The following is a 113,793-nucleotide window of genomic DNA, read 5'->3' on the forward strand; positions in this document are numbered from 1 at the left end:
TGAAGCGCGGAGAGGAACTGGCCAGGGCCTTTGCGGAAACCTATCGCGGCAAGCTCGCCTCGCTTCCGGGCGAAGGGCTGGCGGCGGCGCTGAAGGATTACGAGGCGCTGTCGGATCTCCTCGGCCGCACCGGGTCCTATGCCCAGCTCTACTACGTGGGCGATACGACGGATTCGCAGCGCGGCAAGTTCTACGGCGACGTCTCGGCAAGGCTCACCGAGATTTCCACCCTGCTCCTCTTCTTCGAGCTCGAGCTGAACCGCATCGACGACGCGCAGCTGGCGGAGGCGATGAAGGTCCCCGCCCTTGCACACTACAAGCCGTGGATCGACAACCTGCGCATGGAAAAGCCCTACCAGCTCGACGACAAGCTGGAGGAACTTTTCCTCGAGAAGTCGCAGACCTCGTCCTCTGCCTTCAACCGCCTGTTCGACGAGACCATGGCGGGACTGCGCTTCGAGGTCGATGGCGAGAAGCTGACCCTCGAGCCCACGCTCAACATGATGCAGAGCCCGGACGAGGCGGTGCGCAGGAAGGGTGCCGAGGCGCTGGCGAAAACCTTTGGCGAGAACGTCAAGCTGTTCACGCTGATCACCAACACGCTGGCCAAGGACAAGGAGATTTCCGACCGCTGGCGTGGCTTCAAGGATATTTCCGACGCGCGCCATCTCTCGAACCGCGTCGAACCCGAGGTGGTGGCGGCGCTGGTTGAATCCGTCCGGCGCAACTACGAGAGGATCTCGCACCGCTATTATCGCATGAAGGCGAAGTGGCTGGGCAAGGAGAAGCTCATGCACTGGGACCGCAACGCGCCGCTTCCCGCGGAAGACACGCGCGAGGTGCCTTGGGCGGAGGCACAGGAGATGGTTCTGTCCGCCTACGGACAATTCGCGCCCGAGATGGCATCGATCGCCCGGAGCTTCTTCGACAGGCGCTGGATCGACGCGCCCTCGCGCCCCGGCAAGGCGCCCGGTGCCTTCGCGCATCCGACCGTTCCGTCGGCCCACCCCTATGTGCTGCTCAACTATCTGGGCAAGACCAGGGACGTGATGACGCTGGCGCACGAGCTGGGCCATGGCGTGCACCAGGTGCTGGCGGCGAAGCAGGGCGCGCTGATGGCCTCGACCCCGCTCACCCTGGCCGAGACGGCGAGCGTCTTCGGCGAGATGCTGACCTTCCAGGCGATGCTGGCGAAGACCACGGACCCGAAGAAGCGCAAGGCGCTCCTGGCCTCCAAGGTCGAGGACATGATCAACACGGTCGTCCGCCAGATCGCCTTCTACACCTTCGAGCGCAAGGTGCACGAGGCGCGCAAGGAGGGCGAGCTGACGCCCGACCAGATCAACGCCATCTGGATGTCGGTTCAGCACGAAAGCCTCGGTGACGCGATCGAGTTCGGGCCGGGCTACGAGACCTTCTGGACCTATATCCCGCACTTCATCCACTCGCCCTTCTATGTCTATGCCTATGCCTTCGGCGACTGCCTGGTGAACTCGCTTTATGCCCGCTACCGCGAGAGCGCCGAGGGCTTCCAGCAGAAATATTTCGAGATGCTGAAGGCCGGCGGCACCAAGCACCATTCCGACCTCCTCCGCCCCTTCGGCCTCGACGCGGCGGACCCCAAGTTCTGGGACAAGGGCCTGTCGGTGATCTCCGGCATGATCGACGAACTGGAGAAGATGTAGCGCAATCTCCCCTCCCCCTTGAGGGGAGGGAAACTTGATGGGACAGGGCGGAGGTCATGACGGACGTCACCTTTCGTATCCCGACCGTCGCCGATGCCGGGGCCATCGCCCATCTGCACGTCGCCTGCTGGCGCGAGGCCTATGCGGGGATCGTGCCGGTCTCGATTCTCGATCAGGTGGACATGGCCGACCGCACGGCCCGCTGGGAGGGCCACCTCCGGAACCCTGCCGCGCAGGCTTTCCTGGCCGAGGTTGCGGGTGAGCCGGCGGGCTTCATCCATCGTGGCGTGCTGGACCAGCCCCTGGCCGAGGGGGCCGATGGCCATGTCTTCGCCCTCTACCTCCTGCAGCGCTTCCACCGCCGCGGCATCGGACGGCACCTCGTGGGGCTTGCGGCTGCGGATTGGCTCGCCCGGGGCGGCCGGGCGCTGTCACTGGGCGTTCTCAGCGCCAATCAGCCGGCCGTCGCCTTCTACGAGGCCCTTGGCGCCCGCTTCGTGCGGCCGGACAGCTACCTCTGGCATGGCCATTCCCTGCCGGAATCGATCTATGTTTTCGAGGACTTGGCAGGCCTTTCCCGGTTCGCGTGACGGATCGCCGCGCGGGCTGGCTGGCCGCTTGCGGGGGCGGCTGCGAGTGGCTAGAAAAGCGTCAGGAACGAATTTCAGGCTTTTGGGGGAATCATGGCCGAACACGGGACCCACACGTCCAGCGCGATGGATTACGAGGCGGCGAATGCCACCTATGCGGGCTTCATCAAGGGTGCCGTGGCGCTCACCATCATGTGCCTCTACGTGCTGGTGGCGCTCTCCGCCTTCGCCTTCATCGAGAAGGGCAATGTGCTGATCGGCTTCGCGGGACTGATCATCGGCGCCATCGCGCTGATCGTCGACATGCGGGCCAGCAACAATTGGTATGTGTCTCTCGGCTGGCTCGTGATCTTCGGGCTGCTCACCGCCGTAATGGTCAGCTGACCAAAAGGGCGGGCAGCATGAAAATCGCGATCCCCACGGAAACAATGGTTGGGGAGAGTCGCGTAGCGGCCAGCCCCGACACGGTAAAGGCGTTCATCAAGAAGGGTGCGGAGGTCACCGTCCAGGCAGGCGCCGGCAGGGGTGCCTCGATTCCGGACGATGCCTTTGCCGCCGCCGGAGCGAAGATCGAACCCTCGGTGGGGCGCGACGCGGACATCGTGCTCACGGTCCGCCGCCCTTCGGGCGAACTCCTGTCAACATTGAAGCGCGGGGCCATCCTCATGGGTGGCCTCGAACCTTATGGGGACAAGGCCGGGCTCGAGGCCATCGCCGCCTCGGGCGCCACAGCCTTCGCCATGGAGCTGATGCCGCGCATCACACGCGCGCAGTCGATGGACATCCTGTCCAGCCAGGCCAACCTCGCGGGCTACAAGGCGGTGATCGACGCCGCCTTTCATTTCACCCGCGCCTTCCCGATGATGATGACCGCCGCCGGCACGGTTCCTGCGGCCAAGGTCTTCATCATGGGCGTGGGCGTCGCAGGGCTCCAGGCCATCGCCACGGCGCGGCGCCTCGGCGCCATCGTGTCGGCCACCGACGTGCGCAAGGCGACGGAAGAGCAGGTGAAGAGCCTGGGCGCCAAGTTCGTCTATGCCGACATCGCCGATGCGGCGACCTCCGGCGGCTACGCCAAGGAACTCTCGGCGGAAGACAAGGCCAAGCAGGCGGCCCTCGTCGCCAACCACGTGAAGACGCAGGACGTGATCATCACGACCGCGCTGATCCCCGGCCGCCCGGCACCCGTGCTCATCACCGAGGAGATGGTGGAGAGCATGAAGCCCGGCTCGATCATCGTCGACCTGGCGGTGGAGCGCGGCGGCAACTGCCCGCTGTCGAAGCCCGACCAGATCGTCGAGCACAAGGGGGTGAAGATCGTCGGCACGGTGAACCTCGCGGGCAAGCTCGCCGGCAATGCCTCGCCGCTGTTTGCCAAGAACCTCGCCAACTTCCTCGACCTGATGATCACCAAGGAAGGTGCCCTCAAGATCGACGACGCCGATGAATGCATCAAGGGAACCATGATCGCCCGGGACGGCGCGCTGGTGCACCCCATGTTTACTTCCAAGTGAAGTTCGGAGCCTGAGTGATGGAAGCGATCGATCCCTTTGTCTCGCTGTTCGGCATCTTCGTGCTGGCGGTATTCGTGGGCTATTACGTGGTGTGGAACGTGACGCCCGCCCTGCACACGCCGCTGATGAGCGTCACCAACGCCATCTCGTCGGTGATCGTGGTCGGCGCCATCCTCGCGGTGGGTGTCGGTGCCCTGGCCTCCGGCTCGGTGGTCGCGATGATCTTCGGCTTCCTCGCGCTGATCCTCGCCTCGATCAACATCTTCGGTGGCTTCATGGTCACCAGCCGCATGCTCGCCATGTACAAGAAGAAGGACAAGTAGGCGCATGTCGGCCAATCTCGCAGCCCTTCTCTATCTCGTCTCCGGCGCGCTGTTCATCATGGCGCTGCGGGGCTTGTCATCCCCCGCCACATCGCGGCAGGGCAACATGTACGGCATGGTGGGCATGGCGATCGCCATCGCCACCACGCTTGCCACCATGCAGCTCTCGCCGCTAGTCATCGGCCTCGTCGTGCTCGGCCTCGGCATCGGTGCCGTGATCGGCGGCACGGCGGCGAAAAAGATTGCCATGACGGCCATGCCGCAGCTGGTCGCGGCCTTCCACTCGCTCGTCGGCCTCGCCGCGGTCTTCGTGGCACTCGCCGCCTTCTATGCGCCCGAAGCCTTCCACATCGTGGTCGACGGGCTGATCCAGCCGATCTCGCGCATCGAGATGTCGCTGGGTGCCGCCATCGGCGCCATCACCTTCACGGGCTCGATCATCGCCTTCCTGAAGCTCGATGGCCGCATGTCGGGTGCCCCCATCATGCTGCCCGCGCGCCATGCGATCAACATCGCGCTGGGCCTGGCACTCGTCGCCTGCATCGTGCTGTTCTACCTCAGCCCGGTGTGGCTGTGGTTCTGGCTGATCATCGTCATTTCGCTGGCGCTGGGCTTCCTGCTGATCATCCCGATCGGCGGCGCCGACATGCCGGTCGTCGTCTCGATGCTCAACTCCTATTCCGGCTGGGCGGCGGCGGGCATCGGCTTCACGCTGCACAACACGGCCCTCATCATCACCGGCGCGCTGGTCGGCTCCTCGGGTGCGATCCTGTCCTACATCATGTGCAAGGGCATGAACCGCTCCTTCATCTCGGTGATCCTCGGCGGCTTCGGCGGCGAGAGTGCGGGCCCCGCGGCCAAGGGCGAAGCGAAGCCCGTGAAGCAGGGCTCGGCGGAGGACGCGGCCTTCATCATGAAGAACGCGGGCTCGGTCATCATCGTGCCGGGCTATGGCATGGCGGTGGCCCAGGCCCAGCACGCGCTGCGCGAAATGGGCGACCACCTGAAGGAGCAGGGCGTCACCGTCAAATACGCCATCCATCCGGTGGCAGGCCGCATGCCCGGCCACATGAACGTGCTGCTGGCGGAAGCCAATGTGCCTTACGACGAGGTGTTCGAACTCGAGGACATCAACTCCGACTTCGGCCAGGCAGACGTCGCCTTCGTCATCGGCGCCAATGACGTCACCAACCCCTCCGCCAAGGACGACCCGCAGTCGCCGATCTATGGCATGCCGGTGCTGGAAGTGTGGAAGGCCAAGACGGTGATGTTCATCAAGCGCGGCATGTCGTCGGGTTATGCCGGCGTCGACAATCCGCTGTTCTGGCGCGACAACACCATGATGCTGTTCGGCGACGCCAAGAAGATGACGGAAGAGATCAACAAGTCGATGGGCTGAGGGTCTAGCGCAGCGCCCGCAAGGCGTTGAGGATCACCGCGACGTCGATCGCCTCCTGCAGCAGCGCGCCCTCGACCACCGTGATGTAGCCGAAGGCCGCCGCGACCATCGCCGCGAAGGACAGGCCGAGCCCGGCGAGAACGCTCTGCACCGCTATGGCGCGGGCCCGGCGGGCGGCGGACAATCCCTCGGCGAGCCGCGTCAGGTCATCGACCAGCAGCACCGCGTCGGCCGATTCGGTGGCCGCGGCCGAACCGGTCGCCCCCATCGAGATGCCGACATCGGCCATGGCGAGGGCGGGGGCATCATTCACCCCGTCGCCCACCATCAGGGTGATTCCGGATCGCCGCTCCTGCGCGACGATGGCCACTTTCTCCTCCGGCTTCAGCCCGCCGCGCAGAACGTCGAGGCCCAGCCCCTCGCCCACCCGGTCGACCACCGCCTGCGCATCGCCCGAGGCCAGCACGATGCGGCGGATGCCCGCCTGCCGCAGCCGCTCCAGCGCCAGCGGCGTTTCCGGCCGAATGCCATCAGCGAGCAGCAGGTGCCCGGCAAGCCGGCCGGAAATGGCCAGCGCCGCCAGCGCCGTGCCCGGCTCGCGCTCCGGCCGCGGCAGCGCCGAAAGGCCCAGCTTGCGCGCCACGAAATCATGCCCGCCGACGATGAGGCGATGGCCCTCGACCATGCCCTCCAGCCCCTCGCCCGCCGTCTCGCGCACCTCCTGCGGGTAGGACAGCGCCAGCCTCCTGCCCTGCGCCGCGGCCACGATCGAGCCCGCCGTCACATGCGCCGAGGCCTGCTCCAGCGAGGCGGCAAGCCGCAGCATCTCTTGCGGCTCCCAATGCGCCGCAGGAACGATGCCGGCCAGCTCGGCACGGCCCCTGGTCAGCGTCCCGGTCTTGTCGATCACGAGGTTGGCGGCGCGCGCCATGGTCTCGAGCACCGGCCCGCCCTTCATCAGCACGCCGCGGCGCGCCGCCTTGCCCATGCCGGCGATGATCGCCACCGGCACCGCGAGGATCAGCGGACACGGCGTTGCCGACACCAGCACGGCAAGCATGCGGATGTGGCTGCCGGTGAAATACCATGTCGCCCCCGCCAGCCCCACGGTGACGGCCAGGAACACCAGCGCATAGCGGTCGGCGAGCCGCACCATCGGCGCCTTCGCTGCCTGTGCCGCCTGCACCAGGCGCACGATGCCGGCATAGGTGCTCTCGGAGGCCGGCCGCGTCGCCATCATGTCGAAGGCGGTGTCGAGCGAGCGTGCCCCGGACTGGACGTCCTGGCCCTCCATCGCCTTCACCGGCACCGATTCGCCGGTCAGCGCCGCCATGTCGAGGAGAGCGCGGCCGTTGCTCACCCGGCCATCCACCGGCACGATGTCACCCTGGCGGATCAGCAGCCGGTCGCCCGCATGGATGGCATCGATGGCCACCTCCTGCAGGTGGCCGTCGTCATAGCGCAGCGCCGTTTTCGGCACCCGCGCCAGCAGGGCCTTCATGTCGGCCCGCGCCCGGTTGGCGGCATAATCCTCCAGCAGCTGGCCCCCGGCATACATCAGCGCCACGACGCCCGCGGCCAGCGTTTCGCCAAAGGCCAGCGCCGCCGAAATCGACAGTCCCGCCACGATGTCGAGCCCCACCTCGCCCTCGAACAGCGAGGTGACGATGTCGTAGAGCAGCACCGCCAGCACGGCGCCCGCAGCCACCCCCCAGATCCAGCTCTGCGCCTCCGCCAGCCCGACGAAGGGCGCCAGCAATCCGCCGGCGAGGCCGGCGACGGCAATGACGAACAGGCTCACGCGGATTGGGTTCAAGACATCTCCTCCCGGTTGCGCAGTTTGCCGATATCTTCGCGCAAGTCTATGACAGGGATCAAAACCGCCTTTTTCCAATCGATTGCGAGTGTCTCCAAACGTGGCTCTGCATTAACGGCGCCTTTACCCTCACCTGTCACCCTAGGGGAAAGGACGAGGCGAGTCGCTGTCGATCCCGGATGCCGGTCCGGGCCGCCTTGTCCGGGTTAAGAAACACACAAAGAAGAAGACCACAGGCGCATGGCTGTCCGCGTACTCATCGTCGAAGACGATCCGGCTCAACGCAGAATTCTCGAGGAAATGGTGCGCCGCTTCGGCTGCGACCCGATGCCGGTCGACGGCGGCCTGAAGGCGCTCGAGGTGCTGAAGAGCCAGTCCGGCGGCACCATCGAACTGGTCATCCTCGATCTCAACATGCCGGAGATGACCGGCCTCGAATTCCTCGAACGCATGCAGGCGATCCGTGGCGACCTGCCGGTCATCGTCCAGACCGCCCAGGGATCGATCGAGACGGTGATCAAGGCGATGCGCGCCGGGGCCGATGATTTCGTGGTCAAGCCGGTGAGCCCGGAGCGCCTCAAGGCCTCGGTGCAGAACCTGCTCAAGGTCAATGCGCTGACCGAGGAAGTGAAACGCCTCAACAAAAAGGTCGGCGGGGCCCTCAGCTTCAGCGACCTCATTGCCTCGGCCCCCGCCATGGCCAATGTGCTGCGCCTCGGGCGCCGCGGCGCGCAGTCCACCATCCCGATCCTGATCGAGGGCGAATCGGGTGTCGGCAAGGAAATGATCGCCCGCGCCATCCAGGGCGAGAGCGACCGCGCCGGCCGCCCCTTCGTCGCCGTCAACTGCGGCGCCATTCCTGAAAACCTCGTGGAATCGATCCTCTTCGGCCACGAGAAGGGCGCCTTCACGGGCGCCACGCAGAGGCACATGGGCAAGTTCCAGGAGGCCGACGGCGGCACGCTGTTCCTCGACGAGGTGGCCGAATTGCCGCTGGACATGCAGGTCAAGCTCCTGCGCGCCATCCAGGAGGGCGAGGTCGACCCCGTCGGCGCGCGCCGCCCGGTCAAGGTCAACATCCGCCTGATCTCGGCCACCAACCGCAACATGATCGAGATGGTGAAGGCCGGGCAGTTCCGCGAGGATCTTTATTACCGGCTCAACGTTTTCCCCATCATGGTACCGCCGCTCCGTGACCGCAAGGAAGACATTCCCGCCCTCGTCGACCACTTCGTCACGCGCTTCGCCGCCGAGGAAGGCCGCAAGGTGCGCGGCATCACGCCGGAAGCACTCGGCCTGCTCAGGGCCTATTCCTGGCCCGGCAACGTCCGCCAGCTCGAGAACACCGTGTTCCGCGCCATGGTGCTGTGCGAGGGCGGCAGGCTGGACATCGAGGACTTCCCGCAGATCGCCTCGCTGGTCGAGGGTTACGAGATCAGGATCCCGCCCGCCCCGCAGCTGGCGCCCAAGCCGGCACTGCCGCAGGGGGCGGCCGCCATCGCCGGCGGCTCCCCGCTGCCCAAGGGCTCGACCGCGGTGGCCGATGGCGTCGCCTTCGGCATTCCCGTCGTCACCGAGGGCGGCCATATCCGCAAGCTCGAGGAGGTGGAGGCCGACATGATCCGCCTGGCGCTGGCCCGCTACCAGGGCCAGATGTCGGAGGTTGCCCGCAAGCTGGGCATCGGCCGCTCCACCCTCTACCGGCGCATGAAGGACCTCGGTCTCGAGGAGGCCGCCAGCGGTTGATACTCACGCCCGGTTGCAGCAAATCACTTGCAATTGAGTGTGATTTGACATTCTGTCCCGCCGGCGCAGTCTAACGAGGCTGGGCATTCGGGATGGCGGGACGCCGTGCAGGTGGGGTTATGAAGACGTTTGTGAGATCGAGTGTCATTGCCGCCATGGCCGCGGTGCTGCTGGGTGGCACCGCCCCGGCCGAGGCCGCCTCCAGCAGGCAGAAACCCTCCTTCATCGAAAAGCTCTTCAGCAAGTCCGGCAACCACGCCGCCGGCAAGAAGCGCCGCAGCGTCTTCGGAAGCTTCAAGGACGACCCGGTCTACATCGAGGACCCGACCCCCAATTATGCGCCCAAGCGCAAGAAGGTGACGATCGTCGATGCCGATCCCGGTGGCGACCAGGGCTATGGCATGGGCAATCTCACCTATGTGCCGCCCAAGCTGGTGCCGCTGAGCGGCGTGAGCCTCGCCACCGCGGCCCCTGCCGATGCAGCGGCGGCGGCGATCTACAGCCAGCTCGCCGCCGATGGCCCCTCGCTGCGCGTGCTGCCCGCGGCGCGTGAGGCGCTGCTCGCCGAATATGCCGCCCGGTCCTACCGCCCGATCTGGCTCGCCGACGGCAAGCTCAGCGCGCGTGGCAAGGATGTGCTGGCGCTGCTCGCCAGCGCCGGCGAGGAGGGGCTGCAGCCGCAGGCCTATCTTCCCACCGGCCTCACCGCCTTCGATGCGCCCCTGCCTGAATATGATGCGGCCGCCATGGCGCGGCTCGACATCGATCTTTCCGCCGCGGCGCTGCGCTACGCGCGTGATGCCTCGGGCGGCCAGTTCAGCCCCGCGCTCCTGTCGCGCTATCACGACGTGTCGCCGCCCTGGGTGGCGCCGGACCGGGCGCTCCGCGTCCTCGCCAATTCGCCCTTCGCGGCGGATTACCTGAAGGGCCTGAACCCCACCCATCCCGCCTATGCGGCCATGAAGAAGGCGCTGGCCGAACTGCGCGCTGCCGAGGCCGAACCGAAGGATGACAAGATCGCCGATGGCGAGATCGTCAAGAAGGGCGGCAGCGATCCGCGCATTCCCGCGGTGCGCAGCCGCCTCGCCGAACTGGGCTTCACCGCCGAACCGCTGGACGGCATGGACCCCGACCTGCTCGATGCCGAGCTCTCGGTGCAGCTCCGCCTGTTCCAGAAGCAGGCCGGCGTCAAGGTCACCGGAGCCCTCGGCCCGCAAACGGTCGCAGCTCTCAACAACGCCGGCACCAGCGGCAGCGTCGACAAGCTGCTCGACAACATGGAGCGCCTGCGCTGGCTGCCGCGCGATCTCGGCAACCGCTACATCTTCGTCAACCAGGCCGCCTTCGAGGCAAGGGTGATGAAGGATGGCAAGCCCGAGTGGATCACCCGCGTCATCGTCGGCAAGCCCAATACCCAGACCTCGGTCTTCAGTGACGAGATGGAAATGGTGGTGTTCAACCCCTCATGGGGCGTGCCGCAGTCGATCATCGTCAACGAATATCTGCCGAAGCTGCGCAACGATCCGGGCTACCTCGACAAGATGGGCTTCAAGGTGGTGACGCAGCAGGGCAAGGTCATTTCCTCGCGCGCCGTCAGCTGGGACAGCTATGGCGCCAAGGTGCCCTTCGGCGTGCAGCAGCCGCCCGGTGCGGACAATGCCCTGGGCGAGCTGAAATTCCTCTTCCCCAACGCGCATGACATCTACATGCACGACACCCCCTCGCGGAACCTGTTCGAGCAGCAGGTGCGGGCCTTCAGCCATGGCTGCGTGCGCGTTCAGGATCCGCGCCACTTCGCCTCCGTGGTCCTCGGCTGGACGCCGGAGGAGGTCGCCGCCAAGATCGAGAGCAAGAGCAGCGAAACGGTGCGCCTGAAGCAGAAGATTCCCGTTCACATCACCTATTTCACCGCCTGGCCGGACGATCAGGGCAACATGGTCTACTACAACGACATCTATGGCCGCGACCGCACCCTGGAGAACGCCCGCTCGGCGACTCTGGTGGCCCAGCGCTGACGGCGTTGCGCGGCAAAGGGGAGAAGATTACAATCGGAGGTTAAACAGTGCTCCTGTGCTGCGCCGTTAAGCTGCTGTTAAACATACCGATTTACCATTAACGGAAAGCCGCCTCATGGTGGCCTCAATCTTGTTTGAAACGCGGTTACAGTGTAAGCCAAGCCCGGGATGGGGTTAGGCAGCTGGACAAAGCACCAGAGGAACCGGAAAACCGGTTGTAAGTGGGGTATGGGTTTGGACTGCAGGGAAACCGGACTTCGCACGTTTTTTGCCCGCTGGAAGAAGCTCGCCGCGTCGACTGCCGTGGCGGCGATGTTCGGCGCTGGCGTCCTTCTGAGCCTCAATGGCACTGCCCACTCCGGCGGCGAGACGCGCACCCTCTCGCTCTATCACGTCCATACCAAGGAACGCCTCACCATCACCTACATGAAGGACGGCAAGTACATCCCGTCCGCCATGAAGAAGATCAACTACCTGATGCGTGACTGGCGCCGCAACGAGGTGATCACCATCTCGCCGCGCACCATCGACCTGATGTGGGAACTGCACGCCGACCTGGGCTCCAAGTCGCCGATCCACATCGTCTGCGGCTACCGCAGCCCCAAGACCAACGCCTTCCTCAAGAAGGTCGGCCGCAACGTGGCGCGCAAGAGCCAGCACATGGTGGGCCACGCCATCGACCTCTATTTCCCCGACGTGCCGACGATCAAGATCCGCAACTCGGCGCTGGTGCGCCAGGTGGGTGGCGTCGGCTATTACTCCTCCGGCGCCGGTCCCACCGGCTTCCTGCACATCGATTCCGGCAATGTCCGCCACTGGGGCCCGGCCATCAGCTCCGCCCAGATGGCCAAGATCATGCGCGACTACCGCAAGACGGTCGGCGCCCGCCTCAACAAGAAGGGCATGAAGGCCGTTCCGGAAGTCATGGTGGCCGAGGCTGATCCGTCGGCCGCCCGACTCCCCTCCCAGATGGAGGGTGACGACGAGGGTGATGCCGAGAATGTGAAGCTCGCGGCCAAGAAGAAGATCCCGCTCGAAACCGCCTACAGCAGCGGCGACGACGAGGAACTGGCCAGCATGAGCGAGGACGTGGCCGCCGCTCCCGCCAAGCCGCGCATCAAGCCCGCCGATGCCGGCGACGACCAGGCCGACGATTCGGACACCGAGGCGGTCGCCGATGCCAATGGCGTCGACCAGGGCTATCCCGCCCCCAAGCCGCGGCCCAAGCCCATCGAGGTGCTGATGATGGCCGCCGTCAACATGAAGATCGAGCCGGCCTCGGCACCGCCGCCCGATCTCACCGCCCGCACCTCGCCCGTTGCCGGCAACTCGCAGGGCTATGTCATCGCCCCGGAAACCATGGTCGAGACCGCGTCGCTTGAATCCAACGCCGCCGCCAAGACCAGCCTCACCGAGGAAATCGAGAGCGGCGACGCGCAGAACGTTCCCACCATCCGCACCATCACCGCCTCGGCCTCGGGTGACGACCTGTTCTGGTGGCCGACGCAGCTGGTCTTCGACTCCAACAAGGCGGTTCGCCGCGACGGCGCGCCGCAGCAGTTCTCCGCGGGTTCCACTGCCGTGGCCGCCATCCTGCCGGGCGTCAGCGACGCCCAGGCAGAAGAGCCGCCGCAGCCGGCCCAGCGCCTGGCCATTGCCGAGATGACGCAGTCCCCCGCCAGCGAAGGCAAGGGCGACATGCTGGTCGTCAACCGCGAGGGCAAGGGCAGCCTGCTCACCGCCCCGGTGAAGCTCGGCCAGGCCACCAGCCAGTAAGCCCTCCCGGCGCTCCCCATCAAATCGCAAGGGCCGCCCCACGGGGCGGCCCTTGTCCTTTTCCGGACTGCCGTCAGGCGCCCGGTTCCGGCGGGGTACCGCCACCGGGGCGGGATGCGATGTTGATCCGCTCGCGTTCGATGACGATGGGGCCGCGGCGCACCTGGGCGTGGATTGCGGTGATGTATTCACCCAGCATGCCGGTGAAGAACAGCTGCACACCGGCGAAGAAGAACATCGCCACGATGATGGTGTGGGTTCCCGCCGGCGCGCTGCCGGGCGACACCAGCGCCAGGATGAAGCTCACCACCGCATAGAGAAGCGCCAGTGCCGCCACCGCCACGCCGATGAAGCTGCCGATGCGCAGCGGCAGCGAGGTGAAGGAGAACACGCCGTTCAGCCCCTGGTCGATGAGACTGAAGATGTTGTTCTTCGAGATCCCGCGTTTGCGCGCCTTCCACGCATAGGGCAGGATCAGGCGCTTGAAGCCGGTCGAGGCGATGATCCCGCGGATATAGGGATACTGGTCGCGGTGGCTCACCACCGCCTCCCACACCTTGCGGTCGATCAGCTGGAACTCGCCCACGTTCTGCGGGATCTCGAACTCCGACAGCGCGTTGACCGCGCGATAGAAGATCGACCGGCAGCTGCGCAGCAGGAAGGTCTCCTCGCGCTCGGCGCGCGCGCCGGCAACGATCTCGATGCCGCTTTCCCAGTAGCGCACCATCTCGGGGATCAGCTCCGGCGGGTCCTGCAGGTCGACCGGCAGGAACACCACGACGGCGTCGCCCGTGGCATAGCGCAGCGCATTGAACATCGAGCGGAACGGTCCGAAATTCCGCGAGTTGACGATCACCTTGACGCGCGGATCGGCGGCCGCGAGCCGCCGGAGGACATCGACCGTGCCGTCGGCCGAGGCATTGTCGGAAAAGATGTGCTCATGCTCGTGGCGGGCCAGCGGCCCGCCCTCGTCGAACAGCTCGCGCACCGCAGCATAGCATCTCTCCACATTGTCTTCCTCGTTGAAGCAGGGCGAGATGATCGAGATGCGGGCCAAGGGGCTCTCCGTCGTCACGTGGATGGTGGCCGGCGCTCTGCGTCAGCGCCGGTACAGCGGTGTGATACACCGGCAGCCTGCATCATCCCGCATGCCGCCTGTACCAGTCCACAGTTTCCGCTAGGCCCCGGGGCAGCTCCACCTGCGGACGCCAGCCGGTATCGGCGCAGAGCCGCGCGATGTCGGCCTGCATGAACATGATCTGGCCCGGGCCGAACGGCCGCTCGCCGAACACCAGCTCGAGCCCGGGTGCGGCGAGGTCGCGGATCATCGTCGCCACATCGCGTACCCTGACGGCCTGTCCTGATCCAAGGTTGTAAATCCCCGCAGCGCGGGTGGACAGCACCGCCGCCAGCACACCCTCGGCGGCATCATCGACGTGGAGCCAGTCCCAGCTCTGTGTACCCGCCGTCATCTCCGGCCGCCTTCCGGCCAGCATCTCGCGGATCAACATGGGAATCAGCCAGCAGTCGTTGTCGCCCGGGCCATAGGCCGAGAACAGCCGCAGCCAGACGTGGCGCATGGCGTTCTGCCGGGCGATCTCGCGGGTGAGGAAATAGGCCGCCACCTTGCTGGCGCCATAGAGCGTCACCGGTTGCGGCAGGCTGTCCTCGTGGCGCGGCCCCTCGGGGCCGTATTCGCCCTGGCTGCCGATGCCGGCGAAGCAGCCGACACCCGCCGCCGCCGCTGCCCGCGCCACGGCGCAGCTCATCGCCAGATTGCCGTCGAGCTGCGCGCGCGCGCCGTGCTCGGTGTTGCGCACCCCCTCCCACGCCAAATGAATGACGGCATCCGGCTGGTGCTCGACGAGCGCCGCCGCCAGCGCCGCCTCGTCGCGGAGGTCGAGGTCGAGCCGCTGCAGCGGGCCTGCCAGCCCGTCGAGGCGCGGGGTCGGCCGCCCGGCGCGGCAATGCGCCACAACGGCATGGTTCCGGCGCAGCGCGGCACGCACCGTGGCAGCGCCGACAAAGCCGGAGGCTCCGGTGATGAACAGCTTCATGGCCGCGACCCGTCTGCCGGGCGCCGCCGTGGCGGCACCGCCGACACCACCAGAACCACCAGCAGGGCAGAGGTGGTGAAGAAGGGCAGCCGCGCATCGGCGGCATTGCCCATGGCGACGAGGCTGGCGAAGTAGCTGGCCCCCGCGGCATAGAGCACGACCACCTCGCCGGATGACCGGCGGCGCCACATGGCGAGGGCCAGGGCGGCGGTGGCCACGGCATAGATGAACCACGGCCGGTAGACGAGCCAGCTCGAGGCGCTGAACACATGCGCCACCACCCTGTCGCGCAGCGGCGAGGCGGCCAGCTGATAGCCATATTCGTTCTTGTCGATGGAGGGCGCGGTGATGAGGAACTGTCCGCCGCGGTTGGCCCCGGTGAGATAGGCCGCCAGCTGCAGCTTGTTGGCCAGCGCGCACACCGGGTGGTGCAGCAGCATGTCGCGCCACGGCGCATCGACGCGCGCATCGGAGCCGGTCCGCGCCAGCAGCCCCGGCGACAGGTTGATGTGCCGCCCGTCATAGAGCTTCGCCACGTCGGTGATCGACAGCGACGGGTCGAGCGGCTTCAGCAGGTTGCGCTTCAGACACAGGCTGGCGCCGGCAAGGTCGAGAACGCGCACCGAGCGGATGAAGAAGGCGGTACTGTCCGGCAGCGGTGTCAGGCTGGGGAGGGAATAGCGGTCGAGCGCCGTCTTCGCGCCGAAGCTCACCGCGATCATCACCGCGGCGAGTCCGGCGGCCGCCATCATGCGCCACCTTCTGGAACCGGTGATGCGCTCCGCCACCGCGAAGCCCAGCAGAATGAAGAGCGGCACCGCGCCGGCCACGGCATTGTGGCGCGTCGCCACCCCGATGGCGATCAGCAGCAGCGCCAGCAGGCCGAGGAATCCGGCGCCAGCGGCGCTGGTCGACCGGCGCATCAGCAGCGTCGCGGCATAGCCGGCAAAGAAGAAGGCGGCCATCAGCACATCCTTCCAGATCACCGCCACCGTTCCGAGGATCACGGGAACGCTGAGATAGGCCGGCAGGAACAGGGCCGCCTGCACGAGCCGCCCGCTCAGCACCGCGACGATGGTGAACAGCGCCGCGAACAGCAGGAAGAGCTGGGCCACATGCATGGCCGAGGGGTTGGTCGAGACCTGGTCCACCGCCCGCCAGATGTAGCTCACCATGGGTGGCCACATCGAGTCGGTCACGCCGCTGCGGGCGCTGCGCAGGGCATGCAGCGTGTCATAGGACATGAATCCCGGATAGAACAGCCATGCCACCGCCGCGGTGACCAGCCCCGCCACCAGCAGCGTCAGCGCCGCGCGCGCCAAGGCGCCCTCGCCGCCAGCCCCCCTCATGCACCGCGTCTCCGGTACGGCACTGCGTCAGTCATGGTTAGCTCCCTGCTGTCCGGGGTGCGGCACCAGGGCCGCGAATTCGATCAGGCCGGCGAAGGGCCGTCCCCGCTTCATGAAGTCGCCGAAGCTGAGGGGAACGTCCGGCGGGCCCTTCACCTGCGCATTCGCCACAGTCATTTCGCTCACTGTCCTGCCATCCAGCGTCACCGTGAAGTGGTCGCCCTCGGCATGCACCACCAGCCGTGACAGGCGCCCCGGCGGGATGATGAAGGGCTTGCTGGCGTGCCAGCGCTCTCCATCGCCCACCGCCAGCGAATAGTAGCCGTTGCTGCGCGGCAGGTGATGAAGCGTGAAGCCCCGGAAGTCGTAACTGTGGTTGGACACGATGGTGGCATAGGGCCCCTGCTCTGGCTCCGGGGCAACGGTCATGATGATGTCGAAGCCACCGGCCGGAACCGGCTCGTGCAGGTCGAGGGGCAGCTGAACCGGCCGCTGCCAGCGCTGCCACAGGCGGCCGCCCTGTTCGGCGAAGACGATGGTCTGCGGCGGCGGGCAGCTGGGCCCGGCGCAGCTCAGGTGGCGCTCGAACAGGTCAGGCGCCGGCGAGGGCTCGCGGACGAGATGCATCATCTCGCCGTCCGGGCTCCAGTTCTTCAGGCTGTAGATCGCCCGCAGCCGTGGCAGGGCATCACGGATCCATGATGCGGTGTTGAGCCAGTAGGGCTGGTTTTCGACCAGCCGGTAATCGATGAACAGGTGCGGCGGCCGGGTGTCGAGCAGGTAGTCGATATAGGCCGCGGCATCCTTGCGCAGCAGCGTCTCGGCGATGCCTGGCCCACCATAGCCCGCGCGGTGCCTCGCCTCTGCGGCGAGCACCGGCTGGTCGATGCCGATCACCTCATATGCCTCCCCGTCGCTCTCCTGCGCGATGAAGCCCGGCAGGCCGGGCTCCGCCGGGGCGGCGGCCTGCAGGATCGGCTGCCATCGCGTCGCGGCCGTCTCGGCCAGTAACGGCGCGCCCGGGACGCCGATGACGGCGGCGAGGCCGATCCACAGCAGGGCGGTGGCGCGGCCGATGAAGGCCAGGCTTCGACTCGCATCCTTGCCGGTTGCGCCGGTCAGCCGGTCGAGCAGTCGCGCCGCCACCACCACGGCCGGCCACATGCAGAGCAGCAGCGTGTTGGGATGCGAGCGCCCAACGTGGTAGCTCACCAGCCCGGCGCCGAGGATCGCGGCATAGAGCGTCAGCATCGCCTCGCGGTTCCAGCCCTTGCTCAGGTCAAGCGCGGCGAGCAGCACGCCGAGCAGCAGCACCGCCGCGACCGCGACCCAGAGTGCCGGCAGCCCCTGCAGCGGCAGCATCATGAAACCCTCCGCCGCGAAGATGCGCGGATAGGCCATGAGCTGCAGCAGCTGCGGCGGGCTGCCGCCCTTCCACGCCAGCAGCAGGATGAAGGCGGCGCCGGCGGCGAAGGCGCCAGCGAAAAAGGCAGCGGCAAAGCCTGCGGCGCGCAGCGCCGGCATCCCGCCGCGCAGCGCCAGCGGTGTTGCTGCCACCAGCAGGGCGAGCGCCAGCAGCACCACGCTGCCGCTGTCCGGATTGAACATCACGGCAAGGCTGCCGAAGGCGCCGAGCCATGCTGCGCGGGCAGCGCCGGCCCGCGCGGTGAACCACATTGCCAGCGCCAGGCTCAGCGCCGGGAACAGCAACCGCAGCGGCCCGTACTGGAAATAGGGGTCGGTCACCCCGACCAGCACCCAGTTCTGCAGCAGGATCAGCCACAGCCCCGCCGCCAGCAGCACCAGCGGACTGCGCACGAGGCGGCCTGCGAACACCAGGATGCTGACCAGCGCCGCCGACTGGAGCAGCGCCGTCAGCAGCGTGGCATTGAGTACATTGAGCCCCGCCAGCTTCAGCAGCGGCGCATAGAACTCGCCATAGCAGCCATATTGCGGCACGACCCCGATGGTGCAGCTCGCGCCCAGCGAGATCTGCACGATCGAATAAAAGAATGCACTGAAATGCGGCATGAACGGCACGCTGTCGATCGACCTGACGTCGAACACCCGCGTCGCAAAGCACAGCAGCACCGACGTGATGCACAGGCCCGCAAGCACCAGGCGATGCAGCATCGCCGCACTCCGCATGGAAGGAACGAGGCCCGCAGCGCCCCCCGCCGCGGCCGCCAGCGCCAGCACGCCGGTCGCCGTGAGCACCCGCCAATCGACATTGAACAGGGTGGCGATGTCATCCCGCGCCACCGCCCATGCGGCAAGCCCGAGGCCCGCCAGCAGCAGCAGCACGTCGCCGGGCCGCGGACGGGCTTCCGCTGCCATGGCGCGCGTCAGCCACAGGCCCAGCGCCACGGCAAGCGGCGTTACGAGCAGCAGGGCAAGATAGGCGCTCCACTCGCGCGGCTCGGGGCGGAACTGGTCGGGGCTGGCGGCGACGATCTGGCTGGCGAAGGCGCCCCCATCCGGCAACACCGCATCAGGCGTGATCCACCACGCACCAAGCACGCCCGCCACCGCTGCGGCCGCGGCGATGAGGAAGGCAAGGCCGGGGCGTGAGATCGGAGAACGACGGACGGACAGCATGAAGCGCAGGATACCTTGGCGATCGGTTTGCGTCCGTGCTCCTGCGCGCGCATGCCTCTGGCCAAAGCTCCACGCTGGGTCGCAGCGGGTGTGCCGTTCGTCATCGCGCGCCGCGGCAGGACAAGGACGGCGTTCGCGGTAGCCATAGTCGCTCTCCCCGCCGCCGTCATCCGCCGCATGCGGCCGCAACCGCGTCATCCACCATCTGCTGCAGACCGGCGGCAAACGGGCGTATCTGCAAACTTAAGTTGGTAGCCGCGTCGGGGCATGTACCACATAAAGCGCTTTTTGCTATTCAGCATGGGGCATCGGCAGCAAGGTGGTTCAAGTCGTCATTCTGGCAGGTGGCCTCGGCACCCGCATCAGCGAGGAAACGCTGGTCAAGCCAAAGCCGCTGGTGGAAGTGGGCGGCCGTCCCATCCTCTGGCACATCATGAAGTCCTATGCGGCGCACGGCATGAACGAGTTCATCATCTGTGCCGGCTACAAGGGCCACCTGCTCAAGGAATTCTTCGCCAACTACGCGCTCCACATGTCGGACGTGACCTTCGACCTCGCCAGGTCCGAAATGGCGATCCACCGCAACGACGCGGAGGACTGGCGGGTGACCATCGTCGACACCGGCGAGCGCACCATGACCGGGGGCCGCCTCGCCCGCGTGCTCGACCGGATCGAGGGCGACCGCTTCTGCCTGACCTATGGCGACGGCGTGAGCGACCTCGACATCGCCGCGACGCTGCGCTTCCATGACGCCCATGGCGGGCTCGCCACCGTCACCGCCGTCTATCCGCCGCGCCGCTTCGGTGTCCTTGACCTCGACGGCGACCGGGTACGCGAGTTCCGCGAGAAGCCGCATGGCGAGGGCGGCTTCATCAATGGCGGGTTCTTCGTGCTGTCGCCGAAGGTCGGCGCCTATCTCGACGGCGACGACACGGTGTGGGAACAAGCGCCGCTGCAGCGCCTCGCGGCGGATGCCGAGCTCTTCGCCTACCGCCACGAGGGCTTCTTCCATCCCATCGACACGCTGCGCGACAAGATTTACCTCGAGCAGCTGTGGGACAGCGGGCGCGCCCCGTGGAAATCATGGTGACCCCGCGCTTCTGGCAGGGGCGCCGCGTGTTCATCACCGGCCACACCGGCTTCAAGGGGGCGTGGCTGGCCTTCCTGCTCAGCGAGATGGGGGCCGAGGTGTCGGGCCTCGCCCTCCCGCCCGAAGCGGGGCCGAACCTGCATGACATGCTGGGCATCGCGCAGCGCGGCCACTTCGTCCATGCCGATATCAACGACCGCGCCGCGCTGAACGCCGCCCTGGCGCGCAACCAGCCGGAGGTGGTCCTGCACCTCGCGGCCCAGGCGCTGGTGCGCGCCTCCTACGCCCGGCCCGCGGAGACCTTCGCCGTCAACGCCCTGGGTTCGGTGAACCTGCTGGACGCCGTGCGCGGCTGTGATGGGGTGCGGGCGGTGGTGATGGTCACCACCGACAAGGTCTACGAGAACCGCGAATGGCCCTGGGCCTACCGCGAGACCGACGAGCTTGGCGGGCATGATCCCTACAGCGCCAGCAAGGCCTGCGCCGAGATCGCCGTGAACTCGATGCGCCGCAGCTTCTTCGGACCGGGGCGCCACCCGGCGCGCATCGCCAGCGCGCGGGCCGGCAATGTCATCGGCGGTGGCGACTGGGCGGCCGACCGGCTCATCCCCGACATCATCCGCGGCTGTGCCGGTCCCTCCGGCACCGTCACCCTGCGCAATCCCCACGCGGTGCGGCCGTGGCAGCACGTGCTCGAGCCGCTCTGCGCCTATCTCGTGCTGGCGGAGCATCTGTGCGAAGGCCGTGAGGGCTGCGAGGGTGCCTGGAACATCGGTCCCTCGGCGCAGGACGCGCGCCCGGTGATCGAGGTGGCGCGCCGCATGGTCAGCGCCCTCGGGCGCGGCCGCATCGACGTGGCGAGCGATCCCGCGGCCCCGCACGAGGCGGGCCTGCTCACCCTCGACTGCGCCAGGGCGCGCAGCCGGCTGGGGCTTGGAACGCTGTTCAGCCTCGACGAGGCGATCGGCCTCACCGCCGACTGGTATGGAGCATGGATGAGACGCGAGGACATGGTGGCCGTGACGCGGGCCCAGATCGGCCGGATCTCCGGCCTGCAGCCGGCGGCGCTGGCATGAGCGATCATCACCTTGCCGAGATCGCCGCCCTGCGCCGCCAGATCCTCGCGCTGTCGGAGCGCTATGCCATGCTGGCCCACGGCCCGAAGCCCTTCGTGCCCGGTGCAAGCCCGGTGCCGCCGGCGGGAAAGGTGCTGGGCGCCGCCGAGATGCGCAACCTCGTCGACTCGGCGCTCGACTTCTGGCTCACCACCGGGCGCTTCAACGCACAGTTCGAAAGCCAGCTGGCGCGCCAGGCGGGCGTGCGCCGCGCGCTGGCGGTGAACTCCGGCTCGTCTGCCAACCTGCTGGCGGTCTCGGCGCTGCTGTCGCATGAACTGGGCAAGCGCGCCCTGCGGCCGGGCGACGAGGTCATCACCTGCGCCACCGGCTTCCCGACGACGGTGAACCCCATTCTCCAGAACGGCCTCGTGCCGGTCTTTCTCGATGTCGAGCTCGGCACCTACAACATGGACGTGAGCCGCCTCGAGGAGGCGCTGAGCCCGCGCACCCGCGCGGTGGTGCTGGCCCATGCGCTGGGCAATCCCTTCGACCTCGCGGCCGTCACCGCCTTCTGCCGCAAGCATGGCCTGTTCCTGGTCGAGGACTGCTGCGATGCACTGGGCGCGAGCTATGGCGGGCGCCAGGTCGGCACCTTCGGCGAGCTGGCCACGCTGTCCTTCTATCCCGCCCATCACATCACCATGGGCGAGGGGGGTGCAGTGCTGTGCAGCACCACGCGCTTCAAGAAGATCGTCGAGTCGCTGCGCGACTGGGGCCGCGACTGCTATTGCGAACCGGGCAAGGACAACACCTGCAACAAGCGCTTCGCCTGGCAGCTGGGCGAGCTGCCCCCGGGCTACGACCACAAATACACCTACTCCCACCTCGGCTATAACCTGAAGATCACCGACATGCAGGCGGCCATCGGCGTGGCGCAGCTGGCACGGCTCGACGGTTTCGTGGCCGCCCGCCGCGCCAACTGGCAATACCTGCGCGACGGGCTCGCCGATCTCGAGGACGTGCTGATCCTGCCGCGCGCCACGGACGGCAGCGAGCCCTCGTGGTTCGGCTTCTGCATGACGCTGCGCCCCGGCGTTCCGATCGACCGCGAGGACCTGCTGCGCTGGCTGAACGACGAGCGCAAGGTCGGAACCCGCCTGCTGTTCGGCGGCAACCTGCTGCGCCAGCCCTACATGAAGGACCGCCCGCACCGCGTCGCCGGGCCGCTCGAGGGCAGCGACGTGGTGATGAACCGCAGCTTCTGGACCGGCGTCTACCCCGGCCTCGGCACCGACCAGCTCGACTACATGATGGACAGCCTCCGCCACTACATCCGCGCCCGGGTCTCGCCATGACGGGCGCCGAATACATCGCCGCCTTCCTGGCGCGTGCCGGCTGCCGCCATGTCCACGCCATGACCGGCGGTGCCTGCGCCTTCATGCTCGATGCGGTGGGCCGCCACCCGGCGCTGGAGCTCGTCTGCTTCCAGCACGAGCAGGCGGCCGCCATGGCGGCGGATGCCGTGTGGCGCGTCAGCCGCCGGGTCGGCGTCACCATGGCCACCTCCGGGCCCGGCGCCACCAACCTCATCACCGGCATCGCCTGTTCCTTTTTCGATTCCATTCCGAGCCTTCACATCACCGGCCAGGTCAACCAGCGCGAAAGCAGCGCGGTGCACGGCGCAAAGGTCCGCCAGTCGGGCTTCCAGGAAACCCGCATCGTCGACATGGTGCGCCCGGTGGTGAAATACGCCGTGCTGGTGCGTAACGTGGAGGAGTTGCGCCGCGAACTGGCGAAGGGCCTCGCCATCGCGCTGTCAGGCCGCATGGGCCCGGTGCTGATCGACGTGCCGATGGACGTGCAGCAGGCCGAGATGCCCGACGACATGCCGGAGGCCGCGCCCGTGACGAGACCCGATCCGGCCCCTGCGGCGGCGGCGGCAGAGGCGCTCGGCGCCACGCTGGCGGCGGCGCGCCGGCCACTGGTGCTGTGGGGCGGCGGGGTCAACATGGCCGGTGCGGCACCAGCCCTGGCGCGCTGGCTGGCGCAGTCCGGCCTGCCCTTCGTCGCCAGCTGGGCGGGGCTCGACGGCTTCGACCACGCCATGCCGGGCTTCCTCGGCCAGATCGGCGTCTATGGCAACCGCGGCGCCAATTTCGCGCTGCAGAACGCCGATACGGTGATCGTGCTCGGCAGCCGCCTCGACAACCGCCAGCGCTCCGGCAACCCCGCCAATTTCGCCACCGGCGCCACCGTCCACGTCTTCGACGTCGACCCGGCGGAACTGCAGAAATACGGCGGCGCCTACCGTACCACGGAGATCGACCTCCAGCTCCTCCCCGAAATCCTCGCAGCGGTCCAGGCCCCGCCCGTCGCGGCCGACTGGCAGGACTACCTCCGCACCATGAAGGCCCGCTACCATGGCCGCGAGACCAGCAGCTCGGCGCTTCGCCTCAACAGCCTCAGCCCCTATGACGTGGTGCGCCGCATACGCCACCTGATCGCGCCGGATGCCATCGTCGCGGCCGACACGGGCGCCGCCCTGTGCTGGCTCTACCAGGCCTTCGAGGTGTCGCGGCACCGGCTGTTCACGGCGGGCGGCAATTCGCCGATGGGCTATGCGCTGTGCGCCGCCATCGGCGCCAAGCTCGAGGCGCCGGAGCGCCAGGTCGTGTCCTACAACGGCGACGGCGGCTTCCAGGTGAACCTGCAGGAACTTGAAACCGTGCGCCGCCTCGGCCTCGACATCGCCATCGTGGTCATGAACAACGGCTCCTATGGCATCATCAAGCAGTTCCAGGACAGCTATCTCGGCGGCCGCTACACCGGCTCGCAGCTGGGCTACAGCGCCCCGGACTTCGGCCGCATCGCTGAGGCCTATGGCATCCGCCATGCCCGCGTCGAAAGGCTGGAGGACATGACGCCGGACCTCTTCCGCAACGGCCCGACCCTGATCGACGTCATCCTCAGCGACCAGACGCTGATCGAGCCCAAGCTCGAGATGGGCCGGCCGATCAACGACCAGTATCCCTATCTCGCGGATGAAGACTACGCGGAGGGCAACCGCTTCGTCGCCTATCCGCGGCCGCCGGGCTTTGCCGGGGGGCGCCGCAGCTGATGCAGCGCCACGCCATCCGCGCCAGCACCGGCTGCCGGCCATGACCGCGCCGCGCGAGTGGGCCTCGCCGGAGGCCTGGCGCATCCTGCGTTTCCTGCTGGTGGGTGGCCTCAACACGGTCTTCGGCTTCGCCGTCTACGGCCTCGGCCTGGCGCTGGGGCTGGCGCCCGAAATCGCCCTTGCGGTGGCCTTCGTGGTTGGCGTCGCCTTCAACTTCCTCACCACCGGGCGCATCGTCTTCCGCCAGTCGCGCCTCGGCCTGCTGCCGCGCTTCATCGCCGTCTATTGTGCCGTCTATGTCATGAACGCGCTGGCCTTGCGCGGGCTCATCGAGGCCGGGTTGTCGCCCCTCGTGGCGCAGCTCATCCTGCAGCCGCTCAGCGCGGCGCTGACCTATCTCCTGTTCCGCCACTTCGTCTTCACGCCGGACGCATCACCTGCCGGCGGCCCGCCGCGCAGGCGCCCATGAGCGAGCAGAGCACGGCGGCGCGCGCCATCGACACCCGCTACGGCCAAATCTTCATCCCCGCGGGCGCCGACCTCATCAGCGATTCGCTCCGTCTCTACGGCGAGTGGGCGCAGAACGAGATCGACGACCTCTTGGCATTCATCCGCCCCGGCGACACGGTGCTCGATGTCGGGGCCTGTTTCGGCACCCACAGCCTGGCATTCGCCACGCAGGTCCGGCCTGGCGGCCGCGTCATCGCCATCGAGGCCGCGCCCGAAACCTTTGCCCTGCTCGCGCAGACGGTGCAGGCCTCGCCAGACGCCGGCAACATCACCCTGCTCAATGCCGCGGCCACCGACTCGGCCGGGGCGCGTTTCACCATCCGCCGGGCGGACGGCAATGCCGGTGGCAACCAGCTCGAGCCCGCAGCCGACGGCGGCGTGCCGGCCATCACCCTCGATGCGCTTGATCTCGCCGCGGCGAGCTTCATCAAGCTCGACGTGGAAGGCATGGAGGCGGCCGCCCTGCGCGGCGCGGCGGGGCTCCTGCGGCGCGCCCGCCCCGTCGTCTATTGCGAACTCAACGCCCTGGCGCCGGGGCTCGACGTCATGGCCGAACTCCTCCGCCATGACTATCGCTGCTTCGGCCACATTGCGCCGGCCTTCAACCCTGCCAATCGCAATGCCCACGCCACCAACATTTTCGGTGATGCCGCGGAGTGCGGCGTGCTGGCCATCGCGGCGGAGCGGGTGGAGAGCCTTGCCGGAACCATGGCGAAGCGCCGCCGGCTGATGGCGCTCGGCGACGCCGACGACCTCGCAGCCCTGCTCCTGCAGAAGGAGCAGTACCGCCGCCAGCTGATGGAGGCCTTTGCCACCGCCACTGCCCCGGTGGCGCAACAGGTGCCTGCCGATCCCCGGGAGGCAGCCGTGGCGCGCGAGGTGGAGGCCATCCGCCCGTTCTTCGATGCCGCCTTCTACCGCGCCCGCAATCCGGATGTGGCCGAGAGCGGCATGCCGCCGGAAGAGCATTTCTGCCGCAGCGGGTGGAAGGAGCAGCGCGACCCCGCGCCCTGGTTCTCGGTCCGCCACTATCTCGGGACCAACCCCGATGTCGCCGCCGCCGGCATCAACCCGTTCCACCACTACCTGGTCTCCGGCCGGCAGCGCGGGCTCCTGCCCCGGCCACCCGACGACGACGCCCGGATCGCAGCGGAGGCTGCGGCGATCCGCGAGTCCTTCGATGCCGCCTATTACCTCGCCTGCAACCCCGACGTCGCCGCCAGCAGCCAGCCGCCCGAGGAGCACTTCTGCCGCACCGGCTGGCGTGAGCGGCGCGACCCCGCGCCATGGTTCTCCGTCGGCTTCTACCTCGACACCTACCCGGACATTGCCGCGGCCATGGTCAACCCGTTCCAGCACTATCTGGCATCGGGCCGGCATCGCGGCCGCCTGCCCCGCGCGCTTGACGAACCGGCGCGGATCGCGCGCGAAGTGAAGGTCATCGCAGCAGAGTTCGATGCCGCCTTCTACCTCGCCCGCAACCCCGGCGTCGCGGCCTCGGGCCTCTCTCCGGAGGCGCATTTCTGCGCCATCGGCTGGCGCCAGCGCCGCGATCCCGCCCCATGGTTCTCGGTGTCGCTCTATCTCGATACCTACCAGGACATCGCCAGGGCCGGCGTCAACCCGTTCTACCACTACCTGCTGTCGGGGCGGGACGAAGGCCGCGTCGGGCAGCGCCCCGTCACGCCACCCGCCGCCCTGCTGCGCAAGCTCGTGCCGCTGGAGCAGACGGTTAGCCGCTGGCGGCGCGACGGGCCAGCGGACCTCCTCACCGCCGGGCAGCTGGCCGGCCTGCTTCAGGAGCGCCGCGCCGCAGGCGCCGGCCGGCTGATGATCTCGGTGAGCCACGACGACTACACCAGCATCACGGGCGGCGTGCAGCATTGCATCCAGCTCGAACAGAAGGCCGCCGCGGAAGACGGCTGGCTCTACCTGAACCTCCATCCCTGGCAGCCGCTGCCCCGTCTCGCGCATGCCACCGATGACCCCGACCCAGCCGTTTCGCTGGTGCTGGCGGGAGAACCTCTCGGTGCCGCACCGTCCTCCGCCGTCGTCGCGGCGGTGCGCGCCGTCGCGGCGGATTTCACGGCGCTCGCCACGGTCATTCACCAGTTGCTCGGGCACAGCGCGGAGGCCATCGCCGGGCTTGCCATGGCGGGCGGCGAAACCTGGCTCTGGCTGCATGACTTCGTCACGCTCTGCCCCAGCGCCCATCTCCAGCGCAACGGCATCGCCTTCTGCGGCGGCCCCGCACCGGGTTCCAACGCCTGTTCCCTCTGCCTCTATGGCGCGGAGCGGGCCCGCCACCTGCCGCGCATGACGCGGCTCTTCGAGACCGCGGCGCTCAACGTCGTGGCCCCCTCCGGCTATGTCGCGGAGCTGTGGTCCCGCCGGGGCGGGTTTGCCGCCGCCAGTCTCCGGGTGCACCCGCACATGAGGCTGCAATGGCAGGGCAGTGCGCCGGCCGATGCGCCTGCGCCGGAAGCGGTGCGGCCCCTCGTCATCGCCTTCGCCGGCGTGCCCTCGGTGCACAAGGGCTGGCTCGAATTCTGCGAGCTGGCCGCCGCCGCACGGGCCGAGGCGCTGCCCGCCACCTTCCTCTATCTCGGCTCATCCGCCATCGACGCCGCCGGGGTAAACGCGATCAGTGTCCAGGTCAGTGGTGACGACCATGATGCGATGATCCGCGCCATGCGCGAGCAGCAGGTCGACGTGCTGCTGCACTGGCCTGCGGTTCCGGAAACCTTCTCCTTCACCACCCACGAGGCGCTTGCCGGCGGTGCGCTGGTCATCACCAATCCCGACAGCGGCAATGTGGCCGCCACCGTGCGCCACACCGGGCGGGGCCTCGTCCTCGACACGCCGCGCGACCTGCTCGACGCCTTGCGTGACGGGCGCCTGCTCAGCTTCGTGAGTGGCTTCCGGCGTGAACGTCCGTACGAAACGGTGCTGGTGGAGCGCAGCCGCATGACGCTGGACCTCGTCGGCGCGGGAGCAGGCCAATGACCGTCTACGCCTTTTCCAGCTTCACCTTCAGCCAGCTCGGCCGCGCCCGCGTGCTGGCACGCACGCTGAAGGCGCTGCACCCGGACTGGAAGCTGTGGGCCGTCATCACCGACCGGCCGCCCGAGGGTTTCGTCTTCGATCCCCCGGCCGAACAGTTCGACGGGCTGCTGACGGCGGAGGAACTGATCGGCGAGGAAGCCGGCCAGTGGCTCTTCGGCCATGACATCGTCGAGGCCTGCGCCGCGGTGAAGGGCCCCGCCATGGCCAGGCTCATGGATTTTCCGGATTGCGAGAAGCTGTTCTTCTTCGATCCGGACATCGCCCTGTTCAACACCATGGACGAGGTGGTCGGGCTGCTCGATCAGCACGCCGTGGTGCTGACGCCGCACCAGGTCGACCCGGAACCGCGCGCCGCGCGCATCGCCATCAGGGACAACGAGATCGCCTCGCTGGCCCATGGCGTGTTCGATCTCGGTTTCATCGCCGTCGCCAACGATGCGGAGGGACGCCGCTTCGCCCATTGGTGGCGTGACCGCCTGCTCGACTGGTGCCACGACAACCACGCGGACGGCCTGTTCGTCAACCAGAAATGGTGCAACCTGGTGCCCTGCCTGTTCGACCGGGTGAAGGTGCTGCGAGATCCCGGCTACAACGTTGCGAGCCGGAACCTCAGCCAGCGCCGCATGAGCTTCGACCCCGCGGGGCAGGCTCTGGTCAACGGCCATCCGCTGCGCTTCTTCCATTTCACCGGGCAAGGCCCCGCCGCCGAGGTCAAGACGCAGGGCCATGCCGGCGCCAGCATCGAGATTCATGAGCTCTGGTGGTGGTACGGCCGCCAGATCGCCGAAGCCGCCGCGCCGGAGATTCCGGCAGGCTGGTGGCATTACGGGCACTTCGACAATGGTGTGCCCATCCCGCGCGAGGCCCGCCACCTCTATCGCCGCCGCGCCAGCCTGCGCATGGCCTTCCCGCGCCCCTTCGCCACCGCGGGTGAGTCCTACTTCCTCTGGCTGCAGTCGCAGGCCGGCGATGGCGCGCAGCCTGCGGCGCCCGCCGGTGGCTGAGCGTGCATGCAGCGCGCTGGACAAGGCCATCGCCAGCGCATATCAGCCCTTGCCATGCTGCGAACCGTAGAGAGCCGCTTCTATCCAGAGCTCGAGGGCCTGCGGGGAATAGCCAGCCTCAGCGTGCTCATCGGCCACTGCTACCTGCACGCCTTTCCCACCGCCAATTACCTGGGGCCGGACCTGGCCTGGCTGCACACGCTGATCGGCGGCGTGTTCAACCCGCAGCCGGCCGTGCTGCTGTTCTTCGTGCTCAGCGGCTTCGTGCTCGGCTGCCAGCTGGAGCGCACGCCGGTCCGCGGGCCGCAGGACTATGCGGGCTATCTGCTGCGCCGCCTGTTCCGCCTGCTTCCGGCCACCTGGGTGTCGCTCGTCATCGCCCTCGCCTTCGCCTATGGCATCGGCTACGGCGACTTCCGGCAGTTCCTCAAGGCGGCCGTGCTGTGGGACTTCACGCTGAACATCGTCATCTGGACCATGTACATCGAGGTCACCGGCAGCATCCTCATGCCCTTCATGGCGCAGGCGGCGAGCCGCGGCGGCGCACTGCTCAGCGCCGTGGTGTTCGGCCTGCTGCTGCTGGCCTGCATCCTGCTGCAGCAGCCGCTCGCCCTGCCCTTCATGGTGTTCTTCTATGCCGGGCTCATGGTTTCCTATGTGCCCCGCAGCTTCATCGCGCTGATGCAGGGTCCGGCCGGCCTCGCCGCGGGCGCCGTCGCCGTGGTGCTCTATGTCTGGTCGCCCGAGATCGCTGCGGGTGAGGCGCGCGACTGGCTCTACTGGCGCTGGAACAACTGGATGTGGCTGGAGATCCCGGCCTGCTTCCTGCTCGTCTACCTGGTGGCGCAGCGCCGCTTTGCCGGCGTCTCGAAACTCCTCGACACCAACGTCGTGCGCTTTCTCGGCCGCATCTCCTTCAGCCTCTACCTGCTGCACTATCCGCTGCTGCAGTTCCTCACCATCAAGCTGGCCCAGTGGGGCTACAGCCCCGAGACCGTGACGAGCCTTGGCGGGCGCACGCTGATGTTCGGCTTCAAGGCCGGCATCGTGCTCGCCCTGTCGGTGCCGCTCGCCTGGCTGTCCTACACCTTTGTCGAAAGGCCGGGGATCGAGATGGGGCGCCGGCTTGCCGGGGCGCTGGCGGCCAGGCCGCGCGCGGCCTGATCCGAAAGGCCCGTCAGGCGGCTTCCTCGCCTGCGCCCGGGATCATGCCGAGGGCGGCGAGATAGACGTCGAGCATCGATTCCTCTTCCTCGCGCTCGGCGGCGTCCTTCTTGCGCAGGCTGATGACCTTGCGCAGGATCTTGGTGTCGAAGCCATTGGCCTTGGCCTCGGCATAGACTTCCTTGATGTCGCCGGCGATCACCTTCTTCTCCTCCTCCAGGCGCTCGATGCGCTCGACGATGGATTTCAGCTGGCCATGGGCGAATGTCGTCTTGTTCATGTCGGGCTCCGCGGAATTCAGTGCTTGTGGGACTGGGCGAACTTCGCCTTCTGCTCGTCGCTGGCGGCGGACTGGTGCCTGGCCTTCCACTCGTCATAGGGCATGCCATAGACCATGGTGCGGGCCTCATCGCGCGTCACCGCCACGCCCTTCGCCTTGGCGGCGTCCTCGAACCAGTTGGACAGGCAGTTGCGGCAGAAGCCCGCCAGATTCATCATGTCGATGTTCTGCACGTCGGTGCGGCCGCGCAGGTGCTCGAGCAGGCGGCGGAAGGCGGCGGCCTCCAGTTCGGTCTTGGTCTTGTCGTCGATGGTCATGGTCGTGAGCGCCTCTGCAGGTCCGGGTCTCGCCGGAGGTCATTCATAATCGGTTCGATCACCCGGGCCACCCGCCCGACCCACTCGTCCACACCTGTTTTGGCGGCGATCAGGTCCTGCCGGACCTCGATCAGGGCATGCGGCCGGCCGGGAACCGTGCCGTGGGTGTTGAGCGTATCGCCTTCGAGCGCCCCGTGATAGGGCTCATTGTCGCCCACCACAAGGTCGCCCTGCGCCGCAAAGCCGCGGATCATGGCGGTGGCGATCGTCTCGTCGCGGTCCCACAGGATGCCCACGTGCCAGGGCCTGGGCCAGCCGCGCCAGCTGGGCGTGAAGGAGTGGATCGACACGACGAGCGGCACCACGCCCAGCACCTCCACGGCCCGGATCGCCTCCGCCACCGCCCGGTGATAGGGGGCGTGGAAGCGGGCGATCCGCCGCTGCCGCTCGGCCTCGTCCACCTGCGCATTGCCCGGCACCGCCGCCCCGTCGGAAATCCGCATGATCAGGGTGGGGTCGTCCAGCCCGCGGTTGGGGTCAATCAAAAGTCGCGAAAAGCACGAGAGCACGGCGGGCGCCCCCAGCCTGTCCGCCAGCCCCAGCGTCAGCTCGCGCGCCCCGATGTCATAGGCGATGTGGCGGTCGAACTGGGCGGCGGGCAATCCCAGGTCGCCATACTCCGGCGGAACCGCGTTCGAGGCATGGTCGCAGAGCAGAATCAGGCCCGCCGGGCCCCTGCCCGCCACAATTTCGTACGCATCCGTGGGGGAAATCTTTGTCATGGACTGGCCATATAGATGAGGCTAATCCCTCAGTCATCCGGTTACGCCGCGCAAATCGGCAGGTCTTTGCCTGCCGGGTTGACGCGGCTTAAGTCAGATTGGAAAGCTATGACAGATTCGCGGAACTTTTCCGGAGGCGGCAGGATGCTTCGAAACACGGCGCTCGCGGCGGGTGCACTGGTCATGTTGGGCTTCGCGGCCGCTCCGGCCCATGCCGATCTCAAGCTCTGCAACAATACGGAAAGCCGCGTCGGCGTGGCCTTGGGCTACAAGGACAAGGAAGGCTGGGCCACCGAGGGCTGGTGGACCATCGCGCCGCAGAAATGCATGCCGCTGCTCAAGGGCGACCTGATCGCCCGTTATTATTATGTCTTCGCCGTGGACTACGACAAGGGCGGTTCATGGGGCGGAAAGTCGATCATGTGCACGCGTGACAAGGTCTTCACCATCCGCGGCATCGAGGATTGCGAGGGCCGCGGCTACACCAAGACCGGCTTCTTCGAGGTCGACACGGGCGAGGAGAAGGACTGGACCGTCTCGCTCTCCGGCGAAAAGACCACGCAAGGAAAGTAATGCGCCGTAACCGCAACGTGAAGATCGTGGCGACGCTGGGACCCGCGTCGTCATCCCCCGAGATGCTGGAGAAACTGTTCCGCGCCGGCGTGGACGTGTTCCGCATCAACATGAGCCACACCCAGCATGACCTGCTGCGCCAGCTCCACCATGACATCCGCGCCGTCGAGGCGCGGCTGAAGCGCCCCATCGGCATCCTCGCCGACCTGCAGGGCCCCAAGATCCGCATCGGCACCTTCGCCGCCAAGGAAGCGAAGATCAACCCGGACGACATCTTCGTCTTCGACACCGACAAGACGCCGGGCGACGCGACGCGCGTCTACCTGCCGCACCCCGAGATCTTCGCCTCCGCCCAGGTGGGTGACAACCTGCTCCTCAACGACGGCCGGCTGCGCGTCGAGATCATCAAGGCGGAACCCGCGAAGCTCACCACCAAGGTGATCTTCGGCGGCGTGATCTCCGACCGCAAGGGCGTCAACCTGCCCGACACGGTGATCCCCATCCCCGCCTTGACCGAGAAGGACCGCGCCGACCTCGAGGCCGCGGCCTCCGTCGGCGTCGACTGGATCGCACTGTCCTTCGTGCAGCGCGCCGATGACGTGGCCGAGGCGCGCAAGCTCATCGCCGGCCGCGCCGGCGTCATGGCCAAGATCGAGAAGCCCGCAGCACTCACGGTGCTGGACGAGATCCTCGAGATCGCCGACGGCCTGATGGTGGCGCGCGGTGACTTAGGCGTCGAACTGCCGCTCGAGACGGTGCCCGCCAAGCAGAAGCAGATAACCCGTGCGGCGCGCCGCGTCGGCAAGCCGGTGATCGTCGCCACCCAGATGCTCGAGTCGATGATCGTCGAGCCGGTGCCGACGCGTGCCGAAGTCTCCGACGTCGCCACCGCCGTCTATGAAGGCGCGGATGCCATCATGCTCTCGGCCGAAAGCGCCACCGGCGCCTGGCCCGACAAGGCGGTGGCCACCATGGACCGCATCGCCCAGGCGGTGGAGCGTGACCAGCTCTATCGCGGCATCATCACCGCCCAGCGCACCGAGCCGCAGGCGACGAGTGCCGACGCCATCTCGAGTGCCGCGCGCTCGATCTCGGAAACCCTCAAGCTCGCCGCCATCGTCTGCTACACGGGCTCCGGCTCCACCGGCCTGCGCATGTCGCGTGAGCGCCCGGACACGCCGATCATCGCGCTCACGCCGATTGCCACCACGGCGCGCCGCCTTGCACTCGCCTGGGGCCTGCACTGCGTCCTCACCGAGGACGCGCATGACCTCGACGACATGGTGACCCGCGCCACCGGCATCGCCCAGCGCGAAGGCTTCGCCGATGCCGGCCAGCGCATCATCATCACCGCCGGCCTGCCGCTGGGCACCCCCGGCGCCACCAACATGCTGCGCATCGCCTACGTGTCCTGAGCGTGGCGCGCAGCTGCACCTCCCGACCCTCCCCCCCCCAGCGAAAGCCGGGCGCCAGCTCGCGCTGGCATGACGAACCTCGGCGCTCTGCAAATTCTTTCATTTTGACGCTGCGTCGAGAATCGCTGTCTCATCGCCTCACCGGAGGCCGCACCATGCACATAGAGATCAGCACAGATCCATCCTGCATCACCGAGCAGCAGCTCGCCTACATCTACGCCTCCGTGGGCTTCGGTGCGGAGTCGGACTATATCGGCCGGCCTGACCTGATGGCGCAGCTGTTCGGCCCCGGCGTCTTCGGCTGTTTCGCGCTGCATGCGGGTGAGCCGGTGGGTCTGCTCCGCGCCTTCAGCGACGGCTGCATGGTGGCATGGATCGCCGAGATCTGTGTCATCCCCTCGCACCAGCGCATGGGCATCGGGCGGCTGCTGATGGAGGCGGCGGACGAGCATTTCGGCGGCCTCGCCCTCTATGCCGATGCCTTCACCCACAATGAGGGCTTCTTCAACGCCTGCGGCCTGCGCAGCCGCGCCATCCTCACCGCCTGCGCGCGGGCCCCGCTCCGCCACCAGGCAGCGGCATAAGGCTCGAGCACGCCCGCAGGGGTCAATCTTCCAGCGCGATTTCGATGAAGCCCGGGCCGCCTTTGCTGCCCTTGGTCAGCGGACCGAGCCTGTCGGCATAGCCGTGCCCGCCGCCACCGCCGCCGCCCTGAAGCCCCGGTGTGGCAGGCCGGGGTTGCGGGAGGGCCGAGGCGCCGTCTCCCCCTGCGCCGTGGCCGCCGCCACCGCCGCCGCCGCCGCCACCCTTGCGGTCATCGTTCGGCTGGTCGGCGCCGCCACCGCCTTCGCCGCCGCCACCGCCTGCGCCCAGGCGTTCCTCGGAAGGCTGCCCACCTTCGCCATGGCCACCAACGGCGTGCGACCAGCCGAAGCCGCCCGCGCCACCATCCCCGCCGTCATGCGTGCCGCTGCCGCCCGCGCCGCCCGGCACCGAGCCGGGTTGGCCATTCCATTCGATCCCCCCCTTGCCGCCCCTGCCGCCCTCGAAGCGGACGACGTCCTGCCACTCGCGCCCCGGTTTTCGCACCTGCAGGGCCGAGCCGCCGCCATCATCGCCATCCTGCTTGTTGTCGTGTCCCTCGCCGCCCGTGCCGGCGATGAGGCGATATTCGATGGCCGAGCTTGGCTCCGTCACCTGCAGCCAGTCCGTCAGCACCAGCTCGCCCTGGCAGCCGCCGCCGCCGCCCCCGCCGCTGCCGCCCTGGCCGCCACCCCCGCCACCGCCGCCGCCGCCGCCATAGCCGTGCACCCACAGCCGCACGGAACGCCTGGACGGTGTGATGTCGGTGAGCTTGAAGACGAGCGATGCTCCGTCACTGACGGAACGGATGAAGTGCGGCATGCGGCGACCTCCATTCGGCCTCCTGCGGGATCGCGGTGGCGCGACCAAAGGTTGTCACGTCGGCTGTTTCTCATCAACGCATTTCCGCGGCGGACGCGCTAGATTCCCTGCTCCACCCGGTCCAGTTCCTTCAGCGCCGCCTTCACCTGTTCGAGCGTCGGGTTCACGGCGAGCGCCTCCTCATAGGCCTCGCGGGCGGCGGAATACTTCTTCTGGCGCTCGAAGATCATGCCCCTGCCGGCCAGCGCCCCGAAATGCCGTGGCTCCAGCTCCAGCACATGGTTGATGTCGGCCAGCGCCGCATCGTCCCGCTTCATCATGAAATAGAGGGTGGCACGCTTGTTCCAGGCCTCGGCGAAGTCCGGGTTGGCGCCGATCAGGCGGTTGAGGATGGACAGCGCCTCGGCCGGCGCACCATCCTCGATGGCCTGCTTGGCCTGGCCGAGCAGCACTTCCGCCGTGGGCGAGTCGGAGGCGCTCCACAGCGCCCAGATCTTCTCCTCCACCTCGCCGCCCTGCACGCCGGGCCGCCGCAATTCGGCGAACAGCACGTCCAGCTGGTCGGCCCGCTGCTCGGCGGGCTTCAGGGGCTTCACCGCCACGCTGGCCTCGGGCGCCGCAATGGCGGGCGCCTCCCCCGGCACCGGCGCCTCCTCGGCCAGGGCGGCGGGGGCAAGAACGGCGGCGGTCAGAGCAAGGGCGGCAAGGCTGGCGAAACGGGCGCGCATGGCGGTCACTCTACACCGCCTTTCATGGCAACAAAAAGAGCGCCGTGGGCGGCATCCCGTCCACGGCGTTCACAAAACTGGCAACAGGGAATGCTTAGCCCTGGCGCGCCTTGAAGCGCGGGTTGGTCTTGTTGATGATGTAGATGCGGCCCTTGCGGCGCACCATGCGGTTATCGCGGTGGCGCTTCAGCAGGGACTTGAGCGAGTTACGGACTTTCATGGACTTCACCTGATAATTCAGGCAGAAGGAGCCCGGCTCCGGTCCGCCTGTTGAACACTGGCGGGGTCTTTAGCGGGGTCACCCTGACCTGTCAACCAATCCGCCTCTCCGATGACCGAGCTCTTCAACAACTCCGAATTCCTGATCACGCTTGCCCTGTTCCTCGCCTGTGCCGCCATCGTCGTTGGCCTCGGCTGGCTGGAGCGCCGCCCCCGCAAGGACCTCACCCCGCGCCTCATCCCCACCACGCCCGTCCTGCTGGTGTTTGGATTCGTTGGACTTTTGGCCCTGGTGCATTTGCTCAACATGTATGGCATCCACACCGGAAACCGCCCGAGGATCTGACGCCACATGCTGCCGCCCAGCCAGACGCTGTATTTCGAAGACCTCGCCCTCGGCATGACCGAGACCTACGTCAAGGAAGTGAAATCCTCCGACGTCGTGGGCTTCGCCGAAATCTCGGGCGACCGCAACCCCATCCACCTCTCCGAGCATTTCGCCGCCCGCACCCCCTTCGGCGGTCGGATCGCGCATGGCCTCTACACCGCGAGCCTCATCTCGGCGGTGATCGGAACGAGGCTCCCTGGCCCCGGTGCGGTCTACCTGTCCCAGACGCTGAACTTCAAGGCGCCGGTCCGCATCGGCGACATGGTGGAAGCCTCCGTCGAGGTGGTCGAACTGGTCGAGAAGGGCCGCCGCGTCAAGCTCGCCTGCCGCTGCAAGGTCGGCGACACGCTGGTGCTCGAGGGCGAGGCGCTGGTCAAGGTGCCGGGCAAGCCCGAGGGCTACTGAGCCTGCTTGACTCCTGAGGTAGCCCCTCTAGCCTTCCGGAAAAATTCCGGGAGGACTCCTCAATGCTGCGCAACTTCGACAACCGCCTCAACGCGGACGTGATCCGCTGTCTCCGCGCCATGGGCCATGGCGATGACCTGATCATTTCCGACACCAACTTCCCCGCCGACTCGGTGGCGCGCCACACGGTCACGGGCGAACTCCTGCGCATGGACAACCTCACGGCGGCGGAAGCCATCGATGCCATCCTCTCGGTCATGCCGCTCGATTCATTCGTCGAGAAACCCGCCGAGCGCATGGAAATCGTCGGCAAGCCCGATGACATCCCGCCGGTGCAGCAGGAAGTCCAGAAGGTCATCGACAAGTGGGAAGGCAAGTCCCTGCCGATGGGCTCGGTCGAGCGCTTCGCCTTCTACGAGAAGGCACGCAACGCCTATGCCGTCATCGTCACCGGCGAGACGCGCTTCTATGGCTGCTTCATCCTCAAGAAGGGCGTGATCCCGCCGAAGGCTTGAGTGCAATGACCAGGGGCATCGCCATCCTCGGCATCTTCGTCGCCGATCTCGCCTTCCGTGCCAACCGCCAGCCGGTGATGGGTGAAACCCTCATGGGCTCGGGCTTCAAGATGGGCCCCGGCGGCAAGGGCTCCAACCAGGCCGTCGCCGCCGCACGCGCGGGAGGGTCGGTCAGCTTCATCTCGCGACTCGGCAAGGACGCCTTCGGCGACATCGCGATTGCGACGTGGAAGGCCGAAGGCATAGCACCCCACGTGGCGATCGCGCCCGACGAGCCGACGGGGGCGGCCTATATCTTCGTCAGCGACGAGACGGGCGAGAATGCGATCATCGTGGTGCCGGGCGCCGCGGGCGGCCTCTCCGCGACAGACGTCGACGCCGCGAGGGGCGCCATCGAGGCTGCGAAGGTCTTCGTCACCCAGCTCGAACAACCCATCGCCGCTGCCCGCCGGGGCCTCGAGATCGCGCGCGCCGCAGGTGTCGTCACGGTCTTCAACCCGGCCCCCGCCGCCCCCGTGCCGGATGATCTCTACGCGCTCTGCGACTGGGTGATCCCCAACCAGACGGAAGCCGCTGCCCTCACGGGCCTTCCCGTCGACACCGAGGACCAGGCCCGCAAGGCCGGTGACGCGCTTCTGGCCAAGGGCGCGCGCAACGCCCTCATCACGCTCGGCGCGCGCGGCGCGCTGCTTCACAACGCACAAGGCTCGGTGCTCATCCCATCCTTCAGCGCGGGCAAGGTGGTGGAGACAGCGGGCGCCGGCGACGCCTTCGTCGGCGCCTTCGCCACGGCGCTGGCCGAAGGCATGGACCCCGCCGCCGCCGCCCGCTTCGGCTGCGCCGCCGCCGGCATTTCCGTCACCCGCCCCGGCACCGCCCCCGCGATGCCGACTCGGCAGGAGATCGAGACGCTGCTCGGGTAACGCAACCCACCTCGCGCTTCGCATCTCCTCTCTTCATCTTTGCCGGGCCTGACCCGGCGACCCTTTTTGTCAGCCGCAAGAAGATGCCCCGGTCAAGCCGGGGCAAGGTGAATGGCGAGGGTGGATCTTTCCTCCCTCACTCCCGCACGAAATGCAGCTTCCTGAACTCCCGGCGGAACGCCGCCACCTCGGGGGCAACCGACTGCGCGGCGCGGCGCTGCAGCAGCACGTCGGCGATGAAACGCGCCACCTGCCCCATGTGCTGCGGCCCCATGCCCCAGCGCACGATCTCGGGCGTGCCCAGGCGCAGCCCGTTGAGATCGCCCGCCACCTCGGCAATGGGCAGCCCGATGCCGCAGGCCAGCACGTTGGCCTCGCGCAACAGCTTCGAGGCCGCCTGCCCGCCGCCGAACGCCGCCGCCTCCACCGCCACCTGGTGCGAGGTGGTGAAGCCCTTGTCCGCGCCATGCACCGGCACGCCCTCGTCCGCCAGCGCGGTGGCCAGCGCATGCGCCGTCTCGGCCATGATGTGCGCATAGTCGTGGCCATGCACCTTCCAGTCCAGCAGCGTCATGGCGAGGGCGGCTGATTTCGCCGCATCGAAATTGGCCGTGAGGCCGGGGAAGGCAATGGCATCGATGCGTTCGGCAATTGTGGCATCATTGGTCAGGATCAGCCCCGCCGGGGGCCCGCCAAGGCTCTTGTAGGTGCTCATGCTCATCACGTGGGCACCTTCTTCCAGCGGCTGCTGCCACGCCTTGCCGGCGATCATGCCCGACATGTGCGCGGCGTCATACATCACGAGCGCCCCCACCTCGTCGGCAATGGCGCGGATCTCGCGCAGCGGGTGGCGGAACAGGTTGAGACTGCCGCCGATGGTGATGAGCCTTGGCCGCAGCCGATGCGCATCGGCGCGCAGCTGCACCACGTCCACCGTGAAGTTCGCCGCATCGACGGGGGCGGGATGCGTGGTGAGGCCATAGAGCCCCGCCGCCCCCGCGCCATGATGCGTCACGTGCCCGCCGATTGAGGCAGGTGGCGCGATGATCGTGTCGCCCGGCTTCGCCGCCGCCATGAACACATAGAGATTGGCCAGTGCGCCGGAGGCGATGCGGATCTCGGCGAAGCGCGCGTTGAACACCTCCGCCGCCAGTTCCGCCGCCATGATCTCGATCTTCTCGATGCCCTCGAGCCCCATCTCGTACTTGTCGCCGGGATAGCCGAGCGAGGGCCTCGACCCGATGCCGGAGGCGAGCAGCCGCTCGGCCTTCGGGTTCAGCATGTTGGTGGCGGGGTTGAGGTTGATGCATTCACGCTCGTGGATCCTCGCATTCTCGGCCACGAAGCCCAGCAGCGCCTGTTCGTTCTCGTCCGCACTCGCCTGCGCCACATGCGATGCGACCAGCTGGACGTAGCTCTCGGGGCCCGCTGGAACCCATTGACGCCGCTGCAACATGCCTGACCGCCCCCCGTTCTTTCGGGTCAGTCTAGGCTGGCCAGCGCCCGTTCCACAATCGCGCGTTCGCCGGGGTCGAGGCGCAGCACCGCGGTGGGATGGTGCGTCTGCAGGCGGTCCGCCGCATGGTCGCACAGCGTCAGGTAACGCGCCGCACCGCGGCGCGTGTCCAAGAGCCTTCGCGTGCCGCACAGCGATTCGAGCTGCCCCACCAGGTAACCCGCATCGGCAACGGGGTCCGCCGCGGCGAGCGCGCTGCGCGACGTGGCCGTTCCGCGGGTGGTGAGCCGCAGCGCCTGCAGCGCCGGCAGCAGCTCCGCCGGGGCCTGCGCCCGCATCGCGGCGATGAGGCCAGCACCCCCGTCGGCCTCGGCGTCGATGCCGTGCTTCAGCGCCTGGTGGCGCGCGAAGCCCGCGGCATAGCCGGCAGCGAAGCGCGCGTCGCCGGCCTCCTGCTCGCGCAGCGCGGCCAATGCAGCCGCCACCGCCTTGCGCAGCACCGCAGCAGCGCGGTCCTCGCCCGCCGCCATGGGCACCACCGCCACGTCGAGGCGCGGCTTGCGGCGGTTCATGTTGATCTCTCTCCAGCCCATGGCCGGTGTTCTAGGAAATGCCAGGGGCCGCGGCAAGCCGCGGCCCCGTCGCAGTCTGCGGTCTGTTCACTGGGCCTTGGGCAGCGTCATCTTGCCCACGAGCTGCGGGTACTTGCTGGTGATCTCGTCGAACTTGCCGGCCTTGGCCATGGCGGTGATGGCGGCGTTGAGCTTGTCCTTCAGCGCCGTGTCTTCCTTGCGCAGGCCGATGCCCACGCCCTCGCCATAGATGCCGGGGTCGTCCTTCGGCTTGTCGACGATGCCCTTCAGCTCGCAGCAGGCCTTGCCCTGGTCGGTGTCGAGGAAGTCATAGAGGGCGGAGCTGTTGGCCAGCACATAGTCGAGGCGGCCGGCGGCGAGGTCGTTGTTGGCCTCGTCCTGCGTCGAATAGGTCTTGAGCTCGACGCCCGACGGCACCAGGTACTTGGTGGCATAGCGCTCATGCCCGGTCGACACCTGCACGCCCAGCATCTTGCCCTTCATGTGGTCGGGCGTGGTGTCCTTGTCGCCGTCCTTGGGGCCGATGATGGCGGGCGGCGTGTCATAGTAGAACTGGGTGAAGTCGATCACTTCCTTGCGCTTCTCGGTGACCAGCATGGAGGCGACGATCATGTCGATCTGCTTCGCCGTGAGGGCGGGGATGATGCCGTCCCAGGCGGTGGCGACGACCTCGCACTTCTCCTTCACCTCGGCGCAGATCGCCTCGGCGAAATCGATCTCCCACCCGACCCACTTGCCGGTCGCGTCCTGCGAGGCGAAGGGCGGATAGGGCTCGGCGGCGATGCCGACCTTCAGGTCGGCCATGGCAGGAGCTGAGGTTGCAAGGAGGGCCGCGACTGCGGCTCCAATGGCAAGGCGGCTGGTCCACATCATGGTCGTTCTCCCGGTGCTGCTGCTGATGTTCCCGTCACGTCGGAAGAAAGCTCCTGAGGGGAAACTTTCTTTCATGAGGGAAACTGCATGAAACCAAGTCTCTCGGCAAGATGGTAAGTTGCTTTCAAGCCAGTCATTCATGCCGTCACGGCAATCGCCGCGCGCAGCGGCGCTTGACCCTGCCACCGCAGCGGCAATAGGTTGGCCTGCGGCAGCGGCGTCGATGGTCTTCGCCCGCGCCCACAGGCGGCCAGACCCGACGTGACGGACTTCGCCCTTCTGCTTCTTCTCGCCGGCTTCCAGGTGAAGCACGTGCTGGGCGACTATGTGTTCCAGAACGCCTATATCCTCGAGCATCGCCGCATCTGGGGCCATCCCGGCGGCCTGCTGCACGTGGCCATCCACGCCGCGCTGACGCTGCCCCTGCTGGTCGCGGCGGGGGTGCAGGGCGCGCTGTTCCTCGCCATCCTGCTCGGCGAGGCGGTGTTCCACTATCACGTCGACTGGGTGAAGGACGGCTGGATCTACCGCGAGGGCTGGACCACGCAGGACAAGCAATACTGGTGGCTCACCGGGGCAGACCAGATGCTGCACCAGCTGTCCTATCTCGTCATCGCTGGCGTGATCGCGGCCTAGGCGCTGCTGTCGACGCGGAACTGCAGGTAGTCGCCCTGGGTATACTGCAGGTGCTTCAGCTCCTTCGTCACCCCCGCCAGCAGGCGGATCGCCAGGTTCCCGCCATCCTCCGCCGGCGGAGCAACTGACGCGGCGGCAACCAGCTCCTCGAGGTTGCGCTCGGAAGGCCCCGTCACCATCTCGACCTCGGCCTCGCCCTTCGTCTCCTTCAGCCGCACGATCAGCCTGCCCTTGCCCCTGGCGCCCGTCGCCTCGCGCTCCTCGCACAGGAAGATCACCGCCTCCTCGATCGCCAGCATCAGCCGGTTCTCGGCCGGCCCGTCCCAGCCCACGCGGCGGGCGAAGCGCGCCACGGTCTCGTTGAGGGCGATCACGGCGCGCGGGCTCAGGGGGACGCTCACCCGGTCCTGCGGCCCCCTGCGCCAGGTGATGATCAGCATCATGATCATGGCGGTGACGCCGCCCACCGTGGTGCCGTTGGAGAAGATGGTCTGCAGCCAGGACGGCATGATCTCGTTCATCAGCCCGCCCGACTGCGCCGAAAGCCCGATCCAGAAGCTGAGGCACACCGCGAGTCCCACCTCGAAGCCCAGCCCCTCCTCGTTCACCAGCCTGATGCCATGGCCGAAGATGATGACGATGAGGATCAGGATATAGGCCCCCACCACCTGGCTCGGGATCGCTGCGACGCCCGCCCCGATCTTGGGCGAGAAGGCCAGCAGGATGAGGAACAGCCCGCCCCACAGCCCCACCCGGCGCGAGGCGACGCCGGTGATCTCCGACACGGCGAGCGAGGTCGAGAACACGGTGTTGGGCACCGTGCCGAGGAGCGCGGCGAAGATCGAGCCCGTGCCATCGGCGTTGATCGCCCCCTGCACCGAGCGGAAGTCGATCGGCCGCTCCTTGCGGTGCGACATGCGCTGCGCCGAGATGCCGTCGGCATAGGTCTCCATGCAGCCGACGAGGCTCAGCAGCGCGAAGGCCGGAACGAGGCTCCAGAAGCGTGCATCGAAGCTGAGGTCGAGGCCGGGCCAGCCCTCGCCGGGAATGCCCAGCCACGGTGCCGCCACGACCTTGGAGACATCGAGATGCCCGAACCACGTGGCAACCAGCGTGCCGAGAGCCACACCGACCAGCGGCGCCCACAGCCGCAGCATGCCCTTGCCGAACAGCAGGATCAGCGTGATCACGGCAAGCGTGACGAGAAAGACGAGGCCATGCGGCGCGCCGAGCTCCGCCCCCGGCAGCGGCTTCGACAGCATCTTCCACACGACAGGCCCCACGCTCAAGGCCATCAGCATCAGCACCGTGCCGCCCACGGCAGGCGTCAGCACTGCGCGCAGCATGGGCAGCCAGCGGGTGAAGGCGAAGGTGGCGAGTGCGCCGACGGCACCCAGCGTCGCCAGCAGCGGAATGCCGCCCGCCTTGTAGGCCGCCACGGAGACGCCGACGAAAGCCACGTTGGAGCCCACGAACAGCACGTAGCCGCTGCCGATCGGCCCCTTGCGGAGCAGCTGCAGCCAGGTCGAAACCCCCGCCGCGACGAGTGCGGCGAAAACCATCCAGGACGTATCGGCATCCGACGCCCCGGCCCCGCGCGCGATCACCAGCGGCGTCAGCATGATGCCCGCAATGATCAGCAGCACCGTCTGCGCCGCCATGGCAGCGGCCAGTCCCTGCGGCGCCTTCTCGTCCGGCTCATACCGAATGTGATGCGCCGCCGCGCTGTCTTCGCCTGCCATCGTGCCCCCCGGTAAATGCCCCGCGCCCCTTATGGCAAGCCGCCGCGGCTCTTTCAATCCGCCATGGCATTGCAATCCCATCACAGAGCTCGGCACTTGTTTTCACCTCCCCCGGGCTCAGGGGCCTAACTGCCTTTGCCGAGACTCCGCACGCCACCCTCAATTCCGTCATCCCGGCGCAGGCCGGGATCCCGCTTCCTGTCAGCGCGGGAACCGTCCAAAGCGGGACCCCGGCCTGCGCCGGGGTGACGGGACTGGGGGAGTAAGGTAGGCGAGAAACGTCACCCTCACCCGATGGTCATCAAGCTCGCATTGCCGCCCGCCGCGGCGGTGTTGATCGAGGTGCTCACCTCTTCCACCAGCCAGTTGAGGCAATAGGCGCCCGCATCGGCTGCGAGTGCCTCGGTGCTTGCCGCCTGCACCAGCACCAGCGGGCCGTGGAGCTTCGCGATCCGCGCCGTCACTGCGCGCACGCGTGCCGCATCGCCCTCGACCAGCGCGCCGGCGTAGGGGCCGTCCTTCTCCCAGTCGCTGCTCCACGACACGCGCGCCGCGACGCTTGCCGGCAGGGACGCGAGTGACAGCCCGCTCGCCTGGTCCACCACCACCGCGTTGCCCGTGGCCAGCGCCGCCGCCATCTGGCGGTTGAGGCCCTTCGCCGTCTGCGGCACCAGCAACACGCGCCCGCGCGGGTGCAGCGAATAGACGTTGCGCTCGCCCACCGGCCCCGGCAGTTCCTTCACCAGTCCGAGGGCGGAGAGTGCGCCCAGCTCGCGCGCCGCGTCGGCATCGTCATTGTGCCCGCGCTGGCCCAGCCACGTCGCGAAGTCGCGGAGCGCCGGGTCCGTCGTCGCCGAACTCACCTGCGGCGGCACCGGCGGCTTCTGCACCAGCCGCCCGATATAGAGCGGGCCTCCTGCCTTGGGGCCCGTCCCCGAAAGCCCGCGCCCGCCGAAGGGCTGCACGCCGACGACGGCGCCGATGATGTTGCGGTTCACATAGAGGTTCCCCGCCTTCACCCGCTCGGTGACGCTCAGGATCGTCTCGTCGAGCCTGGTGTGCAGCCCGAAGGTCAGGCCATAGCCCGTGGCGTTGATCTGGTCGATCAGCTGGTCCATGTCCTCGCGCTTCCAGCGCAGCACATGCAAAACCGGCCCGAACACCTCGCGCGTCAGCTGCCCGATGTCATCGATCTCGATGATGGTGGGCGGCACGAAGGTGCCGTGTTCCGCCTCGCGCGGCAGCGCCAGCTGCTCCACCTTGTGCCCGCCCGCGCGCATCGCCGCGATGTGGCGCTCGATGGTGGCCTTGGCCTCGGCCGTGATCACCGGGCCGATGTCGACCGACAGCTTGTCCGTGCGCCCCAGCGACAGTTCGGCGAGTGCCCCCTTCAACATGGCCAGCGTGCGTTCGGCGATGTCTTCCTGCAGGCACAGCACGCGCAGCGCCGAGCAGCGCTGGCCCGCACTGTCGAAGGCCGATGCGATCACATCCGCCACCACCTGCTCGGCCAGAGCGGAGGAGTCGACGATCATCGCATTCTGCCCGCCCGTCTCGGCCACCAGCGGAATGGGCCGTCCGTGGGCGGACAGCCGCTCCGCCAGCTGCGCCTGGATCAGCCGCGCCACTTCGGTGGAGCCGGTGAACATCACCCCCGCCGTCTGCGGTGCCGCCACCAGCGCCGCGCCCAGCCGCCCGTCACCCGGCGTGAACTGCAGCGCGCCGCGAGGCACGCCCGCCTCGTGCAGAATCCTGACGCTCTCCTGCGCGATCAGCGGCGTCTCCTCCGCCGGCTTGGCGATCACTGCATTGCCCGCCACCAGCGCCGCCGCCACCTGGCCCGTGAAGATCGCCAGCGGGAAGTTCCACGGGCTGATGCAGACGACGGCCCCCAGCGCCTTGTGCGACGGCCCCAGCGTCTTCTTCGCCTGCTCGGCATAATAGCGCAGGAAGTCGACTGCCTCGCGCACCTCGCCCACCGCATTGGCCGCGGTCTTGCCCGCCTCGCGCATGGCAATGCCCATCAGCACGTCCATGCGCGCCTCCATGAGGTCCGCCGCGCGCTCGAGGCAGGCCGCGCGCTCCGCGGGGGCCATGCCGCCCCACTGTCCTGCTGCCTCATGCGCCATGTGAACGACGCGCGCTGCATCCTGCGCCGAAAGCTCCGTCACGCGCCCCACGCGGTCGCCATGGTCCGCCGGGTTCAGCACATCGCGCGTCTCACCCTGTTCCGCACCGTCACCGAGCAGCGGCTTCGCATGCCAGAAGGTCGCGGCCGTCTCCTTCAGCACCTTGCCCAGTTCGGCCAGCACCGTCTCGCTGGCGAGGTCCAGCCCGCGCGAATTCACGCGGTCCTTGCCGAACAGGTCTGCCGGAAGGTCGATCTGGTCATGCGGCGTTCCCACCACCGGCATGGCGCTCACCACGTCGACGGGATCGGCGATCAGGTCATCGACCGATACGTTTGGGTCCGAGATGCGGTTGACGAAGGACGAGTTGGCGCCATTCTCGAGAAGCCGCCGCACCAGATAGGCCAGCAGCGTCTCATGCGTGCCGACGGGCGCATAGATGCGGCAGGGCCGGTCCAGCTTGTCGGGCCCCACCACCTCGTCATAGAGCGGCTCGCCCATGCCGTGGAGGCACTGGAACTCATATTCGCCGACACTGAAGCGCGGGCCGGCAAGCGTATAGATCGCGGCCAGTGTCTGCGCATTGTGCGTGGCAAATTGCGGGAACACATGCGCCCGCGCGTCGAGCAGCTTCCGCGCACAGGCAAGGTAGCTCACATCCGTGTGCACCTTGCGGGTGAAGACGGGGAAGCCGTCGAGCCCGTCCAGCTGTGCGCGCTTGATCTCCGCATCCCAATAGGCGCCCTTCACCAGCCGCACCATGATGCGCCGATTGGAACGCTTCGCGAGATCGATGACGAAGTCGATCACATAGGGGCAGCGCTTGCCATAGGCCTGGATCACGAAGCCGAGCCCGTTCCACGCTGCCAGCTCCGCATCGTGGCTCAGCGACTCCAGCAGGTCGAGCGACAGTTCGAGGCGGTCCGCCTCCTCGGCATCGATGTTGAGGCCGATGTCGTAATGCCTGGCGAGCTTCGCCAGCTGCTTCACCTTGGGCAGCAGCTCCTGCATCACCCGCGCGGCCTTCTGCCGCGAATAGCGCGGATGCAGCGCCGAGAGCTTGATCGAGATGCCGGGGCCCTCATAGACGCCCCTGCCCGCCGCCGCCTCGCCGATCGCATGGATCGCGTTCTCGTAGTCACGGTAATAGCGCGCCGCATCGGCAGACGTCGTCGCCGCCTCGCCCAGCATGTCGTAGCTGTAGCGGAAGCCGCGCGCCTCCAGCGGCTTCGCGCGCTTCAGCGCCTCGCCGATGGTCTCGCCGGTCACGAACTGCTCGCCCATCATGCGCATCGCCATGTCGACGCCGCGGCGGATCACCGGCTCGCCGGCGCGCGCGATGAGGCGCGAGAGTGCGGCACCGAGGCTGCCGTCGCTCACCGTCGAGGTCAGCTTACCGGTGACCACCAGCCCCCAGGTCGCGGCATTGACGAACAGCGACTTCGTTCCGCCCAGGTGGCTCTTCCAGTCGCCCTCCGCGATCTTGTCGCGGATCAGCGCATCGCGGGTCTCGGCATCGGGAATGCGCAGCAGCGCTTCCGCGAGGCACATCAGCGCGATGCCCTCCTGGCTCGACAGCGAATATTCGTGGACGAGGCCCTGAACGCCCGTGCCCTTGTGCTTGGCCCTCAGCGCCTCGATCAGCTGGCGCGCGGTGGCCGCCGTCTCCCGCTTCTGTTCCGGGCTCATCCGCGCCATCGCCACCAGCGGCGGCAGGCATTGCGGCTCGGGCGTACGGCAATGCGCGGTGATCATCCGGCGCAGCGCATCCTGCGGGCGGATGGGCGGGGCGAAGTCGGCGAACAGCGGTTGCGCGTGCGTCATCGGTCGGGCTCTCCGGAGGGGGTGAACGCACCATATCACCGGCTTGCAAACCGGATTCACCTATTTCAAACTGGATACTTGGTGAAATTCCCGATTTTGGACGCCTCTGGAGGCAAAATGCCCACTGAACAGCATATCGGCAGCGATCTTGACCAGTTCGACCGCCGCATCCTCGAGGCGCTGGCCGAGGACGGCCGCATGTCCATCACCGACCTCGCCAAACGGGTCGGCCTCTCCAACACCCCCTGCCAGCTCCGCCTCAGGCGCCTCCTCGCCGAGGGCTACATCGAGGGCTTCAAGGCGGTGCTGAACCCGGTGCGCATGGGGCTCGACCATGTGGCCTTCGCCGAGGTCAAGCTCACCAACACCCATGAGGATGCCCTCAGGGCCTTCAACGAGGCGGTGAAGAAGATCCCCGAGGTGGAGGAGTGCCACATGATCGCCGGCCGCTTCGACTATCTGCTCAAGATCCGGACGCGCGACATCCGGCGCTATCGCCACGTCCTCGGCGAACGCATCTCGGAGCTGCCCTTCGTGGCGAGCACCTCCACCAACGTCGCCATGGAGACGGTCAAGGACACCTGGAGTGCATCGTCCCGCAACACGAGTCGGTAGCATCCCTTGCGCAACCGCCGTGCAACGGCGGCAACGCAAAATGCAACAGACAGCAACGTTGTGAGCGACGATCAGGGCGCCTTGGGCAGGCCGATTCCAGGTGCCACCGGGGCCGCCATGCCGACGAAGATCACCATGCCGTCGCCACCCGGGTTGAGCAGCAGGTCATTGGCGCCGGACGGCTTCCAGTTGTTGGTCACCCACACGTTGCCGGCCATGTCGACCTGCGTTGCGGTGGCCCGCATCAGCGGCTTGTAGCTCTTCACTTTTAGCGGTGAATACAAGGGCTTGCCGCTCGCCAGCAACACCTGGTCACCGCCCGAGGGCAGGGTCCAGCCGGTGTTGTCGGGCGAGATGTTGTCGCCCGTCGTCTTGCCCTCCGGGCAATGGGCCGTGTTGGTGCCGCACAGCTGCGTCAGCCGGTATTTGAGCGGCAACTGCTGCTCCAGCCCGAAATTCGCCACCCAGACATTGTCCCGCGCGTCGACCGACAGCCCCCACGGCCCGTTGATCGACCCGCCACCATCGAAGGATCCCTTGGGATTGAGTTCTGAATCAAAGAGATAGACAAGGGACTGAGCGCCTGCCGTGGCCCACACGTGTCCCGTCGTGTCCAGCCCGATGCCCTTCGGGTTGGCATCGGACCCGATCGGCGCCGTCGCCACCTTGGTGATGCCATCCGCGGCGTAGGTGAACTTGGAGAGATAGGACGTCCCGGTGTAGCTGACGTAAGCTGCTCCATCGTCATCGACGAGAATGTGAAAAGGCTCGGTGTTACTATCTGAAAAGGCTGGGTAATCCGTGAACGGATTGCCGCCCGGGAAGACCTGGACGCGGTTGTTGCCATAGCTCGCCATCCAGATGTTGCCATCCTGGTCGGATGTCGTTCCCTGCACCTTGTAGAGGGTCGACACATAGCCGTTGGGAGCTGGCGACAAGGCCTTGCCATCGCTGGAGAATTTCGAAACGGACCCAACGGGGTTCACGCCGCCCCAGCCGAAGTTGCCAGCCCAGATATTGCCCGAGGGATCGCGCGTGATGCCGAAGCCCTGCCCCAGCACGCCGCCGCCTGACAGCGGCGACTTCGGCGTCCCGCCCTTGCCGTCTGCCGGTGAGCCGTCAGGCTTCAGCACGGCAAAGCACTGGGCCGAAATGGTCGTCCCCGCTACCACATTGTTGGTGATCCAGGCATAGCCGCGGTCGTCGAACACCAGGTTGCCGGTGCCGGCAAAGGGGCAGCTTTCCTTGCCTTTTCCAGCACTTGTACGGTTTACCTTCACTGCCACCGTAAACGCGTCGAGCCGCATCAGCTCGTCTGGCGCATCCGGACCCTGGCTTGCCATGAGGGCAGGCTTGAACGGCTGCACATTGTTCCCGAGGGCAAAGATCTCATGCACCCTGTTGGACGGGTTGCGAGCGATCGCAATCGCCGCCTCGAGCGTGGTGGTGCCCCCCGCCGCTGCGAACAGCGGCGCGCAATTGTTTGCACTGCGAACACAGCCCGCCAGCACGTTGGACAGCGTAGCCATCAGCCGCCGGGCATTGGTTTCATCGGCATTGGGCGAGCGGCGCAGCACGTCGGAAACCTCGCCGCGGTCCGGGGCGGCAAGATTGCGGAACATGCCCCCCGCCACCTGCAGCGGCAGCGGCTTTCCGGATATTTCTTTGTTTTCAATGAATTGCGCCAGGGCATAGGCCGCGGCCACCGTTGTCATCTCATTGACGCGCACATGCGGCCGGTCGCCCGCCGCCATCACCGTCATCAATTCCGTGCTGCCCGTGGAAGCAACGGCATAGCGGATTTCGGCGGCGCCCTGCTTTGGCAGCCGGGCCGAAAACTGGCCGCGGGCATCGCTCACCGTTTCCGCCAGCAGCTGCGGCGCGCCGACCTCGGCGCGGTAGATGAAGACCTTTGCACCCCGCACCGGCTTGGCACCTCTTGCCGGCCCGGACGTGACCACGCCCATCAGGCGCGTGGAACAGGCATTCTCGTTGCAGACGCCGGCCGGGACGGGTCCTGCCATAATGGTGGTCAGGACAGCCGCCGCGGCGACGGGCATAAACATTTTCATCGTGAAACCTCCGGCAGAACCTCGGCGTGGTTTACGCCCCGGGGAACGCGCTTTCCATTGTCAGAAACAGCAATTTCTAAACGATTTCACTGCTCGCTGGCGGCGTCAGCTTGATGGTGTCCGGATCATCCGGCGCTGCGTCGAGGCCCGTGCCGCGCCGATAGGCGGCATAGCGTTCCGCCAGCACCGCACAATCGACCCCACGGAAGGTCGCAGGTTCGATGCGGGTCAAACTTCCGGCCCGTGGGGTGGTCGCGTCACCTTCGATGTCCAAGCTCATGGGCGTTGCCTCCTCATCCTCCGCCGATGCTGCGCCCCGGGCGGTTAAGGAAGTGCTGAAGGGCATGATGCGAAAGGCTTATTCCAACCTGCCGGGGTGTTGGTTGAAGCCCCGGTGGCGATTGGCTAAGGTCCGGCCCGCAAAAGAGGATTATCCGCCATGAACACCGCACAAGCGCAGAAGATCGCATCCGGCAAGGGCTTCATCGCCGCTCTCGACCAGTCCGGGGGGTCCACCCCCAAGGCGCTCGAAGGCTATGGCATCGGCAAGGATGCCTGGAAGACGGATGAGGACATGTTCGCGCTGATGCATGCCATGCGCGCCCGGATCATCAAGTCGCCCGCCTTCAATGGCGAACGGGTGATCGGCGCCATCCTCTTCGAGCGCACCATGGACGGCGACATCGACGGCAAGCCAGTTCCGGATTTCCTCTGGCAGAACAAGGGCGTAGTGCCGTTCCTCAAGATCGACAAGGGGCTGGCGGACGCCGCCGACGGCGTGCGCCTGATGAAGCCGATGCCCGACCTCGACAAGCTGCTCGACCGTGCCGTGGCCAAGGGCATTTTCGGCACCAAGATGCGCTCGGTGATCGACGCCGCCTCGCCCTCGGGCATTGCCGCCAATGTCGCCCAGCAGTTCGACTATGGCCGCCAGATCCTCGCCAAGGGCCTGATGCCCATCATCGAGCCGGAGGTGACGATCTCCATCGCCGACAAGGCCGAGGCCGAAAAGATCCTGCGCGACGAGATCCTCAAGAACCTCGACAAGCTGCCCGCCGGCCAGCAGGTCATGCTGAAGCTGACCATCCCGAGCGAGGTCAACTTCTTCAAGCCCTTGATCGATCACCCGAAAGTCATGCGGGTGGTGGCGCTCTCCGGTGGTTACAGCCGCGAGGACGCCAATGCCATGCTGGCGAAGAACACGGGCCTCATCGCCAGTTTCTCGCGCGCCCTCAGCGAGGGCCTGTCCGCCCAGCAGTCGGACGCCCAGTTCAACGCCGAACTGGAGAAGACGATCAACGCCATCTACGACGCGTCCGTCGCGGGCTGACGCCACCACCCTCGGCCGGGGCTCCGGAGCCCCGGCCCGTTCTCGTGGTCAGAATGTGAGCAGTCCGTCGTCCGGCACGCGCTCGCCCCTGGCATTGGCCAGCAGGGCCGCCTTCAGCGTGGCGCGGTCATGCGCGTAGTTCCGGGTGATCGCGGCGCCGCGCTGGCGCGTGGCCCAATGCGGATCGGCCAGCAGTGAGGCCCCCTCGGCTTCCGCCAGATGGCGCCCGCGGATCAGGTCCGCCATGCGCTCCGCCAGCACCAGCGTCGGCGCATTGAGGTCGCCCGCCGTCGCCTGGGGCATCAGCGAGGAATCAACCACGCGCAGGCCGTCAACACCGCGAACCCGCCCGTCGGGCGTGGTGACGGCGGCATCGTCGTTTCCCATCCGGCAGGTGCCACAGGGGTGATAGGCGCTCTCCACCTTGCGCTTCAGGAAGGCGTCGAGTGCCGCGTCATCCTGTGCCTCCGTACCGGGCGCCAGTTCCCTGCCCCGATAGGGCGCAAAGGCCGGCTGCGCGAAGATCTCGCGCGTCAGCCTGATGCAGGCGCGGAATTCCAGCCAGTCATCCGGGTGTGACATGTAGTTGAAGCGCACGCGCGGCAGGCTGTCCGGCCGGGCGTCCCGCAGGCGCACCCAGCCGCGGCTCTTCGAGCGCTTGGTGCCGACATGCACCTGGAACCCGTGGCCGGACGCGAGGCTCTTGCCGTCATAGGAAATGGCCAGCGGCAGGAAATGATACTGGATGTCCGGATAGACGATGCCCGCCCGGCTGCGAATGTGCCCGCCGCTCTCGAAATGGTTGGTCGCACCCAGCCCCTTGCGCGTCGCCAGCCACTCCATGCCGATCTTCGCCTTGCCCCACAGGCTCTGCGTGGGAAACAGCGTCACGGGCCTTGTGCATTCCATCTGGATATAGAGTTCGAGGTGATCCATCAGGTTCTCGCCCACGCCGGCCAGATCCTGGATGACGGGGATGCCGTGCGACCTCAGTTCGGCAGCAGGCCCGATGCCGGAGCGCTTGAGGATCATCGGCGACATGATGGAACCCGCCGAAACGATCACCTCGCGCCTGGCCCGCGCCTGACGCGTCTCGCCGTTGACCAGATAGGAAATCCCCGTGGCGCGGCGCCCGTCGAACAGCACCCGGTCCACCATGGCCCCGGTCACCACATGCACGTTTCCGCGCGCCATGGCGGGGCGCAGATAGGCACGTGCAGCACTCATCCGCCGCCCGTCGCCAATGTTCATTTCCATCGGGCCGAAGCCCTCGTGCTGGACCTCGTTCATGTTCCGGCTGCGGGCGTACCCCGCCTCGACGCCCGCCTCCACAAAGACGTCGTAGAGCGGATTGCGCTGAAGGCCGCGATTGACATGCACCGGCCCGGACGTGCCGCGCAGCGCTCCGCCACCTTCGACATTCTCGAGCCGCTGGAAATAGGGCAGCACATTGGACCAGCGCCAGCCATCCGCGCCAAGCGCCTCCCACAACTCGTAGTCCATCGGGTTGCCGCGCACCCAGCACATGCCATTGATCGAGGACGATCCCCCAAGGCCCTTGCCGCGCGGCAGGTTCACCTCGCGGCCATCAAGCCCCGGTTCCGGTTCGGTGCGCATGCCCCAGTTGAAGCGCCGCGTGTTCATCGGGATCGACAGCGCCGCCGGCATGTCGACGATCACCGCCCGCTCGGACCCGCCCGCCTCCAGCACGAGAATGCGAAGGGATGGGTCCTCGCCCAGCCGGTTTGCCAGCACGCAGCCGGCCGAACCCGCTCCGGCGATGACGTAGTCGTAGGTCTCCGGTGTCATCCGACGATCACATAGTACTTCAGCATCGGTCCGGGCTGGTGCCATATGCCCTTGAAGCCCCTGGGCAGCAGGAAGGCGTCACCCTTGCGATAGGTGTCGCTGAAGCCGCCATCGCTCGTCAGCGTCACCTCACCCTCCAGCACGACCATGAATTCATCGACCGGATAATCGTCATAGCGTTCGGTATAGGCACCGCAGCGCCAGATGCCGGCGCGCAGGCCGGGCTTGGCGAAATAGGCGTGGTCGAGGCCGATGGGCGTGCCCTTCAGCAACTCGGCATGCTCGAGCGGCTGGTCGGGAAGGCTGCTCCAGCCATCGGGGCCGGACGACGAAAAGCGGATCGGATCAGGCAAGGGGAAAACTCCTGTGCGGGCTGGCGGGGTTAGTTCTTGCGGGCGATCAGCACATAGCCACGCGACTTGTCGTCATTGTCGGAATCCTTGGTGTTCATCGCCGCGAAAAGCTCGTCGGCCTTCACCCAGACCGGAGGATATTTGTAGCGCGCGACGTCGAGGATGAGGAAACGGTCCGACTCCTTGTCATAGGCAGCGAGCGGCGAGAAATGCCCGCCCGTCTGCTGGCCGATGGTCTTGCGGAGATAATTGACCAGAACGTGGTGAGCAGGCTGCGCGAGAAAGGCTGCAACTTCGCTTCGGAACGTGTCGAGATCGGTATCGGATGCGTGGCGAACCACCACCTCCACCGGCTGCACCTGCAGGAGCTGGCCGATCTGGTCGAGCGTGATCCCCTGTTTCAGGATCGTGGCCTGCGGCAGAATTGCCTCGGTCCGGTCGTTGAAGATGTTGTCCTGCGTGAAGGTGCGGAAGGGCGCATATTCGGGCACCTCGGGTGCCGGCAGCTGCATGGCATTGAACACCATCACCATGCTGGCGACGCCACAGAAGCTCTGGGTCTTCTGGGTCAGGTAATTGCTGGCCAGCGTGAAGTAGGCTTCTCGCGCATCTGCCCCGATCAGCAGGGATTCGCCTGCAGGCGACATCGACGAGATGAGGTTGTCGGGGAGCGGCAGGCTGTCGGCCCTCGCGGCGGGTGCCAGGAGAAGCAACAACAGGCTGAGCCGAAAAAGTCTTGCCAGCATCGAAACCCTCTCTTCCTCACCCATCGGAGCAGGCACCCTGCGCCGGTGGAATCTGCGCCAGCAAACGCCCCGCGGCAACGGCCAATTTCCACTTACGGGCGCAGCTTCCCGCCGCGGTGACGAACGCGCTACTTCGGCGCCTTGGACTTGCCCTTGAACTTGCCCGTGCCCTTGGCAGCATAAGGCTTCCTGTCCTTGAAGGCCGGTTTGCCGGGCTTTTCGCCGAAGGCCTTCTTCTTGGCGAATTCGCCCTTGGGCCAGGCCTTCTTGCCCGGCTTCGCAGGTGCTTGCGCGGGCCCGCCGTCCGGCGTGCCCTCCATTTCAGGACGTGGCGTCTGCCACGCCTTGCGCGGGGCTGGCCCATCCTGCCGCGCCTCGCGCGGCTTTCCATCCGCCGGCGTGATGGTGACGCCCTTCTCGCCGCTGCCGATGCGCGCCACGCGTTCGGCGAACTCGGCCGCCTTGTCGGCGGAGATCTCGAATCGTGTTTCGTCGTCGAAGATCTTGATCGAGCCCACGTCGTCGCGGGTGATGCCGCCGGCCTTGCAGATCAGCGGCAGGAGCCAGCGCGGCTCAGCCCGGCGGCTGCGGCCAACGGAGGCGGAGAACCACTGCGCGCCGGTCATGTCGCGGCGCTCCGGCCGGGGCCGTCCGGCGGCCTCGTCGCGGGGCCCCTTGCCCTCACCCGGCAGCGGAGCGGCGGAAATGTCCTCGGGCGCGGGCCTCGTGGCGAGTTGCTGGCGCAGATAGGCCGCCGCCAGCTGTTCCGGCGTCACGCGTTCGAGAAGCTCGGCCACGAATGAGGCCTCGGCCTCTTCCGGCATGGTGGCGGTGGTGGCGGCAGCAAGGATCTGCTCGCGATAGCGCATTTCGATGTCCGCCGCCGTCGGCGCATTGCGCACCGTGCCCTGGGCATTGGCAAAGCCAAGGACGCGCCGTGCGGCGGGATAGCGCCGCACCGGAACGATCAGCACGCACACGCCCTTGCGGCCGGCCCGGCCGGTGCGCCCGGAGCGATGCAGAAGCGTATCAGGATTGGACGGCAGGTCGGCATGGATAACGAGGTCGAGGTTGGGAAGGTCGATGCCGCGTGCCGCGACGTCGGTCGCCACGCACACGCGCGAACGCCCGTCGCGCATCGACTGCAGTGCATTGGTGCGCTCCGACTGCGAGAGCTCTCCCGACAGCGACACCACATGGAAGCCGCGGTCGCCGAGCTGTGCCGCGAGGTGCTTCACCGCCTCGCGCGTGTGGCAGAACACGATGGCGCTGCCGCTGTCATAGTAGAGCAGCGTGTTGATGATGGCATTCTCGCGTTCATGCGGCTGCACCAGCACCAGCTGGTAGTCGATGTCGGCATGGCGCTCGCGGGCACCGGTGGCCACGATGCGCAATGCGTCGCGCTGATAGGTCTGGGCCAGCTGGGCGATCTGCTTCGGCACGGTGGCCGAGAACATCAGCGTGCGGCGCTCTTCCGGTGCGGCGGCGAGAATGAATTCGAGATCGTCACGGAAGCCCATGTCGAGCATCTCGTCGGCCTCATCGAGCACCACGGCGCGCAGCGCCGAGAGATCGAGGGAACCCTTGGTGATGTGGTCGCGCAGGCGCCCGGGCGTTCCCACCACGATATGTGCGCCCCGGTCCAGCTGGCGGATCTCCTTGCGCATGTCCATGCCACCCACGCAGCTTGCGGTGACGGCGCCCGCGTCGGCATAAAGCCAGCGCAACTCGCGCTCCACCTGCAGCGCCAGTTCACGCGTGGGGGCGATGATCAGGCCGAGCGGCCTGTCGGCAGGGCCGGCAATTCCCGTCTCGCCAAGCAGGGTGGGGGCGATGGCCAAGCCGAAGGCAACGGTCTTGCCGGACCCAGTCTGGGCCGACACCAGGAGGTCGCTGCCGTTTGCCTTGTCCTCCAGAACGGCGGCCTGCACCGGCGTCAGCGCAGTGTAGCCCTGCCGCGCCAAGGCCGGGGCCAGCGCCGGGTGGACGGGAACCTCCGTGGAGGCGGCGGCGGTTTGCTCGGCGGTTGTCATGAGGGGAGCTTTCGGGAAATTCGCGGTTGGCGCTCTTTGTCACAAAAGCACCCGCCGGGATACCCCTCAGCAAACCTGCATCACGGCGCCCTGCTGTAGAGATATGATATCCCCACGAGTACAATTGCTCCGGCAGCCACCATCATCAGCACAACTTCAAGCACGGATACGCCCCATCGATGAGGCCTCTACGCGGGTAGGCAGGTTTTGGACTAGCGCCTGGGCAAGGACTTTCGGCAATTCGGCTTGCGGTCCTTACGCCGCGCCGCTCCTGTTCGGCGTGCGGCGCGCCTTGCGCATGCGAAGCCAGATGAAGGGACCGATCAGGGGCCTGAGGGCAGCATGCCGGAAAATCCCCAGGCCGAGGGCAGTCGCAAGATAGTTCGCCTCCACCTGTCGGCTGCCGAGGCGCGGATTCTGCCGGGTTGCAGTGATCACGGCCAGGCGCTCGAACTGGAGATGGGCGTCTTCGGTGAGGAGGTCCTTCAGCAGGACCCTGCCCGGATATCCGGCGACAAACGCGTCGAGGCCAAACTCCGCCACGTCACCGGTGAGGTTGCGCCGGAACCGCGCCGCAAAGCGTGGAAAGTCGAGAATGAAGACGTGATTGAAACGGGCCGTCGTCACGTGAAAGCAGCCCCGCTCCTCAGCGGCGCGTTGAATGGTCTGCCGATCCAGCACAACGCCATGCTTGCTCAATTCCGCATAGAGTGAGCCAAGCGACTCGTGAAGAGGCCTCGTCACCACGGCCCATGTCACTGAGCTGAATCCGGCACCAAGTGCGAGGGTTTCGACGTCGCACGCCAGCGCAACATCAGCGATGCAGTTCTCGAAATCCTCCCCGCTGATGAGCACCGTGCTGCACTCCGCACCTGCTTCGGCGCGGGCACGGGCAAAATAGGATCCCAGCACTGCCATGCCGTCCCGCTGCGCTTCGTGAAGGATCAGGCTGTGCTGGTTCTCGGCCCCGAAAGCCGGGTAGTGAATTCCCAGCCCGCGCAACAGCGCCCGGTTCTCGGCACAGAGCCTCTGGAAGCTCGTGGTAGCCGTCTTGTGCAGGCCACAGTGGATGACGAGTTTCAAGACTTGCTCCCCCGTGCAGGCCACAGCGGAAACTCGGGTTTCGCGGCATGTCTGGGAACCGGCAGGACGGAAACCATGATGATGTTCTGGAGAAAGTGGTGGGTGGTACAGGGATCGAACCTGTGACCCCTACCATGTCAAGGTAGTGCTCTACCGCTGAGCTAACCACCCACGTCCGACGCGGTGGCGACCCTATAGCGGGGGCCGCCGGGGCGCGCAACCCCTAAACTCAGGCCGCCATCAGGCGCTCGACCTCGTTGACGAGGTCGCGCAGGTGGAAGGGCTTGGAGAGCACCTTGGCGTCCTTCGGGGCCTTGGAATCCGGGTGCAGGGCCACGGCGGCGAAGCCGGTGATGAACATGATCTTCATGGAAGGGTCGAGTTCCGAGGCCCGGCGGGCCAGTTCGATGCCGTCCATCTCCGGCATCACGATGTCGGTGAGCAGCAGGTCGAAGCTCGCGTGCTTGATTTCCTCGAAGGCGCTCATGCCCTCCCCGAAGCTGGTCACCTCGTGGCCGGCCTTCTGCAGGGCCTTCACCAGGAAGTTCCGCATGTCGTCGTCATCTTCGGCGAGGAGAATTTTGGCCATGGTCTTCATCGTCATCGTCAGAAATCGTCCTGAAACGGGGGCGACACCACCGGATCGCCTTCTTGGTCTTCTAGTCTTGTGCCAGTAAACGGTGAATGAAGCCTTGCCGCCTTCCGCCCTCTGGGCAATGATCGGCGGCAACCGCCACGGAACACGAGACGGCATGCCGGACCCCCACCCGCCCTTCGAGATCCTGTCGCCAGAGGAATGGACGGCACCCGCCGTGTTCAATTCGCCCCACAGCGGGCGGGAGTTCCCGGAGGCTTTTCTGCGGCAATCCCGTCTGCCCCGCCAGACACTCCGGAAATCCGAGGACTGCTATGTGGACGAACTCTTCCTTTCCTGCGTCGGCCATGGCGCGCCCATGCTGAGGGCACGCGTGCCACGCAGCTACATCGACCTGAACCGCGAGCCCTATGAACTGGATCCGCGAATGTTCTCGGGCGAGTTGCCGGGCTATGCCAATACAAGCTCGCCGCGCGTGGCAGGGGGCCTCGGCACCATTCCCCGCATCGTCTCCGAGGGCGAGGAAATCTACCGCGGCCGCATCGACTTCGCGGAGGCCCGCCAGCGCATCGAGCAGGTCTACCTGCCATATCACCGCACCCTCTCCGCCCTGACCCAGGCCGTGCACGCCAAGGTGGGCGACGTGCTGCTGGTCGATTGCCATTCGATGCCCGCAAGTGCCAGCGCCCACGTCGCCCCGCAGGTGTCCGGCGGCGTCGACATCGTGCTGGGGGACCGCTTCGGCGCCTCCTGCGCGGAGGACATTGCGAGCTTCGTCGAACACGAGTTGCGCAGCCACGGCCTGCGTGTGCTGCGCAACAAGCCCTATGCCGGCGGTTTCATCACTCAGAATCACGGCTCGCCGCACCGCGGCCAGCACGCGCTGCAGGTCGAGATCAACCGCAGCCTGTACATGAACGAAGCCACGCTGGAGAAGACCGCCGGCTTCCAGGAGATGCGCGGCATCCTCGACAGGTTCATCGCTGCCCTGCTGACCTATCTGGAACAGCGTTTCGCGCCGCGGCAGCTCGCGGCCGAATAGGGCCGGCCGACGTGCCGCCCGGCACGCGACAAGCCATGGACGGATAGACGGGAACAAGCGCGCACCGCGCCCGAGCTGCGCCATCGCCACCCATAACCATGCCTGTGCGGCGCCTGCCCGTCACAGTTGACCAAAGGGCAAGATCGGCGAGTTTCCATAAAGTTTTTGGGTACCAAATTTTTAATATTTCGCAGCGTTAATCTGCCCAAGCGTCAACAGGATTTCTTGTGCTTGCCAACCACCCGTTCCCCGCTGCGGCGGCTCGGCTTTGTCGTCGTCGTCATCCTGCTCAGCAGTCTTGTGTGGATCGCGTCCTGGGAAATCTCCCAGTCCGTGCTGTCCTTCACGGTGATGAAGGACAGCGTGACCCTCATCTACATCCCGGCCGGCGTGCGGCTGGTCATCCTGCTGGTGTCGGGGATCTGGGGGGCAATCGGCATCATGCTGGCCTTTCCCGTGGAGCTCATCCAGGTGTTTCCGGATCCGTCCTGGCGGGAAATCATCGTCTATTCCGTGATTGCCGGCGTCATTCCCTATGCAACCGTGCTGGCGGTGTGCCGCTGGGCAAATGTCTCGCGCGACCTCCGGTCGCTGCGTGCCATCCACCTGCCGCTTATCGCTGCTGCCGTGTCGATCACCGGTGCGGCAAGCTATGCTGCTGCACTCGTAAGGTTCGGCCGCTTCGACGCAGCGAGTTTCCTGCCCGACGTGACGGCCATGATGGCGGGAGATTTCCTCGGCTGCTTCGCGGTCGTATTGCTCGTCAGGCTGGTGATTGCCATTCGCCGCCCGCCCCGCTGAACTGCTTCACTTGCCGCGCAGCGTTCGCGCAGCCTGTGAAGACATGCGGCCAAACACCTTCCGGGCGCGGTCGGTCAGGCACAGGCGGCGTGTTCTTGCGTCCTTCACATCCTGGCGGCGCTCGATCCAGCCTTCGCTCTCCAGTGCGTTGAGAGCACTGTAGACCGTGGGCGCCGTTCCCATCTCGCCATTGCGTGTCAGGTCTCCAACGCTCAGCGCCGAACCTTCGAAGTCACCATCGGCAATGAGCAGCAGCAGGGCCTTGGCTCGCGCGTCGAGCCCATCGAGGCCAGCTTCCTTCTCCACGATGCGAAGGATGCGATAGACGGCGAAGATGAACGACGAAGTCCTCATGCAGAATTCCACAACGCGCACCCGCGGCGCCACGCGCATGACAAGACAACATGCGCCATCAAAACGCAACTTCAGTATCGGCGACGCGGGTGAAGCGAATGCCGATGATCGTCCACGCGCGGGCCCGCGGCCCCATCGCGTCACGCGCCCGGCGGCGTTCCGGCCCCGTCCTGTTCCGCCACGTCCTGTTCGCCAGCACGGGGATCAGCGGGCCGCGTAGCCCGGAAGTGCCAGACCGACCGCAGGAAGCCCGCGAGCAGAAGCGTGCGGTCCGGGGCAACACCCAGTCCTTGTGCGGGCGGCTTGCTGGCCGGCCCGGAACACAGAATGTGGATGACGGCACCTGAACTTGGCATGGTTTCCCGCAAATCGCTGAGTGAAGATTGTGCATCGCAATAGCGCCATGGCGTAGCGAAGAACGACTGCCAGAAGGACGCGGGCGGACAATGGCCTCGCCAAAGAAAAAAGGGCCGATGCACCAAGGTGACCGGCCCAAGTCTAGGGAGGAAACGCCCAGGAAGGGCTGCAAGACATCGCTGCCTTGCGAGCGGGGATATGGCAGTGCGGCATGGCATAATCAAGGGGCCGGGCGGCAGATTTTTGCACAAACGGTCAAAAATTGCACAGGAGGTGCTGAAGCAGCAGGCAAAAGACATTGAAATCATTTCGATTTCCATCATACTGAGCGAGCCATGCAACATGTGCATGAGCCAGGGATTTTGTTGCAATGCAACATAAGCCTGTGCCTTGAGGCGTGTCGGTCGCTCCAATAGGAAGGGCTGACGGGGAGATGGACAATGAAAACGCCTGACTGGGCTGAACTCACGCGCTTTGCCATCGCGCTGGCAGAGGCCTCGGCAGATGCCATCCTCCCCTATTTCAGGCGCAACACCGCGGTCGACGTGAAGGATGGCCCCGTCTGGGATCCGGTGACGGAGGGCGACCGCGCCGGGGAGCGCGCCATTCGCGCCCTCATCGAGCGCCACTATCCCGATCATGGCATTCTTGGCGAGGAATACGGGGTGAAGCATGGCCGCTCGCCCTTCACCTGGGTGCTGGACCCGGTCGATGGTACGCGCGCCTTCGTCAGCGGCATGCCCACCTGGGCGACACTGATCGGCCTCACCTTCGAGGGCAGCCCGGTTCTCGGCCTGATGAACCAGCCGGTCGTCGGGGACATGTTCCATGGCAACCCGGAGGGTGCCTGGCACAGCTACCGCGGTGATGTGTCCCCGATCCGCGTGCGGCGCGGGGTGCCGCTGGCACGGGCGACGGTCGGGACCACGGCCCCCGAACTCTATCGCAGCGCGGAGGACCAGCGGCGGTTCCAGGACTTGCGCGCGCGCGCCCAGCTCACGCGGTATGGCGGGGATTCCTACTTCTTCTGCCTCATGGCGGCTGGCCACATCGACATTGCCATGGACTGCGGGCTGCAGCCCTATGACATAGCGCCCCTGCTGCCGATCGTGACCGGTGCGGGGGGCGTGGCGGCCGAGTGGACCGGCGGCGATGTTGCAAAGGGTGGCAACGTCATCACCGCGGGTTCCCAGCCCCTGCTGGAAGAAGCCCTGGCAATCATGGCGCACTGACAGTGCGCCAAAACGAAAATGCGCGGGCCGTGCCCGCGCATTCGAGAACCTGACCTGGTTGGCGGCCTTACTGCATGGCCAGCTTCAGGCACTGGCCGGCGGCCATCGCCGCCGGGCGGGCGGCCGACATCGGCACCTGGCCGGAGGACACCAGCGACTTGGTGGTGGTGGTGACAACCGCCTTGAGGTCTGCCCCCGGGGCGACCTGCGGCAGCGCCGCGTTGAAGATGGTCTGGCCGTTGGCGTCGAGGCTGGCGGCGCAGCTCTTGGCTTCGGCGGCACCGGCAAGGGCCGGGGCCGTGCTGAGGGCCAGAAGGGCAAGAGCGGTGATGATGCGCATGGCGATATCCTTTTCAGTGTACTGCGGGGAAACTCCTAGCGGTGCACGCGAAAATGTGAATCCGTAATTCCCACGCGTGCGGCCGAAAGCGAAGAGGCCGCCCGGAGGCGGCCTCGTTCGGTCAATCGTCCCGGTAGACGCGCTCGCGCCGTTCGTGGCGTTCCTGTGCCTCGATCGACAGCGTGGCGATCGGGCGGGCATCGAGGCGCTTGAGGCTGATGGGTTCGCCCGTCTCCTCGCAATAGCCGTAGGAACCGTCCTCGATGCGCTTCAGCGCGGCGTCGATCTTGGAGATCAGCTTGCGCTGCCGGTCACGCGTGCGCAGTTCGAGCGACCTGTCGGTCTCGGAGGAGGCACGGTCGGCCAGGTCCGGCAGCACGTGGTTCTCGTCCTGCAGGTGGGCGATGGTTTCCTTGCTTTCCTTCAGGATCTCTTCCTTCCAGGAAAGCAGCTTGGCCCGGAAATACTCGCGCTGCCGCTCATTCATGAACGGCTCGTCGTCACTGGGTTTGTAGGCTTCGTCGACTTCTGCAGCCATTTCGAACTCTCTGTGAACCCCTGCTTGGCGGCGGCTTATAGCGGCAGCACCGGCCTTCCACAATAGCCCGATTGCGGCTTTTACCGACCGTCCACAGCCCAGCTATCGCCATGATTTTGCAACGCTTTCATGACATTTGCCAGAAGGGTCCAGGAATGCAACAAAGGCCCCGGCGGGAACGGGAAGGATTTTGACCCATGCGTTTTGAAGGAACGGCGGACTACGTCGCGACCGACGATCTCAAGACGGCCGTCAACGCGGCCATCGTGCTGGAGCGCCCGCTCCTGGTGAAGGGCGAACCCGGCACCGGCAAGACGGTGCTGGCGCGCGAGATCGCCTCTGCCATCGGCGCGCCCATCATCGAGTGGCACATCAAGTCGACCACCAAGGCGCAGCAGGGCCTCTATGAGTATGACGCGGTGGCCCGCCTGCGCGACTCGCAGCTTGGCGACAAGCGCGTTCATGACATTGCCAACTACATCCGCCGCGGCAAGCTGTGGGAGGCCTTCACGGCACCTCAGCGCCCGGTGCTGCTCATCGACGAGATCGACAAGGCCGACATCGAATTCCCCAATGACCTCCTGCAGGAGTTGGACCGCATGGAATTCTTCGTCTACGAGACGGGCGAGACGGTGAAGGCGCAGCGCCGCCCCATCGTCATCATCACGTCCAACAACGAGAAGGAACTGCCGGATGCCTTCCTGCGCCGCTGCTTCTTCCATTACATCAAGTTCCCCGATGCCGAGACGATGCAGGCCATCGTCGATGTCCACTTCCCCGGCATCAAGAAGCGCCTGGTATCGGAAGCACTCACCATCTTCTTCGAGTTGCGCGACGTGCCTGGCCTCAAGAAGAAGCCCTCCACCTCCGAGCTCCTCGACTGGCTGAAGCTGCTCCTCAACGAGGACATCGACGAGGCGACGCTCCGCGAGCGTGATCCGCGCAAGGTGATCCCGCCGCTCCACGGCGCACTCCTCAAGAACGAGCAGGACGTGATGCTGTTCGAGCGCCTCGCCTTCATGGCCAGGCGGGAGGGGCGCTGAAATGGACGCGCTCCGCGACAAGGACGGCCGCACCGAACTGCTGCTCGCCACACGCGCCAATGACGTCACCGCCGCCGCTGCCCTCATCGCGGCGGGGGCCGACGTCAACGCCAAGGACATGATCGCCGACACGCCCTTCCTCTTTGCCGCCGCCGAAGGCCGGCTCGACATCCTGCGCCTCATCCTGGCGACGGGCCGCGCCAATCTCGCCGACACCAACCGCTATGGCGGCAACGCCTTGATCCCCGCCGCCCATCATGGCCACCCGGAGGTGGTGCGCGAACTGCTGAAGACCAGGATCGACGTCAACCACGTCAACCGCCTCGGCTGGACCGCACTGCTGGAGACCATCATCCTTTCCGATGGCGGTCCGACGCATCAGGATATCATGGCCCAACTGATCGCCGCCGGGGCCGACGTGAACCTCAGGGACGGTGAGGGCGTGTCGCCCCTCACCCATGCAAGACAGCGCGGCTACACCGAAATGGTGAAGATGCTGGAGGCGGCGGGCGCACGCTAGCCAGCTGAGTTCATTCACCTTCGCCGGGCTTGACCCGGCGATCCTTTTTGCGAACGCCGAAAAGGATGCGCGGATCAAGTCCGCGCAAGGTGACGATCGGAGAGCCTAGCGGTCGTTGCGGCTCATCCACTTGAGGGCATGGGGCACGAACCAGGCATTGCCACGATACCAGAACTTCGCTGGTGGCTCGGTGTCGAACACGCTCTCCCAACCCTCTTGTCCCAATATGCGCCGCGCGATCTTCTGCCCGAACAGCGTGCCCATCGGCACGCCGGCAAAGCAGTAGCCGCCGCCGTAATGCACTCCGTCATGCCGCCCGATGCGCGGCGTGATGTCGAAGGTGCCGCCGCACTTTCCCGTCCACACGTGGTCGAACTGGATGCCCTCCATGTCGGGGAAGATGCGCACCAGGCGCTGCTGCAGCCGCTCCGCCATGATGCGCAAGTCCGCATCCACCTCGCCGGTCAGGCCGCCGAAGGTCATGCGCGTGTTGTCGCCGGGCGCGATGCGCATCCAGTCGACGTTGAAGTTCCAGTCGATGAAGGTGCGGTCACCGGGCAGCAATGCGCGGATGCGGTTCTCGCTCATCGGTGCCGTCACCGCCTGATAGGCATGAAAGGGCATGATGCGCCGCTGCAGCCAGGGGAATTCCCGCCCGCCATAGCCATTGGTGGCGAAGACGAGATCGCGCGCCTCCACCTTCGCGCCCCTAACGAACACGGTGAAGCCCTGCTCTTGCCTGCGAAAGCCATGGACCGGCATGAAGCCGCAGATGGTGACGCCTGCCGCCCGCGCTGCATCCAGCAGGCCCTGGTGATAAAGTCCTGGATGCAGCCCCGCATGGTCCGGAATGCGCACGCCGCCGAAATAATGATCGGTGGCGATCTCGTCGCGCTGCTCCGCCCGGCTCACCGTCTGGAACGGCTCGCCCAGGTGCTGCTCGCGCAGGGCGAACTCGCGCGCCATGTCGTCATACATCTGCGGCGACGTCGCCAGCAGCAGCCGCCCCTGCTGCTTGTAGTGGCACTGGATGTTCTCGCGTTCGACGACGTCCTTCACCGCGAGGAAGGCTTCCATCAGCTCGCCATAGGTGGCCTTCGCCTTGTCGAGGCCCTCGGTCTCCATGATCTCGCCGAAGGAATGCTTCAGCGTGCGCCCCACATAGCCGGCATTGCGCGTCGACGCGCCATGGCCCGGCTCCTTCGCCTCGAACACCGTCACCTGCCGCCCGCCGCGCGCCAGGTCGATTGCTGCCGTGAGGCCGGTGATGCCGGAGCCGACAATGGCCACGTCGGTGCGCTTGGGCGGAATGTTGCGGGAACCGTCCTCATGCGGCGCTGCCCGCCACCAGTAGGGATTGAAGGAGGCCTCGTTGCTCAGGGCTGCGCTGCCGAAGGCCATGTCAGGCTGCCTTGCCGTATCGCCGCTCGTCGATCCGGTCCTTCAGCTGCATGTACCAGTAGCCCGCCTGCACGCCCACGCGGCCGAAGGGTCCGCCCGCCCAGTCCGGCGCGTAAGGCGCGAAGCGGCGATACTCGTCGTCCTTCGCACCAATCGCCCGCGCCATCAGGATTCCGCCCATGGCGGTCGTGTTCATGCCATGCCCGCCGAAGGCCGTGGCCCACCACTGCCCCTGCCCGTCGGAGCCGATCAGCGGCATGAAGTGCCGCGCATAGCCCATCAGCCCCGCCCAGGCATAATCGATCCGCGGATTGCCGAGTTCGGGGAACACCGACACCATGTCGCCCTTCATCCGCTCCGCCAGGCGTGCGGGCTCCGAGACGCGCGTGGTAATGGCCCCACCCCACAGCAAGCGGCCCTCGTCCACCAGCCGGTAGTAATTCCCCGCGCGCCTTGTGTCCGAAATGGCGCTCCGTGTACGGATCACATCCTGCTGCAGTGGCTCCGTCACCGCCACATAGGTCGCCACGGGCAGCACCGCCCGCCCTGTCGGCTGGTGCAGCGTCCGGTCGAGCGATGAGACACAGTAGACGACGTTCGGCGCCCGCACCTCGCCTGTCGCGGTCCGAACCGACCACAGCGCTCCCTGCCTCTCGACCGACACCGCCGGCGACATCTCGTAAATGCGGGCCCCCGCGGCCTCGGCCTTCTTGGCGATCATCAGCGCATAGCGCAGCGGGTGCATGTGGAAGGCGGTGGGATCATAGGACGACTGGAAATACCGCTTCGTGTTCACCCGCGCCCGCGTCTCGGCCACGTCGAAGAACTCCATCGGCTGGTCATAGTCGCGCGTCATCTCCGCCACCGCCGCCCGTTTCTCGGCGGCGTTCGAATAGCGGATGCAGCCCTGCCAGCCGTCGCCCATCCTGATCGAGGGGTCGGTCTCGGCGATCTCGCGCCGCACGAACTCGGTACCGTGGCGGGACAGCTGGTAGAGCGCCTGTGCGGCCGGCAATCCCACGCGCTTCGCCACATTCCCCATGCCCTCGGCGAAGCCGTTGGACACGAATCCACCATTGCGCCCCGAGGCCCCCCAGGCGACGCGCCTGCCCTCCAGCAGCACGACCGACTTGCCCCGGCGGGCCAGCTCCAGCGCCGTGGTCAGCCCCGCGAGCCCCGCCCCGATCACGCAGGCTTCGGCCTCGACCCGCCCCGTCAGGGCGGGCCTCAAGCCCCCCCGGTCCACGGTGGCCTCGTACCAGGTGTTGTCGGAAAGCTTCGCGTCGATCATTCTTCAAGCCTCGGGAAACGCGCCGGTTGCCCCCGCCCCACGCCTTCCGCTATGGAACGCCCCATGCGCTTCACTTCAGGCAAAGACTTCGCAAACCAGCCAAACAAGGCCGTCACCATATTCGGCATGTCCGGCGTGGGCAAGACGACGCTCTCGAACCTCCTGCAGGATTCGGGCTGGTACCACTATTCCGTCGATTACCGCATCGGCACCCGCTACATGGGCGAGCACATCGTCGACAATTTCAAGCGCGAGGCGATGCGGGTTCCCTTCCTGCGTGACCTGCTGCTGTCGGACTCGATCCACATCCAGTCCAACATCACCTTCGATCACCTGAAGCCGCTCTCGACCTATCTCGGCAAGCCCGGCAACCCGGACAAGGGCGGCATCTCATTCGCCGAGTACAAGAAGCGCCAGGCCCAGCACAGGAACGCCGAGATCTCCGCCCTGCTCGACGTGCCCACCTTCGTCGGCAAGGCCCGCGACATCTACCAGTACCGCAACTTCGTCTGCGACTCCGGGGGATCCCTCTGCGAGGTGGTGAACCCGACGAACCCGCTGGACCCCGTGCTCACCTGCCTCGCGGAGAACACGCTGCTCCTCTATGTCGAGGGCACGCCCGAGCACACCAAGATGCTGGTGGAGCGCTTCCGCAAGTCGCCGAAGCCCATGTATTACCAGCCGCAGTTCCTCGAAACGAAGTGGGCCGAGTACAAGGCCATCAATGGCATCGCGAAGGACGATGACGTCGACCCGGACGGTTTCGCCGTCTGGGGCTTCGAGCAGCTGCTCCACCACCGCATCCCGCTCTACAAGGCGATTGCCGACAATTTTGGCTACACGGTCCGAATGCGTGACGTGCCTTCCGTCCAGTCCGAGGAGGACTTCACCGCACTCGTCGCCAACGCCATCGAAAAGTAACCACCATGCCCATCCGCATTCCGAATGATCTTCCTGCCCGCCGCACGCTCGAATCCGAGGGCGTGATGGTGATGACCGAGGCCTCGGCCGCCCGCCAGGACATCCGCCCCCTGCGCATCGGCCTCCTCAACCTCATGCCCAACAAGGTCAAGACCGAGACGCAGTTCGCGCGCCTCATCGGCGCCACGCCGCTGCAGGTGGAGCTGAGCCTCGTCAAGATCACCAGCCACACGCCGAAGAACGCCGATCCCGATCACATGCTCGCCTTCTACGCCAACTGGGAGGACGTGAAGCACGAGAAATTCGACGGCTTCATCGTCACCGGCGCGCCCGTCGAGCAGCTTGAATTCAGCGACGTCAACTACTGGGACGAGCTGTCGCGCATCTATGACTGGACGCAGACGCATGTGCACTCCACCTTCAACGTCTGCTGGGGTGCGCAGGCGGCGCTGTGGCACTTCCACAAGGTGCCGAAGCACGGCCTGCCGAAGAAGCGCTTCGGCGTCTACACCCACCACAACCTGAAGCCCAACTCGCCCTATCTCCGTGGCTTCTCGGATGACTTCTCGATTCCCGTCTCGCGCTGGACCGAGAACCACCGCGCCGACCTCCCCACCGACCGGGGCCTCGAGTTGCTGATGGAATCGGATGAAGCCGGCCTCTGCCTCATCAACGACCCTGCGAAGCGTGCGCTCTACATGTTCAACCACATCGAGTACGACACCACCTCGCTGTCGGACGAATACTGGCGTGACCGCAACGCCGGCAAGGCCATCGACCTGCCGGTGAACTACTTCCCCAAGAACGATCCCGAACAGCCGCCGGAGAACCGCTGGCGCAGCCACGCGCATCTGCTCTTCGGCAACTGGATCAACGAAGTCTACCAGACGACCCCCTTCGACCTCGGCAAGATCGGGAGCTGAGGCAAGGGCCCTCGTCCGGCCTCCTGTCACCTTCTCCCCTTGGCTGCGCCAACGGGGGGAAGGGGAAGCCGCACCGGCGAGCCATTGTGCCGTTTGCGAAGCGATGGGGAGGTGCCCGACCAGGCGTATGAGGGCTTGCGCCCGCGAGTTTGCTTTCATTCCGTCAAGAACCCGGTCTAACCTGCCCCGGCTTCAACCGCGGGAGCCCCCATGCCGGACCGCCAGCTGTTTCTCCTTCGCCATGCCAAGGCCGTGATCGGCGAAGGCATGGAGGACTTCGACCGCCCGCTCGCCGTGCGCGGCGAGCAGGCCGCACAGGCCATGGGCCGCTACATGGCGTTGCACGGCCTCGTTCCCGACCTCGTCCTCTGCTCGCCCGCCCGCCGCACCAGCCAGACCTGGGAGATCGCAGCGCGCGAATTGCCGGCCACCGAGGTTCACCTCGTCGAGGCGCTCTACGACTTCGGCGACGGCGAGGCCCTGCTGCAGGTGATCCGCGAACAGGGCGGATCGGAAAGGCGCCTGCTGCTCGTCACCCACAATCCGGCCACCCAGCACCTCGCCTTGGCACTTGCCGGCTCCGGCAACCCGGTGCAACGCCGCCAGATGCTGGAGAAATACCCCACGGCCGGTCTCGCGGCGCTCACCCACTCGGGCACCTGGCCGGACCTCGCCGCAGCCACCTGCCGCCTCGACGCCTTCATCCGCCCCCGGGACCTCGCCTGACGTTTCCCTTGCGTTGCGGGCGGAACCGCACCACTTATTGCGCCTGAAAGGGGTTTCAGAGATCGTCACCTTCACGGATATCGTCGACGGCACCCGCGTTGCCGCGGGGGGCCTGTCGGATTTCGCCACCGGACTGGTCAACCCCTCGGTGCGCCTCGGCGTCACCGGCCTGTCGCGCGCCGGCAAGACGGTGTTCATCACCGCCCTCGTCAATGCGCTCCTGAAGGGCGGCCGCTTTCCCGCCTTCGAGGCGATGAGCGGCGGCCGCATCACGCGCTGCTACCTCGAGCCCCAGCCCGATGACACGCTGCCCCGCTTCGCCTTCGAATCCCACACCAGGGCCTTGACCGGCGAGCACCGCCACTGGCCGGAGGGCACCAGCCGCATCAGCCAACTCCGCATCACGGCGGAGTACAATCCGGTGGGCCTCCTCGCCCGCAACCTCGGCAGCGGCAAGCTGCACATCGACATCGTGGACTATCCCGGCGAATGGCTCCTCGACCTGCCGCTGATGCGCATGAGCTATGCCCAGTGGTCCGCTGCCACCGTGGCGGCGAGCCGCATCGCGCCCCGCCTCGCCTATGCTGGCGAGTGGCACGCCCTGCTCTCCACCCTCGATGCCGCGAGGCCCGCCGACGAACAGGATGCCATCACTGCCGCGGAAGTTTTCACCGCCTATCTCGCGCGCTGCCGCAAGGATGACGTGTCGCTCTCCACCCTGCCGCCGGGCCGCTTCCTGATGCCGGGCGACTACAAGGGCTCGCCGCTCCTCGCCTTCGCGCCCTTGGACATTGCTCCCGATACGGAGCTTCCGAAGGGATCGCTGGGCGCGCTGATGGAACGCCGCTACCAGGCCTATGTCTCGACCATCGTGAAGCCCTTCTTCTATGGCCACTTCGCAAGGCTCGACCGGCAGATCGTTCTGGTCGATGCATTGACCGCGCTGAACGCGGGCGCCTCCGCCGTGAAGGACCTGCAGCATGCGCTGGCCGATATCCTCGCCTGCTTCCGGCAGGGGCAGAACTCGATCCTGTCCAACCTCTTCGGCCGCCGCATCGACCGCGTGCTCTTCGCCGCCACCAAGGCGGACCTGCTGCATCACACCAGCCACGACCGGCTGGAGAACATCCTCAAGCTCATCGTCGACCAGGCCATGACGCGTGCGGAATATTCCGGCGCAAAGATAGAGGTCGCCGCACTGGCTGCCATCCGCGCCACGCGCGAGGCGAGCGTGCGCCAGAAGGGCGAAACGCTGGAATGCATCGTCGGCACGCCGCTCGCCGGCGAGACGGTGGGCGACACGACTTTCGACGGCACCACGGAAGCCGCGATCTTCCCCGGCGATCTTCCGAAGGACGCGCAGAAGGCCCTCGACGGTTCGCTCGAGGGCAGCCTCAAATTCGTGCGCTTCCGCCCGCCTCTGCCGAAGGACGGCACATGGCCGGCGATCCGCCTCGACCGCGCCATGGAATTCCTGCTGGGAGACCGCTTCCAATGAGCGAGCGCCGAAACCCGCAGGCCTTCGTCTTCGACAGGCCGGAGCCGGAGGAAGAACCGCAGCGCAAGCCCCGCGCCATCACCGGCATCACCTTCGAGCCGGAGGTGGACGAGGGCGAACTCATCGTCATGCCGCCCGCCGTATCGCGCCCACGGCGCTTCCGCTGGGGCGCGCTGCTGGCCTCCGCACTCTTCACCCTGGTCACCATGTGGGCCGGCCTATCGATCTCGAAGCTGGTCGAGGATTTCTTCGCGCGGTCACCGATCCTCGGGTGGGCCGCTCTGGGCGTGGCCGGTGTCGCGGCGCTGGCGGCGCTGGTCATCATCCTGCGCGAGATCTGGGCCCTCGCCCGGCTGCGCCGCATCGAACACATCCAGGTCGATGCCGCCCACGCCATCAACACCGATGATTCCGCCGCCGCGAAGCGCGCGGTCGACAATCTGAAGTCCCTCTATTCCGGCCGCGCCGATGCCCAGCTGGGCCTGCGCGAGATGAGGCAGTATGAGGGCGATATCCTCGACGGGCGCGACCGCATCCGACTCGCCGAGCGCCACCTCGTCGACTGGCGCGATGCCGAGGCCCACCGCATCATCGCCCATGCCGCCCGCCGCATCACGCTGCTGACGACGGTCGCCCCCACCGCAGCGCTCGACATCCTGCTCGTCACCGCGCAGAACCTGCGCATGATGCGCGAGCTCGCCACGCTCTATGGCGGCCGCCCCTCCACCCTGTCCACACTGCGCCTCGCCCGCATGGTGATCAGCCATCTCGCCCTCACCGGCGGCATCGCGCTCTCCGACAATCTGATCCAGCACGTGGTCGGCCGCGGCCTTCTCGGCAAGCTTTCCGCCCGCTTCGGCGAAGGCACGGTCAATGGCATCCTCACCGCCCGCGTCGGGCTTGCCGCGCGCGATGTCTGCCGCCCCATCCCCCAGGAAACATCGGCGAAGGACACGCTCGGCAGCCTGATGAAGGAACTCGTTTCCTCCGCCCCTCAGGAGAAAGCGGAATGAGGCCGCTCGCCGCCCTTCTCGTTGTCGCGGCTCTGGCCTCGCCTGCCGCGGCCAGCGAGAATCGCGGCACGCGTATCGCCATGGCCGTGGCGCTTCTCGATGTCGCGGATGACTATTGCGAGGGCAGGCTGAAGGTCGACGAGAAGGTGAAGGCCACGCTGTTCGCGCACTTCCACGAATATGACATTGCCGGACTCGCCTCGCTGCTTTCCCGGCCCTTGAACAGCTTCTACGAGGACTTCTCCTACCAGGCCAAGCAGGGTCGCGATGCCTTCTGCCGCAAGGCCCCGCAGGAGGCCGCGCGCACCGGCTACCCCGTTCTGCTGGCGGAGGGTGGCTGATGTTCCTCACCTTCTTCACCGAACTCAAGGCGTCGGGCGTTCCGGTCTCGCTCAAGGAATATCTCACCCTCATCGAGGCGCTGGACAGGGACCTCGCGCAATGCTCGACGGAGGAGTTCTACTATCTCTCCCGCGCCGCGCTGGTGAAGGATGAGCGCAACCTAGACCGTTTCGACCGGGTCTTCGGCCATGTCTTCAAGGGCCTCGGCAACACTGGTGATGCGCTCAGGGCCGAGATCCCCGAGGAATGGTTGAGGAAGCTCGCCGAGAAGCACCTCACCGAGGACGAGAAGAAACTGGTGAAGGCGCTCGGCGGCCTCGACAAGATTCTCGAGGAACTGAAGAAGCGGCTCGAGGAACAGAAGGGCCGCCACCAGGGCGGCTCCAAATGGGTGGGCACCGCCGGCACCTCGCCCTTCGGCGCCTATGGCTACAATCCCGCCGGCGTGCGGATCGGGCAGGACAAGAACCGCAACAACTCCGCCGTGAAGGTCTGGGACAAGCGCGAGTTCAGGGACCTCGACGACACGGTGGAACTGGGCACGCGCAACATCAAGGTGGCGCTGCGCCGCCTGCGCCGGTTCGCGCGCGAAGGTGCCGCGGAGGAGCTCGACCTCCCCGATACGATCCGCTCCACCGCGCGCCAGGGCTGGCTCGACGTGAAGCTGGTGCCGGAGCGCCGCAATACCGTGAAGGTACTGATCTTCTTCGACGTCGGCGGCTCCATGGACCCGCACATCCGCGTCTGCGAGGAGCTGTTTTCCGCCGCGCGCGCCGAGTTCAAGCACCTCGAATATTTCTACTTCCACAACTGCGTCTATGAGGGCGTGTGGAAGAACAACCGCCGCCGCAACGCCGAACGCATCGACACCTGGAAGCTGCTCCACACCTATCCGCACGACTACAAGGTGATCTTCGTCGGCGATGCCTCGATGAGCCCCTTCGAGCTCACCCATGAGGGCGGCTCGGTCGAGCACTGGAACGAGGAGCCCGGCCTCACCTGGCTCACCCGCATCGCGGCCACCTATCCCAAGGCCGTGTGGCTCAACCCCAGTGCCGAGAAATACTGGGGCTACTCCCCCTCGATCAGCCTCGTCGCCCGCACCTTCGAGGGCCGCATGTTCCCCCTGACGCTGGACGGCATCGACCGCGCCATGCGCGAACTGGTGCGCTGAACCACCTGACGTAGAGCGCGGCTTTCCGCGACGGATTTTCCGCCGTCACGCGTCTTCTCATCATCGGACAACAGTGGAGTATCGATGATGAAGAACCGGACCAAGCTTCTCCTCGCCGGCGGCGCTGCCGTCATGCTGGCCTTGGGCGGCGTCGCGGGCCTCGCCCGCGCCGACATGGAGGGCGGCGGCCAGTGCGGCATGGGCATGGGCCACGGCGAAGGCCGCGGCCACGGCATGATGGGCCGCCAGATGATGGAGCGCTACGACGCCGACAAGGACGGAAAGGTAACCCAGGCCGAGATCGACAAGAACCGCCAGCAATGGCTTGCCGAGGCCGATACGGACAAGAACGGCACGCTGTCGCTCGATGAGTTCAAGGTTCTGTGGCTCAAGGGCCGCAACGAGATGATGGTGCGCGAATTCCAGTACTTCGACCGCGACGGCAATGGCCAGGTGACGATCGAGGAATACCAGGGCCCCATGGCCGACCTCGTGGCGCGGCGTGACCGCAACGCCGACGGCTCGCTCGGCGCCGATGACCGGCCCGGCCAGGGCGAAGGTCGCGGCCAGCGCCACGGCCGCATGAAGGGCCACGGCATGGGCCAGGGAATGGGCCAGGGAATGGGCCAAGGCATGGGCCGCGGCATGATGAACGGCAACGGCCCCTGCGTGGGCGGCGGTGATGCCGGTGAACCCGACGATGCGCCCGATGCGGCACCGGGTGATGAACCCGCCACGCCCTGACGGCATGGCAGACCCGGAGCCCCGCTCCGGGTCTTTTCTTTTGACCCCTTTCCCGCCATCAAGGACGCAGCGACGCGATTGATGGACAGCGCACCGTGACGGATTTCACGCCCCTCGCCGGCCTCACCGGCGGCATTCTCATCGGCCTTTCAGCCGTGCTGCTGATGGGCGGCCTCGGCCGCATCGCCGGCATTTCCGGCATTTTCGGCTCCCTGCTGGGGCGCTGGCTGCCGGACAATGGCTGGCGCCTCACCTTCATCCTCGGCCTGCTCGCCGGCACGGTGCTCGTGTCGCTGCTGGGCGGCTTTGATTCGGACAGCATGGCCTTCCCCGGCAATCCGCTCTCCACCCTGCTGGGCGGGCTGCTGGTCGGCATAGGAACGGTCCTGGGGGCGGGCTGCACCTCGGGCCATGGCATCTGCGGCCTGGCGCGCCTGTCGGTGCGCAGCATGGTCTCGACCGCCGTCTTCATGTTCTTCGCGGTCGCCACCGTCTACATGATGCGCCACGTGATCGGGGCCTGAGGCATGGACAAGCTCACCGCACTGCTGTCAGGCCTGCTGTTCGGCGCGGGCCTTGCCATCTCCGGCATGGTCAACCCGATGAAGGTGCAGAACTTCCTCGACGTCTTCGGCCGCTGGGACCCGACGCTGATCTTCGTCATGGGTAGCGCGCTGGCCGTCACCTATGCCGGTTATCGGCTGGTGCTGAATGCGCCGCGCCCGCGCCTTGCCCCGGCCTTCGTCCTGCCCGCGCTACAGGGCATCGACGAACGGCTGATCGGCGGCGCCGTGGTCTTCGGCCTTGGCTGGGGCCTCACCGGCTTCTGCCCCGGCCCCGCCATTGCCTCGCTGGTCTTCGGCTACTGGCCCTCGGTGCTGTTCGTCGCCGCCATGGCGGTGGGCATGGTGCTGGCCCGCCACCTGTTCCTCGGCAGCGACGAGACGCTGTCGGCCGATGGCTAGGCCTTCTTCACCGGGCAGGTGCTGACGCCGATGATCGAATAGAGCGGGCAATTGCCGATCAGCGCGGTCAGCAGCGGCACGACGCCGATCCAGCCGATCCAGTTATAGCCCGTGGCGGGCGCCAGCAGCGCATACCACAGCAGCGCCAGCCCGATGACGATGCGCAGCACCCGGTCGATGCCGCCGACATTCCTGCTCATGTGAGTCTCCTCTGGTTGATGCCGCCACCATGCCCCATTCCGCCACCGGTGTCTGTGACTTGATCACACGCCCTCGGCGATGCGGGCCAGCCGCTCCGGCGCGGCGACGATGATGTTCCGGCGCTCGATCTCGACGAGACCCTCGCTGGCGAACTGCTTGAGGAGCCGGCTCACCACCTCCCGCGCCGTGCCCAGTTCGGCGGCGATTTCCTGGTGGGTCAGTTCGACGGGACCGGCCGCCCGCTCGGCGAGGAAGCGCGCCAGCCGCCGGTCCACCTGGCGCTGCGACACCTCCTGCACCAGCCCGATCAGCTCGCGCAGCCTGACGCCATAGGAAGAGAACACGAAGCGCCGGAAGGCGGGCGACAGCGCCATCAGTTCCTCGAACAGCGGCTTCGGAATGGCCAGCGCCGTGACGTCGGTCTCGGTCACGCCCTCGGCGTCATAATCGGCCTCGGCCAGCAGGCAGGCGGTGGTGAGGACGCAGGTCTCCCCCGCCCCCACGCGGTAGAGCAGCAGCTCGCGCCCCGAGCTGGTGACGGTGGAGACCTTCACCGTGCCCGCCGTGACGACGAGGAAGGCGGCGCAGGCCTGGCCGGGCTGGAACACGCCCTGCCCGCGCCTCAGCGCCACCTGCCGCGCCGCCGCCATGCGGGCGAGCGCCGCAGGTTCGAGGCCAGGGATGGCACAGCTCTCCGCCATCACATGCGTCCGTATTGCGTCATCAGCGCCAGCAGCGCATCGGCGGGAAGGCCCACGGCAGTGTTGCCATCCCGCCCCGTCATGGTCTCCGCCATCAGCATGGCGTCGATCACCGCCTCCTCGGTCGCCTCCACCGTGGCCATGAACAGCCTGTCGATGTCGGCATTGCCCAGCGCCTTCATCTCGGCAATGCCGCTGCGCTGCGCGAAGGCCTGTTCGTTGGCGGTGGAGAAGGCGAGGAAGATGTCGCCCGAGGAATTGTTGCCCACCGTGCCGGTGCGCGCCAGGCCCAGCGGCACCCGCCTTGCGATGCGCTTCAGCTGGTGCGCCATCAGGGGCGCGTCGGTCGCCACGATGGCGATCACCGATCCCTGCTCCTTGCCGCGCAGCTTGCCCTCGAGGAGATGCCGCCCGACGGGAACGCCCAGCACGGTAAAATCCTCCCGCCGCCCGAAATTCGACTGCACGAAGACACCGAGCGTGAAGCGCTGCCCCGCGATCTCGACGATGCGCGAGGCCGAGCCATTGCCGGCCTTGAAGTCATAGGTCAGCATGCCGGTGCCACCGCCCACGCTGCCCATCGCCACCGGGCCGGAACCCGCCTTGTCCAGCGCCGCGATCGTGTGCTCCGCCGTCACGTGGAATCCGTTGATGTCATTGAGGTCGCCATCATAGGTCTCGGCCGCCACGGGAAGGCCCCAGTCCTGGCCCGTGCCCACCCCGCGCCCGACGAGCCAGCGGATCGTCGCGTCGCGCGTCACGCCGCAGGAATGCGTGTTGGTGATGGTGATCGGCGTCTGCAGCTCGCCCGATTCCTCGATCCACACCACGCCCGTCATCTCGCCATTGCCGTTGAGCGAATAGTAGCCCGCCGCGCAGGGCACATGCGCCTTCGCCTTGCCGCGCGGCAGGATGGCGGTGACACCGGTGCGCACCGGGCCGTGGCCCACCCTCAGCGCACCCGCGCCGGAGATCAGCGTCACCTGCCCCACCTCCACGCCCGGCACGTCGGTGATGGCGTTCCACTCTCCGGGTTGTCCGGGAAACGGCAAACCCAGCTCCCGGCCCCGCTTGCGATCACTCACCGCGACTCTCCATCCTTGGTCAAAATCCTGTCAAACCTAGCAAATTAGCTTGCCGCGTCGAGGCCCAGCCTCTTTAACTTGAAACGACCCGAAGGAGAGACGCTTGGCCGGACCGACGCATGCCCATAACCCGTGGTGGACAATGGCCTTCCCGCTGCTCGCGGCGGTGCTGGTCATCGCCTATTTTGCGGGCCTGGTGCCGAAGGACCAGCCCCTGTTCTTCGCGCTTGAGGCCGCCGTGCTGCTGGGGGCGGTGTTTGCCGCCGTGCACCATGCCGAAGTCGTCGGCAACCGCGTGGGCGAGCCTTTCGGCTCGATCATCCTCGCGGTCTCCGTCACCATCATCGAGGTCGGACTCATCGTGGCGCTGATGCTGGCGGCCGATGACGGCGGCCCCACCATCGCGCGGGACACGGTCTATTCCGCCGTCATGCTGGTGCTCACCGGCCTCATCGGCCTCTGCCTCGTGGTCGGCGGCCACAAGCACTACGAGCAGACCATCAAGGTCAGCGGAACCTCCTCCTATCTGGCGGTGCTCGGCACGCTCACCGTCTCGGCGCTGATCCTGCCCAACTTCACCACCTCCACCGCCGGCCCGACCTACAGCACCGCACAGCTCGCCGCCGTGGCCTTCGTCTCCATCATGCTCTACGCCGCCTTCATGTTCGTCCAGACGGTGCGCCACCGCGACTACTTCCTCGCCGCGGCGGATGACGCCCATGCCGATGACTACGAGGCGCCCACCAACCGCCAGGCCGGCGTCAGCCTGGTCTTCCTGCTCGTCTCGCTCGCCGGCGTCGTGCTGCTGGCCAAGATGCTGGCGCCGGCGCTTGACGAGCTGATCGAGCTCGCGGGCCTGCCGCAGGAATTCACCGGCGTTGTCATCGCCGCCCTGGTGCTGGCGCCGGAAAGCATCGCCGCGGTGCGCGCCTCGCTCGCCAACCGGCCGCAGACCGCCATCAACCTGGCGCTCGGCTCGGCGCTGGCCTCGATCGCCCTCACCATCCCGGTCATCACGCTGCTCGGCGCCTTCGACAATGTGCAACTGGCGCTCGGCGTGCCGCCCGCCAAGATTGTGCTGCTGTCGCTCGCCCTCTTCGTCAGCGCCATCACCCTGCTCCCCGGCCGCACCAGCATGCTGCAGGGCTTCGTGCATCTGGGCCTGTTCATCATGTTCGTGGTGGTGGCCGCCGTTCCATAAGGCGATTTGCGCTTCCCAAGCCGCCACCGCTGCCTCACACTGCAACGCGGGGGTAAGGCCTGATGCCGTCTGAAACCGCGTTCTACTACAAGGAATTCCTGATCGTCCTGGGGGTTGCCGGGCTGGTCGTTCCGCTGTTCCTCCGGATCGGCGTCAACTCCGTTCTGGCCTTCCTCATCATGGGCGTGCTGCTGTCGCCCGACATTCTGGGCCACGCCGCCGCCTATGTGCCGGGCATCGACGAACTGGGCTTCTCCAACCCCGAGAGCCTCGCCCACATGGCGGACCTGGGCGTCGTCTTCCTGCTGTTCCTCATCGGCATCGAACTGTCCTTCGAGCGCCTCAACACCATGCGCCGGCTGGTCTTCGGGCTGGGCGGGCTGCAGGTGGTGCTCAGCCTTGCCGCCCTGGCCGCGGTGGCGCTGGTCATGGGCTTCGACATGCGCGTGGCGCTGGTGGCGGGTGCGGCCCTGTCGCTCTCCTCCACCGCCATCGTGGTGCAGTTGATCTCCGACTCGAGGCGCCTGGGCTCGCAGACCGGCCGGCTCAGCTTCGCCATCCTGCTGATGCAGGATCTCGCCGTCATCCCCTTCCTCCTGCTGCTGCCCATCCTCGGCCAGCGGGTGGAGGGCAGCGTGGCCGTCAGCGTGCTGCTGGCGCTGCTGCAGGCGGCAGCGGCGGTGGCCGTCATCATCATCGTCGGGCGCTACCTGCTGCGCCCGCTGCTCCGGCTGGTGGCGCGCACCGGCAGCTCCGACCTGTTCATGGCCGCCACCCTGCTCATTGCCGTGGGGGCCGCGGCTGCCGCCAGCCTCGCTGGCATCTCGATGACGCTCGGCGCCTTCATCGCCGGGCTGATGCTGGCCGAAACCGAATACCGCCGCGCCATCGAGGCGGTGATCGAGCCGTTCAAGGGCCTGCTGCTCGGCACCTTCTTCCTCGTCATCGGCCTCAAGCTCGATCTCGACACGCTGTTCGCCAACCCGGTCTACACGCTGAGCATGGCGGCGGGGCTCATCCTGCTGAAGGGCATCATCGTCTATGCCCTGGCGCGGCTGTTCCGGGTGAACCGCGGCGCCTCGATCGAATCCGCCCTGCTGCTCGGGCCCTGCGGCGAATTCGGCTTCGTCATCGCCGGCACCGCGCTGGCCTATGGCCTCATCAACGATGCCACCAGCCGCAACGTCATGCTGCTGGTCACCATCACCATGATTGCCCTTCCGCTGCTGGCCCGCTTCGGCAACTGGTTCACCCGCTCGCTGCGCCAGCGCGCCGCCGCCGCCGCTGTGCACACGGTGCTGCCGGAGGACAACGAGGCCCGCGTCATCATTGCCGGCTTCGGGCGGGTGGGTCACCTCGTCGCCTCGATGCTGGAGGAGCACAAGATCCCCTGCCTCGCGGTCGATGCCGACGCCGACCTCGTGGCGCGCGAGAACAAGGCTGGCGCCAGGGTCTATTTCGGCGACGCCACCAACGCCGAGTTCCTCAAGCGCTGCGGCCTGATGGAGGCGCGCGCGCTCGCCGTCACCATGGACAACCAGACACGCGTTGACGAGGTGGTGCGCGTTGCCCGCACGCTGCGTCAGGATCTCAAGATCATCGCCCGCGCGCGTGACGAGCGCCACGCCCAGAGGCTCTACGCCGCGGGCGTCACCGAGGCGGTGCCCGAAACCATCGAATCCAGCCTGCAGCTGGGCGAGGCGCTGCTCGTCGAGACCGGCGTTCCCATGGGGCTTGCCATCGCCTCGGTGCACGAACGCCGCGACGGCTTCCGCAAGCTTCTGGGCCGGCCGAACCGCCGCGAGGAGCTGGAGCTGGCGAAGAAGCGCCTCAGGCGCGAAAAATCGGCAGGATAGGATCCCGCCGAGGACAACAGCCAAATTGTGCAGCATGCCTTTCCATAGCACATCGAGCGCGCGCTGTCAAGGACAAAAATCATAAACTAGGAACTCATCATGCGCGGGCTTGTCCCGCGTATCCTTTTCGGGCGCCGCAAAAAGATGGCCGGGACAAGCCCGGCCATGATGACGTCGAAAACTGCAGGCCGCGTCCTTACGAAACGCCCAGCTTCTTCTGCAGGTTCGAGCTCGATGTCGTGTACTGGAACATCAGCCGCTCGCCCGGGTTCTTCAGCTTGAATACCTTCTGCGCCATCAGCGCAGCCTCGTGGAAGCCTGACAGGATCAGCTTCAGCTTGCCGGGATAGGTGTTGATGTCGCCGATGGCGAAAATCCCCTCGACCGAGGTTTCGAACTTCTCGGTATCCACGGGAATTAAATTCTCATGCAGGTTCAGGCCCCATTCGGCCACCGGCCCCAGCTTCATGGTCAGCCCGAAGAACGGCAGCATGGCGTTGCAGGCCACATCGAAGCTTGCGCCGTCATTGCCCTTCACGGTCGCGGCGGAAAGCACGCCATTCTCGCCCTGAAGGCCGGTCACCTGGCCGAGCTTGAAGGACATTTTGCCCGCCGCGACCAGCTCGCGCATCTTCTTCACCGAATCCGGCGCGGCGCGGAAGTCGTCGCGCCGGTGCAGCAGCGTCAGGCTCTTCGCGATGGGCTGCAGGTTGATCGTCCAGTCGAGGGCGGAATCGCCGCCGCCGACGATCAGCACGTCCTTGCCGCGCAGCGCTTCCATCTTCTTCACCGAATAGAAGACGGAGGCATTCTCGTAGGCCTCGATGCCGGGGATCGGCGGCTTCTTGGGCTGGAACGAGCCGCCGCCCGCCGCGATCACCACCACCTTGGAGCGGAAGGTGAGGCCGCCATCGGTCTCGACCTCGAAATCGGCGTCACCCAGCTTCTTCACGCCGGTGACCATGTGGTTGAAGTGGAACTCCGGGTGGAACGGCTTGATCTGCTCGAGCAGCCTGGTGGTGAGTTCGGCCCCCGTCACGATGGGGAGTGCCGGAATGTCGTAGATCGGCTTTTCCGGATAGAGCTCGGCGCACTGGCCACCCGGCCGGTCGAGGATGTCCACCACGTGGCAGCGGATGTCGAGGAGCCCCAGTTCGAAAACGGCGAAGAGCCCGCAGGGGCCGGCGCCGATGATGACGGCATCCGTGGTGATCACATCCGGCATGGCGCGCCCCTCCTCAGAACTGCTTTTCGGGAACCTTCACGCGCAAGCCATCCAGCGCGTCCGACACCTTGATCTGGCAGGACAGGCGCGAGTTGTCGCGGACGTCGAAGGCGAAATCCAGCATGTCCTCCTCCATCGGGTTGCGGGCGCCCACCTTCTCCACCCAGTCGGGCTCGATGTAGACGTGGCAGGTGGCGCAGGCACAGGCGCCGCCGCAGTCGGCGTCGATGCCGGGCACCGTGTTCTTGACGGCCGTCTCCATGACGGACATGCCGGGAAGCCCGTCCACCGTCTGCTCGTTGCCGTTGTGCTGGATGAAGGTGATCTTGGCCATGATGTATCCGCGCGAAAGCCGTTCGTTTTTTCGAACGGGTTTCTAGGGGATCAGGCGGCGAAACACAACTGCGGGGGTGGCAGGTCAGCCCGCCGGATAGGCGCCGCGCGCCGCCGCCGCGAATTCCGCCGCCGCCACCTTCAGGCCTTGCAGGCGCAGTTGGCGAAGCCCGGCCTCGCCCGGAAAGGCCAGGGTTTCGAGGCAGGCGGCAAGATTGTGCAACTTCTGCGCACCCACGGCAGCACATGACCCCTTCAGCGTGTGGGCCGCGAACTTCCATTCCGCCGCCGTGCCGGCCTCATCCAGAAGCTGCAGCGTGGCTGGCAGCTGGGCCAGGAAAAGCCCCAGCACTTCGGCGGCAAGCCTTTGATCATGCATGGTATTATGCTCAAGGCCGAGGCGGTCGAACACCGCGCTGTCGGCTTCCGGCTTCAGCTTGGCACTGGCCATCGACTGGTCCTCCCACACACCCCTTCCGAAGCCTACGCCGCAAGCCTGAGCAGATCGTAAAGGGCCGCCCCGCGGCGCGGGTTTTCGGCAAATTTTTCAATGCCTCCCCGGCCTTTAACCAATTTTTAAATAATCGTGCCCGGCAGCCCGAAGGCGGGTTCAACCGGCCCTCCCGATGGGCTATGGTAAAGATTGCGAAGCCGCGTCCCGATGGCGCCGGTCCGCGCTCCGGACATAAAAAAGCCGGGCGGGGGCACCATCGGGTGTGGCCGGGGCAGCGCGGCATCCCAAAGGGAGCCGCTTGTTTGTAATTGTGCGGGATATGACACATGGCCAACACCACCGACACGCGCCGTTCTGACCGTCGCCAGGCCGATACGGACGCCACGAGGCGCGACGTGCCACGGCTGTCGGGTGAACCGGCACCGGTCAAGGGCCGCCCCGCCAATGAAAACGACCCCGGCACCGCCATGCTGCTGGCCAAGATGCGCCGCCGCCCGTCCTTCACGCCCTATGCGCTGGTCTCCGTCATCCTCACCGCGCTGTGGTCCTTCGGCTGGTTCTATGTCAGCTCCGGCACGCTGGGCGGGGCCGCCCCCGCCGCCGTCGTCATGCAGGCGCTGGCGCTGCTACTGGTGCCCGTCGCGGTGATCTGGATCGGCGCCTTCACCCTGTGGCGCGCGGCCGACATGCGCCAGGTGTCGGAAGCCCTGTTCCAGTCCGCCATGCGCCTCGTCCGCCCGCAGGACATCGCCACCGAGGGCCTCACCACCATCGCCCAGGCGGTGCGCTCCGAGGTCGACCTGCTCGTCGGCGGCGTCGAGCACGCGGTGCAGCGCGCCGCGGTGCTGGAGGAAATCGTCCACAAGGAAATCGCCGCCATCGAGCGCGCCTTCGGCGGCAACGAGGAGCGGATCCGCAACCTCGTGGCCGGCATCGAGAACCAGCGCTCCGCCCTGCACCAGGCGGCGCTCCTCATCTCGAACGACACCAACCCGCTGATCACCCGGCTCGAGAACAACACCAAGAACCTCGATGGCATCATGATGGCCGCCCAGGACACGCTGGGCCGCCTCGAAGGCGGCCTGCGCGAGATCTCGGGCTCCGTCGTCAACGCCATGGAGGACATGGCCGACCGCGCCAATGCCGCGGGCTCCGAGGTCTCGATGCAGACCGCCCACATGGAGGACGTCTCGACCCAGATGCTGGGCCAGCTGCGCGAATTCTCCCACCAGGTCGGCTCGCACATCGAGCAGATGAAGATGGCCTACTCGGCGCTGAACTCCGAGACGGTCGACTTCAGCCGCACCGTGCAGGACATGGAATCGAACATGACCGGCCTGGTCCGCAACGCGGTCGATTCGCTTGCCGCCGTGCACGAGGACATTTCGCGCGTCATCGAGCGCTCCTCCGTCGCCTCGGCCGACCAGATCCGCCAGCAGGTGGCCGACCTGGCCGAAGTGGTGCAGACCACCGGCGCCAATCTCGGCTTCCACATGAAGTCGATCGCCGAGGACGTGACCGGCAATCTCGAGCGCGTCAGCGTCGACACCGCGCAGCTCCTCGAGCAGAGCCGCACCATGGTCACCCAGGGCATGCAGACCCTGTCGTCCGACTATATCGAGCGCGTCGCCCAGTCGCGCGCCGAGCTCATCACCTATCTCGACCAGTCGGCGGCAGGCGTTGCCGCCGCGGTCGACGAGGCCACCGACACCGTGGCGGGCCGCCTCAACGCGGCCGGCACGCAGTTCCTCACCGGCCTCGACCAGACCTCCTCCGCACTCCTCGAGGAGCTGGGCTCGATGAGCACCGGCGTCTCCGGCCGCATCGAGCAGACGACGGGCCGCCTCATCGACGAGATCGGCAACCGCGCCGACACCATCATCACCAGGCTCGACGATTCGGCGGGCGGCGTCTTCGCCCGCCTCGACGAGCAGGCCGGCCTCATTTCCACCCGCGTCGAGGAAACCGCCACCCGCCTCCTCTATACGATCGAGGACCGCACCGCCGCGGCGGCCGCGCGCGTCGGCGAGGCGTCCAGCCAGGTGCTCGCCGCACTCGACCAGCAGAACCTCGATTCGGCCGAACGCGTCACCGAGTCGGCGGCGCGCGTCGAGATGGCCATTGCCCGCGCCACCGACGAGTTCACCGCCAGGATCAGCGCCTCGCAGGGCGACATCGTGGCCCGCGTCGATGAGTCCGTCGCCGCCGCCCTCGCCCGCCTCGAGGACACCTCGACGGAACTCCGTGCGCTGATGAACCAGACCAGCGGCGACGTGCTGGGCCAGCTGGACGGCCGCACCCGCGACATGCTGGACCAGCTCGACGCCGTTCTCGGCACCGCCAACACCCGCCTCACCGATGCGGCCACCACCTTCCACGCGGTCATCAGCCAGACCAGCGACAAGCTGGAAGACCGCATCGGCGTTTCGGGCGAGGCGCTCAACGCCCTCATGGCCACCGCCGTCGAAACCGCGCGCTCGCGCATCGACGAGGCCTCCGGCCTGTTCCATTCGATCGTCGAGCAGGTCACCGGCAGCATGGAATCCCGCCTCGGCACCTCAACCACGCTGATCGAGGACCAGGTGTCGCGCGCCATTGCCGCCGCCTCGGGCCGCCTCGACGACACCACCCGCATGTTCCAGGAGCTGATCGGCGGCGCCTCGGAGGAAATCGAACGCCGTGTCGACGGCGCGGCCGAGCGCTTCTATGGCCAGATCGAAACCTCGGTCAGTGCCGCGACCGGCTCGCTCGACCAGGCCAACAAGACCTTCCAGGACGTCATCACCGGCACCGCCGGCGCCGTGGTGGGCCAGATCGGCACCGCCACGCGCGAGATCATCGGCTCCGTCGAAACCACGGTGACCGAGGCCTTCGGCCGCTTCGAGAACTCCGCCACCTCGTTCCAGGCGCTGATCTCCGGCTCGGCGGACGACCTCGAACAGAAGGTCGACGGCGCTGCCGAGCGCCTCTTCGTGCGCATCGCCGAAACCGCCGAACAGGTGACGAGCCAGATCGACGACGTCAACGAGCGCGTCAGCACGCGCCTCGGCGAGACCTCTGCAAGCGCCACCACGCGGATCGAGAGCGTGGCGCGCAGCATCAACGAACTGATGGCGCAGACCAGCACCACGGTCGCCGCCCACCTCAAGGACACCGCCGACATCGTCAACCGCGAGATGGCGGAATCGGGCGTGGCACTCGCCGAGCGCATCGAGAATTCCGGCGGCCAGGTGACCGACAAGCTGATCACCGTCTCCGACAGCTTCACCCACAACCTGGCGCGGGCCCGCGAGGACCTGCTGACCATGATCACCACCTCGTCGGAGGACGTGACCAAGCGCCTCGCCGACACCACCATGCAGCTCTACGCCAAGCTCGACGGCACCACCTCCTCGATGACCGGCCAGCTCGAGACCACCGCGACCAAGCTCTACACCAGGCTCGACCAGGTTTCGGCCCACATGTCGGGCGAGCTGGAGAACACCGCCCAGCGCATCACCGATTATATCTCGACCTCGGCCGGCGACGCGGTGACCAAGGTCGCCTCGGTCACCGACCGCCTCACCACGCAGCTCGACAATTCCTCCCAGCAGCTGGGCCAGCTCATCGACCACACGTCCGAGCGCCTCGGCAGCCAGCTCGACCAGGCAGCCAACGACCTCTCCGCGCTGTTCGGCAATTCGACCGAGACGCTGACAAGGCGGCTTGACGAGACCTCCTCGCACCTCTCGGAGATCTTCACCACCAACACCGAGATGCTGAACGGCCAGCTCGAGGACACCTCGGTCAAGCTCTCCGAGCTCTTCACCACCAACACCGGCATGATCAACGGCCAGCTGGAGGAGACCTCGGCCAAGCTCTCCGAGCTCTTCACCACCAACACCGAGATGATCAACAGCCAGCTCGAGGACACCTCGGCCAAGCTGCAGGACCTGTTCACCAGCAACACCGGCAAGATCTCGGAGGAGCTGGGCGACACCTCGAACCGCCTCTCCAACCTGTTCTCGGTCAATGCCGAGCGCCTGAGCGAGACGCTGGACAATACCTGGAACAGCTTCTCCAGCCTGTTCAACGACAAGACCGAAGCGCTCACCGAGCAGCTCGACCGCACCTCGGCCGACCTCAACGAACTGTTCATCGCCAACACCCGCATGATGGCGCAGCAGATCGACAAGACGGCCACCGAGATGACCGACAGCTTCTCGGAAACCGCGGTGCGCGTCACCCAGCAGGTGAGCGACGTCAACCGCGTCATGGCCCAGCGTCTCAGCGACGCCTCCTCCGAGGTCACCTCGCAGCTCGACACCGCAGGAACCTCGATGCTCGCCCGCATCGAGAAGACGGCGGAGGTGCTGCGCCAGCGCTTCGACAACTCGACCGGCATGCTGGAGCGCGTCACCGACGAGCTCAACACCAAGCTCGATGGCACCGGCCTGCGCTTCGCCGACATTCTCGACCAGGCCTCGGGCGCCATCCTTGCCGACCTCGGCAAGGCGAGCCAGGCGCTGACCCAGGAACTCGGCACCACCACGGACGAGATCACCAGCCGCATCGCGCAGGATTCGAGCCAGCTCACCGCGCGCGTCGAGCAGGCGGCACGCGAACTCGAGCAGATCTCGGCCTCGACCTCGGTCAAACTCGAGGATGCCAACCGCAAGTTCGCCAAGCATGTGGAAACCGCCACGAGCTTCCTCGCCGAGCAGCTTGCAAGTGCTGCCAGCACCATGGACGAGCGCCTCGAAACCGTGGCGGGCGACCTCACCGGCCGGCTCGAAGGCACCTCCACCCGCGTGTCCGAACGCCTCGACGATGCCACCACGCTGGTGCAGCGCTCGATCGAGCGCTTCAACGGCGAGATGGAACGCGTGCTGGCCGACCGCCGCCAGGCGCTCGAAAGCCTGGTGGCCGACGCCGCCACGCAGGCCGGCGAGATCGACAAGGTCATGGGCAGCTACATGAACCTGATCGAGGATTCGCTCGCCGCCTCCGAGGCCAAGGCGCGCGAGATCAGCCGCATCGTGGCCGAGCAGTCGGCGCTTGCCACCCGCAACCTCGAAAAGGAGATCGCGCGGCTGGAGGAAACCTCGGGCGGCCAGATCACCCAGGCGGTGCGCGTGCTGCGCGACCAGCACGAGCGCGCCATGGCGGCGATGAACGAGATGCTGTCCTCCACCGCCACCGACTTCCAGCAGACCGCGCAGGACATGCGCCTCACCGCCCAGCAGGTGGTGAAGGACATCGACGCGGCGCGGGGCGACCTGCTCCGTGCACTGACGGATCTTCCGGAGGAGACCCGCTCCAACGCCGATGCCATGCGCCGCGTGGTGGCCGACCAGATCGGCGCGCTGGCGGCACTGGCCGACGTGGTGAAGCGCCAGGCGGGGGCGCTGGACGTCTCTGGCCCCGGCGCCGGCCGCGGCAAGGCCCCGACCAAGAACTGACGCGCCGCCGGGCCACCGCATGCGCCTCCTGATCGCCGAAGAACGCTGGCCGATTGCCGGCAGCTTCACCATTTCGCGCGGCAGCAAGACCGAGGCCCATGTGGTGACGGTGACGCTGGAAGACGCTGGCCACACCGGCCGCGGCGAATGCGTGCCCTACCCGCGCTACGCCGAGACCGTGCCGCAGGTCGTGGCGGCGCTCGAGGCGGCGCGCGGAGCCATCGAGGCCGGCATCACGCGCGACGAGATCGCCTCGGTCCTCGAGCCCCATGCCGCACGCAACGCGCTGGACTGCGCCTTGTGGGACCTTGAAGCCAAGAAGGCCGGAAAGCCGGTCTGGCAGCTCGCGGGCCTTGCCCAGCCGAAACCCGCCATCACCGCCTATACGCTGAGCCTCGACACGCCGGAGGCCATGGCCGCCGCCGCCGCGCAGGCGGCGGACCGCCCGCTGCTCAAGCTGAAGCTCGGCCGAGACGGCGATGCCGAGCGGCTGAAGCTGGTCCGCAAAAACGCCCCCAACAGCCGCCTCATCATCGATGCCAATGAAGGCTGGACGGCGGAGAACCTCGCCGCAATGCTGGCGGCCTGTGCCGATGTCGGCGTCGAGCTGGTCGAGCAGCCGCTGCCAGCGGGCAATGACGATGCGCTGCTGGGCCTCTCCCGGGCCGTCACCGTCTGCGCCGATGAATCGGCCCATGGGCTGGACTCGCTCGACCAGCTCATCGGCAAGTATGACGCCATCAACGTCAAGCTCGACAAGACCGGCGGCCTCACCCCTGCCATCGCGCTGGCCAGGGCGGCGCGCGAACGCGATCTCGGCATCATGGTGGGCTGCATGCTGGCCACCTCGCTCGCCATGGCGCCCGCCTTCCTGCTCAGCCCGCTCGCCGAGGTGATCGACCTCGACGGGCCGCTGCTGCTGAAGCAGGACCGCCAGCCCGCCGTCCGCTTCGATGGCAGCCTCATGCAGCCGCCGCCGCCGACCCTTTGGGGCTGATCAGCCACAGCAGCGCGGCAAGCCCGAAGGCCAGCGCTGCCAGTCCTGCCATCACGTAGAAGGCGCCGCCGCCCAGCCCGGCATAGAGCGCGCCCGAAGCCCACATGCTGCCCGACAGCAGGATGCCGCTCGACACCACCGAGTAGAGCCCCTGCGCGGTATTGCGCATCGAGGCCGGCACGCGCTCGCGGATGAAATGCATGGTGCCGAGATGGGTGAGGCCGAAGGACCCCGCATGCAGCGTCTGCACCAGGAACAGGATGCCGAGCGGCGGGGCGAGAGCGGTCGCCAGCCAGCGCAGCGTGGCAAGGCCCGTTCCCAGCATGATCAGCCGCACCGAGCCGAAGGTTCTGTAGAAGCGGTTGGAAAAAGCGAACATGGTGACTTCCGCCAGCACGCTCGCCGCCCACAGCATGCCGATCACGAATTTCGAGAGCCCGAGCGATTCGAAATAGACCGAGCCGAAGGCATAGAGGAAACCGTGGCTGGCCTGGCCGAGGCCCGCCGCCAGCGTGAAGGTGATGAAGCTCGCGCCACTCACCAAGGCCAGCACCCCGGCGAGCCGGATGGGCTGCGCCTTGCCGGTGGCGCGCATTGCCTTGTCGGCGGGCAGCAACAGGCTCACCAGCGCGCCCATCGCCTGCGAGCCGGCAATCAGCAGGATGACGAAGCCGAGCGGGACGACCTCCAGCAGCGCGCCGGCGCCGAGGCTTCCCGCCAGGAAGCTGAGCGAGGCCCACAGCCTGATGCGGCCATAGTCGAGCCCGTAATGGGCACTCCCTTCCACCGCCAGCGCCTCGGTCAGCGGCACGATGGGGGCGAGCAGCGCGGCCGCCAGCATGCCGGCGGCGAGGATCGGCCAGAAGCCGCTCATCTGGCTGAGGACGAGATAGGCCGCGGTGGCGCCGAAGGCGCAGGTGATGATCACGGCGCGGCGGCGCTGGGTGAGGTCGGCAATGAAGGTGCCGAGCGGAATGCCGAGGATCCGCACCGCCATCATCAGCGCCACCACGAGGGCCACCTCGGAATCGGGCAGCCCCCGGTCCTTCAGCCACAGGGGCAGGAAGGGCAACTGGATGCCGCTGCCGAGGAACAGCACGGCATTGAACAGCGACAGGCGGAAGCTGAAATTGCGGGAGGGCATGGAGGGCGCGGTCTCGGATTAACCGCGTCTAAACCAAAGATTCACCACTCGCCATGATTATGGCGGGCAGTGGTGCCCTGCGGCTGGCGCAGGGGAAGGGGCCCGTCCGCCCCGTGTCGAGTCAGGTGAGTGGAGTTGCGTATGCCGCCCAGAGAAGTGCCGCCGCGCGTCAGGCCGGCCCAGCTTGAGCCCGAGGATTTCGACGCGATCCGCGAGGCGGTCATGGAAACCCCGCGCGGCCGGTGGTTCCTCGACGAGTTTTCGACCAGGCTCCGCCGGGCGGAGCATTCCAGCCTGCAGGACAGCATGCGGCGGCTCGAGACCGCCATCGCCAGCAACCATGACGAGGTCATGTCCCGCCTCGCCAGCGTGCTGCGGAGTGAGGCCGAAGAGGCGGCCGAGCCCGTCCGCCCTGCGGCCGAAACGCGGCTCGCGCCGCGCCACATGCGGTATTATCGCGCCGACGAGGACATTTTCGAGCCCGCTCCCGAGGCCACCCTCGCCGCCGTGCCGCGCCTCCTCGACATGCTGCCGCCGGAGGAGCCCGCCCCGGCCCCGCGCCGCCGCATCATCATCACCCGCCACAAGCCCGGCGAGCCTTTCGACGTGCCGCTGGCGGAAGAGCTTCCCCGGGCCTCCTGAACCTCAGATCTCGCGGTTCAGGATCCGCGCATAGAGCCCCGGGTCGCAGTTGCCGCCCGAGGCGATGACGCCGATGGCCTTGCCCCGGGTCTCCACCTTGCCCGAAAGCACCGCGGCGAGCGCCACCGCGCCACCCGGCTCCAACACGATCTTCAGCACTTCGAAGGCGAAGCGCACGGCCTCCGCGGCCTCGGCATCGGTTACCGTCAGCCCCGCGCCGAGCAGCCGGCTGTTGATGGCAAAGGTCATCTCGCCCGGCGAGACCGACATCAGCGCATCGCAGATCGAGCCAGAGGGCTTCGCGTTCTTCTCGATCTTCCCGCTCTTCAGCGAGCGGGCGTAGTCATCGAAGCCTGCCGGCTCAACCGAGTGGACTTCTGCCGAGGGCTGCAGCTCCGCCATGGCCAGCGCCACGCCGGCCGTGAGCCCGCCGCCCGAGCAGCACACCAGCACGTCATCGAGGCGGATGCCGCGGTCCCTCGCCTCCTCCGCCAGTTCAAGCCCCGCCGTGCCTTGCCCGACGATGATGTCGGCATGTTCGAAGGGCGGCACCATCACCGCCTTGCGCGCCTTCATGTAGCGCTCGGCGATCGCCTCGCGGGACTCGGTTGCGCGGTCATAGGTGACGACCTCGGCGCCATAGGACCTTGTGTTCTCCTGCTTGATCATCGGCGTGTCGGCCGGCATCACGATCAGCGCCGGCAGGCCCTTGATCTGTGCCGCGGCAGCCACCCCCTGCGCATGGTTGCCGGAGGAATAGGCGACCACGCCGCCCCTGGCCTTCTTCGCGTCGAGCTTCGAGATCATGTTCCACGCCCCGCGGAACTTGAAGGAGCCGGTGCGCTGCAGGCACTCGGCCTTGATCAGGATTCGTCCGCCGGTGAGCGCATTGAGCTTCGGGTTCTCGATCACCGGTGTCCTGACGGCAAATCCCTCGATCCGCCGTGCCGCCTTCTCGATATCCTTGAATTCCGGCAGCATGTGACCCCGCATATGTCCCTGTCGGGGTGAGCATAGCCGAGGCCGGGGCGGATTTGCTAGAAGCGCCTGTCAACCCTGGGAGATGACATGACCCGCGACCCCCGCTACGACATCCTCTTCGAGCCCGTCCGCATCGGCCCGGTGGTGGCGAGGAACCGCTTCTACCAGGTGCCGCACTGCAATGGCATGGGCTATCGCGATGCCTCGGCACTCGCTGCCATGCGCGGCATGAAGGCGGAAGGCGGCTGGGCCGTGGTCTGCACCGAGATGGTGGAAATCCACCACACGGCCGACGTCTCTCCTTACGTCGAGCTGCGCCTGTGGTCCGACCACGACATTCCCATGCTCGCCCGCATCGCCGAGAAGGTGCACGAGCACGGCTCGCTGGCGGGGATCGAGCTCTGCCATTCGGGCTATACCGCCAACAATCTCTGGACCCGCGAGGTGCCCATGGCGGCGAGCCCCATGCCCACGGCCAGCTATTTCAACGATCCCATCCAGGCCCGCGGCATGGACAAGGAAGACATCCGCAACCTCCGCCGCGCCCACCGCAAGGCGGCGCTGCGCTCGAAGCAGGCGGGCTTCGACCTCGTCTATGTCTATGCCGGCCACGGGCTCGGCATCTTCCAGCACTTCCTGTCGCGGGCCACCAACTTCCGCACCGACGAATATGGCGGCTCGCTGGAAAACCGTGCGCGCCTCCTGCGCGAAGTGATCGAGGATACCAAGGACGCGGTGGGCGACACCTGTGCGGTTCCCGTGCGCATCGCCATGAGCGAGTTCATCGGATCGGCCGGTCTTGAGCCAGCCGAGGTCGAGGATGCGATCGCGATGATGGCCGAACTCCCGGACCTGTGGGACCTCTCGCTCTCCGACTGGTCGAAGGACTCACAGACCTCGCGCTTCTCCGAGGAGGGCTTCCAGGAGCCCTACATCAAGGGCGTGAAGAAGCTGACGACGAAGCCCGTCGTCGGCGTCGGCCGCTACACCTCGCCCGACACCATGGTGCGCGTGATCAAGCAAGGCATCATGGACATGATCGGCGCGGCCCGGCCCTCGATCGCCGACCCTTATCTGCCCAACAAGATCCGCGACGGAAGGCTCGAGGACATCCGGGAATGCATCGGCTGCAATGTCTGCGTCACGCATGACTACACCATGACGCCGCTCCGCTGCACCCAGAACCCCTCGATGGGCGAGGAGTGGCGGCGTGGCTGGCACCCGGAATTGATCCGCCCGAAGGAGGAGGACCGGCACATCCTCGTCGTCGGAGCGGGGCCTTCGGGCCTCGAGGCGGCGCGCGCGCTGGGCCAGCGCGGCTACCAGGTGACGCTCGCCGACAAGGCCTCGCAACCCGGCGGCCGGGTGACGCGCGAGAGCCGGCTGCCGGGCCTTGCCGCCTGGGCCCGCGTGCGCGACTGGCGCCTCCTGCAGCTCGACAAGCTCCCCAACGTCTCGCTCTATCTCGAGAGCGAGATGACGCCGGAGACGGTGGCCGAGCTTGGTGCCGATCAGGTTCTCGTCACCACCGGCGCCAAATGGCTGCGTGACCTGACGGGCCGCCACGTGGTGGTCCCCTTCCACCACCCCGAAGCCTGTGACGTGCTGACCCCTGACGACCTGATGGCAGGCCGCCGCCCGAAGGCGAAGGACGTGGTGCTGTTCGATGACGACCACTACTACATGGGCGGTGTCTGCGCCGAGTTGCTGGCGAAGGACGGCCACCAGGTGACGCTCGTCACCCCCGCCGCCGTCGCCTCGTCCTTCACCAAGGCCTCGCTGGAGCAGAAGGCGATCCAGGCGCGGCTCCTCAAGGCGGGCGTGAAGATCCTCGCCAACCACGCGGTGGTGGCCATCGCGGAAGGCCATGTCACGCTCGAATGCGCCTATACGGGCGAGGCATCGCCACTCGCCGCGGGCTCGGTGGTGCTGGTCACCGCCCGCCGCCCGGTCGACGGGCTGTGGCAGGCGCTGGCGGCGGCGGGCCTTCCCGCCACGCGCGCCGGCGATTGCCTGGCCCCCGGAACGATTGCCGCGGCGGTCCATGCGGGGCGCCGCTTTGCCGAGGAATTCGGCAGGCCGGCACTGGATTTCCTCGAGATTCCCTTCAAGCGCGAGGTCACCGCACTGAGTTGACCCGAAGCTGCCGCAATCCTGCCGAACAAGGGCTCTAGACATTCCAGACTTAAGCCGCCATTTACCCGGCGGTCTCACAATAAGCGCTTGGATCAAGGGGATTTCATCAGTGCTGTCGCGTCGCGTCTTCAATCGCAGCCTTTTTGCCATGGGCAGCCTTCTGGCCATGGGGGCAACAGCCCTTGCGCAGGAGCCGACCTTCACCAGCTCGCTGACCTCGCCCGAGCCCGGCCAGCAGGCCCCGGCCAAGAAGGCCAAGGCCGGCGGGCTTGCCACCCAGACGGAAATCGTCGCGGGCCAGGACCAGCAGCCGATGCTGAGCCTCAACTCCGCCGCCGCGATGGAAGGCGCCATCGCCATGTACGAGGAGATCGTGGCGGGTGGTGGCTGGGAAGAGCTTGCCTCCCGCACCCTCAAGAAGGGTGCCAAGGGCGAGGCCGTCATCGCGCTGCGCCAGCGCCTGATCCGCGAGAACTACCTGCCCTTCGATTCACTCTCCTCGGAGACGGCCTCGGTCTATGACGCGGAGCTGATGGAGGCGGTGCGCGCCTTCCAGGTGAACCATGGCATCCTGCCCTCGGGCATCGTCGCAGAGAAGACGCTGGCCGAGCTCAACGTGCCGGCCGAAACGCGCCTCGGCATGCTGCGCGAGAACCTCACCCGCGTTCAGGCCTATTCCCAGGACCTCACGGGCGACTTCGCCATCCTCGTCAACATTCCGGGCGCCCAGCTCGAGACGGTGGAATATGGCCACGTCTATTCGCGCCACAACATCGTGGTCGGCAAGCAGGAACGGCCCTCGCCCACGCTTGCCTCCAAGGTGAGCGACATCAACTTCAATCCCTACTGGAAGATCCCGGCCTCCATCGTCGAGCGCGACATCGTGCCGAAATACATGGAAGACCCGAGCTATCTTGCCCAGATGCACATCCGCATCTTCGACGGTGTGGAGGGCCCCGAGGTCGACCCGGCGCTGATCGACTGGACCACCACGCCGCCCGACCGCTATTTCTTCCGCCAGGAACCCGGCTCGCACAATTCGCTGGGCGCCGTGAAGATCAACTTCCCCAACAAGTTCATGGTCTACATGCACGACACGCCGCACCGCGAGCTGTTCGGCCGCAACGTGCGCTTCGAAAGCTCGGGCTGCGTGCGCATCGACCAGGTGCAGACCGTGGTGAAGTGGATCCTCGACCGTACCCAGACCCCGCTGGACGAAGCGACCTACGAGGCGCTCGTCAATTCCACCGAGCAATACGAGCAACCGGTGGAGAACGGCCCGGACGTGCGCTGGATGTATCTCACCGCCTGGGCCACCGATGATGGCCGCGTCAACTTCCGCCCCGACGTCTATGGCCTCGACGGCACCGACTTCGTCTTCGGCCAGCCGCAGCCCAAGACTTATTGAGCCCGGCGCTTTTGAATTTCCATCATCGCCGGGCTTGTCCCGGCGATCTTTTTTGCAGCCGCGCAAAGGATGCCCGGGCCACTCCCGGGCATGATGGCATTGGGGGTTCTCCCAGCTTGCAGGCCGCCCCCGGCCGCCCTACCCTGCGCGAAACCACACGGACACCCACATGACCCGCAGCTACTACGCGCCCCATGGCGGCCACCCGCCACAGACCGAGCTTCTCACCGGGCGCGCTGTCTTCACCGAGGCCTATGCGGTGATCCCCAAGGGCGTGATGCGCGACATCGTGACCAGCGTGCTGCCCTTCTGGGACGACACGCGCGCCTGGGTGATTGCGCGCCCGCTCTCGGGCTTCGCCGAGACCTTCTCGCAATACATCATGGAGGTCGCCCCCGGCGGCGGCAGCGACAAGCCGGAACCGGCCAAGGACGCCGAGGGCGTGCTGTTCGTGGTCGAAGGCGAGGCGGTGCTCACGCTGGATGGCTGGCGCCATGACCTGAAGCCCGGCGGCTATGCCTACATGCCGCCCGGCGTTCACTGGGCGCTGCGCAACGAGTCCAAGGCGCCGGTACGCTTCCACTGGGTGCGCAAGGCCTATGAACCGGTCGACGGCATCCACGCGCCCGAGGCCTTCGTGACCTCCGACCAGGAGGTGAAGCCCGTCGCCATGCCCGGCACCGACGGAAAATGGTCGACCACCCGCTTCGTCGACCCCAGCGACGTGCGCCACGACATGCATGTGAACATCGTCACCTTCGAGCCGGGTGCGGTCATTCCCTTTGCCGAGACCCATGTGATGGAACACGGCCTCTATGTGCTCGAGGGCAAGGCCGTCTACCGCCTCAACAATGACTGGGTGGAGGTCGAGGCCGGCGACTTCATGTGGCTCAGGGCCTTCTGCCCCCAGGCCTGCTATGCCGGGGGCCCGGGCCGTTTCCGCTACCTGCTCTACAAGGACGTGAACCGCCACATGAAGCTGAAGGGTTACCTCGGGAAGTAACCCGATGTGATGTTTTAAACATCACTCTTGACGCTTTGAACGTGGATATCTATGTTCCACCCACGTTCAATCCAGTTATTGTCCGCCATGATCACATCCGCCCAGATCCGCGCCGCCCGTGCCATGCTCGGCATGGACCAGCGCATGCTGGCGGAAAAGTCTGGCCTGTCCCTTCCCACCATCCAGCGCATGGAAGCCAGTGACGGCCAGGTGCGCGGCGTGGTCGACAGCCTGGTGAAGGTCGTCCAGGCGCTCGAGGCGGCTGGCATCGAACTCATTGGCGAGAATGCGCCGAGCAGCGGAGGCGGGCGCGGCGTGCGCTTCCGCGAGCCTAAGGCGCCGCCCAACCCATAAGACAGCAACGGGGCCATCACCGATGTCCGTTCAGACCGCTTCACCCGCCTCGACCCGCAAGCCGCGTGGCGCCAGCTTCGCCGAACTCTTCACTCCCAAGCTGGTGACGGTGCTGCGCGAGGGCTACACGCTGAAGAACCTCAGGGCCGATGCGCTGGCCGGGCTCACCGTGGCCATCGTGGCGCTGCCCCTGTCCATGGCCATTGCCATCGCCTCCGGCGCATCTCCCGCCCAGGGGCTCTACACCGCCGCCGTTGGCGGCTTCCTCGTGTCGCTGCTCGGCGGTTCGCGCTTCCAGATCGGCGGACCCGCCGGCGCCTTCATCGTGCTGGTGTCGGCCACCGTGGCGCAGCACGGCATGGACGGGCTGATCCTCGCCACCTTCCTGTCCGGCCTGCTGCTGGCGCTTGTCGGCTTCCTGCGCCTCGGCACCTTCATCAAGTTCATTCCCTTTCCGGTCACCGTGGGCTTCACCGCCGGCATTGCCGTCATCATCTTCGCCAGCCAGATCAAGGATCTCCTCGGCCTCACCCTCAGCGTGCCGGAACCCGGGCCGCTTCTGGAAAAAATTCCCGTGCTGTGGCAGGCTTTGCCCACACTGTCGCCCTGGGCGCTGGGGCTTTCGGCCGGCACCGCGGGGATCATCGTGGGCCTCAAGCGGCTGCGCCCGCACTGGCCCGGCATGCTGATCGCGGTGACGCTCGCCGCCGTCATCACCTGGAAGCTGGGCCTCGACGTCACCACCATCGGCTCCAAGTTCGGCGGCATTCCCTCGACGCTGCCGGCACCGGCCCTGCCTGCCTTCTCCATGGCGAAGGTGATCGACGTGCTGCCCGCCGCGCTCTCCTTCACGCTGCTGGGCGCCATCGAGTCGCTGCTCTCCGCCGTGGTGGCCGACGGCATGACGGGCCGCCGCCATCGCTCCAACTGCGAACTCGTGGCGCAGGGGGCTGCCAATGTCGGCTCGGCGCTGTTCGGCGGCTTCTGCGTCACCGGCACCATCGCGCGCACTGCCACCAACGTGCGCTCCGGCGCGCACAGCCCGGTGTCGGGCATGCTGCATGCGGTGTTCATCCTGATCTTCATGGCGGTCGCGGCGCCGCTTGCCGCCTATATCCCGCTCGCCGCACTGGCGGGCGTGCTGGCGGTCGTGTCATGGAACATGATCGAGAAGCCGGCGATCGCGGTGCTGGTCCGCTCCGGCTGGGGCGAGGTGGCGGTGCTAGCGGCCACCTTCTTCCTCACCATCTTCCGCGACCTGACGGAGGCCATCATCGTCGGCTTCGCACTGGGCTCCGTGCTGTTCATCCACCGCATGTCGAAGGCCACCGCGGTCGAGACCCACACGCCCTTCGTCGGCGAGGACCAGGCGGATTCGGCCCAGCCGCGCGGCGACTACGACGAGGCGCTGGCGGCCAACCCGGAACTCGTCGTCTATCGCATCACCGGCGCCTTCTTCTTCGGGGCCGCGGCCTCGATCGCCTCGGTGCTGGACCGCATCCAGGACACCCACAAGGCGCTGGTCGTCGACTTCGCCGCCGTGCCCTTCCTCGATTCGACAGGGGCCAATGTCATGGAGGGCCTGGCCCACAAGGCCACAAAGCGCGGCGTGAAGCTGTTCGTGAGCGGTGCCAACCCCGATGTGCGGCGAAGCCTGCTCACCCACGGCGTACGGCCGCCCGCCGTGCACTTCGCTGCCACCATCGACGATGCCCTGACGCAGTACCGCGAGCCCGCTGCGGCCTGACCTGCTGGTAGGCCGCGAAGCCGTGCTCGGTCTTGTTCCAGTGGAACGGCCGGGTGAAGAGTTGCCAGATCGCCATCCACGCCGCGCCCGACATGAGCACCCAGTAGAACGGCATGGTGGCCAGCGTGCCGTACCAGCCTCGGATGCCGCGCCGCAGCAGCGCCCGCCGGGTGAGGATGATGGAGGCGGCATAGCCTGCCACGAAAACGGCGAGGTTCAGCCCGGCGAGGATGATGAGGGAGGTGCCGCGCGGCTCGGCGCGGACGGCCCCCTGCACGTAGAGCAGAACCGTCGCCACCATGCAGATCGGATGCAGCAGCACCGAGACGACCACGGCCAGCGTCAGCACCTGCGCCACCCAGAAGCCGGCCGGGCCCACGTCACGCATGAACACCAGCGGTTCGCGCATGTGGACGAGCCAGGTGACGAGCGAGCCCTTCAGCCAGCGCGCGCGCTGGCGCATCCAGTTGCCCAGCCGCATGTTGGCTTCCTCGAAGGTCAGGCTGTCGAGCACCGCGATGTCATAGCCGAGCCGGGCCAGCCGGAGGCCGAGGTCGGCATCCTCGGTGACATTGTGCGGGTCCCAGGCGCCGACCCGGCGGAGCACCTCCATCCGGAAGTGATTGGAGGTTCCGCCCAGCGTCAGCGGCAGGTTGTGGTTCGCCAGCATCCGCAGCAGTTCGCCGAACCACGTGGCATACTCGGCCGTGAACTGGCGGGTGAGCCAGTTGTCGTTGGGATTGTAGTAGGTGAGCTGCGCCTGCAGGCAGGCCAGGTCGGGCGGTGCCGCGGCAAAGCGCCGGGCCGCCTTTTCCAGCTGGTCCTTCTGCGGAATGTCCTCCGCGTCATAGATGGTGAGCAGCTCGCCCCGGCAGAACTGGAGGGCATAGTTGAGTGCCCGCGGCTTGGTCTGCGGCAGGCCGCGCGGCACGATGATCACTTCGAAATGCGGTTCCAGCGCCAGCCCCGCCACGGCGCGCTGCATCGCGCTGTCTTCCTCCTCGAGCACCAGCTTGATGTCGAGCCTGTCCTGCGGATAGCGCAGCTGGCGCAGCGCCCCGATCAGCTGGTCGAGCACCGACACCTCGCGGAACAGCGGCACCATGACCGAATAGACCGGCCATGCGTCGTCGGCGATCGCCTGCAGCGGTGGCCGCGGCCGGGTCACCGGCGGCAGGAAGCACAGCAGGCGCAGCGCCACCACGCCGAGGAAGAAGGCCCCGCTTGCCGCCGAAGCAAGGGTGATGAACAGCGGCCCGGGCAGGTGGATGGCGGCGATGATCACCCCCGCCACGAGCGACAGCAGCACCATGGCCTGCGCCGGCGTGATCAGCCGGCTGGCGGTGAAGCGCGGCCAGCGCCGCGCCAGGCCCCAGGTTGCCTCGCGCAGCAGCGTGGCGCCATGCACACATCGCACCGCCTCGCCGAAAGCCTCGGGCTCGGCATAGGCGACGACGCCGAGCCCCTGTTCGCGGGCAGCGCGCAGCGCGGGCTGCCCGCTCACCGCATGCAGCACCAAGCCGGGCAGGCTCACTGCCCGCATGACCTTGGTCTTCAGCGCCTCGTGCAGTTCATCCTTGGGCAGCCGCCGCACCAGGTCACAGAGCGCATCCTGGTCCAGACGGGGCAAGACTTCGCCCGTGGCCCCGTCTATGCTGAGCCCGGTTGCCGGAGACTCGCCGAAGCCTTGGTGATCATGATCCGACAACACTGCCTGCCCCTGCCAATGGCCCGATGATGCGACGTAACGTAAAGTTTTCTACAGCCTCCCGGATGTTTTTCGCGCTGCTTCTTCTATCAGGAGTTGCAGAGGCCCAGGACACGCCACCTGTCGCCTACCAGCCGCCCCTGTTCCGGGCGGCGGAGGAGCAGGCCCGCCCCAAGCTTCCCGAGAACCTCTCGGTCAAGCTCATCGCCGATGAGGATTTCGCCCCCTACAGCTTCCTGTCGCGCACCGGTTCGCCCGCCGGCATTTCGGTGGAGATTGCCATTGCCGCCTGCGAACAGGCACGGCTGGCCTGCACGGTGGAGGTGCGGCCCTTCGCCGAGATCCTGCCCGCGCTGGCGCGCGGCGAGGCGGATGTCGCCGTGACCGGCCCCCGCCTCGACGAGAAGAGCCTCGCCGCAGCACGCATGACGAGGCCCTATTTCCGCATCATGGGCCGCTTTGCCGTGGCCAATACCAGCACCCTCGACAGCGCCACGGCGCGCAGCCTTGCCGGGCGGCGCATCGGGGTGGTGAAGGACACGGTGCACGCCCGCTGGCTTGCCACCTATTATTCCACCGCCCGCATCACCCCCTATGACGACCTCGCCAAGGCGGGCGCGGCCCTCAAGGCGGGCGAGGTCGACGTGCTCTTCGGCGACAATCTGCAGGTCATCTACTGGGTTGCCGGCGAAGCGGCGGCAGCCTGCTGCCGCCTGCTCGACGGCGCCTATTCGGACTTCGACTATTTCAGCCGCAACTTGGCCTTCCTGGTCCGGCGTGACCGGGCCGAACTGGCGCAGGCCTTCGACTATGGCCTCGACAAGGCGCAGGCCACGGGGTCGACCGCGAAGATCCTGCGGACCTACGTGCCGCTCGACCCGTGGTGAGCCAGCGCTGCCGCATCGCTTCCGCGCTGGCTGGCAAGGGGCAGCCGCGCCGCCTCGGCCGACAGGTGGCGGAGGATCGCGGTCACCAGGGCCGGCCCCTGGTAAACCAGCGCCGAATAGAGCTGCACGAGGCTGGCACCGGCGCGGATCTTCATCAGCGCCGAGGGACCGTCATGCACGCCGCCCACGCCGACCAGCGGGATGCGGCCGCCGGTGAGCAGGAACATGCGCGCCAGCTGCCGGGTGGACAGCGCCAGCAGCGGTGCCCCCGACAGGCCGCCCTGCTCGCCTGCACCGGGGCTGCGCAGCCCGCCGCGTGACAGCGTGGTGTTGGACACGATGATGCCGTCGACCGCACCTCCGCCGCAGGCCGCCGCGATGTCCTCCAACTCGTCCTCGCGCAGGTCCGGCGCGATCTTCAGCAGCATGGGCGGCTTGTGCGCATGGCGGGCGCGCTCGTCATTGAGCCGCGCCAGAAGCTGCTCCAGTTCGGCGCGCGACTGCAGCCCGCGCAGGCCCGGCGTGTTGGGCGACGAGATGTTCACGGTGAAATAGGACGCGAGATGCGCGAAGGCGGCGATGCCCTCGACATAATCGCCGATGCGGTCTGCCGACTCCTTGTTGGCGCCGATGTTCACGCCGACAATGCCGCCGCGGTCCCGCCGCGCCGCGAGCCGCCGCAACGCCGCCGCGTGGCCCGCGTTGTTGAAGCCCATGCGGTTGATCACCGCGCGGTCCTCGGCCAGGCGGAACAGCCGGGGCCGGGGGTTGCCCGCCTGCGGCCGGGGCGTCACCGTGCCGATCTCGGTGAAGCCGAAGCCCAGCGCCAGCATGGCGTCCGGCACCTCGGCATTCTTGTCGAAGCCCGCGGCAAGCCCCAGCGGATTGGGAAAGCGCAGGCCGAGGGCCTCGACCGCAAGACCCGGCGCCGCGGCGGTGGGCCCTGCCAGAGGAAGGGCCTGGAGGGCCCGTATCGTCAGGCCATGGGCGGTCTCGGCGTCGAGTGCATGGAGCACGGGCCGGGCCAGCGGAAAGGCGAGTGCGGCGAGGCTCATGCCGCACCCCGGGGAAAGCGGTGCGCGCCACCTTCGAGCGGCAGCGGATCGACCGAGACGGCCAGCGCCGTGTCGATCGCGCCATAGACATGGGGAAACAGGTCGCCGCCGCGCGAGGGCTCCCACCTCAGGTTGGGAAGGTCCTCCTCGCGGAAACCCACCAAGACCAGGCCATCCTGCCCGGCGAAGTGCCGGGCCGCCGTCTCCCGCATCTGGCCGGCGGTGGACAAATGGATGAAGCCGTCCGCCACGTCCACGGCGGAGCCGGTGAACAGGCCCACGGCCTGGGCCGCGTCCCACTGGTCGGCGGCAAGGATCTTGTAGAGGATTCGCATGGGCGCGGACCATAGGCCCCGCTTTGCGTCTGGACAATCGCCGCCACACAAGGTATAGCTTCCTACAACTATGAACTTTTACTCCCACCGGAGGGCATGATGCTCACTCACAAGCAGGTCTGGAACGCCATCGACACCATCGCCGAACGTTACGGCTTCTCGGCCTCGGGGCTCGCCAAGAAGTCGGGTCTCGACCCGACGTCCTTCAACCCCTCGAAGCGCAACGGCCCCGACGGCCGCCCGCGCTGGCCCACCATGGAGTCGATCTCGCGCCTGCTGCAGGCGTCGGGCGCCTCGATGGAGGAATTCTCCGAACTGCTGATCGGCCGCCGCGGCCAGCCGCCCAAGCTGCGCCAGATCCCGCTTCTGGGCCTCGCCAAGGCGGGCAAGGGCGGCTTCTTCGATGATTCGGGCTTCCCCTCCGGCAATGGCTGGGACGAGATCGATGTACCGGGCGTCACCGACCCCAATTCCTACGCGCTCGAGATCACCGGCGACTCGATGCTGCCCGTCTACCGCGAGGGTGACATCATCATCCTCTCGCCCTCGGCCGCCGTCAGGAAGGGCGACCGCGTGGTGGTCCGCCTCAATGACGGCCAGGTCATGGCCAAGGTCATGCAGCGCCAGACCTCGAAGACCCTCGAACTCGCGTCGTTCAATCCGAACCACGCCACCAAGAACCTCGACATGAAGGACGTGGACTGGATCGCCCGCATCATGTGGGCGAGCCAGTAAGCGGATTGCCAGCCCCCGCACGACTTGTGCGGAGCGGGGGCAAGAAGCGGCAAGGACCGGCGATGGCAGGTTGGGCCTGATCCGTCCACATGGTGATCTCCGATCGAAATCGAGGATCACCATGACTGATGTTCCCGCCGCGGAGGTCTTGCCCCGCTCCCATTCTGTCGCCCTTCGTTTCGCCATGCCGGCCGCTCTGGCCGGCCTCACCGGTATCGCATGGCAAGCCGGCCTGCCCGGCAGCGTCATTGCCGCCGTGCCGGCGGGCCTCTTGTTGCTCATCTGCACTCCGCTGGACTGGCCGCGGCGCAGCGCCTCGTTCAAGCTCATGCTGCTGCTGGCGGTGGGCGCCGTGCTGGCCATCGCCCTCGAGCCGGGGCCGCTGAACCTCGCCATCGGCTGGTGCTGCCTTGCCCTGCTCATGCTTATGGCGCGCGGCGACTCGCTGGCCAATCCGCTGCAGGCCGTGCTGTCGATGGCCGGGCGCGCGGTCCTGTCACCCATCTCCGGCACTGAGGCCGCGCGCCAAGCCTGCCGCACCGCCAGGGCCGGGCTTCCCACCCGCTTCGACAGCCGCACGGCCATCGTGCCCCTGCTTTCCGTCATGGCCTTCACGCTACTCTTCATGTCGGCGAACCAGGCCTTCAGCGACATCATGGTACAGCTGTTCGACATCAGGTTCGATCCGCTGTGGCTGTGGACGCTCTTGGTGTCGCTTCTGGCGCTGCTGAGCTTCCATGCCATCCTGGCGATGCAGGCATTGCGGAGCTTCGACACCACGAGGATCGAGGCCAATGCGCCCTCCTGGCACGACACCCTGTTCGCGCCCGGCGCCGTGATCGCAACACTCGCCGCACTCAATGGCGTGTTCCTGCTCCAGAACGTCCTCGATGCGCAGTATCTCTGGTCCGGCATGCTGGGCACGCCCGGCAATGGCTATGCTGCATATGCCCAGCAGGGTGCCTTCACGCTGATCGCCACCGTGCTGCTCGCCGCGGGGCTGATCATCATTTCGCTGTGGCCCGGCTCGCGCAGCGAGGCCTCGCCCGCCGTGCGCCTGCTGGTCCTGCTGTGGATCCTGCAGAACGGCTTCCTGCTCGCCTCCAGCGCGGCCAGGCTCTCTTTCTACATCGATGCCTATGGCCTCACCCTGTGGCGGCTCGCGAGCCTGATCTGGATGGGCCTTGTCGCCTGCGGCCTCGTGCTGGTGGCCCTGCGCATCTTCCTCGGCCGCAGCAATCTGTGGCTGGTCAATGCCAATCTGGCCGCGGGTTTTCTCCTGCTCTGGGCCTCGGGCTTCGTCGACTTCGCAGGCGTGGTGGCAAACCACAATGCAGCCTGGGGCATGAGAACAAACCACTATGATACCTCCTATATGGCATCGCTCGGGCCGAGCGCGCTGCCGGCGCTCCGCAAGCTCACGGCCATGCGTACCGTCGTCCTGCCGGAAAACCTCGATATCATCGACATTCGGATTTCGCATCTCGAGTACCAGGAGAGACGCCGGCAGGCTGACTGGCGGAGCTGGACGCTGCGTGGAGAACTGATCAGGCGCGCGCTGGCAACAGACACCACCGCTCAACCCTTGTCCGCGAGATAAGCTCTCCCTCCGCACAGCCTGTGCAAAGGCCCGGCAAACACCGGCAAGCTCCGGCGATGGTGGTGGGGTGCCGGGCATCACCACCTCCAAGTCTTCGATCACCACACGAGGACCCCATGCGCAACCCGACATCCCAACCGAGCCCTGCCCTCAGGATCGTCCTGCTGAACTCGCCGCACCGCGCCATCGGCAGCCGCGTGCCGGGCGAGCTGCTGCCGCCGCTGGGCCTGCTGATGGTGGGCGGGCCGCTGATCGATGCGGGCCACCAGGTGCGGCTGATCAATGCTGACATCGCGCCCATGACCATCCCGCAAATCCTGGCGGGGATCGGCCGCGACCTGCCCGATGTGCTGCTCATCGGCCATTCGGGCTCGACCTCGGCCCACCCCGTGGTGCTGGAGATCAGCGCCGCCGTGCGGGCGAAGTGGCCGGACATCACCATCGTCTATGGCGGCGTTCACCCCACCTATCACTGGCAGAGCATCCTGCGCGAGGCGCCGCAGATCGACATCATCGTGCGCGGCGAGGGCGAGGTGACGGCCCCTGCCCTGATGGCGGCGCTCGCCGCGCGAAAGCCGTTGATCGGCGTTCCCGGCCTCGCCTTCCGCTGGGCCGGCGAGCCTTTCGCCACGAAGCCCGCCCCCATGCTCACCGAGCTCGACCAGGCGCGGATCGGCTGGGAGCTCATCGACTTCGCGCGGCACTCCTATTGGGGCGGCAAGCGCGCGGTGGTGATGCAGTTCTCCCGCGGCTGCCCGCATCTTTGCACCTATTGCGGCCAGCGCGGCTTCTGGACCAAGTGGCGCCACCGCGACCCTGTGGCCTTCGCCCGGGAGATCGCGCGGCTTCACCGCGAGAAGGGTGTCGAGCTCGTCAATCTCGCCGACGAGAACCCGACCTCCTCCCGCGTGGCCTGGAAGGCATTCCTGGAGGCGATGATCGCCGAGAAGGTGCCGGTCCACATCATCGGCTCGACGCGCGCCGACGACATCGTGCGCGATGCCGACCTCTTGCCGCTTTACAAGAAGGCCGGCTGCCTGCGCTTCCTGCTCGGCATCGAAGCGACCGACGAAGCGACGCTCACGACGCTTCGCAAGGGCGGAACCACGACGAAGGACCGCCAGGCGATCCAGTTGCTGCGGGCCCACGGCATGATCGGGCTGTGCACCTTCGCTGTCGGCTTCGAGGAGGAAACCGACGCAGATTACTGGCGGCTGCTGCGGAACCTGCTGTCCTATGACCCGGACCAGGTGATCTCGCTCTTCGCCACGCCCCACCGCTGGACACCCTTTCACCGCCAGAGCGCCCACCGCCGCATCATCCAGCGCGACCTGCGCCTGTGGGACTACAAGCACCAGGTGCTCGAAACGCCGCGCGTGCCGGCCTGGCGCGTTTTTCTCTGGGTGAAGCTCATCGAGGCGGTGCTGCAGGCCCGCCCCAAGGCACTATGGCGCGCCTATCTCCAGCCCGACCCGGTGCTGCGCCAGTCCCAGCGCTGGTACACCCGCATGGGCCGGCGCGTGTGGCTGCGGGAGTTCCGCGACTTTTTCCTGTTTCCCAGCCGCCCCGGGCCAACAGTTGCCGAATTCTCCGGCGAGGAGCAATTGCCGGAGCAGGCGCTGGCCCGCCATCCCCGGATCGCCGCCGAATGAGCACCGCCTTGCCCCAGCCGGTGGAATCGGGAATGGTTCGGCCATGTCAGAACCAGGCCCCTCACCGGACGGCCAGCGGCCTGCCGCCCAGCTCATCCGGGATGAGCTGGCCCGCCGCCGCCTGTCGCGCGCCCAGCTCGCGGCCATGGCGAAGGTCAGCCTGTCGTCGCTGGAAAAACTGCTCTCGGGGCAGAGAACCCCCACCGAGCAGACCCTGATCCGGCTGGAGCAGGCGCTGGACATCAGGCTTCGCCATGAGGCGGCAAGTGCGGGCCAGGTGGCCCCCGCCTGGCTCGGCGCCTATAGCCGCGCCGCGGTGCAGTGGATGGAGGGTGCCTATCTCACACTCCGCCCCTCCTCCTCCGGGAGCGGCAGCATCTATGCCTATGTAACCGAGGTGCAATGGGACGCGGCGCAATCCTGCCTCGCCTTCCGCGAGCGCGAGCGGCTGGACGGCGACTATGCCCAGGCCGGCACCGTGTCGGTGCCGCACCAGACGGGACATGTCTATCTGGTGACCAACCGCCACGGGCAATACCGCATGGCGATCCTGTCACGCCCGCTCATCCGCGGCGAGATGTTCGGCATCTTGGCGACGCTGCAGACGGGCCGTGGCTCGCAGCTGCTGCCGGTGGCGGCCCCTCTCGCCCTCGTACCGCTGGGCGAGGGCCAAAAGCTGGGCCGCATCGCCGCCGGCATGGCAGAGCATTCCGCCTATGCCGCCATCCTGAAACGCGCCGTGGACGAGGACTTCGCGCGCCTCCTCATGCCGGCTGCGCCAGCTCTCCCTTGACCGCCCGCCCGATCAGCGCGCGCGTGTTGTCGATGCCATAGAGCGCCACGAAGCTGCCGAAGCGCGGGCCCTTCTCCTCGCCCAGCAGCACCTGGTAGAGCATGTTGAACCAGCCCTGGCCCACACCCACCGAACCATCCTTCTGCGTCACCGTGTAGGGCTCGCGCCGCCCCACCTCATAAATTTTCTGCTGGATATCCTCGGGCGATGACTGCGCCGGCAGCGTGGAGAGCGCTTCAGCGAGATCAGCGAGCGCCTTCGCTTCATCCTCCGCAGGCGGACGATATTGCTTCTTCGGCTTCACGAAGTCATCGAAGTAGCGAAGCGCGTGCTTGGCCAGAAGGTCGAGGCGGGGATGGGTTTCGGGCGAAAGCTGTGGCTGGTATCGCCTGATGAAGTTCCACAGCGCCGACTTGTCATGGGCGTTGGCCACGGCCGCGAGGTTCAGCAGTAGCGCGAAGGAAATGCCGCCCTCCTCAGGTGCGGGCGGGTTGCCGCCATGTATGTGCCACACCGGGTTCATCAGCCGGTCCACGGGCTTGTCCGCCTGGCGCTGATAGGCCGAGAGGAAGGCGCCGTAATCATCGACCGCCCGCGGGATCACGTCGAAATAGAGCCGCTTCGCCTCGCGCGGCTTGTTGTACATGAACAGCGCCAGCGACTCGGGGTCGGCATAGGTCAGCCACTCGTCGATGGTGAGGCCATTGCCCTTGGACTTCGAGATCTTCTGGCCCACGTCGTCGAGGAACAGCTCGTAGACATAGTGCTCTGGTGCCTCCGCGCCGAGGATCTCGCAGATCCGGTCATAGATCGGGGCGTTGGTCTGGTGGTCCTTGCCGAACATCTCGAAGTCGACGCCCAGGGCCGCCCAGCGCATGCCGAAGTCCGGCTTCCACTGCAGCTTGGTGCGCCCGCCGCGCACGTCCATGGTGACGTCGCTGCCGTCCTCGTCGGTGAAGGTGATGGTGCCGGCCTTCGCATCCACCTTCTTCATCGGCACGTAGAGGACACGGCCGGAGGTCGGCGAGATCGGCAGGAAGGGCGAATAGGTCGCCTGTCGCTCCTCGCCGAGGGTGGGCAGCATCACGGCCATGATGTCGTCGAACTTCTCCAGCGCGCGGATCAGCATCGCGTCGAACTTGCCCGACTTGTAGTATTCGGTCGCCGAGGCGAATTCGTACTGGAAGCCGAAGGTGTCGAGGAAGCGGCGGAGCATGGCATTGTTGTGGTCGCCGAAGCTCTTGTAACCGCCGCCGAAGGGGTTGGGCACGGCGGTCAAGGGCATGTGGAGATAGGGCTTCAGCGCGGCAGGATCCGGCACCGTATCGGGGATCTTGCGCATGCCGTCCATGTCGTCCGAGAAGCACAAGAGCTTCGTCGGGATGTCGCAGAGCAGCTCGAAGGCGCGCCGCACCATGGTGGTGCGCGCCACCTCGCCGAAGGTGCCGATATGGGGAAGCCCCGAGGGACCATAGCCCGTCTCGAACAGCACCTCCTTCTTGCCCGTCCGTTTGACGCGCGCCACCAGCTTGCGGGCTTCCTCGAAAGGCCAGGCCTTGCTGGTCTCTGCGGCGGCACGAAGGGCGGGATCGACGGTCATTTGCTGCGGGTTCCGGGATTGAAGGGAGCCCGCTGTTTAGGGAGGTGTGGGGCCGGGGTCAATCACGGGTGGGGTTTCCACTTCGCACCGCCCTCAGCTCATCATGGCCGGGCTTGACCCGGCCATCCTCTTCCCGGCCCTAAAGAGGATCGCCGGGACAAGCCCGGCGATGATGGGTGGGAGGGGAAGACATAGCTTTCGCCGGGATGACGGACAGGAGGATTTACGAAAGATACTTCCGGAAGAACCCGATGGTCCTCCCCCAGGCGAGGTCCGCCGCGTCCTTGTTGTATCTTGCCGCATTGGTGTCGTTGTTGAAGGCGTGGTTCACGCCGTCATAGACGAAGAGCTCGAATACCTTGCCATCGGCCTTCAGCGCCGCCTCGTAGTCCTTGATGCCGGCATTGATGCGCTCGTCGAGGCCGGCATAATGCAGCATGAGGGGTGCAGTGATCTTCGGCACCTCGGCCGCCTTGGGCTGCATGCCATAATAGGCGACGCCCGCCTTGAGGTTCAGGTCACCCGTGACGGCCAGCGCATTGACCGCCCCGCCGCCCCAGCAGAAGCCCACCGCACCCACCTTGCCGTTGCCGCCGTCGATCTTCGCCAGCGCATCCACCGCGGACTGGCTGAAGGCCACCACCGCCTCGGGCTTCAGTTCCTTGAACATCTCGCGGGCCTTTTCCTCATCCGCCGGGGTGCCGCCCAGCGGGGTGAGGTAATCCGCACCAAAGGCGATGAAGCCCTCCTTGGCCATCCGCCGCGTCACGTCCTTGATGTGGGGGTTGAGGCCTCGATTCTCGTGGATGACCAGCACCACGGGATAGGTTCCCGCCGCCTTGGGCCGCACCAAATAGCCCTTGATGCCCGGGGCGATCTCCGTCATCTCGGCCGTGATGGCAGGGTCGTTCTCCGGCACCATCTCCGCATGAGCATAGTTGTTCTCGAGCAGGGGGAGCAGCGCCGTGGCGGCAGCCGCCGAGCCCGCGAGCCCCGTCAGACGCTCCAGGAAGTCCCGCCGGTTCATGCCGCCATGCGTGTAGCGGTCAAAGAGATCGATGAATTTCTGCTCCATGTGCTCCGTTCCTCTTCCGTTCGGCTGTCCCAGTCTTTAAACGTGGACCCAAGACATCAGGATGACAATGGATTCGACCCTTCGCACCGCCGTGGCGTCCGGCATGGGCGCCGTGATCGGCGGCGAACCCATGGAACCCGCGCATGCGCTGGCGGAACTCGCAGCACGGCCGCACCTGATCTGCCACTCGGCCTTCTTCATCGAGCGCCTGGGCGTCGCCTCGCAGGCGCCACGCGCCGCCGTGCGGGCGGCGCGCGAGCAGCGGCATTTCGACGTGGCCGAACTCTTTGCCTTCGTCTGCCCGGCCCGCTTCGCCACGCCGACGCCGACGGGTTTCGCCCGGTCTCTCGCCATCGACGAAGGTGCCGATGACGAGGAGACGGTGCGCCTCATCGCCGAAGATCTTCTGAATCGCCTTGCCAGCAAGCATTATCCGCTGCTGCGCGAGACGGCGGAGAACGCCACCTTCCTCGCCCGCGCCAAATGGCCCTGGGCCGAAAGCGTGATGCGTGCGCTGATGACGGCGAACCCGAAGATGGACATCGGCAGCTTCGCAACCGGCCTCAATGCCTGGGACAGGATCGAGGAATGGGAGGAGGACGGCGGCCGCGCGCCGGGCCGGCAGGACGCGATCGCAGCGGAAGAGGCCCAGCGCTTCCTGCGCGAGGTGCTGGGATCGGACTCAGAGCAGCGCGCCTCGCAGGCGGCCTATGCCGGGGCCGCGACCTTCGCCTTCCAGCCGCGCCAATCAAAAGAGATCAACAATATTTTACTGGCGGAAGCCGGCACGGGACTGGGCAAGACGCTCGGCTATCTCGCGCCCTCGTATCTCTGGGCCAGGAAGAACAACGCTCCCGTGTGGGTCTCGACCTACACCAAGAACCTGCAGCGGCAGCTCGACCAGGAGACCGCGCGCCTGATCGAGGACCCCGAGGAACGCCAGGGCAGGATCGTCATCCGCAAGGGCCGCGAGAACTATGTCTGCCTCCTCAACATGCAGGAGGTCTTCGGCAGGCTCACCTCGGCCAACCCGCGCACGGCACTGCTCGCCGCACTGATCTCGCGCTGGGCACGCTTCACGCGCGATGGCGACATGGTGGGCGGTGATTTCCCCTCCTGGATCCTGTCGCTGTTCAACGACCTCTCGCTCGATGGCGAGTCCCGCGGCGTCACCGCGCAGTCACTGGGCCTCACCGACCGGCGCGGCGAATGCATCTATTCCGCCTGCCCGCATTACCGCCGCTGCTTCATCGAGCGCTCGGTGCGGGCAGGCCGCAACGCCTCGATCGTCATCGCCAACCATGCCCTCGTGCTGCACCAGGCCGCCGTCGACCACGCGCTCGGCATCGCCATCACCGAGGAGGAGGAGGCCGCCCCCGGCGGCATTCGCCGCATCGTCTTCGACGAGGGGCACCACCTGTTCGATGCCGCGGACTCCGCCTTCTCCGGCCACTTGACCGCGCTTGAGACCGCCGAGCTGCGCCGCTGGATCAGGGGACCCGAAGCCGAGCGCCGCCGCGGACGCGGATTGTCGGACCGCATCGGCGATCTTCTGGGCGAGGACGAGAACGGCGAGAAGCTGCTGCAGCAGGTGCTGCGCGCCGCCCTGGCGCTCCCCGGCCCCGGCTGGACACGGCGCGTGCAGGCAGGCCAGCCGGAGGGGCTGGCCGAGAATTTCCTCTCGCTCGTGCGCCAGCAGGTTCTGGCACGGGCCGAGCAGAATGCGGGCTCCGGCCACACCATCGAGACCGACTGCCTGCCGCTGATCGACGGCCTCGCCGATGCGGCGGAGGAACTGATGGGCGCGCTGCTGGACCTGAAGAAGCCCATGTCCGGCCTCGCCAATGCGCTGGCCAAGAAGCTGGACGAACAGGCCGAGGAGCTTTCCACCCACGACCGCGGCCGCATCGAGGCCGTGTCGCGCTCGCTGAAGCGGCGGGGCGAGCTGATGGTGGGCTCCTGGGTCGACATGCTGAAACGGCTGCTGGAGGAGAAGAACCCGCTCTTCGTCGAGTGGTTCGACATCGCCCAGGCCTTCGGCAAGGAACACGACGTCGGGCTCCACTCGCACTGGCTGGACCCGACGGAGCCCATGGCGCTCGCCGTGCTGCGCCAGGCGGACGGCATCGTCATCACCTCGGCCACGCTGAAGGACCGGCCGCCCGATGTGCCGGACGACTGGGCCAATGCCGAGATGCGCACGGGTGCGGTGCACCTGCCCTACCCCGTGAAGCGCGAGAGCTGGGACTCGCCCTTCGACTATCCGGACGCAAGCCGCGTCATCGTGGTGACGGACATGAACCGTGAGGACATGGACCAGGTGGCATCCGCCTATCGCGAGCTCTTCCTCGCTGCGGGCGGCGGGGGCCTCGGGCTCTTCACCGCCATCTCGCGGCTCCGCGCTGTGCACAAGCGGCTGGTGAAGCCCTTGGCCGATGCCGGCCTGCCGCTCTATGCCCAGCACGTGGACCCGATGGACACGGGGACACTGGTCGACATGTTCCGCGCCGAGCGCGATGCCTGCCTATTGGGCACCGACGCAGTGCGCGACGGGGTGGACGTGCCGGGCGACTCGCTGCGCCTCATCGTGCTCGACCGCGTGCCGTGGGGCACGCCGACCATTCTCGAGCGCGCCCGCAAGGAGGCCTTCGGCGGCAATGCGTACACTGACATGGTGGTGCGGCTGAGGCTCAGGCAGGCCTTCGGCCGGCTGATCCGCCGAGCCGGCGACAGGGGCCACTTCGTGGTGCTGGACCCGCGGCTCGCCTCGCGCTTCCTCACCGCCTTCCCGCCGGGCGTCACGGTCTCGCGGCTGGGGCTGGTCGATGCGATCGAGGCGGTGCGTGCACAACTGGACAAGTCACGTTCCAGCACCTAACTGTCAGGGCCTCAGGAGGACCTCAATGCCCGGCACGATCTCGACTGAACAGGCGCTCATCTACACCATGGTCACTATGTCCGGCGTGGAGGGCAAGGTGAACGCCATCGAACTGGCCGAGATCCGCCAGCTGGTGCAGACGCTGCCGATCTTTGCCGACTTCGACGAGCACCGGCTGATGGGTGTCGCCCAGGAGGCAGGTGAAATCCTGCAGGATACGGAGGGCCTGAAAGCCATCCTCGGCCTGATCAAGGGTGCGCTCAAGCCGAAGCTGCGCGAGACGGCCTATGCGCTGGCGGTGGAAGTCGCCGCCTCCGACCTCGCGGTGGGCAAGGAGGAACTCCGCTTCCTCGCCATGCTGCGCGATGCACTGGGGCTGGACAAGCTGGTGACCGCGGCGCTCGAACGCTCGGCGATCGCCCGGTACCAGACGGAGTAGGGTTCACCCATACCCCATCCCCACCACCATCATCGCCGGGCTCGTCCCGGCGATCCTTTTGGTGGCCGCAAGAAGATGGCCGGGACAAGCCCGGCCATGATGAAATTAAGACGAACCTAACTTAGGAAAATATTTCTTGACGTTAATCCTACGATGTGCTAGGTATCAGGCTCGTGCCTGCTGCTGATTGACATCGTGAAGGACTACCCAAACGCCCGGCGCTCCAGCGACGGCATGCGGGTGGCGAAGGTTACCCCGCGGGCGATGAAGAAGATGTTCAGCGCCGCCCAGAGCCCGTGGTTGCCGTAAGGCTGCTCCAGCAGCCACCATGCCAGCAGGAAGATGGCGAGCGACACGATCATCATGTTGCGCATATCCTTCGTCGCCATCGCGCCGGTGAAGATGCCGTCGAACTGGAAGCAGATGACGCCGAGCACGGGCGAGACCGCCACCCAGGGGAGATAGGTCCGTGCCATGTCCCGCACCTCGGGGCTCAATGTCATCATGTCGATGATCGCCGGGCCGAAGACCCAGATGACGAGGGAGCAGAGGACCCCCAGCGCCATGGCCCAGATGCTGGTGAGCCGCACCGCCGCCCGGAAGCGCTCCCGGTTCCTGGCCCCCACCGACTGGCCGACGAGCGCTTCGGAGGCATAGGCGAAGCCGTCGATCAGGTAGGCGGAGACCTCGAAGAGGTTGAGGAGGACGGCATTGGCCGCCACGATGACGTCCCCCGACCGCGCGCCGCGCGCCGTGAAGAAGGTGAAGGCGAAGACGAGGCAGAGCGTCCTGATCATCACGTCGCCGTTCATCAGCAGCGTTCGCTTGAAGCGGGCCGGATCGAGGATGCGCGGCCAGGAGATGTGGGCCCCCATGCCGCGCAGGATCGCCGCCGCCAGCACCAGCGCCAGGGTGACGGCGGACCATTCGGCAATGAGTGCTGCGAGGCCCACGCCGTCCGATGTCATGCCGAGGCCGAGGACGAAGAAGGCCGAGAGCGCCATATTGGTGAGGTTCAGGAACAGCTGCACCACGAAGGCCAGTTTCGCCCGCGACTGGCCGATGAACCAGCCCATGACGCAGTAATTGGCCAGCGCTGCCGGGGCGGCGAAGATGCGGTAATTGAAATAGGTCTCGGCATGGCTCCGCACCTGCGGCGAGCCGCCGATGAGGTTGAAGGCCGCCT

102 protein-coding genes and 1 tRNA gene (2 of these 103 running past the window's edge) are annotated in these 113,793 nt (G+C 67.0%); 59 read left to right on the forward strand and 44 right to left on the reverse strand.

Translation table 11 applies throughout. The annotated features are described in order from the left end of the window. From DK847_RS01985 to DK847_RS02010, 6 genes are all read left to right on the forward strand, one after another. On the forward strand, nt 1–1,685 hold the 3' portion of the coding sequence (locus DK847_RS01985) for a M3 family oligoendopeptidase (RefSeq protein WP_111195927.1). Its footprint begins 94 nt before the window's first position; only the last 1,685 of its 1,779 coding nucleotides appear in the window; the start codon falls outside the window, past its left edge; the stop codon is at nt 1,683–1,685. 56 nt (nt 1,686–1,741) lie between these two features. After that, nucleotides 1,742–2,275, forward strand: coding sequence for a GNAT family N-acetyltransferase (locus DK847_RS01990; protein WP_111195928.1), 534 nt, complete (start codon nt 1,742–1,744; stop codon nt 2,273–2,275). A gap of 93 nt (nt 2,276–2,368) precedes the next feature. Further along, a complete protein-coding gene (locus tag DK847_RS01995) occupies nt 2,369–2,659 on the forward strand; it encodes an aa3-type cytochrome c oxidase subunit IV (RefSeq protein ID WP_111195929.1) in 291 nt (96 codons plus the stop codon). 17 nt (nt 2,660–2,676) lie between these two features. Further along, nucleotides 2,677–3,789 (forward strand): Re/Si-specific NAD(P)(+) transhydrogenase subunit alpha, encoded by a 1,113-nt coding sequence (locus DK847_RS02000; RefSeq protein WP_111195930.1) that lies wholly within the window; start codon nt 2,677–2,679, stop codon nt 3,787–3,789. 17 nt (nt 3,790–3,806) lie between these two features. Beyond that, nucleotides 3,807–4,112, forward strand: a complete 306-nt coding sequence (locus DK847_RS02005; protein WP_111195931.1) for a proton-translocating transhydrogenase family protein — start codon at nt 3,807–3,809, stop codon at nt 4,110–4,112. A gap of 4 nt (nt 4,113–4,116) precedes the next feature. Then, complete coding sequence (locus tag DK847_RS02010; protein WP_111195932.1) at nt 4,117–5,511, forward strand: NAD(P)(+) transhydrogenase (Re/Si-specific) subunit beta; 1,395 nt, start codon at nt 4,117–4,119, stop codon at nt 5,509–5,511. Between the two features lie 4 nt (nt 5,512–5,515). Here the strand turns inward: DK847_RS02010 and DK847_RS02015 are convergent, their stop codons facing one another. Then, a complete protein-coding gene (locus tag DK847_RS02015) occupies nt 5,516–7,327 on the reverse strand; it encodes a heavy metal translocating P-type ATPase (protein WP_111195933.1) in 1,812 nt (603 codons plus the stop codon). 240 nt (nt 7,328–7,567) lie between these two features. Here DK847_RS02015 and DK847_RS02020 point away from each other — a divergent pair, with 240 nt between their 5' ends. From DK847_RS02020 to DK847_RS02030, 3 genes are all read left to right on the forward strand, one after another. Continuing rightward, entirely contained in the window at nt 7,568–9,073 is a 1,506-nt protein-coding gene (locus tag DK847_RS02020) for a sigma-54-dependent transcriptional regulator (RefSeq protein ID WP_111195934.1), read from the forward strand. 119 nt (nt 9,074–9,192) lie between these two features. Then, nucleotides 9,193–11,088: a L,D-transpeptidase family protein gene (locus tag DK847_RS02025; protein ID WP_161957102.1), complete on the forward strand. Its 1,896-nt coding sequence runs from the start codon at nt 9,193–9,195 to the stop codon at nt 11,086–11,088. A 228-nt stretch (nt 11,089–11,316) separates the two neighbouring features. After that, nucleotides 11,317–12,864 (forward strand): peptidoglycan L,D-endopeptidase MepK, encoded by a 1,548-nt coding sequence (locus DK847_RS02030; RefSeq protein WP_161957103.1) that lies wholly within the window; start codon nt 11,317–11,319, stop codon nt 12,862–12,864. 73 nt (nt 12,865–12,937) lie between these two features. Here DK847_RS02030 and DK847_RS02035 read toward each other — a convergent pair whose 3' ends face one another. The 4 genes from DK847_RS02035 to DK847_RS02050 form a co-directional block, all read right to left on the reverse strand. Continuing rightward, nucleotides 12,938–13,921, reverse strand: a complete 984-nt coding sequence (locus DK847_RS02035; RefSeq protein WP_111195937.1) for a glycosyltransferase family 2 protein — start codon at nt 13,919–13,921, stop codon at nt 12,938–12,940. 82 nt (nt 13,922–14,003) lie between these two features. Further along, nucleotides 14,004–14,921, reverse strand: a complete 918-nt coding sequence (locus DK847_RS02040; RefSeq protein ID WP_111195938.1) for an NAD-dependent epimerase/dehydratase family protein — start codon at nt 14,919–14,921, stop codon at nt 14,004–14,006. After that, nucleotides 14,918–16,270 carry a hypothetical protein gene (locus DK847_RS02045; protein WP_111195939.1) on the reverse strand — a complete coding sequence of 451 codons (1,353 nt, stop codon included), beginning with the start codon at nt 16,268–16,270 and terminating at the stop codon, nt 14,918–14,920. Before DK847_RS02045 ends, DK847_RS02040 begins: the two co-directional genes overlap by 4 nt. A 27-nt stretch (nt 16,271–16,297) precedes the next feature. After that, nucleotides 16,298–18,868, reverse strand: coding sequence for a hypothetical protein (locus tag DK847_RS02050; RefSeq protein WP_111195940.1), 2,571 nt, complete (start codon nt 18,866–18,868; stop codon nt 16,298–16,300). 319 nt (nt 18,869–19,187) lie between these two features. Between DK847_RS02050 and rfbF the strand changes: the two genes are divergently transcribed. From rfbF to DK847_RS02090, 8 genes are read left to right on the forward strand one after another with little or no spacing between them, the layout of a single operon-like run. Continuing rightward, the gene (gene rfbF, locus DK847_RS02055) at nt 19,188–19,958 is read left to right on the forward strand and encodes a glucose-1-phosphate cytidylyltransferase (RefSeq protein ID WP_111195941.1); all 771 of its coding nucleotides are present in this window, start codon (nt 19,188–19,190) and stop codon (nt 19,956–19,958) included. Next, entirely contained in the window at nt 19,952–21,034 is a 1,083-nt protein-coding gene (rfbG, locus tag DK847_RS02060) for a CDP-glucose 4,6-dehydratase (protein ID WP_111196322.1), read from the forward strand. Before rfbF ends, rfbG begins: the two co-directional genes overlap by 7 nt. After that, a complete protein-coding gene (gene rfbH, locus DK847_RS02065) occupies nt 21,031–22,371 on the forward strand; it encodes a lipopolysaccharide biosynthesis protein RfbH (RefSeq protein ID WP_111195942.1) in 1,341 nt (446 codons plus the stop codon). The genes rfbG and rfbH overlap by 4 nt, the downstream gene beginning before the upstream one ends. Beyond that, complete coding sequence (locus tag DK847_RS02070) at nt 22,368–24,134, forward strand: thiamine pyrophosphate-binding protein (RefSeq protein ID WP_111195943.1); 1,767 nt, start codon at nt 22,368–22,370, stop codon at nt 24,132–24,134. Before rfbH ends, DK847_RS02070 begins: the two co-directional genes overlap by 4 nt. A gap of 40 nt (nt 24,135–24,174) precedes the next feature. Then, nucleotides 24,175–24,603, forward strand: a complete 429-nt coding sequence (locus DK847_RS02075) for a GtrA family protein (RefSeq protein WP_161957104.1) — start codon at nt 24,175–24,177, stop codon at nt 24,601–24,603. Further along, nucleotides 24,600–27,650 carry an FkbM family methyltransferase gene (locus DK847_RS02080; protein ID WP_111195945.1) on the forward strand — a complete coding sequence of 1,017 codons (3,051 nt, stop codon included), beginning with the start codon at nt 24,600–24,602 and terminating at the stop codon, nt 27,648–27,650. The genes DK847_RS02075 and DK847_RS02080 overlap by 4 nt, the downstream gene beginning before the upstream one ends. Further along, on the forward strand, nt 27,647–28,714 hold the full coding sequence (locus DK847_RS02085; protein WP_111195946.1) for a hypothetical protein: 1,068 nt from the start codon (nt 27,647–27,649) through the stop codon (nt 28,712–28,714). The genes DK847_RS02080 and DK847_RS02085 overlap by 4 nt, the downstream gene beginning before the upstream one ends. A gap of 54 nt (nt 28,715–28,768) precedes the next feature. Further along, a complete protein-coding gene (locus DK847_RS02090; protein WP_161957105.1) occupies nt 28,769–29,878 on the forward strand; it encodes an acyltransferase family protein in 1,110 nt (369 codons plus the stop codon). A gap of 13 nt (nt 29,879–29,891) precedes the next feature. On the opposite strand, the gene DK847_RS02095 is transcribed toward DK847_RS02090, so the two are convergent. From DK847_RS02095 to DK847_RS02105, 3 genes are read right to left on the reverse strand one after another with little or no spacing between them, the layout of a single operon-like run. Continuing rightward, nucleotides 29,892–30,158 (reverse strand): DUF2312 domain-containing protein, encoded by a 267-nt coding sequence (locus tag DK847_RS02095; protein WP_111195948.1) that lies wholly within the window; start codon nt 30,156–30,158, stop codon nt 29,892–29,894. 17 nt (nt 30,159–30,175) lie between these two features. Next, nucleotides 30,176–30,475, reverse strand: coding sequence for a DUF1244 domain-containing protein (locus DK847_RS02100; protein ID WP_111195949.1), 300 nt, complete (start codon nt 30,473–30,475; stop codon nt 30,176–30,178). Beyond that, a complete protein-coding gene (locus tag DK847_RS02105) occupies nt 30,472–31,257 on the reverse strand; it encodes an N-formylglutamate amidohydrolase (RefSeq protein ID WP_111195950.1) in 786 nt (261 codons plus the stop codon). Before DK847_RS02105 ends, DK847_RS02100 begins: the two co-directional genes overlap by 4 nt. 144 nt (nt 31,258–31,401) lie before the next feature. Here DK847_RS02105 and DK847_RS02110 point away from each other — a divergent pair, with 144 nt between their 5' ends. The 3 genes from DK847_RS02110 to DK847_RS02120 all read left to right on the forward strand — a co-directional run bounded on the left by DK847_RS02110 (nt 31,402) and on the right by DK847_RS02120 (nt 33,829). Then, nucleotides 31,402–31,830, forward strand: a complete 429-nt coding sequence (locus tag DK847_RS02110; RefSeq protein WP_111195951.1) for a DUF1036 domain-containing protein — start codon at nt 31,402–31,404, stop codon at nt 31,828–31,830. Beyond that, nucleotides 31,830–33,245 carry a pyruvate kinase gene (gene pyk / locus DK847_RS02115; RefSeq protein ID WP_111195952.1) on the forward strand — a complete coding sequence of 472 codons (1,416 nt, stop codon included), beginning with the start codon at nt 31,830–31,832 and terminating at the stop codon, nt 33,243–33,245. Before DK847_RS02110 ends, pyk begins: the two co-directional genes overlap by 1 nt. Nucleotides 33,246–33,400: 155 nt before the next feature. Beyond that, nucleotides 33,401–33,829 (forward strand): GNAT family N-acetyltransferase, encoded by a 429-nt coding sequence (locus DK847_RS02120; RefSeq protein WP_111195953.1) that lies wholly within the window; start codon nt 33,401–33,403, stop codon nt 33,827–33,829. 22 nt (nt 33,830–33,851) lie between these two features. On the opposite strand, the gene DK847_RS20505 is transcribed toward DK847_RS02120, so the two are convergent. The 3 genes from DK847_RS20505 to ykgO form a co-directional block, all read right to left on the reverse strand. Next, complete coding sequence (locus DK847_RS20505) at nt 33,852–34,649, reverse strand: hypothetical protein (protein ID WP_161957106.1); 798 nt, start codon at nt 34,647–34,649, stop codon at nt 33,852–33,854. Between the two features lie 98 nt (nt 34,650–34,747). Then, on the reverse strand, nt 34,748–35,377 hold the full coding sequence (locus DK847_RS02130) for a tetratricopeptide repeat protein (RefSeq protein WP_111195954.1): 630 nt from the start codon (nt 35,375–35,377) through the stop codon (nt 34,748–34,750). A gap of 94 nt (nt 35,378–35,471) precedes the next feature. After that, on the reverse strand, nt 35,472–35,597 hold the full coding sequence (gene ykgO, locus DK847_RS02135; RefSeq protein ID WP_111195955.1) for a type B 50S ribosomal protein L36: 126 nt from the start codon (nt 35,595–35,597) through the stop codon (nt 35,472–35,474). A 111-nt stretch (nt 35,598–35,708) separates the two neighbouring features. Between ykgO and DK847_RS02140 the strand changes: the two genes are divergently transcribed. From DK847_RS02140 to rbsK, 4 genes are all read left to right on the forward strand, one after another. Next, the gene (locus tag DK847_RS02140; protein WP_111195956.1) at nt 35,709–35,942 is read left to right on the forward strand and encodes a hypothetical protein; all 234 of its coding nucleotides are present in this window, start codon (nt 35,709–35,711) and stop codon (nt 35,940–35,942) included. 6 nt (nt 35,943–35,948) lie between these two features. Beyond that, entirely contained in the window at nt 35,949–36,389 is a 441-nt protein-coding gene (locus DK847_RS02145; protein ID WP_111195957.1) for a MaoC family dehydratase, read from the forward strand. A gap of 62 nt (nt 36,390–36,451) precedes the next feature. Further along, a complete protein-coding gene (locus DK847_RS02150) occupies nt 36,452–36,904 on the forward strand; it encodes an RbsD/FucU family protein (protein WP_111195958.1) in 453 nt (150 codons plus the stop codon). Between the two features lie 5 nt (nt 36,905–36,909). Beyond that, the gene (gene rbsK / locus DK847_RS02155) at nt 36,910–37,827 is read left to right on the forward strand and encodes a ribokinase (protein ID WP_111195959.1); all 918 of its coding nucleotides are present in this window, start codon (nt 36,910–36,912) and stop codon (nt 37,825–37,827) included. Nucleotides 37,828–37,963: 136 nt separating this feature from the next. Here rbsK and DK847_RS02160 read toward each other — a convergent pair whose 3' ends face one another. From DK847_RS02160 to DK847_RS02170, 3 genes are all read right to left on the reverse strand, one after another. Beyond that, complete coding sequence (locus tag DK847_RS02160) at nt 37,964–39,283, reverse strand: serine hydroxymethyltransferase (RefSeq protein WP_111195960.1); 1,320 nt, start codon at nt 39,281–39,283, stop codon at nt 37,964–37,966. 26 nt (nt 39,284–39,309) lie between these two features. After that, nucleotides 39,310–39,855 carry a hypothetical protein gene (locus DK847_RS02165; RefSeq protein ID WP_146256010.1) on the reverse strand — a complete coding sequence of 182 codons (546 nt, stop codon included), beginning with the start codon at nt 39,853–39,855 and terminating at the stop codon, nt 39,310–39,312. Nucleotides 39,856–39,942: 87 nt separating this feature from the next. Continuing rightward, nucleotides 39,943–40,746: a transporter substrate-binding domain-containing protein gene (locus tag DK847_RS02170; RefSeq protein WP_425358679.1), complete on the reverse strand. Its 804-nt coding sequence runs from the start codon at nt 40,744–40,746 to the stop codon at nt 39,943–39,945. Nucleotides 40,747–41,010: 264 nt separating this feature from the next. Between DK847_RS02170 and DK847_RS02175 the strand changes: the two genes are divergently transcribed. Further along, a complete protein-coding gene (locus tag DK847_RS02175) occupies nt 41,011–41,385 on the forward strand; it encodes a DUF3307 domain-containing protein (protein WP_161957107.1) in 375 nt (124 codons plus the stop codon). On the opposite strand, the gene DK847_RS02180 is transcribed toward DK847_RS02175, so the two are convergent. Together DK847_RS02180 and putA are read right to left on the reverse strand one after the other, a co-directional pair. Then, complete coding sequence (locus DK847_RS02180) at nt 41,382–43,127, reverse strand: uracil-xanthine permease family protein (RefSeq protein WP_161957108.1); 1,746 nt, start codon at nt 43,125–43,127, stop codon at nt 41,382–41,384. The two genes, DK847_RS02175 and DK847_RS02180, sit on opposite strands and share 4 nt — an antisense overlap. A gap of 287 nt (nt 43,128–43,414) precedes the next feature. Next, complete coding sequence (gene putA / locus DK847_RS02185) at nt 43,415–47,080, reverse strand: trifunctional transcriptional regulator/proline dehydrogenase/L-glutamate gamma-semialdehyde dehydrogenase (RefSeq protein ID WP_111195965.1); 3,666 nt, start codon at nt 47,078–47,080, stop codon at nt 43,415–43,417. Nucleotides 47,081–47,197: 117 nt separating this feature from the next. Here putA and DK847_RS02190 point away from each other — a divergent pair, with 117 nt between their 5' ends. Beyond that, complete coding sequence (locus DK847_RS02190) at nt 47,198–47,695, forward strand: Lrp/AsnC family transcriptional regulator (protein ID WP_111195966.1); 498 nt, start codon at nt 47,198–47,200, stop codon at nt 47,693–47,695. Nucleotides 47,696–47,766: 71 nt separating this feature from the next. On the opposite strand, the gene DK847_RS02195 is transcribed toward DK847_RS02190, so the two are convergent. Further along, nucleotides 47,767–49,719, reverse strand: a complete 1,953-nt coding sequence (locus tag DK847_RS02195) for an NHL repeat-containing protein (protein ID WP_146256012.1) — start codon at nt 49,717–49,719, stop codon at nt 47,767–47,769. A gap of 124 nt (nt 49,720–49,843) precedes the next feature. Further along, nucleotides 49,844–50,047 (reverse strand): hypothetical protein, encoded by a 204-nt coding sequence (locus DK847_RS20370; RefSeq protein ID WP_146256013.1) that lies wholly within the window; start codon nt 50,045–50,047, stop codon nt 49,844–49,846. 159 nt (nt 50,048–50,206) lie between these two features. On the opposite strand from DK847_RS20370, the gene DK847_RS02200 reads away from it, so the two are divergent. Beyond that, the gene (locus DK847_RS02200; protein WP_111195968.1) at nt 50,207–51,097 is read left to right on the forward strand and encodes a fructose bisphosphate aldolase; all 891 of its coding nucleotides are present in this window, start codon (nt 50,207–50,209) and stop codon (nt 51,095–51,097) included. Between the two features lie 48 nt (nt 51,098–51,145). On the opposite strand, the gene DK847_RS02205 is transcribed toward DK847_RS02200, so the two are convergent. The 7 genes from DK847_RS02205 to cpdR form a co-directional block, all read right to left on the reverse strand. Next, the gene (locus DK847_RS02205; RefSeq protein WP_111195969.1) at nt 51,146–52,906 is read right to left on the reverse strand and encodes a choline dehydrogenase; all 1,761 of its coding nucleotides are present in this window, start codon (nt 52,904–52,906) and stop codon (nt 51,146–51,148) included. Next, on the reverse strand, nt 52,903–53,259 hold the full coding sequence (locus DK847_RS02210; RefSeq protein WP_111195970.1) for a cupin domain-containing protein: 357 nt from the start codon (nt 53,257–53,259) through the stop codon (nt 52,903–52,905). The genes DK847_RS02205 and DK847_RS02210 overlap by 4 nt, the downstream gene beginning before the upstream one ends. A 29-nt stretch (nt 53,260–53,288) precedes the next feature. Further along, nucleotides 53,289–54,005, reverse strand: a complete 717-nt coding sequence (locus DK847_RS02215) for a phytochelatin synthase family protein (RefSeq protein ID WP_111196323.1) — start codon at nt 54,003–54,005, stop codon at nt 53,289–53,291. A 128-nt stretch (nt 54,006–54,133) separates the two neighbouring features. Next, nucleotides 54,134–56,038 (reverse strand): DEAD/DEAH box helicase, encoded by a 1,905-nt coding sequence (locus tag DK847_RS02220; RefSeq protein ID WP_111195971.1) that lies wholly within the window; start codon nt 56,036–56,038, stop codon nt 54,134–54,136. A 255-nt stretch (nt 56,039–56,293) separates the two neighbouring features. Beyond that, on the reverse strand, nt 56,294–57,121 hold the full coding sequence (locus tag DK847_RS02225; RefSeq protein ID WP_146256014.1) for a hypothetical protein: 828 nt from the start codon (nt 57,119–57,121) through the stop codon (nt 56,294–56,296). Nucleotides 57,122–57,217: 96 nt separating this feature from the next. Next, a tRNA-Val gene (locus DK847_RS02230) sits at nt 57,218–57,292 on the reverse strand. 58 nt (nt 57,293–57,350) lie between these two features. Next, entirely contained in the window at nt 57,351–57,710 is a 360-nt protein-coding gene (cpdR, locus tag DK847_RS02235) for a cell cycle two-component system response regulator CpdR (RefSeq protein ID WP_111196324.1), read from the reverse strand. 163 nt (nt 57,711–57,873) lie between these two features. On the opposite strand from cpdR, the gene DK847_RS02240 reads away from it, so the two are divergent. Both DK847_RS02240 and DK847_RS02245 read left to right on the forward strand, forming a co-directional pair. Next, nucleotides 57,874–58,758 (forward strand): N-formylglutamate amidohydrolase, encoded by an 885-nt coding sequence (locus DK847_RS02240; protein WP_245414494.1) that lies wholly within the window; start codon nt 57,874–57,876, stop codon nt 58,756–58,758. 231 nt (nt 58,759–58,989) lie between these two features. After that, complete coding sequence (locus DK847_RS02245) at nt 58,990–59,559, forward strand: hypothetical protein (RefSeq protein ID WP_111195974.1); 570 nt, start codon at nt 58,990–58,992, stop codon at nt 59,557–59,559. 6 nt (nt 59,560–59,565) lie between these two features. Here DK847_RS02245 and DK847_RS02250 read toward each other — a convergent pair whose 3' ends face one another. After that, nucleotides 59,566–59,913, reverse strand: coding sequence for a helix-turn-helix domain-containing protein (locus tag DK847_RS02250; protein WP_146256015.1), 348 nt, complete (start codon nt 59,911–59,913; stop codon nt 59,566–59,568). A 797-nt stretch (nt 59,914–60,710) separates the two neighbouring features. Between DK847_RS02250 and DK847_RS02260 the strand changes: the two genes are divergently transcribed. After that, a complete protein-coding gene (locus tag DK847_RS02260) occupies nt 60,711–61,502 on the forward strand; it encodes an inositol monophosphatase family protein (RefSeq protein ID WP_111195977.1) in 792 nt (263 codons plus the stop codon). Nucleotides 61,503–61,569: 67 nt separating this feature from the next. Here the strand turns inward: DK847_RS02260 and DK847_RS02265 are convergent, their stop codons facing one another. Beyond that, a complete protein-coding gene (locus DK847_RS02265; protein ID WP_111195978.1) occupies nt 61,570–61,842 on the reverse strand; it encodes a hypothetical protein in 273 nt (90 codons plus the stop codon). 121 nt (nt 61,843–61,963) lie between these two features. Beyond that, the gene (dksA, locus tag DK847_RS02270) at nt 61,964–62,380 is read right to left on the reverse strand and encodes an RNA polymerase-binding protein DksA (protein ID WP_111195979.1); all 417 of its coding nucleotides are present in this window, start codon (nt 62,378–62,380) and stop codon (nt 61,964–61,966) included. A gap of 197 nt (nt 62,381–62,577) precedes the next feature. Between dksA and DK847_RS02275 the strand changes: the two genes are divergently transcribed. Continuing rightward, on the forward strand, nt 62,578–63,423 hold the full coding sequence (locus tag DK847_RS02275) for an AAA family ATPase (RefSeq protein ID WP_111195980.1): 846 nt from the start codon (nt 62,578–62,580) through the stop codon (nt 63,421–63,423). A 1-nt stretch (nt 63,424) separates the two neighbouring features. Next, nucleotides 63,425–63,943, forward strand: a complete 519-nt coding sequence (locus DK847_RS02280; protein ID WP_111195981.1) for an ankyrin repeat domain-containing protein — start codon at nt 63,425–63,427, stop codon at nt 63,941–63,943. 105 nt (nt 63,944–64,048) lie between these two features. On the opposite strand, the gene DK847_RS02285 is transcribed toward DK847_RS02280, so the two are convergent. Continuing rightward, nucleotides 64,049–65,344 carry an NAD(P)/FAD-dependent oxidoreductase gene (locus tag DK847_RS02285; protein ID WP_111195982.1) on the reverse strand — a complete coding sequence of 432 codons (1,296 nt, stop codon included), beginning with the start codon at nt 65,342–65,344 and terminating at the stop codon, nt 64,049–64,051. A 1-nt stretch (nt 65,345) separates the two neighbouring features. Further along, the gene (locus DK847_RS02290) at nt 65,346–66,635 is read right to left on the reverse strand and encodes an NAD(P)/FAD-dependent oxidoreductase (RefSeq protein ID WP_111195983.1); all 1,290 of its coding nucleotides are present in this window, start codon (nt 66,633–66,635) and stop codon (nt 65,346–65,348) included. Nucleotides 66,636–66,698: 63 nt separating this feature from the next. On the opposite strand from DK847_RS02290, the gene DK847_RS02295 reads away from it, so the two are divergent. The 10 genes from DK847_RS02295 (at nt 66,699) to DK847_RS02340 (ending at nt 74,941) form a co-directional block, all read left to right on the forward strand. After that, a complete protein-coding gene (locus DK847_RS02295) occupies nt 66,699–67,556 on the forward strand; it encodes a DEAD/DEAH box helicase family protein (protein WP_111196325.1) in 858 nt (285 codons plus the stop codon). Between the two features lie 5 nt (nt 67,557–67,561). After that, a complete protein-coding gene (metA, locus tag DK847_RS02300; RefSeq protein ID WP_111195984.1) occupies nt 67,562–68,479 on the forward strand; it encodes a homoserine O-acetyltransferase MetA in 918 nt (305 codons plus the stop codon). A gap of 210 nt (nt 68,480–68,689) precedes the next feature. Beyond that, the gene (locus DK847_RS02305) at nt 68,690–69,205 is read left to right on the forward strand and encodes a SixA phosphatase family protein (protein WP_111195985.1); all 516 of its coding nucleotides are present in this window, start codon (nt 68,690–68,692) and stop codon (nt 69,203–69,205) included. Between the two features lie 37 nt (nt 69,206–69,242). Continuing rightward, nucleotides 69,243–70,703 (forward strand): YcjX family GTP-binding protein, encoded by a 1,461-nt coding sequence (locus DK847_RS02310; protein ID WP_425358671.1) that lies wholly within the window; start codon nt 69,243–69,245, stop codon nt 70,701–70,703. After that, nucleotides 70,700–71,716, forward strand: coding sequence for a YcjF family protein (locus DK847_RS02315; protein ID WP_161957109.1), 1,017 nt, complete (start codon nt 70,700–70,702; stop codon nt 71,714–71,716). Before DK847_RS02310 ends, DK847_RS02315 begins: the two co-directional genes overlap by 4 nt. Further along, nucleotides 71,713–72,057, forward strand: coding sequence for a hypothetical protein (locus DK847_RS02320; RefSeq protein ID WP_111195987.1), 345 nt, complete (start codon nt 71,713–71,715; stop codon nt 72,055–72,057). The genes DK847_RS02315 and DK847_RS02320 overlap by 4 nt, the downstream gene beginning before the upstream one ends. Beyond that, nucleotides 72,057–73,232, forward strand: coding sequence for a vWA domain-containing protein (locus tag DK847_RS02325; RefSeq protein WP_111195988.1), 1,176 nt, complete (start codon nt 72,057–72,059; stop codon nt 73,230–73,232). The genes DK847_RS02320 and DK847_RS02325 overlap by 1 nt, the downstream gene beginning before the upstream one ends. An 84-nt stretch (nt 73,233–73,316) precedes the next feature. Further along, nucleotides 73,317–73,976: an EF-hand domain-containing protein gene (locus tag DK847_RS02330; protein ID WP_111195989.1), complete on the forward strand. Its 660-nt coding sequence runs from the start codon at nt 73,317–73,319 to the stop codon at nt 73,974–73,976. A 95-nt stretch (nt 73,977–74,071) separates the two neighbouring features. After that, nucleotides 74,072–74,500, forward strand: a complete 429-nt coding sequence (locus DK847_RS02335; RefSeq protein ID WP_111195990.1) for a YeeE/YedE family protein — start codon at nt 74,072–74,074, stop codon at nt 74,498–74,500. Nucleotides 74,501–74,503: 3 nt separating this feature from the next. Beyond that, complete coding sequence (locus DK847_RS02340; protein WP_111195991.1) at nt 74,504–74,941, forward strand: DUF6691 family protein; 438 nt, start codon at nt 74,504–74,506, stop codon at nt 74,939–74,941. On the opposite strand, the gene DK847_RS02345 is transcribed toward DK847_RS02340, so the two are convergent. From DK847_RS02345 to DK847_RS02355, 3 genes are all read right to left on the reverse strand, one after another. Continuing rightward, entirely contained in the window at nt 74,938–75,141 is a 204-nt protein-coding gene (locus DK847_RS02345) for a YgaP family membrane protein (protein WP_111195992.1), read from the reverse strand. The two genes, DK847_RS02340 and DK847_RS02345, sit on opposite strands and share 4 nt — an antisense overlap. Nucleotides 75,142–75,204: 63 nt before the next feature. Continuing rightward, nucleotides 75,205–75,843 (reverse strand): Crp/Fnr family transcriptional regulator, encoded by a 639-nt coding sequence (locus tag DK847_RS02350; protein ID WP_204508208.1) that lies wholly within the window; start codon nt 75,841–75,843, stop codon nt 75,205–75,207. Further along, a complete protein-coding gene (locus tag DK847_RS02355; protein ID WP_111195993.1) occupies nt 75,843–76,928 on the reverse strand; it encodes a DmpA family aminopeptidase in 1,086 nt (361 codons plus the stop codon). Before DK847_RS02355 ends, DK847_RS02350 begins: the two co-directional genes overlap by 1 nt. Before the next feature lie 103 nt (nt 76,929–77,031). Here DK847_RS02355 and DK847_RS02360 point away from each other — a divergent pair, with 103 nt between their 5' ends. Then, complete coding sequence (locus DK847_RS02360) at nt 77,032–78,129, forward strand: calcium:cation antiporter (protein ID WP_111195994.1); 1,098 nt, start codon at nt 77,032–77,034, stop codon at nt 78,127–78,129. A 62-nt stretch (nt 78,130–78,191) separates the two neighbouring features. Continuing rightward, nucleotides 78,192–79,985: a cation:proton antiporter domain-containing protein gene (locus tag DK847_RS02365; protein WP_111195995.1), complete on the forward strand. Its 1,794-nt coding sequence runs from the start codon at nt 78,192–78,194 to the stop codon at nt 79,983–79,985. A 196-nt stretch (nt 79,986–80,181) separates the two neighbouring features. Here the strand turns inward: DK847_RS02365 and DK847_RS02370 are convergent, their stop codons facing one another. From DK847_RS02370 to DK847_RS02380, 3 genes are all read right to left on the reverse strand, one after another. Further along, complete coding sequence (locus tag DK847_RS02370) at nt 80,182–81,210, reverse strand: NAD(P)/FAD-dependent oxidoreductase (RefSeq protein ID WP_111195996.1); 1,029 nt, start codon at nt 81,208–81,210, stop codon at nt 80,182–80,184. A gap of 13 nt (nt 81,211–81,223) precedes the next feature. Next, the gene (locus DK847_RS02375) at nt 81,224–81,544 is read right to left on the reverse strand and encodes a 2Fe-2S iron-sulfur cluster-binding protein (RefSeq protein ID WP_111195997.1); all 321 of its coding nucleotides are present in this window, start codon (nt 81,542–81,544) and stop codon (nt 81,224–81,226) included. A gap of 84 nt (nt 81,545–81,628) precedes the next feature. Then, on the reverse strand, nt 81,629–81,994 hold the full coding sequence (locus DK847_RS02380; protein ID WP_146256016.1) for an Hpt domain-containing protein: 366 nt from the start codon (nt 81,992–81,994) through the stop codon (nt 81,629–81,631). Nucleotides 81,995–82,323: 329 nt separating this feature from the next. On the opposite strand from DK847_RS02380, the gene DK847_RS02385 reads away from it, so the two are divergent. Continuing rightward, on the forward strand, nt 82,324–87,438 hold the full coding sequence (locus DK847_RS02385; RefSeq protein WP_111195999.1) for an apolipoprotein A-IV repeat region-like domain-containing protein: 5,115 nt from the start codon (nt 82,324–82,326) through the stop codon (nt 87,436–87,438). 19 nt (nt 87,439–87,457) lie between these two features. Continuing rightward, nucleotides 87,458–88,435 carry an N-acetyl-D-Glu racemase DgcA gene (dgcA, locus tag DK847_RS02390; protein WP_111196000.1) on the forward strand — a complete coding sequence of 326 codons (978 nt, stop codon included), beginning with the start codon at nt 87,458–87,460 and terminating at the stop codon, nt 88,433–88,435. Here dgcA and DK847_RS02395 read toward each other — a convergent pair. Then, complete coding sequence (locus tag DK847_RS02395) at nt 88,401–89,579, reverse strand: MFS transporter (protein WP_111196001.1); 1,179 nt, start codon at nt 89,577–89,579, stop codon at nt 88,401–88,403. The genes dgcA and DK847_RS02395 overlap by 35 nt on opposite strands. Before the next feature lie 141 nt (nt 89,580–89,720). Here DK847_RS02395 and DK847_RS02400 point away from each other — a divergent pair, with 141 nt between their 5' ends. Then, nucleotides 89,721–90,221: a hypothetical protein gene (locus DK847_RS02400; RefSeq protein WP_146256017.1), complete on the forward strand. Its 501-nt coding sequence runs from the start codon at nt 89,721–89,723 to the stop codon at nt 90,219–90,221. A gap of 3 nt (nt 90,222–90,224) precedes the next feature. Here the strand turns inward: DK847_RS02400 and DK847_RS02405 are convergent, their stop codons facing one another. Beyond that, a complete protein-coding gene (locus DK847_RS02405; RefSeq protein ID WP_245414495.1) occupies nt 90,225–91,202 on the reverse strand; it encodes a threonine ammonia-lyase in 978 nt (325 codons plus the stop codon). Between the two features lie 87 nt (nt 91,203–91,289). On the opposite strand from DK847_RS02405, the gene DK847_RS02410 reads away from it, so the two are divergent. From DK847_RS02410 to DK847_RS02430, 5 genes are all read left to right on the forward strand, one after another. Next, entirely contained in the window at nt 91,290–93,338 is a 2,049-nt protein-coding gene (locus DK847_RS02410; protein ID WP_111196004.1) for an oxidoreductase, read from the forward strand. Nucleotides 93,339–93,486: 148 nt separating this feature from the next. Then, on the forward strand, nt 93,487–94,746 hold the full coding sequence (locus DK847_RS02415; protein ID WP_111196005.1) for a L,D-transpeptidase family protein: 1,260 nt from the start codon (nt 93,487–93,489) through the stop codon (nt 94,744–94,746). 169 nt (nt 94,747–94,915) lie between these two features. After that, the gene (locus tag DK847_RS02420; protein WP_111196006.1) at nt 94,916–95,749 is read left to right on the forward strand and encodes a bifunctional allantoicase/(S)-ureidoglycine aminohydrolase; all 834 of its coding nucleotides are present in this window, start codon (nt 94,916–94,918) and stop codon (nt 95,747–95,749) included. Between the two features lie 87 nt (nt 95,750–95,836). Further along, complete coding sequence (locus tag DK847_RS02425) at nt 95,837–96,103, forward strand: helix-turn-helix domain-containing protein (protein WP_111196007.1); 267 nt, start codon at nt 95,837–95,839, stop codon at nt 96,101–96,103. A 22-nt stretch (nt 96,104–96,125) separates the two neighbouring features. After that, entirely contained in the window at nt 96,126–97,850 is a 1,725-nt protein-coding gene (locus DK847_RS02430) for a SulP family inorganic anion transporter (protein WP_111196008.1), read from the forward strand. Here the strand turns inward: DK847_RS02430 and DK847_RS02435 are convergent. After that, a complete protein-coding gene (locus DK847_RS02435; RefSeq protein ID WP_146256018.1) occupies nt 97,762–99,480 on the reverse strand; it encodes a glycosyltransferase in 1,719 nt (572 codons plus the stop codon). The two genes, DK847_RS02430 and DK847_RS02435, sit on opposite strands and share 89 nt — an antisense overlap. 143 nt (nt 99,481–99,623) lie before the next feature. On the opposite strand from DK847_RS02435, the gene DK847_RS02440 reads away from it, so the two are divergent. Beyond that, complete coding sequence (locus tag DK847_RS02440; RefSeq protein WP_161957110.1) at nt 99,624–100,445, forward strand: transporter substrate-binding domain-containing protein; 822 nt, start codon at nt 99,624–99,626, stop codon at nt 100,443–100,445. On the opposite strand, the gene DK847_RS02445 is transcribed toward DK847_RS02440, so the two are convergent. Next, the gene (locus tag DK847_RS02445; RefSeq protein WP_111196011.1) at nt 100,421–101,500 is read right to left on the reverse strand and encodes a quinone-dependent dihydroorotate dehydrogenase; all 1,080 of its coding nucleotides are present in this window, start codon (nt 101,498–101,500) and stop codon (nt 100,421–100,423) included. The genes DK847_RS02440 and DK847_RS02445 overlap by 25 nt on opposite strands. Beyond that, nucleotides 101,497–101,835 (reverse strand): DUF952 domain-containing protein, encoded by a 339-nt coding sequence (locus DK847_RS02450; protein WP_111196012.1) that lies wholly within the window; start codon nt 101,833–101,835, stop codon nt 101,497–101,499. The genes DK847_RS02445 and DK847_RS02450 overlap by 4 nt, the downstream gene beginning before the upstream one ends. 99 nt (nt 101,836–101,934) lie before the next feature. Between DK847_RS02450 and DK847_RS02455 the strand changes: the two genes are divergently transcribed. The 4 genes from DK847_RS02455 to DK847_RS02470 all read left to right on the forward strand — a co-directional run bounded on the left by DK847_RS02455 (nt 101,935) and on the right by DK847_RS02470 (nt 106,615). After that, nucleotides 101,935–102,570, forward strand: coding sequence for a S24 family peptidase (locus DK847_RS02455; protein WP_111196328.1), 636 nt, complete (start codon nt 101,935–101,937; stop codon nt 102,568–102,570). Nucleotides 102,571–102,691: 121 nt separating this feature from the next. Further along, complete coding sequence (locus DK847_RS02460) at nt 102,692–104,170, forward strand: DUF4153 domain-containing protein (protein WP_111196013.1); 1,479 nt, start codon at nt 102,692–102,694, stop codon at nt 104,168–104,170. A gap of 116 nt (nt 104,171–104,286) precedes the next feature. Then, nucleotides 104,287–105,822, forward strand: coding sequence for a magnesium-protoporphyrin IX monomethyl ester anaerobic oxidative cyclase (bchE, locus tag DK847_RS02465; RefSeq protein ID WP_111196014.1), 1,536 nt, complete (start codon nt 104,287–104,289; stop codon nt 105,820–105,822). Nucleotides 105,823–105,865: 43 nt separating this feature from the next. Then, nucleotides 105,866–106,615: a helix-turn-helix domain-containing protein gene (locus DK847_RS02470; protein WP_111196015.1), complete on the forward strand. Its 750-nt coding sequence runs from the start codon at nt 105,866–105,868 to the stop codon at nt 106,613–106,615. Here the strand turns inward: DK847_RS02470 and DK847_RS02475 are convergent. Then, nucleotides 106,587–108,215 (reverse strand): lysine--tRNA ligase, encoded by a 1,629-nt coding sequence (locus DK847_RS02475; protein ID WP_111196016.1) that lies wholly within the window; start codon nt 108,213–108,215, stop codon nt 106,587–106,589. The genes DK847_RS02470 and DK847_RS02475 overlap by 29 nt on opposite strands. A gap of 223 nt (nt 108,216–108,438) precedes the next feature. Beyond that, nucleotides 108,439–109,290 (reverse strand): dienelactone hydrolase family protein, encoded by an 852-nt coding sequence (locus tag DK847_RS02480; RefSeq protein ID WP_111196017.1) that lies wholly within the window; start codon nt 109,288–109,290, stop codon nt 108,439–108,441. Between the two features lie 67 nt (nt 109,291–109,357). On the opposite strand from DK847_RS02480, the gene DK847_RS02485 reads away from it, so the two are divergent. Both DK847_RS02485 and DK847_RS02490 read left to right on the forward strand, forming a co-directional pair. Continuing rightward, on the forward strand, nt 109,358–112,168 hold the full coding sequence (locus DK847_RS02485; RefSeq protein ID WP_111196018.1) for an ATP-dependent DNA helicase: 2,811 nt from the start codon (nt 109,358–109,360) through the stop codon (nt 112,166–112,168). Nucleotides 112,169–112,193: 25 nt separating this feature from the next. Continuing rightward, complete coding sequence (locus DK847_RS02490; RefSeq protein WP_111196019.1) at nt 112,194–112,607, forward strand: tellurite resistance TerB family protein; 414 nt, start codon at nt 112,194–112,196, stop codon at nt 112,605–112,607. A gap of 203 nt (nt 112,608–112,810) precedes the next feature. Here the strand turns inward: DK847_RS02490 and DK847_RS02495 are convergent, their stop codons facing one another. After that, a protein-coding gene (locus DK847_RS02495) for an MATE family efflux transporter (protein WP_111196020.1) crosses the window boundary here: on the reverse strand, nt 112,811–113,793 show its 3' portion. The gene runs 343 nt beyond the window's last position; the window shows 983 of its 1,326 coding nt (coding positions 344–1,326); its start codon lies off the right edge, out of view — the gene reads right to left on this strand; the stop codon is at nt 112,811–112,813.

It is taken from the genome of Aestuariivirga litoralis (genome assembly GCF_003234965.1).
Classification (GTDB): Bacteria; Pseudomonadota; Alphaproteobacteria; order Rhizobiales; family Aestuariivirgaceae; genus Aestuariivirga; species Aestuariivirga litoralis.

Bases quoted from the DNA above. Each gene is read 5' to 3' on its own strand.
- DK847_RS01990 (WP_111195928.1), top strand. From the start codon at position 1,742: ATGACGGACGTCACCTTTCGTATCCCGACCGTCGCCGATGCCGGGGCC.
- DK847_RS01995 (WP_111195929.1), top strand. From the start codon at position 2,369: ATGGCCGAACACGGGACCCACACGTCCAGCGCGATGGATTACGAGGCG.
- DK847_RS02000 (WP_111195930.1), top strand. From the start codon at position 2,677: ATGAAAATCGCGATCCCCACGGAAACAATGGTTGGGGAGAGTCGCGTA.
- DK847_RS02005 (WP_111195931.1), top strand. From the start codon at position 3,807: ATGGAAGCGATCGATCCCTTTGTCTCGCTGTTCGGCATCTTCGTGCTG.
- DK847_RS02010 (WP_111195932.1), top strand. From the start codon at position 4,117: ATGTCGGCCAATCTCGCAGCCCTTCTCTATCTCGTCTCCGGCGCGCTG.
- DK847_RS02020 (WP_111195934.1), top strand. From the start codon at position 7,568: ATGGCTGTCCGCGTACTCATCGTCGAAGACGATCCGGCTCAACGCAGA.
- DK847_RS02025 (WP_161957102.1), top strand. From the start codon at position 9,193: ATGAAGACGTTTGTGAGATCGAGTGTCATTGCCGCCATGGCCGCGGTG.
- DK847_RS02030 (WP_161957103.1), top strand. From the start codon at position 11,317: ATGGGTTTGGACTGCAGGGAAACCGGACTTCGCACGTTTTTTGCCCGC.
- DK847_RS02040 (WP_111195938.1), bottom strand. From the start codon at position 14,921: ATGAAGCTGTTCATCACCGGAGCCTCCGGCTTTGTCGGCGCTGCCACG.
- DK847_RS02045 (WP_111195939.1), bottom strand. From the start codon at position 16,270: ATGAGGGGGGCTGGCGGCGAGGGCGCCTTGGCGCGCGCGGCGCTGACG.
- DK847_RS02050 (WP_111195940.1), bottom strand. From the start codon at position 18,868: ATGCTGTCCGTCCGTCGTTCTCCGATCTCACGCCCCGGCCTTGCCTTC.
- rfbG (WP_111196322.1), top strand. From the start codon at position 19,952: ATGGTGACCCCGCGCTTCTGGCAGGGGCGCCGCGTGTTCATCACCGGC.
- rfbH (WP_111195942.1), top strand. From the start codon at position 21,031: ATGAGCGATCATCACCTTGCCGAGATCGCCGCCCTGCGCCGCCAGATC.
- DK847_RS02070 (WP_111195943.1), top strand. From the start codon at position 22,368: ATGACGGGCGCCGAATACATCGCCGCCTTCCTGGCGCGTGCCGGCTGC.
- DK847_RS02075 (WP_161957104.1), top strand. From the start codon at position 24,175: ATGACCGCGCCGCGCGAGTGGGCCTCGCCGGAGGCCTGGCGCATCCTG.
- DK847_RS02080 (WP_111195945.1), top strand. From the start codon at position 24,600: ATGAGCGAGCAGAGCACGGCGGCGCGCGCCATCGACACCCGCTACGGC.
- DK847_RS02085 (WP_111195946.1), top strand. From the start codon at position 27,647: ATGACCGTCTACGCCTTTTCCAGCTTCACCTTCAGCCAGCTCGGCCGC.
- DK847_RS02090 (WP_161957105.1), top strand. From the start codon at position 28,769: ATGCTGCGAACCGTAGAGAGCCGCTTCTATCCAGAGCTCGAGGGCCTG.
- DK847_RS02095 (WP_111195948.1), bottom strand. From the start codon at position 30,158: ATGAACAAGACGACATTCGCCCATGGCCAGCTGAAATCCATCGTCGAG.
- DK847_RS02100 (WP_111195949.1), bottom strand. From the start codon at position 30,475: ATGACCATCGACGACAAGACCAAGACCGAACTGGAGGCCGCCGCCTTC.
- DK847_RS02105 (WP_111195950.1), bottom strand. From the start codon at position 31,257: ATGACAAAGATTTCCCCCACGGATGCGTACGAAATTGTGGCGGGCAGG.
- DK847_RS02110 (WP_111195951.1), top strand. From the start codon at position 31,402: ATGCTTCGAAACACGGCGCTCGCGGCGGGTGCACTGGTCATGTTGGGC.
- pyk (WP_111195952.1), top strand. From the start codon at position 31,830: ATGCGCCGTAACCGCAACGTGAAGATCGTGGCGACGCTGGGACCCGCG.
- DK847_RS02120 (WP_111195953.1), top strand. From the start codon at position 33,401: ATGCACATAGAGATCAGCACAGATCCATCCTGCATCACCGAGCAGCAG.
- DK847_RS20505 (WP_161957106.1), bottom strand. From the start codon at position 34,649: ATGCCGCACTTCATCCGTTCCGTCAGTGACGGAGCATCGCTCGTCTTC.
- DK847_RS02130 (WP_111195954.1), bottom strand. From the start codon at position 35,377: ATGCGCGCCCGTTTCGCCAGCCTTGCCGCCCTTGCTCTGACCGCCGCC.
- ykgO (WP_111195955.1), bottom strand. From the start codon at position 35,597: ATGAAAGTCCGTAACTCGCTCAAGTCCCTGCTGAAGCGCCACCGCGAT.
- DK847_RS02140 (WP_111195956.1), top strand. From the start codon at position 35,709: ATGACCGAGCTCTTCAACAACTCCGAATTCCTGATCACGCTTGCCCTG.
- DK847_RS02145 (WP_111195957.1), top strand. From the start codon at position 35,949: ATGCTGCCGCCCAGCCAGACGCTGTATTTCGAAGACCTCGCCCTCGGC.
- DK847_RS02150 (WP_111195958.1), top strand. From the start codon at position 36,452: ATGCTGCGCAACTTCGACAACCGCCTCAACGCGGACGTGATCCGCTGT.
- rbsK (WP_111195959.1), top strand. From the start codon at position 36,910: ATGACCAGGGGCATCGCCATCCTCGGCATCTTCGTCGCCGATCTCGCC.
- DK847_RS02160 (WP_111195960.1), bottom strand. From the start codon at position 39,283: ATGTTGCAGCGGCGTCAATGGGTTCCAGCGGGCCCCGAGAGCTACGTC.
- DK847_RS02165 (WP_146256010.1), bottom strand. From the start codon at position 39,855: ATGAACCGCCGCAAGCCGCGCCTCGACGTGGCGGTGGTGCCCATGGCG.
- DK847_RS02170 (WP_425358679.1), bottom strand. From the start codon at position 40,746: ATGTGGACCAGCCGCCTTGCCATTGGAGCCGCAGTCGCGGCCCTCCTT.
- DK847_RS02180 (WP_161957108.1), bottom strand. From the start codon at position 43,127: ATGGCAGGCGAAGACAGCGCGGCGGCGCATCACATTCGGTATGAGCCG.
- putA (WP_111195965.1), bottom strand. From the start codon at position 47,080: ATGACGCACGCGCAACCGCTGTTCGCCGACTTCGCCCCGCCCATCCGC.
- DK847_RS02190 (WP_111195966.1), top strand. From the start codon at position 47,198: ATGCCCACTGAACAGCATATCGGCAGCGATCTTGACCAGTTCGACCGC.
- DK847_RS02195 (WP_146256012.1), bottom strand. From the start codon at position 49,719: ATGGCAGGACCCGTCCCGGCCGGCGTCTGCAACGAGAATGCCTGTTCC.
- DK847_RS20370 (WP_146256013.1), bottom strand. From the start codon at position 50,047: ATGAGCTTGGACATCGAAGGTGACGCGACCACCCCACGGGCCGGAAGT.
- DK847_RS02200 (WP_111195968.1), top strand. From the start codon at position 50,207: ATGAACACCGCACAAGCGCAGAAGATCGCATCCGGCAAGGGCTTCATC.
- DK847_RS02205 (WP_111195969.1), bottom strand. From the start codon at position 52,906: ATGACACCGGAGACCTACGACTACGTCATCGCCGGAGCGGGTTCGGCC.
- DK847_RS02215 (WP_111196323.1), bottom strand. From the start codon at position 54,005: ATGCTGGCAAGACTTTTTCGGCTCAGCCTGTTGTTGCTTCTCCTGGCA.
- DK847_RS02220 (WP_111195971.1), bottom strand. From the start codon at position 56,038: ATGACAACCGCCGAGCAAACCGCCGCCGCCTCCACGGAGGTTCCCGTC.
- cpdR (WP_111196324.1), bottom strand. From the start codon at position 57,710: ATGGCCAAAATTCTCCTCGCCGAAGATGACGACGACATGCGGAACTTC.
- DK847_RS02240 (WP_245414494.1), top strand. From the start codon at position 57,874: ATGCCGGACCCCCACCCGCCCTTCGAGATCCTGTCGCCAGAGGAATGG.
- DK847_RS02250 (WP_146256015.1), bottom strand. From the start codon at position 59,913: ATGAGGACTTCGTCGTTCATCTTCGCCGTCTATCGCATCCTTCGCATC.
- DK847_RS02260 (WP_111195977.1), top strand. From the start codon at position 60,711: ATGAAAACGCCTGACTGGGCTGAACTCACGCGCTTTGCCATCGCGCTG.
- DK847_RS02265 (WP_111195978.1), bottom strand. From the start codon at position 61,842: ATGCGCATCATCACCGCTCTTGCCCTTCTGGCCCTCAGCACGGCCCCG.
- dksA (WP_111195979.1), bottom strand. From the start codon at position 62,380: ATGGCTGCAGAAGTCGACGAAGCCTACAAACCCAGTGACGACGAGCCG.
- DK847_RS02275 (WP_111195980.1), top strand. From the start codon at position 62,578: ATGCGTTTTGAAGGAACGGCGGACTACGTCGCGACCGACGATCTCAAG.
- DK847_RS02280 (WP_111195981.1), top strand. From the start codon at position 63,425: ATGGACGCGCTCCGCGACAAGGACGGCCGCACCGAACTGCTGCTCGCC.
- DK847_RS02285 (WP_111195982.1), bottom strand. From the start codon at position 65,344: ATGGCCTTCGGCAGCGCAGCCCTGAGCAACGAGGCCTCCTTCAATCCC.
- DK847_RS02290 (WP_111195983.1), bottom strand. From the start codon at position 66,635: ATGATCGACGCGAAGCTTTCCGACAACACCTGGTACGAGGCCACCGTG.
- DK847_RS02295 (WP_111196325.1), top strand. From the start codon at position 66,699: ATGCGCTTCACTTCAGGCAAAGACTTCGCAAACCAGCCAAACAAGGCC.
- metA (WP_111195984.1), top strand. From the start codon at position 67,562: ATGCCCATCCGCATTCCGAATGATCTTCCTGCCCGCCGCACGCTCGAA.
- DK847_RS02305 (WP_111195985.1), top strand. From the start codon at position 68,690: ATGCCGGACCGCCAGCTGTTTCTCCTTCGCCATGCCAAGGCCGTGATC.
- DK847_RS02315 (WP_161957109.1), top strand. From the start codon at position 70,700: ATGAGCGAGCGCCGAAACCCGCAGGCCTTCGTCTTCGACAGGCCGGAG.
- DK847_RS02320 (WP_111195987.1), top strand. From the start codon at position 71,713: ATGAGGCCGCTCGCCGCCCTTCTCGTTGTCGCGGCTCTGGCCTCGCCT.
- DK847_RS02325 (WP_111195988.1), top strand. From the start codon at position 72,057: ATGTTCCTCACCTTCTTCACCGAACTCAAGGCGTCGGGCGTTCCGGTC.
- DK847_RS02330 (WP_111195989.1), top strand. From the start codon at position 73,317: ATGATGAAGAACCGGACCAAGCTTCTCCTCGCCGGCGGCGCTGCCGTC.
- DK847_RS02340 (WP_111195991.1), top strand. From the start codon at position 74,504: ATGGACAAGCTCACCGCACTGCTGTCAGGCCTGCTGTTCGGCGCGGGC.
- DK847_RS02345 (WP_111195992.1), bottom strand. From the start codon at position 75,141: ATGAGCAGGAATGTCGGCGGCATCGACCGGGTGCTGCGCATCGTCATC.
- DK847_RS02350 (WP_204508208.1), bottom strand. From the start codon at position 75,843: ATGGCGGAGAGCTGTGCCATCCCTGGCCTCGAACCTGCGGCGCTCGCC.
- DK847_RS02365 (WP_111195995.1), top strand. From the start codon at position 78,192: ATGCCGTCTGAAACCGCGTTCTACTACAAGGAATTCCTGATCGTCCTG.
- DK847_RS02370 (WP_111195996.1), bottom strand. From the start codon at position 81,210: ATGCCGGATGTGATCACCACGGATGCCGTCATCATCGGCGCCGGCCCC.
- DK847_RS02375 (WP_111195997.1), bottom strand. From the start codon at position 81,544: ATGGCCAAGATCACCTTCATCCAGCACAACGGCAACGAGCAGACGGTG.
- DK847_RS02380 (WP_146256016.1), bottom strand. From the start codon at position 81,994: ATGGCCAGTGCCAAGCTGAAGCCGGAAGCCGACAGCGCGGTGTTCGAC.
- DK847_RS02385 (WP_111195999.1), top strand. From the start codon at position 82,324: ATGGCCAACACCACCGACACGCGCCGTTCTGACCGTCGCCAGGCCGAT.
- dgcA (WP_111196000.1), top strand. From the start codon at position 87,458: ATGCGCCTCCTGATCGCCGAAGAACGCTGGCCGATTGCCGGCAGCTTC.
- DK847_RS02395 (WP_111196001.1), bottom strand. From the start codon at position 89,579: ATGCCCTCCCGCAATTTCAGCTTCCGCCTGTCGCTGTTCAATGCCGTG.
- DK847_RS02400 (WP_146256017.1), top strand. From the start codon at position 89,721: ATGCCGCCCAGAGAAGTGCCGCCGCGCGTCAGGCCGGCCCAGCTTGAG.
- DK847_RS02405 (WP_245414495.1), bottom strand. From the start codon at position 91,202: ATGCTGCCGGAATTCAAGGATATCGAGAAGGCGGCACGGCGGATCGAG.
- DK847_RS02410 (WP_111196004.1), top strand. From the start codon at position 91,290: ATGACCCGCGACCCCCGCTACGACATCCTCTTCGAGCCCGTCCGCATC.
- DK847_RS02415 (WP_111196005.1), top strand. From the start codon at position 93,487: ATGGGCAGCCTTCTGGCCATGGGGGCAACAGCCCTTGCGCAGGAGCCG.
- DK847_RS02420 (WP_111196006.1), top strand. From the start codon at position 94,916: ATGACCCGCAGCTACTACGCGCCCCATGGCGGCCACCCGCCACAGACC.
- DK847_RS02425 (WP_111196007.1), top strand. From the start codon at position 95,837: ATGATCACATCCGCCCAGATCCGCGCCGCCCGTGCCATGCTCGGCATG.
- DK847_RS02430 (WP_111196008.1), top strand. From the start codon at position 96,126: ATGTCCGTTCAGACCGCTTCACCCGCCTCGACCCGCAAGCCGCGTGGC.
- DK847_RS02440 (WP_161957110.1), top strand. From the start codon at position 99,624: ATGTTTTTCGCGCTGCTTCTTCTATCAGGAGTTGCAGAGGCCCAGGAC.
- DK847_RS02445 (WP_111196011.1), bottom strand. From the start codon at position 101,500: ATGAGCCTCGCCGCACTCGCCTTTCCGCTGGCCCGGCCCGTGCTCCAT.
- DK847_RS02450 (WP_111196012.1), bottom strand. From the start codon at position 101,835: ATGCGAATCCTCTACAAGATCCTTGCCGCCGACCAGTGGGACGCGGCC.
- DK847_RS02455 (WP_111196328.1), top strand. From the start codon at position 101,935: ATGCTCACTCACAAGCAGGTCTGGAACGCCATCGACACCATCGCCGAA.
- DK847_RS02460 (WP_111196013.1), top strand. From the start codon at position 102,692: ATGACTGATGTTCCCGCCGCGGAGGTCTTGCCCCGCTCCCATTCTGTC.
- bchE (WP_111196014.1), top strand. From the start codon at position 104,287: ATGCGCAACCCGACATCCCAACCGAGCCCTGCCCTCAGGATCGTCCTG.
- DK847_RS02470 (WP_111196015.1), top strand. From the start codon at position 105,866: ATGTCAGAACCAGGCCCCTCACCGGACGGCCAGCGGCCTGCCGCCCAG.
- DK847_RS02475 (WP_111196016.1), bottom strand. From the start codon at position 108,215: ATGACCGTCGATCCCGCCCTTCGTGCCGCCGCAGAGACCAGCAAGGCC.
- DK847_RS02480 (WP_111196017.1), bottom strand. From the start codon at position 109,290: ATGGAGCAGAAATTCATCGATCTCTTTGACCGCTACACGCATGGCGGC.
- DK847_RS02485 (WP_111196018.1), top strand. From the start codon at position 109,358: ATGGATTCGACCCTTCGCACCGCCGTGGCGTCCGGCATGGGCGCCGTG.
- DK847_RS02490 (WP_111196019.1), top strand. From the start codon at position 112,194: ATGCCCGGCACGATCTCGACTGAACAGGCGCTCATCTACACCATGGTC.